Source organism: Sphingobium sp. TomMM15 (assembly GCF_055397045.1).
In genome coordinates, this window is sequence record NZ_AP027314.1 from 2486530 (window position 1) to 2601033 (window position 114504).

The window sequence follows — 114504 nt, forward strand, 5'->3', positions numbered from 1 at the left end:
AAGACCTGCTGATGGGCGCGCCGAGCGCGGCGGAGTTCAAGCAGCTGCGGGAACTGCATGTTCGCGTGGTGGAGCCGCAGGCCAAGGCCTAATCACCCTACCGTCATCCCAGCGAAAGCTGGGATCTCGGTCGAGATCGCACTTTGCCTCTTGAGATCCCAGCGTTCGCTGGGATGACGAGGCAGGGGCGGGGCAGATTTGACTTTTCGCCGCTTCGGGCGTTGCTTTCCTCATCTGAACAGGAAGGATGACGCGCATGGCGATTGACCTTGCCGATTATGAGAAGGGCAAGCCTCTCAAAGGCGACTATGAGGCGGAGCTGGAAAAGCTGCAGGAGCGGCTGGCGAAGATTCAGGTTGCCCATGTGATCCATGACCGGCGGTCGGTCATCCTGTTCGAAGGCTGGGACGCGGCGGGGAAGGGCGGCATCATCAAGCGGATGACCGCGCAATGGGACCCGCGCTATTATCGGGTCTGGCCCATCGCCGCGCCGTCCGCCGAAGAATGCGACCATCATTTCCTCTGGCGTTTCTGGACCCGGCTGCCCGCAGGCCGCAACATCGCGGTGTTCGACCGCAGTTGGTACGGGCGCGTGCTGGTCGAGCGGGTGGAAGGGCTCTGTTCCAAGGGCGAATGGAAGCGCGCCTATGACGAGATAAACGCCTTTGAAAAGCAGCAGGAGGACGCGGGTACCAACATCATCAAGCTGTTCGTCCACATTACCCAGGAAACGCAGGACAAGCAGCTGGCGCAGCGGCTCGACACGCCGTGGAAGCGGTGGAAGACGGGCAAGGAGGATTATCGCAACCGGGCGCGGCGCGACGATTATCTCGACGCGATGCACGACATGTTTCAGAAGACGGACAGCAAATATGCGCCATGGCAGGTGATCGACAATAATCACCGTGCGGCCGGGCGGATCGCCGCGCTGAAATATGTCGCCAAGTCATTGGAAAAGTTGGTGCCGATGGATTTTCCTGAGGCCGACCCGGAGGTGGTCAAGCTCGCCAAGGAAGCATTCAACTATCAAATGCCGTAAAAAACCAAGACAAAACAGTGCGTTGTCATAAATCTGTCATCAAAATCTAACTGCTCATTTACCATTCGGGCGCTACCAGCAACTCATGTACGCGCCCATGATGCTCGATCCTTCGCCGTCGCTGCCTCGCTGGCAGGGCTTGCCCTTCGTCTCCACCAGTCCGGCGATCCGGATCGGGCGGCCGTTGAGCGAAGCGGTGGAGCATTTTCAGCAAAATCCTTCGCTGCGGCTCCTGCCCGTTCTGGACGAAGCGGATCGGCCCAAGGGCGCGATCTATGAGCGGGACATGCGACGGATTCTGTTCAATCCTTTTGGCCATGCGCTGCTGCGTAACCCGAGCTTTGGCGGGCGGTTGGATGACCATATCCGGCCCTGCGCCTCGGTCGAGCGGAGCGCCACGATCGAGATGCTGATCGACCTCTACGCAGCGCAGGGGCAAAAGTGCGAAGGGCTGATTGTCATAGAAGGCGGCCGTTATGCCGGGATGGTCGGCGGGCAGTTGCTGCTGAAGCTGGCAGCGGAGCGGGATGCACGCGTGGCGATCGCGCGGGCGGAGCGATTGGAGCGCGTGACGCGGGAGAGCGGCAGCTTTCGCGACGATATCGCAACGCTGATCGCCGATCTGGTGGGGATGGCGGATATGCTGTCCCGGCTGGCGAGCGACGCGGCGGAACGCGCGGCCCATAACGGGCAGGCGGCTGCGGGCATGGCGGTGGCCGCCGCGCAAACCGCTGACAATCTGTCCGGCATCGCTGGATCGGCCAACGACCTTGGCCTGCTGTTTCAGTCGATCGAGGATGAGGTGCGTCAGGCTGGTGCCGCGATCAAGGCGGCGGTCGAACAGACGCGGCTGGGGTCAGCACAGACCCAACAATTGCGCGTTCAGGCGGATGGCATCGGAGAAGTGACGGCGCTGATCGACGCGGTGGCGCGGGCGACGGCCACGCTGGCCCTGAATGCGGGCATCGAGGCCGCGCGCGCCGGGGAGGCGGGCCAAGGCTTTGCCGTTGTCGCGCGCGAGGTGAAGCTGCTTGCGGGGCAGACCCGCGAAGCCGCAGCGGAAATTGCCGATCGGATAGACCATATCCGCGCGACTGTCGGTCATGTGGCGCAGGGCCATGAGCTGATGGGGTCCGCGATTGAGACGGCCGATCGGCTGTCGGCTTCCGTGTTCGATGCTGTGGCGCGCCATGGCGCCTTCAGCCGGGGCATCGCCGCCAGCATGTCCGAAGCGGGCGAGTCCAGCGATCATGTCCGGCTGAGCGCCAGCCAGATCAGCGGCAATGCCGACGCGGCGGTCGATGGCGCGCGCAACATCCGGCATGCGGCAAGCCAATTGGCGAGCGAAGCGCAGCGGCTGGACGCGCGGGCCAGCCTTTTTATCGAGGCTATTCGATTGGATTGACGCCGACTTCAGGGAAAAATGGCTGGCGCCATGCGCAAATGCGGCTAACCTCTCCATCCAACAAGAAGGAGAGGACAGCCATGCTCGTGATGTTCGTGGGCGCCGACCGGACCGAAACCGCCATCAATGCCGCGCAGGTCACCTTCGTATCGTCCGTCACGGACGGCACCCGCATCCGCTTTGGTGAAGGCCGTAGCGTCACCGTGGTCGAACCGATCGCCCAAGTGATGGAGGATCTCAATCAGGCGTTACGGCCGCACGAATAGCGCCGTGTCCGGCGCTACGCCGTAACCGATGCTTTGCGTATGCCTGAGAAGCATCCTATACTGATGGCTTGATGCCAGGACTCAGGACAGCAATGAAATCCAATTTCTTCCGGGGCGCCGTTGCCCTTGGCGCACTCGCGCTCATCCCCGCCACCACGGCCGCGCTCGCGGACGGGGAAGCGAGCAGCTACAAGGCGCTCGACGAGTTCATGGACGTCTTCCAGAAAGTCCGCAGCGACTATGTCGAGAAGGTGGATGACGAAAAGCTGATCAAGGGTGCGATTGACGGCATGCTGGCCAGCCTCGACCCGCATTCCAGCTTCCTCGACGCGCGCGATTTCCAGAATCTGCGGACCCAGACGGAGGGCAGCTATGGCGGCCTTGGCCTGTCGGTCACGCAGGAGGATGGCGCGGTCAAGGTGATCGCGCCGACGCAGGACACTCCCGCCTGGCGCGCGGGGATCAAGGCGGGCGATTATATCACCCATCTCGACGGGCAGCTCATCTATGGCGGCACGCTGGATGAAGCGGTCGACAAGATGCGCGGCGCGCCGGGCACGTCGATCAAGCTGACCATCGTGCGCGCGGGCCGTGACAAGCCGATCGAAGTGACGCTGACGCGGGAGATCATCCAGCTGAAGCCGGTGAAGTGGGAAGTGAAGAACGGCGTTGGCGTGATCAATATCGTCAGCTTCTCCGCCAATACCGGCGCTGACCTGCGACAGGCGATCCGTAGCATCGACAAGAGCCTTGGGCATAAGCCGACAGGCTATATCCTCGACCTCCGGTCCAATCCGGGTGGGTTGCTGGATGAAGCCGTTTCGGTGAGCGACGCCTTCCTGGAGCGTGGCGAGATCGTTTCGCAGCGCGGCCGCAACAAGGGCGATGTCGAGCGCTATTATGCCAAGCCCGGCGACGACGCGAAGGGCCTGCCGGTTGTTGTTCTGGTCGATGCGGGGTCTGCTTCAGCGTCCGAAATCGTCGCGGGCGCGCTTCAGGACCAGCATCGTGCTTTGGTGATGGGTGAGCGCAGCTTCGGCAAGGGCAGCGTGCAGACGATGCTGCCGCTCACCAATACGACCGCGCTCAAGCTGACGACGGCGCGCTATTATACGCCGTCGGGCCGGTCAGTGCAGGAAGGCGGGATCGAGCCTGACGTTCGCGTGCCGCAGTTGTCGGACCCCGATTACAAGAACCGGCCGAAGTTCCGCGAAAGCGATCTGCGACGTCACCTGATCAATGAGATCAAGACGGATAATGCCGCGTTGGAAGAAGACACCAAGGAAGATCCGCGCTTCGCCATGTCGGCTGACGAGCTGAAGAAGAAGGGGATTGAGGATTTCCAGTTGGATTATGCGCTGAAGACGATCGCGCGGCTGGCGGCGAAGCCCGGTGCGGTGATCGCGCAGGCGCAGCCGATGGGGAAGAACGCGGCGCGGTGAGCGGGCCGGTTGGTTTCGCCTTTCGAGGGGCCAGTCATTTCCCTTTCGGCAAGCGGGCGAGGAATGCGTTGGACGAGTAGCGGACTTCCTCCCTCTCCCCTTCAGGGGAGAGGGCTGGGGAGAGGGGAATGAGGAAACGGCGTCCTAACAGTCCCCTCTCCCGCCTTCGCTAAGCTCGGCACCCTCTCCCCTGAAGGGGAGAGGGAATGGTTCGAACCCTTAACGAGCTTCGCGTCACTCCGGATAACCGATCTCCATCACCTCATATTCCTTCTCCCCGGCGGGCAGCATGACGCGGCGTAGATCGCCTACCGCGGCATTGCGCAGGGCGCGCGCGATGGGGGAGCTCCAGCCGATCCGACCCGCGCTGGCGTCGGTCTCGTCATTGCCAACGATGGTGACGGTGCGGTGATTGTCGTCTTCGTCGGCGATCGTCACGGTCGCGCCGAAGAAGACGCGGGTCTTGTCGGGCTGCTGACGCGGATCGACGACTTTCGCGTCCTTCATCTTCTTGGATAGGCGGCGGAGTTGGCCGTCGATCTCACGCATGCGCTTGCGGCCGTATAGATAGTCGCCATTCTCACTGCGGTCGCCATTGCCCGCTGCCCAGCTGACGATCTCCACGATGCGGGGCCGCTCGACGCCAAGCAACTGATCATATTCGGCGCGTAGCTTCGCAAAGCCTTCGGGGCTGATGTAATTGGGGTGAGGGGTCATGACCGGACTTTCCTATCCCTTCGAATGCAGCTTGTCGAAGTCCTCATCTCAACGAAGAGAAGTGGGGGCTTCGACAGGCTCAGCCCGAACGGAGAATAAGGGCAGTCAGCCCGGGGTTTGCTTGCCCAGATATTTGGAGAGTGGGGTATTAGAACCCCGGAAGCGGGCGCGTTCGGGGTTCATCGCTTCATAGACAACCGCATTTTCCAGCACGCGCTGTACATAGTTGCGCGTTTCGAAAAGCGGGATCTGCTCGATCCAGCGCAACATGTCGGCGCCCGGCAGGCGCGGGTCGCCATTGGCCGAAATCCAGCGGTTCACATTGCCGGGGCCGGCATTATAGGCCGCGACGGCCAGCGGGTAGCTGCCGCCATAATAGTTGAGCATGCGCTGGAAATAGGATGAACCGAGCATGATGTTGTAGCTCGGGTCGTTGAGCGAGCCGGGGTCATAGCCGAGACCAAGCTTGCCCGCCTGTTCCCGCGCGGTGCCGGGCATAAGCTGCATCAGGCCGCGCGCGCCTGCGTGACTGACGATCTGGCGGTCGAACTGGCTTTCCTGCCGGGCGATGGCATGCACCATCGTCCAGTTGGATTGCGCGGTGGGCGGCACGGGCACGCGGGGGAAAGCGCTTTCGCCATAGCCGGTGAGGCCGCTCGACACGGCGCGGCGGCCGACCATCACGCCCATGTCGGGCCTGCCGATGCTCTTGGCGAGTTCGGCGGCGAGATAATGATCGCTGTCGCTGTCGGCATTGTTGGCGATGGCGCGGGCGAATTTGCTCTGATCTTCCCAATAGCCCATCTGCCCCAGCGCCTTCACGGCGCGGACGACCGAGCGATTGTTGAAGGACGTGCGATCGGCGGCGGAAATCTCCACGGCCCGTTCCACAAGGGCAGGCGCGGGCACCGGCTTTCCGACGCGTTCCAGGGCGAGTTGGCCGTAGAACTGATCCGGGAACACCGAAGCCTGGGCGAAATAGCTGGTCGCGGTGGCCGTATCACCGGCTGCCAGTGCTGCGCGGCCTGCCCAATAATAGCCCTTTGACTGGGTCTGGGGGGATTTGGCAGCCGTTGCGTAGCGCCGGAACATCGCCGCCGCGTCCGATGGGCGGTTCAGATTGTAGAAGGCGGTCGATCCCGCCAGCCAGGCGAGGCTGGTATAGTCATCGCGCTCGCCGATCGGGCGGCTGGAAACGTCGGTGCCGGGCGCATAGGCGTCGTCAAGCTTGCTGGCGATGCCATAGGCGAAGCTCCACTGGCTGTCATTGGCGGCGGCGCGCGCCTGGCCGAGCAATGTCTCATACCATTTTTCCGCATTGCCCGGGCGGAAGGTCAGCTGGGGCCGGTTGGCGAGATATTGCCGTGCGGCGATCCAATTGCCCGTGTTCAACAGCCAGGTCGCCTTGTCCGCGACGAAGCCAGCGTCGGATATGCCGACCGGTTCCGCGACTTGCATCCGGGCGGCGGCGTCCGGCGCCTTCTGGCGGAAGGCGATACGCGCTTCGTAGACCGGCCGTCGCGTGGGCGTCACATAAGCGAGCATCCGTTGCGCCCCGGCGATGTCGCCGCCCCACAGCAGCACGTCGGCGCGCTGGTCATGGTCCGCACTCGTCCAGCTGCTGCCGAAGAGCGATAGCAGCCGAGCCTCGTCATCCGGCGAAAGCGTGCCGCCGACCCAGGCGCTGCGTGCGGCGATGCGCGCTTCGGGCATGCGGCCCATCTGCATCATCGCCAGCGCATTGCGCGCATGGCCGGTGGCGGTGCGCGCGGGGAAGCGGGCGAAGAAGGCTGTAACCTGACGCGGATCATAGCTGTTGGGATTGATGCCGGTTTCCGCCAGCCGCCGCATCCGGTCCTCCCCCGGCCAACCCGGATTGGCGAGGATGAAGCTGGCATAGGAGGAGAAGCCCAGGCCGTCGCTCTGCTGCAACGCGCGCCACTGGCTGATCGTCGCGGAGATGGACGGATCGGACGCCACGCCGATTCGGCTGCTGACCTGATTCCAGGGCGACGGCTGAGGCGATGACTGAGTCGACGCGGGCAGTTGCTGGACCACCGCGCCAGCCGGATAGGGCGACGCGACGGGGGCTTCAGTCTGGGCGCTGGCGCCGGCGGTAAAAAGAAGAAGAGCGATCAAGGGCATGCGGACCATTGCTGTTTCGAGGTGGCGAGCTGACAGCCTACTGGACATCATCGCAATTCCATCCTTATCAGGCCCTGAATGACGCGCTATAGCGCGCCGACGCCTACACTCGACAGTGTGCCCCGGAATGCCGGTGAATTGAAGGAGTTTATTGATGTTTTCCGGGTCGATTCCGGCGCTGGTCACCCCTTTCCGCGACGGAGCCGTGGATGAGGCGGCATTTCGCGCGCTGGTGGATTGGCAGATCGAGGAGGGAAGCAGTGCCTTGGTGCCCTGCGGCACCACCGGCGAAAGCGCGACCATGACGGTCGAGGAGCATAATCGCGTCGTCGCGATCTGTGTCGATCAGGCCGCGGGCCGGGTGCCGGTGATCGCGGGCTGCGGGTCCAACGACACGCGAATCGCTCTGGAGCATATGTTCGCGGCGCAGGCGTCTGGCGCGGACGCGGCGCTGGTGGTCGCGCCTTATTATAACAAGCCGAACCAGGAAGGCGTCTATCAGCATTTCGCCTATCTGGCCGAGCGCTGTCAGCTGCCGATCGTCCTTTACAATGTGCCGAGCCGCACGATCACCGACATTGGCGTGCCAGTGATCCACCGCCTGACGGAAGAATATCAGACGATCGTGGGCATAAAGGACGCCACCGGGAATCTGGGGCGGGTCACCGCGCAGCGGCTCGCCTGCCGCGATGATTTCTGCCAGCTGTCCGGCAATGACGAAACCGCGCTGGGATTCAACGCCATGGGGGGCAAGGGCTGCATCTCCGTCACGGCCAATGTCGCGCCGCGTCTCTGCGCGGAGTTCCAGGCGGCTTGCGCGTCGGGTGACTGGGCTGGTGCACTGGCGTTACAGGACCGGCTCTACCCGCTGCACGACGCATTGTTCAGCGATTCTTCACCTGGGCCGGTTAAATATGCGCTCAGCCGCGTGCGGTCCGACATGCCGGGTGAGCTGCGGCTGCCGATCACCTGGCCTTCGGAATCGAGCCGCGCCGCTGTCGATCGGGCTTTGGAAATTGCGGGTCTCGTCTAAATGGGCTGCGGCCTTATATGGTGAAGTGAGTTAGTTAAGAGTCCCATGGCCCGCCCCCGTCCCGAATTGTTCGACAAAAAGAAGATCGTCGCCGAGAACCGGCGCGCGCGTTTTGAATATTTCCTTGAGGATGTGTTCGAAGCGGGCATCGCGCTGCAAGGCACGGAGGTGAAATCGCTCCGTTTCGGCGAGGGCAACATCGCCGAGAGCTATGCCGAGGTGAAGGGCGATCAGGTGTGGCTGGTCAACAGCAACATCCCCGAATTCAGCCACGGTAATCGCTATAATCATGAGCCCAAGCGGCCCCGCAAGCTGTTGCTGCACGAGCGGGAGATCGCGCGCATGCATGGTGCGGTCGAGCGCAAGGGCATGACGCTCGTCCCCTTGAGCGTCTATTTCAACAGCCGGGGCAAGGCGAAGGTCGAACTGGCTCTGGCCAAGGGCAAGAAGACGCACGACAAGCGTGAAACGATCAAGGAACGCGACTGGAAGCGCGATCAGCAGCGCATCATGAAGGATCATCGCTGATGGGTCCGAGAGCGAGCATGGGCCGCTTGTCGCGGTGGTGGCATGCCAACGCGCCGACCCGTGAATCGCTGGAAGACAACCGCTTCATCGCCCCCGTGGCGCATCGTGTGCTGGAACCCTCGCTGTGGCGCTTCACCCGCCGTTCCGTGCCGCGAGGCGTGGCATTGGGATTGCTGGTCGGGATATTCCTGCTGATCCCCGGCGTGCAGATTGCGGGCGCGGCGCTGCTGGCGCTGCCTTTCCGGGCCAATATTCCGCTGGCGGCAGCCATGACGTTCCTGTCCAACCCGGCGACTACACCGCTGTTCCTTATGGCTTCGGTCTATATCGGCAACTGGTTCCTGGGCCGCAGCGCTGACGCGTCCGGTTTCATGGCGCTGGTCGATAAGCATGCGTCGATCCGCGAATGGTGCGGCTGGCTCTTTTCCGAAGCGGCGCCCGCCATGCTGTTTGGGCTGGCGTTGATTTCGATCGCGTTCGCGGTGGTGGGATATTTCCTTGCCGACTGGATCTGGCGCCATCGGATGGGCCGGAAATGGCATGCGCGTAAATTGAGGATTGGCAAGGCACCCGAAAGCAGCGCATTGGAAGAAGTCGCCCGCGTCTGACGCAGGGCGAATAGTCCAGGCGTTTTCAGGGGGAAGGCCGGCCGATGGCCTCGCGCGTCAAAAGGGATGAGGAAGCGTGGACGGGCGAGCGCCCTTCCCGGCTGTCCCTGCCGCTGCTGATATTGGCGGCGCTGCTTTCGGCGGTTCTCGTCATCTATGCGACCGGCAACCCGGCTATGGCCACAGGGTTCGGCGCGATGATCCTTGCCATCGCCGCGCTGCTCAGCTGGTATCGGCGTATTTTCCCGGAAGAAGCCGCCGATGGCGAGGCGGTGCCGGACTGGACGGTAGCGCGCGCCGCAGCGGATGCGTCCAACATGGCGATTGCCGTGACCGACCGGGCCGGGCGGCTTGTCTGCGCCAGCGACCTGTTCGGCGAATGGTTTCCCGGATTTCCGACGCCCCCCAATCTCACCGCTGAGCCGGGCCTGACGGAAAGCCTGAGCGCTGCCGCCCGCGCGGCCTGGCGCGATGGTGAGGCGCGGGTCGAAGGCGTGGCGCAGGGCGCTCTCCGGCTGGATGTCGATTTGTGCCGCACCGGCCGGTCGGAAGATTATCTGCTGTGGCGTTTTACCCCGGTTCGCCAGCCCAACGCGCTGGATGATGTGCACCGCCTGCTGACCGGGGACGCGGGGCGGCAGATGGGCGAGGCCGGGATCATGGCGGTGATGATCGGCGGTGAAGGGCGTATCCGCGCGGCGAACGGGGCTTTCCTGCTGCGTGCCGCTGGCCGGATCGACGCCAATATCACCGGCCGCGACTTTGCCGCCCATATGCGCGTCGATGACAAGGGGCGGCTATTTCTGGCGCGCGAGGAATCGGGTGGGCTGCCGCTGCGGTTGCTGCAGGTGCCCTTGCGTCGGACGGCTCAGCCTGCTGGTAATCAGGTGTCCGGTCAGGATGGTCCTATGCTGCTGCTGCTGATCGATGAGCCAGCGGGCAGCGCGGGCGGTACATCGGCGCTTTCCTATATCGAAACGCTGCTGTCCCTGCTGCCTTTCGGCCTTGCCATGGCGGATCGCGATGGTCGCGTCCTGTTCCTCAACAATGCCTTCTCGCGAGCGGCGGGGCTCAAGCGCAGCGAACGACCGAGCTATCCCGGCGATCTGGTCGTGCGGGAAGATCAGGCAGCGGTCGCCGACGCGGTGCGCCGCTTTGCCGTTGGCCCGCAAATGTCAGGCGATATCGCCATCAGGTTGCGCAACGAGCCGGAGGAACCGACGGCGCTCAGCCTGGCGGGTGTGCGGGGCCTTGGCGAGGCGGCGGTGCTGCTCAGCCTCAAGGACAATAGCGAGGAAAGCAAGCTCAAGCGGCAGGTCGCGCAGGCGACCAAGATGCAGGCGATCGGCCAGCTGGCCGGGGGCGTCGCGCATGACTTCAACAATATCCTGACCGCGATCATCGGCCATTGCGACCTGATGCTGATGCGCCATACGCCGGGCGACAGCGACTATGACGATATTCAGCAGATCAAGTCGAACAGTAATCGCGCGGCGGGACTGACGCGCCAGCTGCTTGCCTTTTCGCGCCAGCAGACGCTGCGTCCGCAGGTGCTGCAACTGCCCGACATCGTTGCCGACGTCTCCAACCTGCTGAAGCGCCTGCTGGGTGAGAGCGTGAAGCTGGAGGTTAGCCACGGCCGCAACCTGGGCGCGGTGCGTGCTGATCCGGGCCAACTGGAGCAGGTGATCGTGAACCTGGCGGTCAATGCGCGCGATGCGATGCCGGAGGGCGGCATCCTCAATATCCAGACCTATGCGGTTCCGGCCGGCAAGGTGCGCGAGATGCGGCAGGAGATATTGCCTGCCGCCGATTATACCGCGCTGCGGGTGTCGGACATGGGGCTTGGCATCCCGCCCGACATTCTTTCCAAGATATTCGAGCCCTTCTTCACTACCAAGGAATTGGGCAAGGGCACGGGGCTCGGCCTCTCGACCGTCTATGGCATCGTCAAGCAGTCGGGCGGCTATATCTTCGCAGAGTCTGAAATTGGCCGGGGAGCGAGCTTCGTTATATATCTGCCCGTCTATCAGGGCGCGGACATGGAGCAGGCGGTTCCCGCCAAGCTGCCGATCAAACGCAGCGAGACATGGGGCACGGGCACGGTATTGGTGGTCGAGGACGAGGATATGGTCCGCGCCGTCGCCGAACGCGCCCTTTCGCGTCAGGGCTACAAGGTGCTGACCGCCAATGATGGCGAGCAGGGGCTGGAGGTGCTGGCGAGCGGTGAGAAGATCGACCTGCTGATTTCCGACGTGGTCATGCCCAATATGGATGGCCCGTCCATGGTCGCGCGGGCACGGGATACGCATCCCGACCTTCCCGTGCTGTTTATGTCGGGCTATGCCGAGGAGCAACTGCGCAAGTCGATCGACCTTGCCAATGTGGCCTTCCTGCCAAAACCCTTTTCCGTCAGTCAGTTGGCGGAGGCCGCGCGTGACGCGCTGGCCATGGGCGCAGTGGCGGAATGAACTTCTTGAACGATCAGGCGTTTATACTGGTCCGCGCGCCGATGATAAGATAGCGAGCGTAACGAAATAGGGGATCGCACATGTCGGACGGCAAGACCATCCTGGTGGTCGAGGATGAAGCGATGATCGGCATGATGCTGGAAGATTATCTCGAAACATTGGGATATCGCCTGTATGCCATCGCCGTCTCGGTGGATGAGGCGTGTGAGCATGCGCGTCAGGGCGGCTTCGACGCCGCATTGGTGGACTGCAATTTGCAAGGTGAGAAAAGCTGGCCGGTCGCGGACTTGCTGGCGCAAAGCGGCATCCCCTTTATTTTCGCGACGGGCGGCATGGCTGATGATGTGCCGTCAGGGCATTCGGATCGGCCGACTTTGGCAAAACCTTATACGATTGGCGCCGTTGAGCGGGCGTTGACGAAGGTTCTTTCCGCCTAAATAGGAAATTTCCGTTCCCCTCTTGTTCTTTGAGAACAAAGGGGATACATGGTGGCCAAGGCGCCACTTAATCGGCGCTTCCGCTTGACAGGGGATAGGCCGATGACAGCAATGCTCTCACTCATCGATTCCAAGAAGACAGGGACAATGGACAGACAGAAAGCATTGGAAGCGGCCCTTTCCCAGATTGACCGCGCCTTCGGTAAAGGTTCGGCCATGAAGCTGGGCAGCCGCGAGAAGATTGAGATCGAGGCGATCTCGACGGGATCGCTGGGGCTCGACATCGCGCTTGGCATTGGCGGCCTGCCACGCGGCCGCATCATCGAAATCTATGGCCCGGAAAGCTCAGGCAAGACCACGCTGGCGCTGCATGCTATTGCAGAGGCGCAGAAGACCGGCGGCGTTGCGGCTTTCGTCGATGCCGAGCATGCCCTCGACCCCGCTTATGCCAAGAAGCTGGGCGTCGATATTGATGAGCTGATCGTGTCCCAGCCCGATACCGGTGAACAGGCGCTGGAAATCGTCGATACGCTGGTGCGGTCGAACGCCATCGACGTGCTGGTGATCGACTCCGTCGCGGCGCTGGTGCCCCGTGCGGAAATCGAAGGTGAGATGGGCGATAGCCATGTCGGCCTGCAGGCGCGCCTGATGAGCCAGGCGCTGCGCAAGCTTACCGGCTCGATCTCGCGTTCTAAGTGTCTGGTGATCTTCATCAACCAAGTGCGCATGAAGATCGGCGTCATGTACGGTAATCCGGAAACGACGACGGGCGGCAACGCGCTCAAATTCTACGCTTCGGTTCGCCTCGATATCCGCCGTACCGGCCAGATCAAGGATCGCGACGATATCGTCGGCAACGCGACCCGCGTGAAGGTGGTGAAGAACAAGGTCGCCCCGCCGTTCAAGCAGGTGGAATTCGACATCATGTATGGCGAGGGGATTTCGAAGATCGGCGAGATACTAGACCTTGGCGTCAAGGCTGGCGTGGTCGAAAAGTCGGGTGCCTGGTTCTCCTACGACTCCGTCCGCATCGGCCAGGGGCGTGAAAATGCCAAGACCTTCCTCAAGGAAAATCCCGAAATGGCGGAGCGCCTGGAAAAGGTGATCCGGGGCAAGACCGAAGAGGTCGCCGAAGGGATGATGACCGGACCCGAAGCGGAGGATGATGGCGAATAAGCACGGCTAACGCCTGCGGCCGGATCAGCCGCAGGATAGCCGCGCGGCTCTGCTCGCCTTTCGTTTCACGCACTGAAAAGGCCCGCCCGCGCATTTTCGCGGGGCGGGCCTTTTACCGTTATAAGGCGCGACTGGGCGTGGCTTTCCCAGCAGGGCAAATGAACATTGATCAGCGGCTGGGGCTTATCATTCCTGTCGGCTTAAGGTCAGAGGCCGGAATTTTGGCGTGGCTCCGCTGGCGCCTTTTGCTCTGCTCGACGGCGAGCTTTTTCTTGAGCCGTACGCCCTGAAGACCCCAGTCTCCGAAATGTACGGCAGCCAGGAATATGAGGAGGCCGTTCATGAACAAGGCGATGGTGAGAGGCAGCGCGAGAAAGACGTCGAGTATCTGTTCGGTCGGCGTTTCCACAGGCCCCACCCGGTCGATCCCGAACAAGGCGAGGCCGTCTTCAAGGGAATGGCCATCCCATTCCCGCCGGAAAAACCATTCGCCTACTTCTATCGCCAGAATGGTCGGGGCGATGAGCATGGCGGCGAGGCCGATTATGACCATCGCTTCGCTCAGGAGCTGTACGCCAAGAGAGGGAAGGCGGCGCTTGGTTACAGGATCATGCACCTGTTTTTCGGGCGCCACGGATTGCGATATCCCGATCGGTCTCACGGTGGATGACGAAGGCGGGGCCGAAAAGCCGTATCGATCCAGCTTGGCCAGCATCCGGGGGTTCAACTGAGACTTGCAGCTATCCTCGATGAATTTTTGCTGCTCGATCGTCAGTTCCTGACGGAAGCTGTCGGATTGTCCCTTTCTCATCCGCAGAGCATCTGAATCCGATCGGTCATATTCATGGCCGGGAATGCCCTGGGCGAGTTCCAATGCCTTGAGCTTTTCGAAGGATGAGTTTTCCACCGCATATCCAAGAGCACGGCTATTGACTGGCTCATCCAGGAAATTGAGCATCTTTTCGACTTCTGCCTCCGTTTGAAGCAGTAGATCCTCATAATATATGATGTGATGATCATGCCGTTCGAGGCCATTGGCCCAGCTATTCATATATTTAATATAGTGCGGCAGGCCCCTATTCTCATCCATGAGAAAATCATCAACGCTGCCTTGAAACGACATCTTGTGCCGAGTCACATGGTGATAGTCGGAAATGAGTACGGCTCGCGGATCCCGGATCAGGAATATGATGGGAAGGCGGCCGGGCAGGGTTGGTTTGAAGCGCAGATGGGTGGAAGGGATGAGGGGGAAAGAGGCTTCCTCCGACCTGCGGACAAAGGCCGGTATGCCGCGCACCGGATCCAAGTCGAAATTGGGAGCAAAGGTGAACATGCTTTGGGTCGTAATGGGCGGATATGCCCGCGACGCGAGGAAATATTGCGCCAGGATAAACCTGAGCCAGGTCCTGCCCGACTTCGGATAGGAGGCAAGGAGCGCGGTCGCAGCGCTGGAAACCAGACGCAGGCTGCGAGCCGAAGCGATACGGCGCGCCAGAATGAAGGGCGCATGAGCCAGCGAAGCGATGTGGGGCGTGTCCATCAACACAGATTAGCTTGGCAGAAAGCCGGGTGTGAAACTTTTCCGGATGATGGCCAATGTGTGTAAGAAGCTGAAACCATCCTCCCTTTTTTCTAATGGCAGCCAAGTTGATTGACAGGGGATGCGCTATCGCCGAAAAGAACATATAGAGAACATTCTATGGTGGATTCGGTGAACAGGCTTGCAGCCCTCAGGCGGCACATTGCATCACTGGAAGGGATTCCGGCCGTCAAAGCAGATGCGCGTATCACAACGGGACATGCGGCTTTTGATCAGGCATTGCAGGGTGGCCTTGCCAGGGGTCGGGTGCATGAATTGTTCGGAAATGCTGAAGATGAAGGCGCCACTGCCGGTCTTTCCCTGATCCTTGCCCATCTTGCAGCGCGTGAGGCTCCTCTGTTCTGGTTGCGCCTTCCAGATGGAACGGCGGGACAACCTTATGGCCCGGGGCTCTCCGCGCTTGGAATAGATCCAGCCCATTTGCTGATCGGCGTCATGAAGGATGAGGCGCTGCTGCTGCGCGCGGCGGTCGATGCGTTGCGGTGTCCGGCGCTGGGGGCGCTGGTCATCGAACTGCGCGGGCGCGCGCCGCTGCTGGACTTGACCGCGAGCCGCCGTCTGGCGCTGGCGGCGGAGACGTCGGGGGTTACCGCCTTCGTGCTGCGGATTGGTGGCGATCCGGTTCCGAGCGCGGCGGAGACGCGGTGGCGGGTGGAGGCTGCCCCATCCGTGCCGTTGCCGGGCAATGCGCCGGGCATGAGCGCCTTTTCGCTCCACCTGTTGCGCCGCCGTTCGGGGGCAGACGGCATGACGTGGCGAATGGTGTGGAATGCCGAGCGGGGAGATTTTGGAGAAGAGTGCGATGAACGCCATGAGCATGGATGGGCAAGCGGAGGACGCGCTGACGAGGCGGCGTTATCTGGCGCTGTGGTTCCCCTTCCTGCCGGTGGATCGGCTGCGCATCGCGCGGCCTGATCTGTGGCAAGCGCAGGCCGGCGCCGGGCCGGTCGCCATCGTGGAGGCCGTGCGCGGGGCCATGCGTCTTGTGACACCGGATGCCGATGCGCTGGCGTTGGGCCTGAATGCGGGCATGACCCTGGCCGATGCGCGGGCGCAAGAGCCTGACCTTGTCAGCTTCGAGGCCGATCATCATGCCGATCAGGATTGGCTGGAACGGCTGTGCGATGGGTGCGCTCGCTATACGCCTGCGGTCGCGATCGATCCGCCGCATGGGCTGATGCTGGACATTACTGGCTGCGCGCATCTGTGGGGCGGGGAGGAAACACTGGCGCGCGAGGCGGTGGACCGGTTCGAGCGGCACGGCATGGAGGTGCGTCATGCAGTAGCGGGCACGCCGGAGGGCGCGCATGCGCTGTGCCGTTTTTCCGCAGGGCCAGCGCCTGATGAGGAGGCCGCGCTGCGCCGCTTGCCGGTCGAGGCGCTGGAGCTGGATCAGGAGAGCGGGGTGGCGTTGCGGCGCGCGGGGCTGCGCACCATCGGCGATCTTGCTGCCCGGCCCGCCGCAGCGCTGGCCGCGCGTTTTGGCGAGGAGGCTGTGGAGGCGCTCCATCGCCTGCTGGGTCTGGGGCATCGGCCGCTTAGCCCCCGCCGCCCGCGTCCTGTCCTGCGGATTGAGCGTCGTTTCGCCGAGCCTGTGGGCAGCACCGCCTATGCCTTGCAGCGGGTTGAGGAGATGGCGGCCGAAGCGGGCGAGCGGCTGACCGAGCGGGGCGAGGGCGGGCGGCGGTTCGAATTGCTGTTTTTTCGCACCGATGGCCTCGCCTTTCCGCTGCGGGTGGAAACCGGCCTGCCGGTAAGGGATGCACCCGCGATCATGCGGCTGGTGCAGGAACGGATCGACAGCTTGTCCGATCCGCTGGACCCTGGATTTGGCTTCGACATGCTGCGTCTCACCGTGCCGCAGACCGAGCCGATGGCCGCGACCCAGTTGGCGCTGGAAGGGGGCGAGGCAAAGCGCGAGGAAGCTGTCGCGGCGCTGGTCGATCGGCTGTCCGTCCGCGTTGGCCGCAACCGCATCCAGCGGTTGGAACCGCGCGACAGCCATATTCCCGAGCAGGCGCAGCTTGCGCTGCCTGCGATCGAAAGCCGCACCCCGTCCAGCTGGCCGCGTCAGGGAGAGCCCGGCGATCCGCCGATGCGCCCCATTCATCTGTTCGACCCACCCCAGCCGATCGAGGTGGTGGCGGAGGTGCCAGACGGCCCGCCCCATCATTTCCGCTGGCGGCGCAGCGCGCATGAAGTGACCCGCTATGAAGGGCCGGAACGGATCGCGCCCGAATGGTGGAAGGCGAAGGACGGTGCACTGGCGGGCGAAAGCACAGGCATGACGCGCGATTATTACCGGATCGAGGATGCGCGCGGCCGCCGCTACTGGATCTTCCGCCACGGCCTTTACGGCACGGAGGCGCGGCATCCGGGCTGGTATATCCACGGCCTGTTCGCATGAAACGCGGCAAGGGGCCTGATCCGTCCAAGCCCAAGTCCCCCGACCGGCGGGAGTTGGATGCGGTTGAGGCAAGGGAGAAGAAGCGGCAGGAGCAGCCTGTAAGGCCGCCAGTGTCAAGAGAAGGCCCAGCCTTCGCCGAGTTGGGCGTCATGTCCAATTACAGCTTTCTGCATGGTGCTTCCCATCCTTCCGACCTTGTTGGTCAAGCCGTAGAACTGGGGCTTCGCGCCATCGGCATTGCTGACAGGAACAGCGTGGCTGGCGTGGTGCGCGCTTATGTCGCTTTGCGTGACGCGCCAGACAAAGCGCGCGCCGAGATGATCAAGGAGAAGAAGAAGAGGGGTGAATCAGTCGAACTGACTGCCGAGGAAGAGGCGGCCTGTCACACCGATTTGCGTCTGGTGGTGGGCGCTCGTCTGGTCTTTGTCGATGGCACGCCGGACATTCTGGCCTATCCCAAAAACCGCTTTGGCTGGGGACGGCTCACCCGTCTGTTGACCAAGGGCAATATGGAGGCGGTGAAGGGAGATTGCATTCTTACCTTCAGTGATTTGATGGATCATCTTGACGATCTTCTATTGATCGTCCTGCCGCTATCCACGGCCCGTCCCCAAGAGGCGCACAAGGCTCCCCCGGCCTATCCGTCCGGTGACGAGGAAGTGTCCATTTCCCACCTGAAACTGGTGCCGCCCGCATCTCCGCCCACATGGCAGGATGCATTGCGCGGGTTGCAGAACAAAGCGCCGGGGCGTGTATGGCTGGGCTTGACCCGGCGTTATAATGGGCGTGACCGTCGGCATTCCGCTGCCATTCAACAGACTGCCCGAGAGGTCGGCGTGCCGGTCATCGCGACCAATGATGTACTATATGCCGAAGCATCGGCGCGTCCATTGCAGGATGTGCTGAGCTGCATTCGTGATGGCGTGACGCTCAAGCAGGCGGGACGACGGCTGGAAGCGCATGCCGAGCGGCATCTCAAATCTCCGCAGGAAATGGCCCGGCTTTATGCCGACTGTCCGCAAGCGCTGGCTGAAACGATCCGGTTCGTCGATCAGATCGACTTCGTTCTCACCGATCTAAAATATGAATATCCCCATGAGCCCGTGCCGCCCGGCTGGTCGCCGGATGGTTGGCTGGAGGACCTGGTGCGCCGCCGGGCAAAACGCCGTTACGGGCGCAGATTGCCTCCTAAGGCAAGAGCGCTGATCGGACAGGAGTTGCGCCTCATCCGCAGCCAAAATTATGCCTATTATTTCCTGACCGTTCACGATCTTGTGCGCTTCGCCCGCGCGCAAAAACCGCCTATCCTCTGCCAAGGGCGGGGGTCTGCCGCCAATTCCATCGTCTGCTTCCTGCTGGGCGTCACTTCCGTCGATCCGATGAAGCATGACCTGCTCTTTTCCCGTTTCGTGTCGGAAGAACGCAACGAACCGCCCGACATCGACGTCGATTTCGAACATGAGCGGCGCGAGGAGGTGATGCAATATATCTACCGCCGCTATGGGCGCGAACGGGCGGGGATCGCCGCGACCGTCATCCATTACCGGTCCCGCAGCGCCCTGCGTGAAGTGACGAAGGTGCTGGGTCTTAGCGAAGATATCGCGGCGCGCCTGTCCAGTACGGTCTGGGGCAGCTACTCAAGCGATCTGGGCGATGGGCGTTTTCGCGATGCGGGCTTTTCCCTCGATAATGCGGAAATCGTGCGATTGCGATTGCTGGTTCAGCAACTGATCCGAGCGCCTTTTGCCCGTCATCTGTCTCAGCATGTCGGCGGTTTTGTGCTGACCCAGAACCGGCTGGATGAAACGGTGCCCATTCACAATGCCGCGATGTCTGATCGTAGCTTCATCGAATGGGATAAGGACGATATCGATGCGCTGGGCCTGATGAAGGTCGATGTGCTCGCGCTCGGCATGTTGAGCTGCATTCGCAGGGCTTATGAATTGATGCGGCGTCATGGGCTGGGCAATCATGACCTGACCGTCGATCTCGATTCCGAAGACCCTGCTGTTTACGCCATGCTGCAGAAGGGAGACAGCATCGGTGTGTTTCAGGTGGAAAGCCGGGCGCAGATCAACATGCTGCCTCGCTTGAAGCCGGAGAACCTGTACGACCTGACGGTGCAGGTCGCGATCGTTCGGCCTGGGCCGATCGAAGGCGACATGGTACATCCTTATCTGCGACGGCGGGCGGGCATCGAAAAGGCCGAATTTCCTTCCCCCGGTTATCCACATAATCCCAATGAGTTGCGGGAGTTACTGAAGGATACCTACGGCGTCCCCCTGTTCCAGGAACAGGCGATGAAGCTCGCCATCGTCGCTGCTGAATTTACGCCATCGGAGGCTAACCAGCTGCGGCGGTCGATGGCGACGTTCCGCCATGTGGGGGGCATGGACAAGTTCAAGGAGAAGATGATCGGCGGCATGGTGCGGCGGGGGTATGAACGCGATTTCGCCGAGCGTTGCTATAGCCAGATCGAGGGGTTCGGCAGTTATGGCTTTCCTGAAAGCCATGCTCTGTCCTTTGCGCGGCTGGTCTATGTGTCGGCCTGGATCAAGTGCCACCAGCCTGCCGTCTTTGCCTGTGCGCTGCTGAATTCTCAGCCGATGGGGTTCTATGCGCCCGCGCAGATCGTGCGGGATGCGCGGGAGCATGGCGTTGCCGTGCATGATGTGGATGTGAATATGAGCGGGTGGGACAATGCGCTCGAACCGCTGCTGCGGTCGCGCAATGCGCGGCAGGGAGAGGGAGAGGGGCGCGCGCTGGCGCTGCGGCTGGGCTTTCGCCAGATCGATGGTTTTCGCGAGGCTTGGGCTGCGCAGATGGTCGAGGCGCGGGAGCAGGGCCTGTTCACCAGCCTGGAGGATTTGGCGCGGCGGGCTGGGTTGCCTGCGCGGGCGCTTCGCTTACTGGCGGATGCGGACGCTTGCCGGTCGCTGGGACAGGATCGGCGGGCGGCGCTGTGGGAAGCGCGGCGCACGCCGTCCAATGAACTGCCGCTGTTCGCTGCTGCGCGAAAGCGGGACCAGAAGGCGGTGGGAGAACTGGGGCAGGAACCGGATGCGATGTTGCCCGCCATGCCGCTCGCTGAACAGGTCGCGGCCGATTATCAGATGACGCGCCTGTCGCTCAAAGGGCATCCGATGCAGTTCCTGCGGCCGGTCTTTGCTGCTGAAGGGGTGCTGAGTTGCGCGCAGACGACGGCCGCGAAGAACGGGACGAAGGTGCGGACAGCGGGTGTGGTGCTGGTGCGGCAGCGGCCGGGGAAGGGCAATGCCGTCTTCATCACGATCGAGGATGAGACAGGGATCGCCAACATCCTGCTCTGGGCAAGGCTGTTCGAAAGGCAGCGGCGGCCGGTGATGGCCTCGCGGCTGATGCTGGTCGAGGGCGAAGTGCAGCGGAGCAAGGAGGGCGTCGTGCATCTGATGGCGAGCCGGGTGCATGATCGCACGGCGGAGCTATCGCGCCTGTCGGATACGCATAGGCCACAGATCGCCTTGTCGCGGGCGGATGAGTTTGTGCATACTCAGCATCCCCGGACGGCCAGTCATCCGCGCAATGTGCGGATATTGCCGAGGTCTCGGGACTTTCATTGAGGGTGAGGATAAGAGCAAAATCCTCCCTGCGCGGAGCGTGGGGAGGGGGGCCGCCGCGTAGCGGTGGTGGAGGGCAACTGGCATGACCTGCGGCGCCTACGGGCGCTCCCCTCCACCAGCCTGCGGCTGGTCCCCCTCCCCATCTGTCGATGGGGAGGATAAACTTTCATCCCGAAGCCAAGGAGAATCCCATGTCCATTCCCGATCTCCCCATCGAAGGCGGTTGTCGGTGCGGGCGTGTGCGTTTCCGGTTGAGCGAAGCGCCTTGGGGTGAGGCGGCTTGTCATTGTACCGGGTGCCAGAAGATGACCGGCAGCGCCTTTTCCACCACGATCATCATGCCTTCGGACGGCTTTGAACTGATCGCGGGCGACACGGTGATCGGTGGGCTGCATGGCGAAGACGTGCACCATCATCATTGCGACTGGTGCAAGAGCTGGGTCTTTACCAAGCCCGCCGCCGACATGGGCTTCGTCAATGTGCGGGCAACCATGCTGGACGATGCCAGCTGGTTCGCGCCGTGGATGGAGACGCAGACGGCGGAGAAGTTGCCTTGGGCGCAGACCGGGGCGGTGGTCAGCTTTGAACGCTTCCCCGGAATGGGCGAATATGAAGGGCTGATCGCCCGCTACCGCGCCGAGTGGCTTCAATAATCCTTCGAATAGCGCAGGTTCGCTGATGATCCGGCGTTGGTGCCGGTCTTCGACAGCAGGCTGAGCGTCTTTGACAGGGAGATTTCCAGCTGAGTGGCGGTGAAGCCCTTGGGATCGGTGATCACCTCCACATAGATATTGTTGGAAATGTGCTGACCCACAGCCAGCGATGCGCCGCGCCCCGTTTCTTTGTCGCCGCCGACGATGCCGATGCGGTCGACCCCTGAGGCGTTCTGCAACTTGCCCATGGGGTTGAGGCCGCCGCCACCGCCGCGCAGGCCGTTGAGCGCGGCGGCGAGCTGGATCGCCTGCGTCGCGGACAGGTTCGCGACATTGTCGCCGAACAGGATGCGTGCCAATATCTCGTCCTGAGGCAGGGTGGGTGTCGAAATGAAGCTGATGTCCGGCTTCTGCGCCGTGCCGCCGACGGCGATGCCTGCCGCCACCGTGTTTATCCGGGTTTCGGCGCGGATCGCCAGCACCGGGTTCATCATCGGCCCGTTGAAGGTGATGATCCCCTGTTCAAGGTCGAACTGATGGCCTGAGAAGCTGTAGCGGCCGCGTATCACCTCGATCTTGCCGACTACGCTTGGGGCCTTGGTGGTGCCGGTCACCCGCATGTTGGTCTTCCATTCGGAATCGAGACCCATGCCGGTCAGGTAGATTTCATTGTCCGCGCGGACGCGGATGTCGAGCTTCCAGTCGGCGGGCTTGGCAGCCGCCTGCCGGGACGCGACGCGCTGGTCGAGCAGGTCGGTGCCCTCGCCCTTACGCCGAACGCCCTGAAGCTGGCGGATGTCGGCGCCGCCCTGCCAGGCGATTCGGTAGCGGGTTTCGGGAAGCGATAGGTTGCCCTTGATCAGTCCGCCGTCTGCCACGCTGTTCGTTACGTTGATCGTGCCGGTGACGACGCTGGTGATCGCTTCGCTGCGCGCGATGCGGGCGCGGTCCAGCTTGACGGCGATGTTCATGGGGTAGCCGCTTTCGGCCGCGAGACCGACCGAGCCGCTCGCCTGCACGGTGCCGTCGCCAGCGCGGCCGGAAAAGTCGCGTATCTCCAGCCGGTCGTTGGTGAAGCGGCCATCGAGACGCATTTGTGTCAGGCGCGTGCCGAATGTTTCATTCTCGTAGGTCAGCGCGTTGGCGCGGACGAGGCCGTTAAGGCGCGGCGCGGTGAGGCGGCCGCTGAAATCTGCTGCGACGGCGATGGGGCCGGTCAGTTGCTGGTCAGCGAGCCCCGCGAAGGAGAAGAGCACGTCGGCAGGCCCGGCATAGCGTATGCCGCCGCCGAGGGGGGCGGATTGGAGCTGCTCTGTCCAGCTTGATCCAGAGCCGGGAGGCGCGAGGGTGGCGATGAAGCGCCCTAATGGCGCGTTGCCGCGCCGGATGAGTCCGCGCAGGTCGCCGCCGCGGTTCGAGAGGCGGCCTTCGATCGCCATGGAGACCGGATCGGAGACGGCGGACAGGCTGGAGCGGCGGAAATCACTGATCGCTAAGCGCGTCGTGGCGTTGGGGAAGGCGTTGCCGCTCTGGTTGAAGTCGATCGCGCCGGTCGCCTTGCCACTGATGCCGAGGCCGGGGCTGGCGATGTTCATAATGGCGAGATCGAAATCCTTGAAGCGCGCCTGAAGAATGGTCTGGTTGCCGAAGCGTCCGGCGAGATCGACCCGTCCTTGAGGCAGAACGAGCGTTGCTGGCTCGAGCCGATAGCCCTGCGGTTCGATGCGGATGATTGCGGGCTGGGCGAAGCGGAAGGGGATGTTGCTTGCCTTGCCTTCCAGCGCGACGGCGTAGAGGTTGGGGCGGAGCGCCGCATTGACCGCGATTGAGAAGGGCACGCCCGTCGATCCGTCGGCCACCAGTTGCGCGCGTCCACGTCCGCCTTGATAATTGATCCGGGCGCGGCTTTTTCGCACGACATAGTCGCCATAGGCGGCGTTCGCCATCTGGATATCGGCGGCAATGCGGGGCTGGTCGGTAAGTAAGATGTCCGCCGTCGCGATCGCTCGGCCGATCACTACATCAGCCTCACCGGGCAGGCGGGCGTTGCTCGCCCTGGCGTTCACTGTGATGCCTTGCGCCTTGCCTACTGCGGCAAGCCGCGCGGCGCCGGTGATGCCGGACCCGTTCATGGCGAGCTGTCCGGCGAAAGGTCCGGCAGCGGTCTGCTGGAGACGGCCGTTCATGTCCACGCCCGCGAAACGTGCCCGTGTGATATCTATGGTGAGCGGGCCGCGCGCCGTGCGGATCAGCATATTGGCGAAGAAGGGGCCATAGGCGGAGCCGCCGGTTGCCTCCAGCCGGTAGCCGCCAGCCTCGCCATTCAGTTTTGCGACGACATTGGAGAGCTGCACGCCGACATTGGGCCGGGCGGCGCGCAGGACCGCTTGAGGCCTCTCCATTGTTCCGCGCACGCTGAGCGCCAGCGGGCCATATTGGTTCGACGTGGCGGAGGCGTCGAAGGTGATGGCGCCATTGGTGTCGTAGCTGCCCGATCCGGAATGGATGCGGAAATTGGGTGCCGCGCCCTTCAGGTCCGCAAGGGTGAATTTGCCTTCCGGCGTCATGCCGATGCGGCCCGATGCGACGGCATTGCCGCCCAGGAAATCGCGCACGGAGGCGCTTTCCCAGCGCGCCGTGCGGACGCCGAACTTGCCCGCAAGGCCCCAGCCGCCCTTCGGTCCGGGCACTAGCTTCACATCGGTGTTGAGGTTGACGATGCCTACGCCGTCGATCTTGTAGTCGTTTACTCGCCCCTTGAGCGCCCCCCGGTAGATGGCGTTGTCCAGGTCGGCGAGCACGATGGCGGTGGCGTCCACCCGGTCGCTGTCGATCTTGAGGTTGTCGCTGATCAGCTTGCCAGAAGCATAGGCGAAGTCGCCCTTGACCCGCAGGTTCTGAAGGAGCCCGCCCGCTGCGGCGTTAAGGCCGGTGACCCGCCGCGCGGTCGCGTTGACGGGGATGCGGATGCGATCGGCGTCAATCACCGCCCGGCCACTGGCTTTCAGCCCTTCAATGCCGGTCTTGTCGAAGGCGAGCATTGCGGCGCTCAGATCATAATCGATGAACGGCGTCGCCATCGGGCCGTCAAGGATGATCGAGGCGCGTACATCCTTGCCCCGCACCTTTTCCATGATCGCGCCGGGGGTCAGTAGCGCGGCGTCGATCCTGAGGCCGCTGAACTGGCTCTTGCCGAGGTCGATGAGGCCTTGCGCGGTGGCGGCGAGTGCCCTAGAGCGCAGCGTGCCCTTCAGGTTCACGCGCCGCTCGTTAAGCCCGGCGAAGAGATCGAAATCGAGGGCCGGAGCAGTCAGCCGGTCCACGGTTCCGGCAAAGACGAGGCCGGGGCGCACCGGACCTTTGGCGGTGAAGTTGCCGTCTCGCGCGGCGAGCGCGATGTTCGCAAGCTGCCCCTTGGGCGAGGTCGCAACGATGCGGCCGTTCCACGCCTGCCATGTGCCGCGACCATCGAGCGTTGCGGTCAGGCCATCCGTGAGCCCGCTCATCTTTGCGATGACGCCACCCTTTGGAGCGGTCAGCGTGCCCTTCATGGCGAGGCGGTTCTGTGCGGGTACGGCGTCAATCGAGGCCTGGAGCCGGTCGCCGCTGTCCACGACGGCATTGGCGCTAAGCTGCGCGCGGCCATCGGCGATGTGGGTGACGCCATCGATGGCGATCTCGCGCTTCTGGCCGATAACCGGCTTTGCCAGCACGAACTTGGCGATCTTCAGCCGATCGACGTCGATGTTGAGGTCGGGGAGGATCGGCGCGTTGGGGTCGCTTTTCGTGACGTTGAATTGGGGGCTGCGGGCCAGCACGACCAGCGGGCTTTCCAGCAGCCGCACGGAAATATGATTGTTGAGGTAGCGGAAGGGGCTCCACACGACATGGACACGCGGGGATACGGCGAAAGGCCCTTTGGGATCACGCAGGACAAGATCGTGGATGACCATGTCGCTGTAGACCGATCCCTCGATACGGCCGACCTCGATCGCCATGCCGGATTCCAGCTTCAGCGCCGCGATCTGGCGGATCAGGAATTTCTTGCCCGGCTGGGTGTTCAGGAAAAGCAGCAATCCAGCGCCTAGCACGACGAGGCCAAGGATCAGGGCGGTGACACCCAGCACGATCTTTTGCCATAGCGGCCGTCCTTCGCGGACAATGATCGTCTGGCTTTTGGGAGCGGGTGGAGGCGTGTCTTCGGCCATCAGAAAGCCTGCCCAATGCCGATATAGAGGGTGAATTTGGACTCGCCGGGCTGCCGGTTGATCGGCATGGCTATGTCCGCCCGGAAGGGGCCGAAGTCGGTATAGAAGCGGCCGCCCAAGCCTACGCCATAGCGGATGTCGGAGAATTTCGGGATGGCGCTTTCATAGACCTGACCCGCATCGACGAAGGCGACCACGCCATAGTCGCCGAAACGATAGCGGCCTTCGACAGCGAATTCATTGACGGAGCGGCCGCCGATCGGGTCGTCATTGACGTCCTTTGGCCCCAGTTCCTGATAGCCAAAGCCGCGCACCGATCCGCCGCCGCCTGCATAAACCCGGCGTGAGGGCGCGATCTGGTCGCGAGCAGCGCCGCTGATCGTGCCAAGCCGGGTCCGCGCCGCTATCACCAGCGCATCGGAAACGGGATAATAACCGCTGAGGTCAAAGGTGCCGCGGACATAGGGTGACAGATTGCCCTGTAGTGATGCTTCCGGCGACAAGCGCAGATTGGCACGGAAACCCCTGGTCGGATTGAGCAGGTCGTTCGACCGGTCATAGCCAAGCTGCACCGGCAACGAGCCGATGAAATAGGTCAGCCGCCGCTTTTCCGCCGTTGCGGGGTCGATCGTCGTCTGCTCGTTCGACAGCAGGATTTCCGCGCCATAGGTGTAGGTCCAGCGCTTTTGGAAGATCGGCGTCGATTGGCGCGACCAGCTGATGTTGAGGCCCGCCGTGAAGGCTTCATAGGCATCATAATTTTGATGGTTAAGCAGGGCGCCTGCCTGGAAGGTCTTGTCCCGCTTGCCTGCGTTGGAGCGGCGGAAGGTGCCGGAGACGCCCTGTTCCTGTGTGCCCGCGATCACCTTGGCGATCAGTGCGCCTTCTGGCGGGAAGAGGTTGCGGTGTGTCCATGTGCCCTCGGCGCGGAAGCCTTGCCCCGTGCCATAGCCAAGCTCGCCCGCCAGCGTGCGGGGCGGACCCGCCTCCTGATCGACATGCAGGTCGACATATTCGGTGCCATCGGGGCCGGGCTCGTTCGTGCGCACCGGGTCGACCGCGACACTGGAGAAGAGGCCGGTCGCGACGAGGGCGCGGCGCAGGTCATCCACCTTGCGGCTGTCATATAGTTCGCCGGGCTTGAAGCGGCTGATGACCTTCATATGGTCAGCGCCAAAGGCTTGCTTGCGGCCCGAGGTTGTGATCCCACGGAACGACCCGCGTGGGCCGACCTCGACCGGCAGGGTGTAGTCGCCGGTGATCGTCGCCGGATCGAGCAATATGTCCCGTTCGCCGACCTTGGCGAAGGGATAGCCATTTTCGGGCAGCTTCACCCCGACATTGGCCTCCGCGCTTTCGACATTGGCGGCGATGATATAATCGCCGGTCTTGAGCGGCAGGTTATCGCGAACGAGGCCCGGCGGCACCGTTGGTCCAGCGTTGATGACGATGTCGCCGATCTTGTACCGCTTGCCCGGAGTGACGGACAACACTGCCTTCAGCGTGCCATCGCCCGTCTGGTCGAGCGAGGCGAGGGCGGTCGCGTCGTAATAGCCCTGCGAATAGAGCAGCCGCACGGCGAGCGCTTCATCCTCATGCGCGCGCGCCTGCACCATGGCGGCGGTTTCGGCGCGCCCTTTGCCATCGACCAGTGCTGACTCGCCCCGGAACTCACCTTCAAGGCCGGTCTTGCTAAAGCCTTCGATCTCAACGGCATAGCGGATCTCGGGCGTCTTTTCGTGCGGGCTGTCGCTTGCCACCTGAGGCGGCACGGTTACGCTGTCGAGCGGGGGCAGGGGTTGTACCAGTTCCGCTTCCGCTGGGGGTTCGGTGACGGGCGGCAGTTCGGCAGGCGCGGTGGCATGCGGCATTTGCTGATCGATCCAGCTGTCTATCGACGGCAGCGGAGCGGAAGGGTTGGCGGGGTCACTTTCGCCAGCTTTGGGCAACCGCGCTTCAAATTCCTCGTCGGGCAGGATCGGCGGCTCCTGCCCGGCAGCAACCGTACCAGCAGATGTCTGGGCTTGCAGCGACAGGGGTGACGCAGCGATCATCAGAACGCCCAAGGCACGCCGGGCGCGTTTCGCCTGCCTGAAACCCATGTAAATTCAGCTGCCCCTTTCCGTCCGCCGTGCACGCGGGGAAGACGAATACGCGCAAGGCGTTGTTTCGGTTCCGCCGTCGGCCGTGAACCGCTTCCCTCGGGCGTCGGCCCGGTTTAGGGATCAGAAATGACCATAGCGCTGAATGTATCCCGCTCTATCCTTGGACAACCGTGGCGCTGGCGAGGCGCAGGCGCGGATGCGCGCGAGCCGGGCTATCTGCCCGACGACTTGGTTACACAGTTGCTGCTGGCCCGTGGCTGTCCGCGCGAAGCCGTGGAAGCGCATCGTAATCCGACCATCCGACACTTCATGCCCGATCCCAGCCTGTTCCGCGACATGGACAGCGCTGCCGAACGGCTGGCGGACGCGGTGCAGGGAGGCGAGCATGTCCGCATCTTCGGCGATTATGACGTGGACGGCGCAACCAGCGCGGCCTTGCTGATCCGCCTGCTGCGCGATCTTGGCCTGCCCGCCCGGCCCTACATCCCGGATCGGCTGATGGAAGGCTATGGGCCGTCTGGCGAAGCGCTGGTGCGGCTGGCCGGGGAGGGGGCAACGCTGATCGTCACCGTCGATTGCGGCGCGCAGGCGTTCGAGGCGTTGGCCATGGCGAAGGCTGTGGGCGTCGATGTCGTGGTGGTCGATCACCATAAATGCGCCGCCGCGCTTCCCGAGGCGTTCGCGCTGGTCAATCCCAACCGTCTGGATGAGGTGGAGGAAGCGGCCGCTCATGGACATCTGGCGGCGGTGGGGGTCGCATTTCTCTTGGGCGCCGCGCTTATCCGCGTGTTGCGCAAGCGGGGATGGTTCGCACAACGGGCCGAGCCTGCCCTAATGGAATTGCTCGACATCGTGGCGCTCGGCACCGTGGCGGACGTGGCACAGCTCAAGGGGCTTAATCGCGCCTTTGTCGCACAGGGCCTCAAGGTCATGGCAAAGCGCCGCAACATCGGCATCTCCGCGCTGATCGACGCGAGCCGCCTTAGCCGTGCGCCATTATGCCATGATCTGGGATTTGCGCTCGGCCCCCGCATCAATGCTGGCGGGCGGGTAGGCAAGGCTGATCTGGGCGTGCGCCTGCTGACGACGGAAGACCCGATCGAGGCCGCGAGCATCGCTGCCGAGTTGGACCAGTTCAACGAGGAACGTCGCGTGATCGAGGCGGCGGTACAGGTCGAGGCGGAGGAACTGCTGGCGGCGCAGGGCAACCGGGCCGTGGCGCTGATCGCTGGAGCTGGCTGGCATCCTGGCGTGATCGGTATCGTCGCCGGACGCATCAAGGAAAAGGCGGGCCGCCCGGCGATCGTCGTGGCGATTGACGATGCGGGTACGGGCAAGGGCTCCGGCCGTTCGATCTCCGGCGTTGATCTTGGCGCGGCCGTGCTGGCGGCCAAGGATAGCGGCTTGCTGGTTGCAGGTGGCGGCCACGCCATGGCGGCAGGGCTGACCGTCGCGGCTGACAAGCTGGATGCGCTGGCTGATTTCCTGGACGAAAGGCTCGCCGCCGCCGTCGCCCGCGCCCGCGATGACCGCGCATTGTTGATCGACGCCGTGCTTGCCCCGGCGGGCGTCAATCCGGACTTCGTGGCCGCGATCGAGGCAGGCGGCCCCTATGGCGCTGGCTGGCCCTCTCCGCTCATCGCGGCAGGGCCGATGCGCGTCATCAAGGCCGATGTCGTTGGCAATGGCCATCTGCGCGCCGTCATGGCGGGGGACGATGGCCGCTCCATCAAGACCATCGCCTTCCGCCAGGCGGAGAGCGAGTTGGGGCAAGCCATTCTCGGCGCACCGCGCGACCGCCGCCTGTGGGTCGCGGGCCGTGCAAAGATAGACGATTGGGGCAGCCGGCCCGCCGCTGAACTGCATCTGGAAGATGCCGCCTGGGTCGATTGAAAGAAGTGGTCGTTTTCCTGCCCCAAAGGGGTTGACCGCCGCAAGCTCCCCCCCTAAAGCCGCCCTCGCTTCGCAGCGCCGCCCAAGCGGTTCTGCATGTGGCCCCTTCGTCTAGCGGTTAGGACGCGGCCCTTTCACGGCTGAAACACGGGTTCGATTCCCGTAGGGGTCACCATTTTCCAAGCGCAGCCTTCATCATAAGCCGCGTTCCGCCGGGATCAAAGCGGCGACGCGGTCGTTCTTCATGCCTTAGCAACCGGCATGGAAGGCAGCAGGACTCGTGGCGTCACTTCATTGGCCGAGCCAGCTCATCATCGTACGTCATGGCCAGAGCGCCGGAAATGTGGCGCGCGACGCCGCAACTGAAGCACAGTCCGATCGCATAGCCTTGTCCGTGCGGGATGCGGACGTTCCGTTAAGTGGATTGGGCCGTGAGCAGGCGCAGGCGCTAGGCCATTGGTTCGGCAGCGAGGAGGAAGATCAAAGGCCGGAGGTTCTGTTGTCGTCCCCCTATCTGCGGGCGTTTCAGACCGCGCAGATTTTCCGCGAGGTTGGCGGAGCCGCCGCCGAGGAACCGATCTGCTTCGATGAACGGCTGCGCGAAAAGGAATTCGGCATTTTGGACGGGCTGACGACGACGGGCATCCGCAATCTGGAGGCCGACCAGTATGAATTCCGCCAGATGCTCGGAAAATTCTATCACCGGCCGCCGGGCGGAGAGAGCTGGTGCGACGTCATCCTGCGGCTCCGATCGGTGATGGACACCATATCATTGCACTATGCCGGACGGCGCGTGATGATCTTCACGCATCAGGTCGTGGTGTTGTGCCTTCGCTATATCATCGAAGGGTTGAATGAAGCGGAAATACTGGCGATCGACCGGGCTGGCGATGTCGCGAACTGCGCGATCAGCGACTATGTTTATGACCCTTCCCACGGGCGCAATGGCGGGCTGGTGCTGCGCCGTTACAATGTGACCGCGCCGATGGAGGAAGAGGAAACCCCTGTCACACGCGAACCCGATGCCATCGCCGGAGCACGGGGATGACGCCAGAGACTCTCGATAGCGAATGGTTGCGCGCGCACCCCCTGCCGATCCCCGACCATGACTCCGACAAGAATGGGCGGGGCCGTGTGCTGGTGGTTGGTGGGGCGGAATTCGTGCCGGGTGCACTGCGCCTGACGGGCGAGGCCGCACTGCGCGCGGGCGCTGGAAAGTTGCAGATGGCGACGGTGCGTTCTGCCGCCATGTCGCTGGGCGTGCTGGTTCCCGAGGCCGCGATGACGGCGCTGCCTGCGGAGGAAAATGGCGAAATCGCCGCTGGAGCGGCTGAGCGTCTGGCGCCGCAACTTGCCGGCTGTGACGCGCTGATATTGGGGCCGGGCATGAGCGTAAGTTCCCAGACGGATGCACTGGTCGCTGCCATATTGGCCGCCACCGATCCGCCAGTCACCATTGTACTCGATGCGGCGGCGCTCACCTCTGCCCGCGAGTTGCGATCCACCGTCGCCGGGCATGAGGGACATATCATCCTGACGCCTCATCATGGCGAGATGGCTATCCTGACCGGGCAAAGCGTCGAGGCCGTTTCGGCCGATCCCCTGAAGATTGCGCTGCAAGTGGCGGCGGAATTTCAGGCGGTGGTCATCCTGAAGGGCGACCGCAGCGTGGTCGCGGCTCCGGACGGCGCCTGCCTGTTGCATGAGGGCGGTTGCGTCGGCCTGGCCACCGGCGGTTCGGGCGATGTGCTGGCCGGGATCGTCGGCGGTTTGGCGGCGCGCGGCGCGGACCCTTTGCGGGCGGCTGCCTGGGGCAGCTGGTTGCACGGCCAGGCAGGGCGCGAACTCGCCCGCGCCATGGGGCCTGTCGGATTTCTGGCGCGCGAATTGCTGCCGCTGATTCCCGGCCTGCTGGAAGCGCCCGGCAACAGCTAACTGCATCGTTGCGCATCCGAATTCATCTTTGTGCGTTTCGGGTGGATGAGCGACAATTTTTCGGTGCTGCCGCATCTGGTCCCTATCGTCATCGCCTACTGTCTGGCTCTGCCTATCGGCTGGAACCGGGAGCGAGCGGAACGCAGCGCTGGCCTGCGCACCTTTCCGCTGGTCGCCGTCGCGAGCTGTGGCTTTGTCCAGACGGTGGAAGGAATGATGGCGCAGGACCCGGCGGCGCTTGCCCGGGTGTTGGAAGGCGTGATCGCGGGCATCGGATTTCTGGGCGGTGGTGCGATCCTGCAGCAGAGACATGCTGTCAAGGGCACCGCGACCGCCGCAAGCCTGTGGATCACGGGGGCGATTGGCGTTGCGGCGGGGCTTGGCGCCTATGATGTGGCGGTGGTTCTCACCGGCTTCACGCTACTGACTTTCTGGGTCATGGCGCCGCTCAAGCCCGAGGAGAATGAACGGAACGCGGAAGAAAAGATCAGCGAGCCCGGCGCGCCGCGCTGAGACGCGGGGTTACCCCAGTGCCGCCTGCTTTTCCGCCGCCAGCCGGTCCAGTTCCGCCCGACTCTTCTTCTCGCTCGCCGACTTGAGTTGCCCGCAGGCGGCCATGATGTCCCGTCCGCGCGGCGTGCGTACCGGGGCGGAGATGCCGCCTTCGAACACGATCTCGGAAAAGCGCTTGATCCGCTCGGGCGTCGAACATTCATAGTCGGTGCCCGGCCATGGGTTGAAGGGGATCAGGTTGACCTTGGCAGGCAGCTTATAGTGACGCAGCAGGCGAACCAGTTCGCGCGCATCTTCATCGCTGTCATTCTTGTCCTTGATCATCACATATTCGAACGTGATGCGGCGCGCATTATTCGCGTTCGGATAGTCGGCGCAGGCTTGCAGCAGCTGTTCGATCCCGAATTTCTTGTTGAGCGGCACCAGTTCGTCGCGCACATCCTTGGTCACGCCATGGAGCGACACGGCGAGGTTGACGCCAATCTCTTCCCCCGCGCGCGCCATCATCGGCACTACGCCGGAGGTGGAGAGCGTGATCCGCCGCTTCGACAGAGCGAGGCCGTCGCCGTCCATGACGACCTTCAGCGCATCGCGCACATGATCGAAATTATAAAGCGGCTCGCCCATGCCCATCATCACGATGTTAGTCAGCATGCGGCCGTCGGGGCTATATTGCGAGCTATCGTCCGCTTCGTCATCATTGGCGGATGCCATGCTGCCCTTGGGCCATTCGCCCAGCGCATCGCGGGCCAGCATGACCTGTCCGACGATCTCGCCTGGCGTCAGGTTGCGCACGAGGCGCATCGTGCCCGTGTGACAGAAACGGCAGTTGAGCGTGCAGCCCACCTGGCTCGATACGCAGAGCGTTCCGCGATCGGCGTCCGGGATGAACACCATCTCATAATCCTGCCCGTCGTCCGACCGGAGCAGCCATTTGCGGGTGCCGTCGCTCGACACCTGCGCTTCGACGACCTCGGGGCGCCCTACGATGAAGCGCTCCGCCATCCAGCCGCGCATCGGCTTGGCAAGGTCGGTCATCGCATCGAAATCGGTTTCGCCGCGATGGTAGAGCCAGTGGAACAGTTGCTTCGACCGCAGCTTTGCCTGCTTGGCATCCAGCCCTGCTTCCTCCAGCGCGCTTTTGATCTGCGGGCGCGACAGGCCCATCAGGTCGGTGCGCCCATCTTCACGGGGCGTCACGGCGCGGGGCACGGGCACAGGGTCGATAGCGCCGGGAATCGGCATCAGGGGGCTGGCGGATGAATGCATGGCAGCGCCCATAACGGATTTTTGCGGATTTATAAAGGGAGCGGAATTCGCGCCGTGAACGTTGCCGTGCTCCTGCGAAGGCAGGAGCCCAGTTCCGAAGGGCGGGCTGGTTTAGACGGCTGGACTGGGTTCCTGCCCTCGCAGGAACACGGAATGCGTCGTCTCACCGCAGCCGTGCGCAGCCCAATGCCGCCGCGTCGATTGCTGTCGCGGCGCCGCGCAGCGTGTAGGTGTCCGCGAAACCGCGCCCATTTGCGCCCTGCGTCTGTACGCTCATGCTGCCTGCTGATCGCATGGCGGCAATGATGGCCGCGTCCGCGCGAGGGTCGGGCGCCCAGGCATCAGCCTGTCCCGCGACCAGCGGGAAGCGCCTGTCCCCGACATTCAGGATAACGGGAGAACCATCTGCCCGCACCCGGCTCAACCGGAAATGCACCTGTCCGCGTACGCGCTGGCGCGGCCAGTTCCCAACGGCGGCGAAACCATTGCCAGCACGGCTCACGGGTTTGGAGATGGCATAGCAACGCGGTGCCGCCGGGTCACGGAACGCCCCCCAAGCCTCGAACATGCCGAGCGAATCTCTTGCCAATGCCGGCGTCGCGATCAGCAGGAGCAGGAGCAAGGCGTGCTTCATGACGCTGGCAAAGCCCATCATGTCCTCTTTTGCAACCCTTGCCGTCACGAAACGATCAGCAGGTGCTTGCCGCCGCCGCAACAGTGGTTATGAAGGATCATCCATCATTGTCGCCCGGATTCGACCGCATCCGGGCTTTGCGCAGAAAAGAAACGGACAAACAGGGACATGAAGGCCACCATCGAACGCGCCACGCTCCTCAAGAGCCTCAGCCACGTCCAGTCGGTGGTCGAGCGGCGCAATACGATTCCGATCCTGTCCAACGTGCTGATCGAAGCGTCTGCCGATGGCGCGATCAAGCTGATGGCGACCGACCTCGACCTCCAGATCGTTGAAAGCGTGTCCGCGCAGGTCGAACAGCCCGGCGCGACGACCATTTCGGCGCACACCTTGTTCGACATTGCCCGCAAGCTGCCCGAAGGGTCGCAGGTGTCGCTGCAAGCGGCGGAAGGCAAGATGCTGATCCAGGCGGGCCGCGCCCGCTTCAACCTGTCGACCCTGCCGCGCGACGACTTCCCGGTGATCGCGGAGGGCGATCTGCCGACCAGCTTCGAACTGCCCGCAGAGACGCTGAAGCAAATCATCGACAAGACGCGCTTCGCCATCTCGACCGAAGAGACGCGCTATTATCTGAACGGCATTTATTTCCACGTGTCGGATGATGGTCAGCCGGTCCTGAAGGCCGCGGCCACCGACGGCCACCGCCTCGCTCGCGTCACCGTGTCGCGTCCGGATGGCGCCGATGGCATGCCGGGCATCATCATTCCGCGCAAGTGCATCGGCGAACTGCGCAAGCTGCTCGATGAGGTCGAAGGATCGGTGCAGATCACCCTGTCGGCGAGCAAGATCCGCTTCGGGCTTGGCAGCGCGATCCTCACCAGCAAGCTGATCGACGGCACTTTCCCCGATTACAGCCGCGTCATTCCCACCGCGAACGACAAGCTGCTCAAGATCGACCCGCGCAGCTTCGAGGAAGGCGTGGACCGCGTCGCCACGATCGCTACGGAAAAGACTCGGGCGGTCAAGATGACGCTCGATCGCGACAAGATCACCCTGTCGGTCACCAGCCCCGAAAACGGCACGGCGGCCGAAGAAGTGCCGGGTGCGTTTCAGGGCGAGGGCTTCGATATCGGCTTCAACGCGCGCTACCTGCTCGACATTCTGGGCCAGATCGACAGCGAAACGGTCGAACTGCACCTTGCCGACGCGGCAGCGCCGACGCTGATCCGGGAAAATGATCGCAGCCCTGCGCTCTATGTCCTGATGCCGATGCGCGTCTAGTTGAGAGAAGGGTGAGCGGTTTTGCGGGGCCGCTCCTTTCCTGCTCAATCTGTCTAAGCGTCTGTGGACGGACGCCGGGGCCGTTTGGCGTCGCGAGCGGGGCGTTCCAATCCCGTTATGCTTTGCCAGCCGGTCGGGTAAGTTTCTTTCAACATCTGTGCGTTACGCACGTCATATGGCCCCGTCGCGCACCAAGCTGAACGATACATCGTATCGACCCGCCGATCTTGCGGTCGCGCTGGGTCTGGCTGAGGGCGGGACGCAGGCGTCGGCCTTCTGGATATCCGGAGCCTTCGCCCATATCGCCCGCCTCTGGCCGCTGGTGCTGCTGGGCAAGCTGTGCACCATCACGCTGCTCCATGTGCCTCTGTTTACCTTTGGCCACATTCTCCACTTCCTCACATTCCTAACGATGTTGCTGACAGATGGCATGCTGATCGCCGCTCCGCGCGCGGAACGATTCCAGAATCTACGGCCGCATGTGCAGAAATGGCTGATGCTGCCGATGGTATTGCTGTCGAGCATGAGCTTCAGCATGCTGCTGGGTCCGGCGCAATTTGCAGGACCATTGTCGATTTCTCTCGCGGCAGAAGTCGCGATGGCGTTGATCGCCGTGTCGATATTCGGCGACCGGCGGTTGCTGGGCGTCAGTTATTTTCTGGGCACATTGATCGTTTCAGCGTTTCAGGAAGCGGGCTTTGCGCAACTGGGTTTGTTGGTGAGTTGCATCGCGGTCATGATGATCGCCGCAGTGCGCCAGGCAACGTCTGATTTCGAACGGGCAATCGCGCAACATCAACAGGACCTTCGCGCGCAACGATCCGACCGCCTGTTGCAGGAATATGAACAGTCGGGGCAGGGCTGGTTCTGGGAAACCGACCGGCAAGGCTGCTTAACCTACCTATCAGAAACGCTCGCGCGAACACTGGATATCGCGGAGGATGAACTTGTCGGCCAGTTGATCACCGCGATTGTCTCTGCGGGTGATCATAAAAATGGCGGGGGTGAGCGCACGCTCGGCTTCCATTTATCGACCCGCACCGGCTTTTCGGACATCCATGTTCGAGCCGCGGCTACCCGCGACGAGCGCTGGTGGTCGATATCCGGCCAGCCGGTTTTCAACGAATTTGGCCAGTTCCACGGCTTCCGCGGGAGCGGCGCCGACCTTACCGAAATCCGCCGGAGCCAGGCGGAGGTGAAGCGGCTTGCCCAGTTCGATTCGCTGACTGGCCTTGCCAATCGCGTACAGATGCTGCGGGCGCTGGAAGATGCCCTGGCTGGCTCCCCCGGCAAGTCGGGCGATTGCGCGCTGCTGATGCTGGACCTGGATCGCTTCAAGACCGTCAACGATACGCTCGGCCACCCCGCCGGGGACGCGCTGCTGCGGCAGGTGAGCCAGCGTCTTCAACGTGTCGCGGGCGATCGCGGGCTTGTAGGGCGGCAGGGCGGTGACGAATTCAAGGTGCTGCTGCCCGGCAGACATGATCGTGCGCTGCTGTCCCAACTATCTACGATGATCATCAACACGCTGTCGCAACCTTATATGATTGAGGGGAAGGCGGTCGTCATCGGCGTGTCCATCGGGATTTCCTGTTGCCCGCATGATGGCGACACGGCCGATGCGCTGATCCGCAACGCTGATCTCGCGCTCTATGCTGCAAAAGGCGACGGGCGCGGCGTCCATCGTTTCTATTCGTCCGAAATGCACGCCGATGCAGAGGGGCGTCGGCAGTTGGAGGAGGATCTTCGCCACGCGCTGGCTTCGGATGGGCTGCACCTTGTCTACCAGCCGGTCGTGTCTTCAAGGACGGAGCGGGTCACCGGCTATGAAGCGCTGCTTCGCTGGACTCATCCCGTACGTGGCGAGATTTCGCCATCCATTTTCGTGCCCATCGCCGAGGAGACAGGGCTTATCGGCCCGATCGGTGACTGGGTACTGCGCACCGCCTGCCGCGACGCTTCGGATTGGGACGAAGATATTCGCGTCGCCGTCAATGTCTCGCCGATCCAGTTCGCCAATCCAGGATTGCCCGCGACGGTCATGAGTGCGCTTGCCGCTTCCCAACTCGCGCCCCAGCGGCTGGAGTTGGAGATCACCGAAAGCGTGTTCCTGAATGACAATGACGGAACGGATTCGATGTTCGCCCGGCTCAAGGGGATTGGCGTCCGTCTGGCGCTCGACGATTTCGGCACAGGCTACTCCTCGCTCGGTTATTTGAAGAAGGCGCCCTTCGACAAGATCAAGATCGACCAGAGTTTCGTGCGCGGCGCGGTGATGACCGGCAGCCGCAACAGCGCGATCATCAAGGCAATCGTCAGTCTGGCCGAGGCGCTGGGCATGGACACCACGGCGGAGGGCGCGGAGACGCAGGACGAACTGGCGCTGATCCGCGATCTGGGGTGCAGCCATATACAAGGCTATGTCTATGGCCGCCCGCTTGTTGCCAGCGATGTGCTGGCCCGGCATCGCGCACATGGCACGGTGGCGTTGGTGGAGGGTTTTCAGTCCAGCCGCCCAGAGCGCAAGACGATGCTGCGGACGATCGCGGTCCATGCCGATGGTCACGCCTATACCGGGCGCATCCGCAACATCTCCTCCACCGGTGCCATGATCGAGGGGCTGTGGCATGTGCCCCAGGGCACCGAGCTGTCGATCGAGTTCAGTGACAGCCAGAATGTGAGCGCCGTGGTTCGCTGGTCGCGCGAGGATCGGATGGGCGTTGAATTTACCAGCGCCATCGACATCGCCGCTGCCTGCGCCCTGCCTCGATCCTTGGCATCCTGACCTGACCCGGTTCGGGCGGTGGCGCCCGCAAGCGCATAAAAAAGGAGCTGTCGGATGACAGCTCCTTTTGTTGTACGGGGCGGATGTTTCAGGCGGCGATCGCTACCTGTTCGGCCTGAACGAGGCCACGCGCGACATCTTTGACCAGTGCGATGAAGCGTCCGGCTTCCCGAGCGATCATCGCCTTGTTGAAGCAGGCGGCCGCCCCCCGGTCGAGCGCTTCGGCCATGATCGGCGCTCCGTCGCGCATCAGGCTGGACAGCATGATGACGGGGCAGGGATCGATGTCCATGATCTCGTCAAGGATGCTGAGCCCATCCCGGCCCGGCATGGCGACGTCCATCGTCACCACATCGGGCTTTTCCATGCGGATGAGGTCGATCGCCTCTTCGCCATTGCGGGCGATGCCCACGACATCGAACCGGCAATCGCGTTCCAGCAGCGTCTCGATCATGGCGCGAATGGTCAGCGAGTCATCGACCACCACGATCCGTATCGGCTTTGCCATGCATTCCTCCGACCCTTGTTTTCAAAGGTCATAACGGACGGAAAATGGAGAGTTTTAGGCAAGAGTCAGAAGAACAGTTTCCGGAAGGAAATGCTGATCGTACGGCCCAGCGGATCGAGATAGCCCTGCTGGTAGCGCAGCGGGGTTCCTCCGGTCGCGTCCGTCACATCGCGGCGCGTGTTGAAGATATTGTTGATCCCGATCGATACCCGCGATCCCCGCAGAAAGGGATGATTCTTCACAAGCGAAGGCATCTGCCCCAGATTGGCGAATAGTCGCAGGTTAGCGGTCGCCAGACTGTCGAAATTGAGCCGGGAAGTGCCGCCCAGCGCGCCATCGACATGGGTGCCGCTTTCCCAATCGATGCCCAGCCGCGCACCAAGGCCATTGTTGGTGTAGCCGACGCGCGCCTCCACCTCATGCCTTGGCTGGCCACCCGATGATCCCGTCGCGTCGCCGTTCAGCAGATCGAGTTCCGGCACGCCCGGCGCGATTAGGATGCTCTCGGTAAAATGCCATGTGTGGTAGAGGCTGAAGCTGAGGCGCCCGCCTCCGCCTCCACGTCCGCCACCCATGCCGCCCGGCCCGCCAAAACCGCCGCCTGGCCGTCCGCCGCCTCCGGGGCCGCCAAAGCCGCCTTCGCCGCGCGGTCGGTCTCCGCCCTCCTGTCCGTGAGGCGGCGGAGCGCTATCCTGACCCGCTTGCGCGCCACGCTCTCCGCCCCGTCCGCCGCGATTGCCGAACAGTGCGCGCATATCCTGCAGTTCCTTGGGCCGATCCTCAGGCTTTGCACCGGCGGCGCGCCAGGCCTCTGCCAACTTCTGGATGCGCGACTTCAGCGGGAAGGAGAGGTCGAAGCCCCAGCGCAGTTGTTCGCTTTGCGAGCGCAGATAATTGATCGGCGTCGCATCGATTTCGGTCAGCAAACCGCCAACGCGAGTGAAGCGGCCCTCGAAAGCATCCAAGATTGCTGGCGTAGGCTCGGGGAATGCCGCGATCGGATTGCTTGTCCGGCTGTTGAGGTAGGTCGCTGTCAGGGTCAGGTTGGGCTTGTCGAAAGGCTTCACCGTTGCGCTCAGCCGGAACTGGTCGCGCACGCTTTCCTTCAATTGGGCGTTGCCTCCGGTTACCCGCGTGACGAAGACGGTCTGGCCGCTTTGATAATCGAAGACGGGTACATTCTCCGTCCTGACTTCGGGATCGCTTAGCTGGTTCCCCGTCGGCGCAGCTCGATCCTGGTTCGCGGACACCAGCAGTTGCACCGCAGGGATCGGCCGCCAGCGCAGGCCATAACCAAGGGTGGAGAGCGTGCCGAAGTCCGAAAGCTCTTGCGCCGCCGCATTCACATTGACGCCGATATCGCCGACCGCGCCCAGCACGCCTCTCACCTTGCTGGTGATCGGCAAGTCCAGAGTGACCTGTCCGCTGGCGATCTGTCGATCATAGTCGATGTCCTGCTCGAACCCGTTGCGGATCGACCAGCCCTCAAATCCATTGGCCGACGCCCCCACCCGGACGGAGCTTGTAGCGGCGCCCGCAGGCAGGTCGAACACAGGGCCTGACAATAGCAGGTCGCCCGTCACCGCCTGCGACCGCGCGCTCGCCCGGTCGGTCGACGCCGATCGGTCGGTTCGCGTGCGCGTATCCGACAGGTCGCCATTGCCAGTGAAGGACCATTGCCACCCCTTGCCGAGCAGCCCGTTGAAGGTCAGGCCCAGATGGCCGGTCGTTCCGCGAATCTGCTGATCGAGCCGGTTGTCCCGCAGAAATTCGGCATAGAGCGGCCCGTTGCCGATAGGCGCGGCAAGTGCGGCGGCAGACAGTCCTTGCAGCGAGTCATTGTCCGACAGCTCCACCCGGCCGTTCACGGTCATCGATACGCCGCCGAGCGCGCGCGCATAGGTGGCGTTCGCGGACACGCTCTCGGTCGCCGGGCTCAACGTGCGAAAGCGGGTGATGTCGATCATCGCCGGACTGATCGCCGTCCGTTCGATCCCGCGTTCGCTTTCCAGTAGTGAAGCAGCGGCATTATATTTGACGTTCAACGTAAAGCGATTGTCGCCCCGGATGCGCAGCAGGCCCGCCTCGGCCGACCCGCTTTCCCGTCCGCCATCGGTGGTCGTGGCCGCGCGCAGATCGGCCAGTTCCGCCCGAAAACGCTGGCGCAGGACGATGTTCGCCACCTTCTGCGTTGGTGCATAGCCATAGGACAGGGCGACCTGTTCCGGCAGGATATCGACGCGCGCCACGGCCTCGGACGGGATATCCTGGATTTCGGAAAAGCTGGAAATGCGCTTCCCGTTCAGCAGCACGACCGGGGTCCCGTTCGTCTGTGCCGACAATTCGGTGATCATTTCCGAAATGGAGGTGACGCCCAGAGCGCGGATGTCGGCGGAGGAAAGCTGCTGCTCAGGCTTGATATTGCCCAGCACCGCGCCCCGCTGCGGCTGGCCGGTGACGATGATCTCGTCGCCTTCGTCCATCTGCGCAGGCGGCTCCTGGGCTGAAGTCTGCGCCATCAGCGCAGCGGGCGATGCGCCCATCATGAAAAACAGCATCAGCGAAGCCGGTCGGCGCACGAACATACCCCTTTTGGAAAAAGCGAACTCTTGATGGTCCGTCACTAGGGGCGAACTGTCTCAAAATCTTGGCAAGGCCAAGGCTAATTTGTCGCAAAATGTAGCAGACGCCTTCACGCGCTGCGGTTCCCTTCGCTCATCGGCTCGCCTAGGCTGAGGGCATGCGCACTTTGTACCCTGCCATCGACCCATACGCTCACGGCCACCTCGACGTTGGCGATGATCATTCCGTCTATTGGGAGCGCGTCGGCACGCCGGGGGCAAAGCCTGCGGTCTTTCTCCACGGCGGGCCGGGCGGCGGCATCTCGCCCGATCACCGCCGCCTGTTCGATCCGGATCGCTACGACATTTTACTCTTCGACCAGCGCGGTTGCGGCCGTTCGACGCCGCATGCTTCGCTGGAAGCGAATACGACCTGGCATCTCGTGGCGGACATAGAGCGCTTGCGGGAGTTGATTGGCGTTGATCAATGGCTTGTCTTCGGCGGTAGCTGGGGATCGGCGCTGGCGCTTGCCTATGCACAGAGCCATCCCGCCAATGTCAGCGAATTGATCCTGCGCGGCATCTTCACGCTCCGCCAGCAGGAGGTCGACTGGTATTATCAGGAAGGTGCCAGCCGCATCTATCCAGATAAGTGGGAACGCTTCCTTGCGCCCATAGCGGAGGAGGATCGTGGCGACTTGCTTCATGCCTATCACCGCATCCTGACGGGTGAGGATCGTGCGGCGCAAGTCGCGGCGGCCAAGGCGTGGAGCGTATGGGAAGGCGAAACCATCCGTTTGCTGCCAGACGCTGCACTGTCAGCCACGCATGAGGATGATGCGTTCGCACTCGCCTTCGCGCGGATCGAAAATCATTATTTCGTGCATCGCGGCTGGCTGGAGGAAGGCCAGCTCATCCGTGATGCGGGCAAGCTCCGCGACATTCCCGGCGTGATCGTTCAGGGTCGCTACGACATGGCCTGTCCCGCCGAGACCGCCTGGGCGCTGCACAAGGCATGGCCTGAAGCACGGTTCGAGATGATCGATGGCGCTGGGCACGCCTATAATGAACCCGGCATCCTCGACGCCCTGATCCGCGCTACGGATAGTTTCGCAATCTGAAATTCAGATGGTGAAGGGGGATGGGCGATCGTCGAGCATCAAAAGCTCAGGGCTCGCCCTTGGACTCCTGCATCCGCCGTTCGGCAAACCATTGTTCCAGCATCTTGGCGGTGCAGCCGGTAAAACCGTTGCTCCCGATCGCCGAGCAGCTGCCGGGCAGATTCTGGCGCTGTACCTCTTCCATGGTGGCCACTTGGCTACCCCAGCCCGGCCCACCGGACGGGGCGGGCTTTTCGCGCAATTTCTTCGGGATGCGGTAGCGTTCGGACTCAGGCTTGCGCGCGCAAACGACGATCTCGTCGCCTTCGCCTTTGGGACAGGGGTCGTTCCCATAGACGATCAGGTTGAACACGCGCTGTGGCGGCTCGGCCCAGGCTGGGGCGAGTAAGGCTATGGGTGCAAGCGCGGCCATGGCGAGGAAGGCATGAACCGGGAAGCGCATAGGTGATATCCTCTTTTCGCCCCTGTCCACCGGCGGAGTGCCCAATTCCGCCAGCCTTACCCAGACGCCAAGCGCCCGGAGCAACCGTCAGGGCTGCGTCGGTGTAGTCTGCTGCGGTTGGCTGGCCTGCGCCTTTTCCTCCGCTACGGCTCGCGCTTCGATCGCCTTGCTATCAGCATCGATGGTGGAAAGCCGCCGCGCCCGCTCTGCGGCGACCAAGTCCTTCCAGCTGGCATTGTCCGCCGCCTGCCGTTCCGCCTTGGCAAGCCTTGCCAACTGGTTGAAGCAGCCGGTGAAACCGCCGGGGCCAGTGGCCGAGCAGCTTTCCGTGCCGGTGCGGCCGACATATTCCATGGACCGTACGCGCTCGCCCCATGCCTGATTGCTCGGCTTGTTGGGATCGCCGCGCAGCGGTTCCGGGATGCGGTAGCGTTCTTCCTCGCCCTTGCGCGCGCAAACGACAATGTCGGTGCCAGCGCTTTGCGGGCACGCGTCGTCGCCATAGACGATGACCAGATTGACGCGCTCCGATCCCGTCGTGCCGGCGGCGGCGGTCGGTGCCTGCTCCTGCGCGGGTCCGGCCTGCTGCTGCGCCATGGCGGGCAGGGTGCTCGCGGCCATCAGCAGCATAGCGGCTGTCGCGGTCTTCATCATCGTTCTTATCTCCTCAGATCCGCTTCGACAGCGCGATTGCAGCCCGGCACCCCAGGCGAATGACGCCCGAAAGCAGCGGATAGGCGGGGGCCTGCTCCGCTCCACGGGCGATCGCGGTTTCGCGATGTTCGACTTCTTCCGCCTGAAAATCCGTGATGGTGGCGGCAAGTTCCGGGTCATCGCCCGCCAATTCCGCCAGCTGTTCGCCATAATGGCGGTCGATCTCCGTTTCGATCGCGGCGGTGCAGGCCATGGCGGCGCGTGGGCCGATCGCGGCGGTGACAGCACCCAGCGCAAAGCCTGCGACGTTCCAGATCGGCCGAAGCGCGGTCGGTCTTACGCCGCGCCGCGTTATCATCGCGTCAAATATCTTGCGATGCCGTTCTTCCTGCGCCGCCATGCCCGCGATGACGCGCGCGTCGGGGTGGCGATCGCCAAGGACAGCAAGCTGCCCGGCATAAATGCGCGTCGCGCCGAACTCACCCGCCTGATCGACGCGCAGCATCGCTGCGCGATCATCGGCCGTCACCTTCCGGCCGGGGCGGGGGAAATCCCTGGGCGCGCTCATGCCTCTTTCCTCGACTTGATCAGCAAGGCCAAGATGGCGAGCGCGCTGGCTCCGGACAAGAGCCCATTGAAGCCCGCGAGCGAAATGCCGAAGAGTGTCCAGGGGGCGACGTCGCAACGGGTGATCGGGGTCGCCATGATCTGGTTCAATATGTCCGCCGGGTTGCCCGCCGCCGGAGAGGTGGAGCAGGCGGTCAGCCCCTGCCACCAGCCATATTCGACCCCCGCATGAAAGAGGCCAATGCCGCCGCTGATTCCGATCGCCAGCCCGGCCAGCCCCGCGAACAGCGCACTGACGCAGGGCCGCCTTTTCACGGCGTAGGCGATCAGCGCGAGCGGGATCGCCGCCATATGCGGATAACGCTGCCACCAGCACATCTCGCACGGATGCAGGCCGCCTACATATTGCGAAGCGTAGGCGCCGCCCAGCAGCAGCAGCGGCATGGCAAGGGCGATAGCGCGGGCGAGAGGCAAGTTCTTCATGGTGCTCGCTTAAACGGCCCCGAACCTTTCGTCATGCTGAACTTGCGTCAGCGCCCGAACTTGCGCTGGGTCTTGCCGTATCGCAGCTTGCGCGTGCCTGGCTTCCCCTCGGTCGCCCGCCCCCTTGGCGTGGCCACCCGTTCGTCGGGCGGCAACCCAAGTTCTTCCGCCTCCAGCTTGCGGATTTCGTCGCGGATGCGCCCGGCTTCCTCGAACTCCAGGTCGGCGGCGGCGGCGCGCATCTTCTTTTCGAGATCCTCGATATAGGCGCGCAGATTATGGCCGACCAGGTGCGGCCGGTCGTCAAGACCCGTATCGACCGTGACCTGATCCTTGCTCGCGACATGGGCGATGATGTCGCCGATGTTGCGCCTGATCGTGGTCGGCGTGATGCCATGCTCCAGATTATAGGCCTGCTGCTTTTCCCGGCGACGGCTGGTCTCGTTGAGCGCGCGCTCCATGCTGCCGGTGATGCGGTCGGCATAGAGGATGACCCGCCCATCCACATTGCGCGCCGCGCGGCCGATGGTCTGGATCAGCGATGTCTCCGATCGCAGAAAGCCTTCCTTGTCCGCATCGAGGATCGCGACCAGGCCACATTCCGGAATGTCGAGACCTTCGCGCAGCAGGTTGATGCCGATCAGCACGTCATAGACGCCGAGCCGCAGGTCGCGGATCAGCTCGATACGCTCCAGCGTCTCTACGTCGCTGTGCATGTAGCGGACCTTGATCCCCGCCTCATGCATGAACTCGGTCAAATCCTCGGCCATGCGCTTGGTCAGCGTGGTGACGAGGGTGCGATAGCCCTGCGCGGCCACCTTTCGGCATTCGTTGATAAGGTCGTCCACCTGATCCTCCACCGGCTTGATCTCGACCGGCGGGTCGATGAGGCCGGTGGGGCGAATGACCTGTTCGGAGAAGGCGCCGCCGGTCTGCTCCATTTCCCATGGTCCCGGCGTGGCGGATACGCTGACCGTCTGCGGCCGCATCGCATCCCATTCGTTGAAACGCAGCGGGCGATTGTCGATGCAGCTTGGCAGGCGGAAGCCATATTCGGCGAGCGTGATCTTGCGCCGATGATCGCCCCGCGCCATCGCGCCGATTTGCGGCACGGTCTGGTGGCTTTCGTCCACGAACAGCAGCGCGTTTTCCGGGAGATATTCGAACAAGGTCGGCGGCGGCTCGCCGGGCAGGCGGCCGGTCAGGAAGCGGGAATAATTCTCGATCCCCGCGCAGGAGCCCGTCGCGGCGATCATTTCCAGATCGAAATTGGTCCGCTGCTCCAGCCGCTGCGCTTCCAGCAGCTTGCCCTCGGCCTGCAATTCTTTGAGCCGCTCGGTCAGTTCGAAACGGATCGCCTCCATCGCCTGCTTCAGTGTCGGCCCCGGCGTGACATGGTGGCTGTTGGGGAAGACCTTCACATATTCGAGGGTCGCGATCTTCTTGCCCGTCAGCGGATCGAATTCGACAATCTCCTCGATCTCATTGCCAAAGAAGCTGATGCGCCAGGCCGTGTCCTCATAGTGGGACGGGAAAATCTCCAGATTATCCCCCTTCACCCGGAAATTGCCGCGCGCGAAGGCGGCATCGTTGCGCTTGTACTGGAGCGCCACCAGCTTGCGGATAATCTCCCGCTGATCCTCGATCCCGCCCTTCTTCATCGAAAAGGTCATGGCCGAATAGGTTTCGACCGAGCCGATGCCATAGAGGCAGGATACCGACGCGACGATGATCACATCGTCCCGCTCCAGCAGCGCACGGGTGGCGGAGTGGCGCATCCGGTCGATCGCCTCGTTAACGCTCGACTCCTTCTCGATATAGGTGTCGGATCGCGCCACATAGGCTTCGGGCTGATAATAGTCGTAATAGCTGACGAAATATTCGACCGCATTCTCCGGGAAGAAGCTCTTGAACTCACCGTAAAGCTGCGCTGCGAGAATCTTGTTGGGAGCAAGGATCAGCGCGGGCCGCTGCATCGCCTCGATCACCTTGGCCATGGTGAAGGTCTTGCCAGAGCCGGTGACACCCAACAGCACCTGATCCTTTTCACCCGCCCTTGCCTGTTCGACCAGTTCGGCGATGGCGGTGGGCTGGTCGCCCGATGGTTCATAGTCGGAAACCAGCTTGAACGGCCTGCCGCCCTCGCTCTTTTCCGGGCGCGCGGGTCGGTGGGGGACGAAGCCTTCGCCGGTCTCGGGCTCGTCCAGCGTGGTGCGAATCTGAATGGACATGGGGGCCAATATGGGCATGGTCCCGCACCACAGCAATGTGGGGCAGGCATCCCACATGGCGATAGTGGAGGACCCGATGCGCAAGGCCATTTTCCTGTTTACCACGCTGGCCATGTTGCAGGCATGCGCGACGACGACCGGTGGAGCCGGTTCGGCGCAGACGCCGCCATCGGCCATGCAGGGAAAGAACCCACTGGGCAGCGGTTATCTTGGCGGCGGCGCGCTTCCTGACAGCCTGTTGCTCTCCCCGCCACCGCCAGCCGCAGGATCAGTGGCCGAGGCGCGCGATAGGGAAGGGGCGGCCGCAGCGGTCGCGATGCAGGGTAGCGCACGTTGGGATTTCGCCAAGGCCGATGCCGACCTGCGCCCCGGCCATGCGGCGGCCGCCTTTTCTTGCACGGCGGGCTTCCTGATCGATCAGGCCCATGCACCCGCGCTGACACGCCTCCTGACCCGTGCGATGGGGGACCTCGGCATGTCCACGGCCGACGTTAAGAAGCGATACATGCGGTCCCGACCTTTTATGGACAATGGCAAGCCCAGCTGCACGCCGGATTGGGACAAGTTTCTGCGCCGCGATGGCTCCTATCCCTCGGGTCACAGCGCCATCGGCTACGGCTATGGCCTCATCCTTGCGGAACTCATCCCTGACCGCGCGGCAAGGCTGGTGGCGCGGGGTCGCGCCTTTGGCGACAGCCGCCGCATCTGTAATGTGCACTGGCTGAGCGATATCGAGGAAGGACGCGTTATCGCCTCCGCCACCGTGATGCGTCTCAACGCCGAACCCGCCTTCGCCGCCGATCTTGCCGCAGCGCGCAACGAAGTCGCCGCGTTGCGCGGCAAGCCCTTGGAAACGGCGCCCGATTGCGCGCAGGAAGCTGCGGCACTGGTCCAATAGCCGGCAGGATCATCTTTAATTCTATGCCTGTCCTGATATGCTGATGGTTAGACAGGCCGGGTCATGCCGGCATCAACGGGGGAAGATCATGCTTAAATCCTTGGCCGTCATTATTCCTGCCACGCTGTTGCTCGCCAGCTGCGGCGACAAGCCTTCCGGCGAACCGCAGACGCGCGAGGAAGTGAAAGCCCAAGTTCAGAAGGTGCAGCTGAAGCCCGGCCAGTGGGAAGGTGCCTATACGCTCGAGGATATCGACATGCCGAACATGCCCGGCGTTGGCGATCAGATGAAAGAGCAGATGAAGAAGATGATGAGCCGCACATCGATCAAATATTGCGTCTCTCCCGAAGAAGCGGCGAACCCCAGCGGCAAGATGTTCTCGGGCCAGGAAAACAAGGATTGCACGTACAAGGGCTTCGACGTCAGCGGCGGGTCGGTGAAGGGTGAGATCGCCTGCAAGTCGGAAAATGGCACGATGAATGCCGTCATGTCCGGCGACTATGCGCCGGAAAGCTATGAAATGCACATGGACATGAAGATGAGCGGCGCGCCCAATGGCATGAACATGAGCATGAAGGCGAAGACGACGGGCAAATGGGTCGGCGCGGACTGCGCCGCTTCCTGATATGATGGAGGGCGCGGAGGGCTTTTGCTGGCTCTGCGCGCGTCCTTTAAGCAAACGGGTTGAATGGCATCATCCGGTGCCGAAAAGCCGAGGCGGGCGCGAAACGGTGCCCGTCCATCCAATCTGTCATCGGGCCATCCATGCGCAGCTCAGCAATATTGAGCTTGCCCGAACGCGGGGCGATCCCGCCGCCCTTCGCGCGCATCCCGGCATCGCCCGCTTTCTCGGCTGGGTCGCGGCCAAGCCGCCCGACTTCCACGCGCCGACCTACAGGAAACGCTAGCGTCGCTTTTTTCTCTTGCGCTTCGCCGCGCGCCAAGCGAGCCTCTGCCTGTTCCGTAAGAGAACAGGGGAAGAGGATATGCGAAAGACGATAATCGCGGCGTTGCCGCTGGCGATGACGCTTGGCTTGGCCGGATGCGGCAATGAGGCGCCTGCACCCGAAGCGGTCGAAGCGCCCATCGTGATCAAGGGGGGCGAATGGACGATCACCCGCAAGACCACGGGCTACAACACGCCGACTGTCACGCCCGAACAATATCAGGCCGCGCTGAAGCAGGTTGACGAGGAAAAGCTGTGCATCGCCGTCGATGCCAAGGGGACACCCGATGCCGATGCCCTGGCAGGGGATGAGGGCAAGGATTGCACCTATAAGGACAAGCTGCTGCGCAAGGGGCGGTTGATCGCGACCTTGTCCTGCAAGTCCGGCGGGGCGACATCGGAAATCGTGCTGGAGGGCAACTACACCGCCGATACGCTGACGCTGGGTAGCACCATGACGAAGACCGCCGCAGGTAGCCCCGTATTGCGCACCACCCATGACGTAACCGGCAAACGCACCGGAGAGTGCAGCAAGGCCTGAACAGCCTGTCTTAAGAAACCCTCCGCTGCCTGCCAGCGGAGGGTCTCCTGTCCGGAATCTCCAATGCTGACGACGGGATTCTGTGCCATTGTCGCGCCCGGCATCCATCAGAATGTCGGAGAGTCGAGACATGCTCTTTCATCTTTCGATTGCCGCGCATGATCCAAGGCATGTTGCGGAGGTTATCGCTGAAATGTGGCGCGGCGAGGCGCTCTATTTCCCGCCCGTGACGCCGGGCAGCTGGATCGCCATGGCTGGCGATGACCGGGGCACCGCCATAGAGGTCTATCCGATCGACACCGTCTTGCGCGAGGAGGAAGGCGACGCCGATAGCTTCGGGGAACGAACGGGCGAAACCCGTTACACCGCGACACATGCCGCGCTGGCCACGCCCCTGTCCCGCGAAGAGATCATGGCGATCGCGGAGCGCGAAGGCTGGCCCGCCAAATATCGCAAGCGTGGCGGCGTGTTCGGCGTGATCGAATTGTGGATCGAAGGGCGGCAGATGGTGGAGATGCTGACGGCCGAGATGCAGGCCGAATATCTCACGGCGATGACGACGGACAATTGGCGCGCGATGCTGGAAGCAGGGCCTCCCGCCTGACCTATTGCAATGCCCGGATGGCGCGTTGGTCGCATCGTTCTGTACTATGCGGCACGGCGGAATAGGCGGGCACCTGGATGGCCTGGCCGATCCGCAACGGCGCAAAGCGCTGCCGCTCTATGCCTTCGCATTTCAGGAAAAGCTCCAGCATGCGGGGCGGTGTGTCCCATTTTTCATAAGACAGCCGGAATGTGCCCCAATGGATGGGGATGGCAGTCGATGCCTTGAGCTTTTCGAACACCTCGACCGCGCGCTGCGGCCCGATGTGGGAGTCCGCCTCCATCTGCCCCGGCCAGAAACGGAAGGCGCCGATCGGGATCATCGCGAGGCGGATCGGGCCGAACCGCGCCGCTTCAGTGGGCCATGCCATGTCGCCAGCCCCCGTGTCGCCCGCGAAGAAGATGTTGCCCGCGCGCGTTTCGATGAGGAAGCTCGACCATAATGCGCGATTGCGATCAGTGCCCCACCGGCTGCTCCAATGATGATTGCGCAGCACATGGACGCGATAGTCGGGGCAATGTTCGTAATTTTCGCATTGGATGACCGTTTGCGTCCCCAGATTGTTGAGGGCAGCCCCCGTCACGGACTGGCCCCAATCCAGCGCGATCGCCGGAATGCCATTGTCCTTCAGGATGCGCTCATTGCCCAGGCTGACGATGATCTTGGGCCGATCTCGTTCCCACAGCTTCTTGAGCGTGGGTATGTCCATATGGTCATAATGATTGTGGCTGACGATGATGAGGTCGATCTTCGGCAGATCATCCATCCGGACGCCCGGCTGCGCGACCCGCTTTGGTCCTAAAGGTGGGAAGGGGCTCGCATAGTCGGACCAGGTGGGGTCGGTAAGGATATTGACCCCCGCTGCCTGCACCAGCACCGTGGCATGGCCGACCCATGTCGCCACCATGCCGCGCGGCGCGGCGAAGGCTGGCGGGCGGGTGGGCTTTACTGCAACCGTCAGCGGCCATTCGGGGCGCTCGTCCTGCCCCGTCAGCCAGCGAAGGAGAAAGCCCCGGCGGTTCGTCCCCGGAGGACCGGAAAACTCGATCTCGCCATCGGGATTGAAGAAGTGCTCGCCGTCATAATGGCCGCTGACCGGCCCGTCATAATAGATGCGGTCGAGAAAAGGCGGGATGATCGTGATCGCAAGGCACAAGGCGATTACGAGAAACAGCAGCCCGATGCCCGTTCCACGAATGACTTTCCCGATGATGGGGCCCATGCCGTCTCCTGCTTCGATCACGATGCAGGGTCATAGCCGCGATATGGCGCGGGACAAGAGTTGCTTATCCCTCGCGCCCTCAATGCCGCATATGCCGAAGCCAAGGCAGCAAGCGTCCTTGAAGGTCCTGCGCCTCGCTATCCTCTCCTTCCAGCAAAGGGATGGCATAGGTCTCAAGATCGTCCTTCAGGAGGCTCACGCTACGGCTGGGATGATGCAAATCTACCACCGCGCCATCGGGCATATGGATGGCTAGCGCGGCCATGCCGTCGCTGATGCTGGCGTGGGGGCCATCGACTTCATAATCCTCCGCCAGCAGCAGATCGACCATCATGCCAGCCAGCAGCGGGTCGTCCTCAACAATCAGGATGCGGCCGTTGGATCGCGCCATCATCCTTGCTCCAGACCGAAATGGCTACGGTAGCGGTTGAAGCAGCGCTCGCCACAGCTAAGGCGCATCAACGCGCCTTCCGCGATTGCGACGGCGCGGCGAGGGTCCTCCGCCACCAGCGGCTTGATCGCCAGCTCGTTCCAGTCGCGGCTATGTTTGACGTCCAGCACCGCATGCAGATCAAAATATCGTCGCTCCGACTGGCTGAGCCCAATTCGTCGCAAGGCGCGCGCGGTGTGCGCCGATCGGCCCGGCGCGGTCAGTTCGATCGCGCCCAACGCGCCGACGCTGTGCCAGGCATAGCAGCGCTGCGTCGCCATCGCGGTCATCGCGTTAGCCAGCGCCAGGCTTTCCCAAACAGTCGTCTCGATCGTCGGCTTCAGTTCCAACGTTGTGACCAATTGCGCCAGCATGGGGCCATGCATGCCCTTTTCCTGGCCGCGCCCCATCTCGTCCCAATAGTTGCGCGCAAGTTCCAGCTTGGCGGAGTCGGGGAGCTTCACTTGCGTCAGGGCGACGAGATCGTCGAAGCCCGCCTCGCCTGCCGCTTCCTGCGTCAGGAACCAGCGGATTTCGTCCCGCGACGCATGGTCGGCAAGCCAGGGGAATAGCGCGTCATGCTGGCCGGGGCCAGTCCGCTCCAGCGCCTCGAACCATTGGATGAAGCCTTCGGGATCGGTCGGCACCTCTGCCGCCCGGTCGCGCACCGTTGCGCGCAGCTCTTCCATGAAGCCATGTTCCAACCGCAGCATGGCTTCATCCTGACGGAACCGGCTTTCCCAATCCTCCGGATAGGAGGGGGCAAGACGTTGCCGGTTCCAATGACTGAGGCGTTCCTGAAAACTCTGTTGAAGAAATTGCGATGCGCACTCGGGCGCGACGAAGCGGGTAGCCACGGAAAATACTCTCCTGATTGTACCCCTGTTCAATTCGGGGGAGAGCGCGGCGTTCCCTCAAAAATGCCTAACAGGGATCAGTATGAGGGTGTTTACTGGGACAAAAGCGGGTCGACCGGGGTTTTGGCAGTTCACTCAACCGCCAAGCAATTTATCGATCTCGGCTGGGCGCAGCTCCATCTGCAACTGATCACATGTGCATTGGCGCGGCGCCTTGTCGGGCCGCCAGCGTAGAAAGCGCGTCCCATGGCGAAAGCGCCCGCCGGTCACCTGATCATAGATCACTTCCACAACCAGTTCCGGAGCTAGAGGCTCCCAGACGCTTTCCTCGCCCTTGTTCCAGCGGCTTGGCCCACCCGGCGCCTTGCCGGTGAAGCCGGAGCCTCCCGCAATCGGCTCAAGGCGTTGCAACAGAAGAGGCCGCTCATCCGCCTTGAACCCGGAGGTGAAGCCCACATGGTTGAGCTTGCCCGCCTCATCATACAGGCCCAGCAGCAAGGATGCAGCGCCGTGCCCATCAGCCGTGCGGCGGAAACCACCAACCACACAGTCCGCGCTGCGATAATTTTTCATCTTCATCATCGCGCGTTCGCCGGATCGATAGGGAAGGTCTATTTGCTTGGCGATGATCCCGTCGAGTGCGCCGCCGCTGCCTTCCAGCCAGCGGTCGGCATCCTCTATCTGCTCGCTGGCAGGGGACAGGAGCAGCATCTCGGTCCCATTCTTCGTGTGAAAGCGTTCCAGCGCCTTTCGCCGTTCGCGCAACGGTGCGTGCATGAGGTCGCTGCTGCCCAGCGCGAGACAGTCGAATAGCATCAGCTGCGCCGGGGTTTCGCGGGACAGGCGCGCTATCCTGCTTTCCGCCGGATGCAGCCTCTGCTGCAACGCATCGAAGGACAGCGCGCCGTTCAGCGGCAGGATCAACTCGCCGTCCAGCAGATAGCGGCGCTCGGTCGTTGCGAGCAGTGCATCCATGATTTCCGGAAAGAAACGCGCGAGCGACTTGCCGGATTTGGATCGGATGTCGGCCTGCGAGCCATCGCGGCCCACGACCGCGCGGAAGCCATCCCATTTGGGCTCATATTGCCATCCCGGCGGTTTGGGCAGTTCGGACACAAGCCGAGCCTCCATCGGCAGCGGCAGGGCTAATCCCTTGGGATCCTTGGCCTGCGTCATGGCTCCGCTCCGCCCAGGTCGAGCGTGATGATGACCGGGGCATGATCGCTCGTCTTTTCCCAGGCGCGGGGCCGGGTATCGACCTCCGCGCTGACCAGCTTGGCAGAGGCCACGGGGTTCAGCAGCGCATGATCGATCCGTAGACCGGCATTGCGCTCAAAGGCGCCACGCCAATATTTCCAGAAGCTGTAGATCACATCATCGGGATGCAGCTGCCGGATCGCGTCGCTCCATCCCTGATCGAGGAGGCGCTGGTAGGCGGCGCGAACCTCCGGCGCGAACAGGGCATCGTCGCGCCACCGGTCGGGCGCATACACGTCAAGGTCGGTCGGCATCACATTATAGTCGCCCGCGACGATCACCGGCGCGTCCACGTCGATGAGCGAGGCCATATGCGCGTGCAGCCGATCGAACCAGCGGAGCTTGAAGTCGAACTTGGGGCCGGGATGGGGGTTGCCGTTGGGAAGATAGAGGCAGGCTATCAGGATCCCGTTCACCGCCGCTTCGATATAGCGGCTCTGCACATCATCCGGATCGCCGGGCAATCCGCGCCGGGTTTCATGGATGGCGCCAACCCGGCTCAGGATAGCGACGCCATTCCACCGGCTCTGCCCGTGCCAAACTGCGTCATATCCCGCGTCCCGGATGGCGCGCTCGGGAAAATTCTCCTGCGGAGCCTTCAACTCCTGCAAGCATATAATGTCGGGCTCAGCCTGCTCCAGCCACCGCAGCAGCACCGGTAGGCGCCCGTTCACGCCATTCACATTATAGGTCGCGATCCTCATGGCTTTCACAAGACGTTTCGCGACCCGATTGGTTCGAGGGTTTCCAAAAACTCGTCCAATCAAAAGGCCGCCCGGGTGGTTCCGGCGCGCGCCATCTCAGCGCCCTTGGCGGACAGCGAACGGAAAGTGATTGACCAGCGGGGTGCGTCCACGCCCGCGATGCTATGCTCCCATTCATGCCGGGCTTCACCGGACAGATGATAGATGGATCGAGCGGCAACGGGGACGGATAGGCGGTCGAACCCCTTCGCCGTGCGTCTGCGAAAGCGCAATGTCGTGGGACTGCCCAATGAAATCCCGACAACATGTTCGAAGACCGGCCGGTCCCTGTGCCAGCCTATGCCCGCCCGTGGATCGTATCGGATCAACAATGCCTGCACCAGGTCGGCATCTGCCACGCCCGCAAACCGGGCAGCGCGCGCCTTGATTGGTTGAAGCCATGGCGGAACAGGGTCGCTTGGGCCGAAGTGGCCATTGTCAAAATCATAAGTCCACCCGAGCGATAGCGTCAGCCGCTTGCCGGTCCATCCTTGAAAGCGGAACGGCGACAGAGGCAGCGCGTCCATCTTCATGATGAGCATCGCTTCCTCATCGCGGGTCAGCATATCCTCGCGATAATCCAGTCCGGGGATCAGGGGCGCGTCGAACAGGCTTGGCTGGGTCATTTTCTCCGCCGGGCGAGACGTCGTCGATTGCGGCCAACGGCCTTGCGATAATGGGCAATGGAACCGCGCATCGCGGCATCGGGGCTGGTGCCCAGATCGCCGGTCATCGCCCTCCATTGCAGCACGCCTATCGCTTCGATCTTCTCCGCGATCATGAGATGCGCTTCGCGCGCTGCGGCTGGGTTGCCTGCCAGCAGCCTGGGTATCCTGAGGCCGATCACCGTCCAGACTTCCAGCCCCAGCTGCCAGCTGTTCCTGAAAAGGCTGAACGGGTTCGTCTTCTGCATGACGGCGCGCTGCAGTTATTGCGCGAGGAAGCTCAGCAGATCGGCGTTCAACCGATCCGGCGCAGTGGCGAACAGGCCATGCGGTTCGCCATCATATTCGATGAGCTGCGCCCCCGGTATCGCAGCGGCCGCCGCTCGCCCGGTCGGATCGATCGGCACCGTCTTGTCGCTCGTCCCGTGGATGATCAGCGTCGGTATGGTGAACGCGCCCAGGTCGGGCCGGAAATCGGTTCGGCCAAAGGCGTGGATGCAGTCGATCGTTGCCTTCGGGCTTGCCATGATCGCCAGCATGAATGTCCAGTCGAGCAAGGCGCTGCTGACAGGTTTGGAAACGAGGCCGATGCCGTAGAAGGTTTTGGCGAAGGTCTGGAGAAAAGCGAAACGGTCTTCGCGCACCTGCGCCTGCATCTGGTCCAGTGCCGCTTCATCGACACCGTCGGGATTGCTGTCATCCTTCAGAAGATATGGCACGACAGAGCTGATCAGCGCTACCCTGTCCACCTTCGCCGAACCATGGCGCGACAGGTATCGCGCGATTTCACCGCCTCCCATGGAAAAGCCGACGAGGGAAACTTTGGGCGCGCCTAGCTTGTCGATGACGGCCGCGAGATCATCCGCGAACACGTCATAATTATAGCCATCGGCAGGATGACCCGATTGCCCGAAACCGCGACGATCATAGGTGATCACGCGATATCCTGACTCCAGCAGCGCAAGCGTCTGATACTCCCACATGTCGCCGGTCAGGGGCCAGCCGTGGATCAGGATGACGGGGTGGCCCGACCCCATATCCTTCACATGAATGACATGACCTTCGCGGGTTTCGATATGCATGGGAGCCACTCCTGATAGGGGAGTGAGGGCAACCGGTGGCGCGGCGCATCGTTCCCTCCGCTTCTATTTCCTCGTCTTCGTCTTGTGGGAACAAAGCCCATTCACTCCGGTTAACAACATCTGGCGGCGGGCGTCATAAGCGGCCTTAAAAACAGGCCAAGGAGATGTCATGGTGACGCTCACTCGGCTGGAAATCGGCCTTGGGCTGGTGGTCCTTGTCCTGCTGGCCGGATTAGCCGTGCTGATCATGCGCAACCGGCAGCATGCCAATCTGCGATCGAAATTCGGGTCTGAATATGACCGCACTGTCGAGGAGGCAGGCAGCTCCCGCAAGGCGGAAGCAGAATTGCAAGAACGGGAAAAGCGTGTGGCCAGCTTTTCGCTGCGCCGCCTTTCCCCGCAGCAGACCGACATGTTCACCGATGGCTGGATGAAGGTTCAGAACCAGTTCGTTGATGATCCTCAAGGTGCGGTGTCGCGCGCTGACGTGCTGCTGACCGAAGTAATGGAGGCGCGCGGCTATCCCATCGTCGATTTCGACAGGCGTTCAGCCGACCTGTCCGTTTATCACCCGGAAGTCGTGCAGAATTATCGCTCGGCCCATGACATCGCCATACGTCACGCACGCGGAGAAGCCGATACCGAGGATCTGCGTCAGGCGATGATCCATTATCGCGCGCTCTTTGAAGAACTGGTGCATGAACCGGGCGAACCTGACGGCATGTCCCACATGACGCGGCCCAGCCGCTTTGGCGACACGGATTATGGCCGCCGCGACCTTCATTGAGGTTAGATGAAATTGGCCGCCGCAGCTTCCTCATGAAAGCTGCGGCGGCCTTTGTGTTCAGGCGGTGGCGGTGAGTGCCGATCGTTGAAGATCGAACCTGTCGGCATCCATCACCTTGACCCATGCCGCGACGAAGTCATCGACGAACTTGCGCCCTGCATCGGCCGACGCATAGACTTCCGACAGCGCGCGAAGCTGTGAGTTCGATCCAAAGACCAGATCAACCCGCGTGCCGGTCCACTTCGGTTCGCCAGAGCTGCGGCAGCTGCCGACGAACACGTCGCCCTTGTCGCTTTCCGCCTTCCACGCCGTACCCATGTCGAGCAGGTTGACGAAGAAGTCGTTGGTAAGCTGTCCCGGCCGGTCGGTGAAGACGCCGTGCTGCGATCCGCCATGATTGACGCCCAGCACCCGCAATCCACCGACCAGCACCGTCATCTGAGGCGCGCTGAGCCTCAGCAGGTTGGCACGGTCGATCAGCAGTTCCTCCACCGGCACGCGATAGCTGACTGGCAGATAGTTGCGGAACCCGTCCACCTTCGGTTCCAGCACGGCGAAGCCTTCGACATCGGTCTGCTCCTGCGATGCGTCGGTCCGGCCCGGCGTGAAGGGCACGGTCACGTCATGCCCCGCATCCTTCGCCGCCTTTTCGATGCCGACAGAGCCACCCAAAACGATGAGGTCGGCGATGCTGACCTTCTTGCCACCGGAAGCTGTGCCATCGAACCTAGCCTTGATACCTTCCAGCACACCCAGCACGCGGGCCAGCTGATGGGGCTGGTTCACCTCCCAATCCTTTTGCGGCGCTAGGCGGATGCGTCCGCCATTGGCGCCGCCTCGCTTGTCCGATCCCCGGAAAGTGGATGCCGACGCCCATGCCGTCTGCACCAGTTCCGATACGGTCAGCCCGGACGACGCGATCTCCTGCTTCAGCGCTGCAATGTCCGCCTGCTCGATCGGGGCATAGTCCGCAGCCGGGATCGGATCCTGCCAGATCAGGTCTTCGGCGGGGACATCGCTTCCCAGATAGCGGCTCTTTGGTCCCATGTCGCGATGGCACAGCTTGAACCAGGCGCGCGAGAAGGCATCGGCGAAAGCGTCCGGATCATTGCGGAAGCGTTCGGCGATCTTGCGATATTCGGGGTCCTCCCGGAACGCCATGTCCGCCGTGGTCATCATCGTCGGCAGCCGCCTGTCGGGGCTGTGTGCGCCGGGCGCCATGTCTTCCGGCTTCTGGTTGATGGGCTGCCACTGATGCGCGCCCGCCGGGCTCTTCACCAGCTCATAATCATAATCGAGCAGCATGTGGAAGAAGCTCATGTCCCACTGGATCGGGGTTGGCGTCCATGCGCCCTCGATGCCGCTCGTGATCGTATGATCGCCCATGCCGCTTTCATGCCCGCTCTGCCAGCCGAGCCCCTGCTGCGCGATGTCCGCGCCTTCGGGTTCAGCCCCGATCTTCGAAGCGTCGCCCGCGCCATGCGCCTTGCCGAAGGTGTGGCCGCCAGCGGTCAGCGCCAGCGTTTCTTCGTCATTCATGCCCATGCGCGCAAAGGTTTCGCGGATGTCCCGCGCGGATTGGAGCGGATCGGGATTGCCGCCCGGTCCTTCTGGATTGACGTAGATGAGGCCCATCTGAATCGCCGCGAGGGGATTTTCCAGCGCCATTTCCTTGTCGGGCTGAATGCGGGTCTGGTTGTCGGGATTGCCGACCCACTGCTCTTCCGTGCCCCAGTAAATGTCCTTTTCCGGTTCCCACACATCCTCGCGCCCGCCGCCGAAGCCGAAGACGGGACCGCCCATCGACTCAATGGCGACGTTGCCGGTCAGGATCATCAGGTCCGCCCAGGACAGCTTACGGCCATATTTCTGCTTGATCGGCCAGAGCAGGCGGCGTGCCTTGTCCAGATTGGCATTGTCCGGCCAGCTGTTGAGCGGCGCGAAACGCTGCCCGCCTGAAGACGCGCCGCCGCGTCCGTCGCCGGTGCGGTACGTGCCAGCGCTATGCCAAGCCATGCGGATGAAGAAGGGTCCGTAATGCCCATAATCAGCGGGCCACCAGGGCTGGCTGTCGGTCATCAGCGCATGGAGGTCTTTCTTGACCGCTTCCAGGTCGAGCGATGCGAATTCCTTCGCATAGTCGAAGGACTCGCCCATCGGATTGGCGTGCGCGCCATCTTGATGAAGGATTTCGAGCGACAATTGATTGGGCCACCAGTCGCGGTTGGTGCGCCCCAGCAATGACCGCAGCGCAGCTGGCTCCTTCATCGGGCAGCCCAGCGGGCTTTCACCAGTTTTCGCGTCCATGATTTTGGCTCCTTTTGAATACAGAGAGGCAGGCTAAACCCGGCCTGCTAGCTAAGGAAGCGATTAAGATTGGTCATGATGATCGATAAAAGCGATCACTGAGCGCGTGTTAGAGCGGCTCTCGCGCCAAGCATAAGCTGCTTTTTGGTTCCGCTCCATTACGCTTTGGTGTAGTCTGCCGGGACTGGCCATGAGGCGTCCCTCATGCCGAGACGATGCGCTGCGCAGGCTAACAGGCCGCCCCCGTCACCGGTCCCGACTGAGGATTGAAGGTTGAGCGTCCGTCATGGTGACTTCGCGAAGGGAGAGCGACCATGGCGATTACGCATCCAGCTGATCTGGCTTCCAATCGGGACGATTATGAAATCCGCAAGATCGGCTTTGATGATCTGCGTATATCGCTGCGACAGGGCTGGGAAGATTTTCAGGCCAAGCGCGGCGATCTGGTGTTCATTGGGCTGATCTATCCGGTTGTCGTGCTATTCGCCATTCTGATCGCCAGCCGCGTGTCGATCCTGCCGCTGCTGTTTCCCCTGCTGGCGGGCTCCGTCCTGTTCAGCCCTGCCTTGGCCAGCGGCTTTTATGAACTCGCCCGGCGCCGGGAACATGGACTGGATTCCCGCTGGCGCCATTTCCTGGACGTGGTCCGGGGGCCGTCGGCACCGTCGCTGTTCGACCTCACCAGCATTACGGCCTTGCTGTTCCTGGGGTGGCTGGCCGCCGCCTGGTTCATCTATAATTCGACCGTCGGCAGGTTCGGGCCTGAAGTCGTTTCATCCTTCGGGGCCTTTGTGAGCGCAGTGTTCGGAACCGCCGAAGGCTGGCAGATGATCATCGTCGGCAATCTTGTCGGCCTGTGTTTTGCCATCATCACGCTGGCGGTCAGCGTGGTGTCCTTCCCGATGATCATCGATAAGAAGGTCAGTTGGGGGAATGCGCTGAGGACTTCGGTTCGGGTTGCGCGGACCAGTCCCGTGACCGTAGCGGCCTGGGGGCTGATCGTGGTCGGGCTGCTGATCCTGGGCGCATTGCCGGGGCTCGTCGGACTGGCCGTCGTGCTGCCGCTGCTGGGATATTCGACCTGGCATCTCTACACGCGCGCGGTCGTGCGCTGAGGTTGTGCTGACGACACCTGCTCCATTTTTCTGGAGCGGGTGTCGGGCAGGTCATTGACCGGCTTGCGCGGCCGGTTTCGGCAGCGGTGGCGCTCCGCCTCCCAACGTCGCCAGATATTTGATGACAGCCGCCCGATCTTCCGGGCGGCGAAGCCCTGCAAAGGTCATCTTCGTTCCCGGCACGTCCCGCATGGGCGAGGCGAGGAACGCGAATAGCTGGTCGTAGGTCCAACTGCCTCCATGCGCTTTCATCGCAGGGGAATAGGCAAAGCCTGCATGGCTGGCGACCGGCCGCCCTACCACGCCCCACAAATTAGGTCCGATGCGGTTCGGTCCTCCCTGGCCAAAGTCGTGGCAACTGGCGCAAAGCTGCGTCTTCGCCTTGCCAGCATTCGCATCCGCGCTGGCGAGCAGCGTGCCAAGGTCGACTGCCGCCGCCGCAGGAGCAGAACCAGCGCTGGAGGATGGCGCGGGCGACTTGCCACGCATATCCCGATGATAGGCGATCAGCCGGTTGCCTTCGCCCGGGTCGCCAAGGCTGGATGGCCAGTCCCGCTGCACCGACGCCATGTCCACGCGCGGCGGCATGTCGTCGGCGGGCTTGTAGGCGAGCGAGCCTGCGTTGGCATCTGGATAAAGCCGCCCCGCAAACCAGTTGAAGCTCCAGAGTGCACCCGTGGCCCCCACGACGCACAGCCCCGTCACCAGCCAGCGCATCCGGTTCATGGCTTTATCCTCCCCCACCCATGAAGATCGCGCGCGTCCAATAGGCATAGTCGGCCTCGATCGTCATGATCCGCACCAGCACCAGCAGCAGCAGCGGCGGCACGAGGATCGCGTAGATCAGCGACAGCCTTTCCCAGGCGAGATGCATGAAGATGGACAGGATCAGCCCGGCCTTCAGCAGCATGAACAGGATGATCAGCGTCCAGCGGACGATCCCCTGCACATGCATATAGTCCACCATGTAGGACATGGCGCTCAGCACGAAGAGATAGCCCCAGACCTTCAGGTAGAGGCTGATCGGATGGTGCTGCCCCTCATGGACGATGGAGCTATCGCTGCTGGCTATCTCATGCTTCATGGACATCACCAAAGGTAGAAGAAGGCGAAGATAAAGACCCAGACGAGGTCGACGAAATGCCAGTAAAGTCCAGCGATCTCTACCGCGCTATAGTCGCCCGTCCTGTCATAATGCCCGCGCGCCACCTTGGACGCGATGATCAGCAGCAGGATGACGCCGCAGGTCACGTGCAGACCGTGGAAGCCGGTGATCATGAAGAAGCTTGCGCCAAATTGCGGTGCGCCCATCGGATTGCTCCAGGGGCGCACGCCTTCCTCGAAGATCAGCTTGCTCCATTCGAACGCTTGCATCGAGAGGAAAGTCAGGCCGAACAGCGCCGTCAGCAGCATGAGGATAGCTGTCTTTCGCCGGTCGCGCCGGTAACCGAAATTGACCGCCATCGCCATGGTGCCGCTGGAACTGATAAGCGCGAATGTCATGATCGCGATCAGGACCAGCGGAATGTCGTGCCCGCCGATATTGAGCGCGAAGACTTCCGCTGTATTGGGCCAGGGCTCGACCGCCGACGCCCGCATTGTCATGTAACCTGTCAGGAAGCAGGAAAATATGAAGGTATCCGACAGCAGGAATATCCACATCATCGCCTTGCCCCAATGGGTGTGGCGGAAGACTTCCTGATCGGCGGACCAGTCGGCGACAATCTCCCGCAAGGCGGGAGTGATAATCTCCTTGTCTCTTCCGTCGGGCACCGTGTGAGCCATGGTGATGGACCTCATGTCGATACGAGCAGGGCGGCGATCAAAATCCAGATGAACAGCAGGAAATGCCAGTAGACCGCGCACAGGCGAATATGGCCGGGGTCCCGCTCCGCCAGCACCCAAGCGGCGGCTACCAGGCCTCCGACGATGTGAAGACCGTGAAGCGCCGTCAGCAGATAAAAGAAGGCGTTGGCCGGATTGGACGACAGATAATAGCCGTCGCCAAGATAGTGACGCCACAGCACCCATTGACCGAAGAGGAATGCCAGGCCGAGCGCAGCGCCCGCGAGGGAAGCGCCTGCCGCTCGTCCAGTTACGTTGGATCGGCGCGCCAACTCCCACGCGATACTGCTTGCCACCAATATCCCGCTGTTGATCCACAGTAGCGGCGGGTCGGGCATGGCGACCCAGTCGTCCGCATGCCCCATGGCGGCGTGCAGCCCCATACGCATGAAATAGGCCGCGCCCAGCAGTGAGAACATGACCATTGCGACGACGAAATAGACGCGGAGCCCCACGCTCCCGGCGGACGGGCGGTTCCCGGATTGAGTCGCCGGGTCTCGGTCGCTCGCCGGTTCCCAGCTTCTCTCCGCAAGGCGCGAGAGGATTGTCATGAGCGCGGCTCGGTCTGTGGAATGAAGTCGCGCGGTGCGCCGGGCACGCTATAATCATAGGGCCAGCGATAGACGGTCGGCAGCGTCGGTCCCCAATTGCCATGTGCTGGCGGCGTCTGCGGCGTTTGCCACTCCAGGCTCGCCGCGCCCCACGGGTTCGGGTCTGCGCGCGGTCCCCAAAAACGGCTCCAGATCATGTTGAAGAAGAACAGTCCCTGCGCAGCAAAGACGATCAGTGCCGCAATGCTGATCCATTCATTGGCCAGATGCACCGACGGCGGGATGAACCCCGCTTCGCCCAACGCATAATAACGGCGCGGCACGCCCAATATGCCCAGATAATGCATCGGCAGGAAAATCGCGTACACGCCAAGGAATGTGATCCAGAAGTGGAGCTTGCCCAAAGTCTCGTTCCACATCCGGCCGAAGATCTTGGGATACCAGTGATAGATTGCGCCGAAGATCACCAGCACTGGCGACACGCCCATGACCATGTGGAAGTGCGCGACGACGAAGAAGGTATCGGACAGCGGGACGTCGACGCTGACATTGCCCAGGAATAGTCCCGACAGCCCGCCATGGATGAAGGTGAAGATGAACGCGATCGCGAACAGCATCGGCACGCGCAGATGAATGTCACCGCGCCACAATGTCAGTAGCCAGTTATAGACCTTGATCGCGGTAGGGATCGCGATGATCAGCGTCGATGTCGCAAAGAAGAACCCGAAATAGGGGTTCATCCCGCTTACATACATATGGTGCGCCCAAACGAGAAAGCTCAGGGCGCCGATGATGACGATCGCCCACACCATCATGCGATAGCCGAAGATGTTGCGCCGGGCGTGGACGCTGATCAGGTCCGATACGATGCCGAAGGCCGGCAGGGCGACGATATAGACTTCGGGATGGCCGAAGAACCAGAAGAGATGCTGGAAGAGGAGGGGGCTTCCTCCCTCTGTCGGGGTGATTGCGCCCATCGATTGCATCGTCGGCATGAAGAAGCTGGTGCCCGCGAAATGGTCGAACAGCATCATGATCGCCGCGACGAACAGCGCCGGGAAGGCGAGCAGGCCCATGATCGACGCGGTGAAGATGCCCCATACTGATAGCGGCATTCGCATCAGCGTCATGCCCTTCGTGCGCGCTTGCAGCACCGTCGTCACATAATTCAGCCCGCCCATGGTGAAAGCGGCCACGAAGATGGCGAGGCTCACCAGCATGGTGGCGATGCCCCATTGATGACCGGGTGTTCCCTCGCTGATCGCCTGCGGGGGATAGAGCGTCCAGCCCGCGCCCGTGGGTCCGCCCGGAACGAAAAAGCCCGATACGAGCACGATGACCGACAGCAAATAGAGCCAGTAGCTCAGCATATTGACGAACGGGAACACCATGTCCCGCGCGCCGATCATCAACGGGATGAGGTAATTGCCAAAGCCCCCGAGCAGCAGCGCCGTCAGCAGATAGACGACCATGATCATGCCATGCATCGACACGAACTGGAGGTAATTGTCGGGCTGGATCGCGGGGAAGGCGCCGGGAAAGCCGAGTTGCAGCCGCATAAGCGCGGACAGCACCAGTGCCACCAGCCCGATCGCGATGGCGGTCAGGCTATATTGGATGGCAATGACCTTATGATCCTGGCTCCAGACATATCTGGTGACCCAACTGTGGGGATGATGCAGCGGCCGCAGGTCGTCAGCCAGGGTGGTAGCCATCAACTCTTGCTCCAGGACGCGGGGACGCTGCAGGCATTGGCCTTGATCAGCAGGATGGACATGGCGGCAGGTGGCGTTTCGGCCAGGATTTGTCCAAAGCTCGTCTGCTGCGCTTGCCAGGCGGCGAAAGCCTTGGGCGACTCCACCACCACGCGCCCGCGCATTTCATGGTGGCCCGTGCCGCACAGTTCGGCGCAGAGGATGTCGAACGTGCCCACCTTGGTCGGGGTCATCCAGAAATAGGTGACGATGCCGGGCACGAGATCCATCTTTGCCCGGAACTCCGGCACATAGAAGTCGTGCAGCACATCCTTGGACCGCAGCACCATCTTGACCGGCTTGCCCAGCGGCAGATGCAGGTCACCCGCCTCTATGAGCACATCATCGCGTCCGAACGGGTCCAAGGGATCGAGGCCGAGCGCGTTGTCAGGCGTCACATATTTGACCGCCGCTGCGCCTAGCACGCCATCGGGTCCGGGATAGCGGAAGGACCACTGCCATTGCTGCCCCACCGCCTCAATGACAGTGGCGTCCTGCGGCACGGAAACATATCGGCCCCATGCGGCCAGACCCGGAGCCAGCATCCCCGCGATGCCGATCGCCGTCCAGAGCGTCAGCCTTTTCTCCAATGAGGCGTTTTCCGGCTCATAATGCGCCTTGTGTCCGGTGCGATGTCGGTAGCGGACCAGCACCCAGGCCAGGAACAGGTTGAGAAGGATGAAAGCGGCCGCGCAGATCCAGAGCGTTACGTCCAGCGCGGAATCAATGGAGCCCCAATTGGAAGCGATCGGCGTCCGCCACCATGGGCTGAACAGGTGAAATGCGACCGAACCAAACACCAGCAGGGCGATGGCGATCGCAATCGGCACAGGCTCTCTCCCATTGATGCAGGCGCGCCTCACAGCCATTGACCCGGCTTTAATTGAGTCGCCCCGGAAATAACCGCATTGGTAATCTATAGAAAAATCGCACCGGGTGGAAGTGGTTAGCCGCGATACCGCTTCCCGGGATTTAAGACTGCCGCGCGCGGGTGCGCGGAAGGGGGAAGGGCTGCGCCTCTTGCGTCACGCGATGCCCGAAGGGGTTAATCATTATGCCTGCGCTCTGCGACCGAAGATTGTTTGATCGGACCTGGCAAAAGCGGGAGGTTCGGCGGCCAATGAGGTCAGAATGCCGCTGTGGAGGATCTATTCATGCTATCGCAATCGGGAACGCTGAACGCGCCCCTGCTCGAGGCAATGTCTGACCGGCCGATGGAGGGGGGCTCCCGGCCCTCCAGCCTGTCGGCCCGCCAGGTCATCAAGATCATCCGGCGGCACGAACTGTTGCTCGGCGCCATCGTGTTCCTCGCGGTCCTTATCGTGCTGGTGGTTCAGTTGACCGCGACGCCCATCTATCAGGCGACGGCGACGGTGCAGGTCGAACTGAATGACGACAGCGGATCGCCCGACATGGCCGCGCGCAACCAGCAGCGCGTCGCCAACGAAGCGGGCATCTACCGGTCCCGTTCCCTTGCCGAACGCGTGGTGCAGGATTTGAAGCTCGCGTCCGATCCGCGCTTCGTCGAAGCGCCGCTTCCCGCTAACGCCGTCGTCGACAACCGCCGCCTGTCCCGCCTCGCGGGCAGGCTGATATCCAGCACATCGATTTCAAGCTCCAAGGATTCCGACTTCATCGACATCACCGTGCGATCCGAGTCGGCCGACCTGGCGTCGGAAATCGCCAATCAATATCCCGCCAGCCTTGCCGCCTACCGCTCCGTCATGCGCGACGACCGGCAGGGCAAGATCGTCAGCCAGCTGGATGACGAGCGGGCGCGGCTTGCGATCGAGGCGCATCAAGCCGAAAAGGCGGTCGCCGACTTCCGGCGCCAGCATCAGATGCTCACCGGCGCCGGCGGGTCGGAAGATTATCAACAGATCAACCGGATCGCCACCGAAGCCGCCTCCGCCGCCGCCATGCGCGCTGCACAAAGCGCGCGGGCAGCTGGCATCGCGAGCGCCGTGAGCAACATCACGACGGCGGGCGCGACGTCCCCGCTGCTCGACCAGCAAAGGCGGCAACTGGACGATCTGACCCGCACGCGCAGCGAACTCGCCATGATGTATGGGTCCGAACATCCCAAGATGCGTGGAGTAGAAGCGCAGATCGCGGAAACCACCGGCAGCATGCAGCAGGAACAGGCGAGGGTCATCGCCGCTGCCACGACCCAGGCCCAGAACGCGGCCGCCCGTGAAGCGGGCATCGCAAGGAGCGAGGCGGCCTCTGCCGCATCGCGCGCAGGCCAGTTGGAAGGAACGCTGCGTTCGATCACTGGCAAGGCATTCGCGAACACCGCCGCGACGGTCGAGTTGAACTCGCTCGAACGCAATGCGGAAGCCGCGCGCAGTGCTTTCACCGCCATGAGCACGCGTGCGCAGCAGGTGAAAGCCAGCCTCGCGGCATCGGGCATCCATTCGCGCCTGATGTCGCCTGCCGCCGTCCCGCAGGACCCGATTTCGCCCCGGCCCAAGTCCGCGACCTTCGCCGCGTTCGTCGGATCGCTGATCCTGGGGCTGCTGGTGGTGTTCGGCATCGAGCTGACGGACAACCGCCTCTGGAATGCCGAGCAGATATATCATCAGTTCGGCCTGCGCACCTTTGCCCTGCTGCCCGAGTTGGATGGCGACGCCCTGAGGTCGGCAAAGGCGAACCCGGTGCTTCAAGACCCCCAGTCGCTCTTTGCCGAGGTGGCCCGTGGGTTGGGAAGCGAGGTCGCCGAACTGGCCCAGCCGGGAAGGGCGCAGACCGTGCTGATCACCTCGCCCATTACCGGAGACGGCAAATCGACCGTCACGCTCACCCTGCTGGCTGCGGCCGTCGCCATGGGCCGCCGCGCGATCGTGATCGACCTCGATCTGCGCCGTCCCAGTGACGTTCTGCGTCCCACCGATGATGCGGGGGGGAAGCCGGACCTCATCGATTTTCTCAGCGGTGCGGTCGATGCGCGCCATATGCTTCCAACGCTCGCCCTGACGCAAAGGCCAGACGCAGAGCAGCCGTCCGAAATCACTACCTATGAACCCGTTGTCCTCAGCGCGCGTGAACCTGCGCGCAATCCGGCCGCGATCATGCGGCTGGGGAAGGTCAACGACCTGTTGGACCATCTGCGCGAACATTATGATCTCCTGATCATCAATGCGCCCCCCACGCTTGCCACGCGGGATTCGCGCATGCTGATGGATGCGGCCGATCAGACGCTGCTGGTGGTGCGGTGGGGTCGCACCACGATCGAACAGGTGCGCGCGGCGTTGCAGGTGCTGCAAAAGCCGGTGGACGGTGTCGTCATCAATCGCGTCGATTATGCGGAACACGCCCGTCGCGGCTATGGCGATCCGGTCCAGTTCTACATGGATTCAGCGGAATATTTCAGCGGCGAAATGCCGACCCCTCGCCGCTGGTATGAGCGGATGGCCCCATCGCGCTGGCGCGACCGCGCGGACCATATGGCATGACGGCCTGAAGGCTGCGCGATCCCTTCGTGCAGCCTTTCGCGGACTGGCCTGTCGTTGCGCGCGCCAGGGTAGGCGCTCTCCCCAGAGCAGAGTGCCAAGTTGCGGGCTCATCAGAAGCTGTCGGCGGGAAGAGGGCTGAAGCGCCTTTCTTCCGAAACGAACCTCATGCAATCTCATGCGCGAGATTGCAGCGCCGATCATTTGGGCCATGAAGGCTGCTGACGAACGATGGACTTAACAGGCAGGCGCGCAGAGATGCCCCGCAAAATCGCAATCGCCACTGATGCCATGGCGCCCGCATATCCTGCCCAAATTGACACGGCCACTTAACCCTTCTGTCTGGCCTTTCGAAGGCCTCAGACGGAAGAAGGGTGAATAATCCGGAAGGTGTGTCAATGGTGCCCAGGAGCGCGAGCAAGGACAACGGTCACTGGAAACCGGGAAGAGCCTTCAGCTTTCCAGCGGAGGAAGATGGCCGCGCATGCCTCTGCGTTGCGAGGGCGAAGGCAAGAAACGAGGGCTGATCACTCCCGGTCCGATCAGTGCGGGACTGACGGCGAGGAAGACGAACAGGAACCAGCATCGCCCATAAACGTGCGGCATGCCCATCACCGCGTTGGCGAAGGTTACGAGCGTCGTAACGATCGTCAGCAGCACCAGCTTCCCATATCGGGCTCTATAGCCGGCGATGCCCGCCAATATGGGAACGGTCATCAGCACCAGATAGCCCAACAGCGACAGGCCGCCACCCTCGTTCAGCAGCAGCAGGTAGAGGTTATGGACAGGAAGACCATAGCGGCTTTCCTGCCGATACTGATCCGCGCCAAGGCCGATGATGAGATTCTTGTCGGCCATCTCCAACGCTTCCCGGTTCAACTCCTGCCGGGACTCGAACGTACCCGCGGTCGAAAGATCGCCTGAGTTCAGGGCGGAAAGGACCCTGGTCTGGAATGTCGCGGGAAGATAATTCTGCCCGAATGCGAGCACAGTCGCGCCCAGCGACGCGACGATGATCAGGGTCTTGAAATTCCGTCTGCCGCCGAAGAAAATCAGGGCGGCGGCGATCATGCTGTAAAGTCCGGTATTGGAACTGGTCAGGATCACGCCCGTGATGAGAATGGCGAGGCAGGGCAGCGCAATCATCGGCCGCATCTGTTTGGACAGGAGCATCAGCCAGACGAGCGTCATCGCCATGACCGTCAGCACGCCCATGCCATTGGGATTGCCGGCAAAACCCTGTAGCCGCTTGTTGCCGGTGACGAGGGCCATCTGTTCCCTGTCGATGCTGTAATAACCGGCCGAGTAGACCATGGCGCCGAGCGCGCACATGACCACCATGCCCCAGATTCCGCATTTGATGAGGCGGACGACTTCCTCTTCCGACCGGCGCAGCAGGACGAGCGGCACGAGCAGATAGGCGAAGGAATATTGGGTAACCAACACCAGGCACCTGACCACATCGCCCTTGAAAACGCTGCCTATGAAAAGGCCGCCGCTAAGCATCAGCAGTCCCAGCACCCAGAGCCAGGTCAGACTGGCAAAGGGCGACGCCACCCTCCCTGTCGACACACGCAGGAAGAAGGCGCCTGCGAACATCACGTCGCTTATGGTTATGTAAAGGCTGGGATGGCGGAAGGCGTTGTAAGGCGCGAAAAACACCGCGCCTTGCAACAGGACGAATTCCCATCTGTGGAGTTCGTCCGTCCAGAATTGCGTTCGTTCCTGGGCGGGGCTGGCACGACGGCCGCCGGGCAGTGGATAATGGCTTGCCTGATACTGACTGGTTTGCACGCCTGGCGCTCCGGCTATTTTTCTGCCTTGTTCCGCGACTAGGATGCAAATCTGGCCGGACTTAGTCCATTGCACATAATGCCTGCCCGGCGTTCAAAAGGGCAGGGGACGATATCCGATTGGGTAGGGGGTCAGGCAATGAAAACGGATGGTTAGCACCGCTCAATGCTACCTCTGTTCTTCAGCGATTTTCACACGCTTGCCGAATAACCAGCCGTCTCGCGCGTCGCGCCTTTCGGCGGGAAAGCGGCAGGGCTGGCCTTGGGCGGAGAGGGCCTAGCGCTGTCAGCTGCCAGACCATGCAGTCCCTGTCCTGCTGCCCATATGGCTGCCTGGGTACGATTGGACACCCGCAGTTTGCGCAGGACCGCTTTCACATGAACCTTGACTGTGGCTTCGCTGATCGAAAGCTCGCGGGAGATGACTTTGTTGGGCAGCCCTGCGATAAGGCGCCGCAATATCTCCATTTCCCGTGCCGACAGATTGGCGCAGTCGATAGATACCGCGTTGGGCGTTTCCTCGCAGACGGCGGATTGATCGATCAACTTCTGGGCCAGTTGCGAAGGAAAGATCTTTTCCCCCAACGCGATCAGGTCGAGATACCCTCCCAATCGTTCGCAAGACAGGTCATTGATCAGATAGCCTTCGGCGCCCGATCGAAAAGCATCCAGCATTGCGTCGAAATCGAACTTGTTGGCGAGTATCGCGATCCGCGCGCTTGGATAATATTCGCGCGCTTGGGCAAGCGCCGCGCCGTTCCATTCCATGTCCTGATCTTCGATCAGCAGCAAAAGGCAGTCGGAATCGGCGACGTGGGCGGGGCAAGGCTCGTCCAGTCTGGCCCCGGTATAGAGGATCTGACGCTGTTGTGACGAAAGAAGCCGCCGGAGACCCTCTCTGACGATGGAGCTTCCGCCCACAAGCACAACATCTGAATCCATTGTCATCGTCCGCCTCCCTCAACACCACAGAAAGACTGTGATGGATTGAATGCAAAAGCACTTGCTGAAGGCGACCCCTGTCTTATCGGGTCGGAGAGTATCACAAATGCAGCGTTGAACAATAGGCGTAACATTTTGGAAAAATTTAACTTACGTGAAGATCGTGCGTTGGCGCGATTTCGCTAACCGCTTGTCTATTCATGAATTTGTCTGAACCATCCCAAATAGCAAGGAAGCGCTGTCCTTTAGGGTGGCCTGATGACATGTGCTGAACAGCATGTGCGATTCGAGCGTAACCTATTGTGGAAATGATCTTCTGGCAGCGGCTTGGATTTAGCCCGTCAGTCGATGTCGTGGGCGAATACGACCCGGCGCACATGTCAATTAGCCAAAAGACTTAATCCAGCTTCCTCCCGCAAATCATTCGGGGCGACGGCCTGCGGATATTCTGCTCGTTCGGCCAACGCCCGCACCGATTCCTGCCACAAGGGATGATAGCTGTCTGGTTCATTGCGGCCGGGGGCCAAGTTGTTACCGTTTTACTCGTGATCTGGACGATCGCGCTCCGCATGCTGCGACAGGCCCTCTTTGGCAGCATGCGGGGCTTGTTCGTCGGAGGTCCTTCTCTTGAACCGCAAGGGTTTTGCTATGGATGCGAGCGCGCCGCCCGCTGGATCTGACCCGCTTCTCGACGATCTCGCAGACCCGCGGGCGGAGGTTTCCGCTGGTGGGCCTGGATGGGCGATATTGCTGCACGATCTGCTGACGCGGCCGACCGGCTTTCCCGGCCCGGCCCGCTTTGCAGCGCTGATGCTGATCGACGCGTCGTTGATCCTGACCACCCTGCTTCTGGTCGTGATGGCCATACCGGGCAGCGTTTCGGCGGCCTTCTATGACCGTCCCAGCCTCATGATCTTCTTCACCCTGGTGGCGGTGTTCGCTCTCTGCCTGACGGGCCTTTACTGGCGAAGCTGGCGCTTTCTCTCCTTCGGCGACTGCATCGCGCTTTCGACAGGGGTCGCGGGCGGAGCGACGGCGGCATGGAGCATGTGCCTGATCATCTCGGCAAAGATACGGGCCGTGCCGCTGGAGGCGGTCGGCTTCGCGCTGCTGCATTCGGCATTGCTGCTGGTGGCGATGATCGGCGTGCGAACGGTGCGCCGGGGCCTGCGCGAATTCGCCTTGGCGCATATCGTCCCTCCCGGCGGCGGTCACAACATATTGCTGCTGGGCGAGTTGGACTGGATACGGTCGCTGATGGACATGCTTCGCGCCGAGCGGACCAATCGGTTCAATGTCGTCGGCGCGCTGACCTTTGACGGACGCGAGACGCGGTTGCAGGTCGCCGGTGTACCTGTGCTGGGTTCGCCCGACAAATTGCCGCAGATCGTTGAGATGCTGGCGACGCGGGGGCTGAAGCCCGAAAGCCTCGTCATACGCGGCGACAGGACGATGCCGCGCCGGTCCTTCTCCCATCTGGTGAAGTTGGCCGATCAGTGCGACCTGACAGTTGCGCACGCCAATGACCTGCAAAAGGCGAAGGACGGAACGGCGCGCCTGGAAATCAAGCAGTTCGAGCTGGCCGACCTGCTCGGCCGACCCGAAGTCTCCCTCCAGCGCAGCATCGTGGATCGGCTGATCCGTGCCCGCCGGATATTGGTGACGGGCGCGGGCGGCACGATCGGCGGTGAACTTGTGCGGCAGATCGCCACCTTCCGCCCCGCGGAGATCGTTCTCCTCGATCATTGCGAGTTCAATCTTTACACCATCGAGATGCAGGCGCGGGACAAGTTCCCGGATCTCATCTGCCGGCCCGAACTCTGCTCGATCCGCGACCGCGCGGCGCTCGACGACGTCTTCCAGCGTCATCAGCCGGAGGTTGTCTTCCATGCCGCCGCGCTCAAACATGTGCCCATTGTCGAGGCCAATCCGTGCGAGGGCGCCCATACAAATGTGCTTGGCACGCGAAACGTCGCGGATGCCGTCTGCGCTTATGGCTCGCTCGCGATGATCCAGGTGTCGACGGACAAGGCGGTCAATCCGGTGGGCGTCATGGGCGCCACCAAGCGCCTCGGCGAACTCTACTGCCAGGCGCTTGACCTGATCGGCCAGTGCGACCCGGACAGCCCGCGTTTCATGACGGTGCGGTTCGGCAATGTGCTGGGTTCCAGCGGATCGCTTGTGCCCCTGCTCCAGCAGCAGATGGCCGCCGGAAAGCCGCTCACCATCACGCACCCGGACATCAAGCGCTATTTCATGACCGTGGGCGAAGCGGTGCAACTCATCCTGCAAAGCAGCGCCCGCGCCATGGAAACCAACATTGATCGCGGCACCATCTTCGTTCTCGATATGGGCGAGCCGATCAAGATCGTGGATATCGCCCGGCGGATGATCCGGCTCGCGGGCCTGCGTCCGGACATCGACGTGCCGATCAAGTTCGTTGGCCTTCGTCCCGGCGAGAAGCTTTACGAGGAATTGTTCGACACCACGGAGGAACAACTTCGCTCCACCATCCCCGGCGTGATCGAGGCAAGCCCCTGCCCGGTCCCGCTCGAAAAGCTGGTGAATGCCTTCACCGAATTGGCAAACCTCATCCATACCCATGACGAGGATGGGGTGCGCGACCTGATGAAGGAATTGCTGCGCGCGCCCGCCCAATCGAACTGGGCAAAAACGCTGCGAGAATTGACTCGGGAGATCGACCTTGTCGGCAAGGCTGCGAATGAATGACCGGGTGCCAGCGTTTGCGCGACCGATGCCCATGATCCTGGGGATGAGGATATGAATCGCATAGCCCAGACGCGCGAACTAGGTGCTGCGGCCGTCGCCATCCCGCCTTTCCCGCCGCCAGACCGGCGCTGGCCCCAATATGAGCCGGACGAGATCGATGCCGTGGTCCGGGTGCTGGAAAGCGGCCGCGTCAACTCGCTGGTACATGGTGACGAGTGCCGCGCCTTCGAACGCGAGTTCGCGCTGTATTGCGGCATGCCCCATGCGATCTCTCTCGCCAACGGCACGCTGGCGCTGGAGCTGGCGTTTCGTGCGCTGGGCGTCGGGCCGGGCGATGAGGTGATCGTTCCCGCCCGCAGCTTCTTCGCCAGCGCCTCTGCCGTGGCGGCGGTCGGCGCGGTGCCGGTATTTGCCGACATCGACGCCAACAGCCACACGATTGATCCCGCAGCCGTCGTTCCGCTGATCAACGGACGGACGAGGGCCATATTGTGCGTCCATCTGGCTGGCTGGCCCTGTGACATGGACGCGCTGTCGGCGATCGCGAACGGGCATGGCCTGTGGCTGGTGGAGGACTGTGCCCAGGCGCACGGCGCCGCCATCGATGGAAGGAAGGTCGGCTCCTTCGGCCACGCGGCCGCCTTCTCCTTCTGCACCGACAAGATCATGTCGACGGGCGGGGAAGGGGGCATGTTGCTGCTGAAGGACGAAGCGCATTGGGAACGCGCCTGGGCCTATAAGGACCATGGCAAGAATGTCGCGATGCTCTCGGCGCCTGCGTCGGGCAACGCCTTCCGCTACCTGCATGAAAGTTTCGGCACCAACTGGCGGCTGACGGAAATGCAGGCCGCGATCGGGCGGGCGCAGCTACGCAAGCTGCCGTCCTGGCTGGCGCGGCGACGCGCCAATGCCGCCATACTGCGCGAAGGACTGGGCCATCATCCCCTGATCCATGTGCCACAGGTGCCGCAGGGGGTGGATCACGCCTTCTACAAATTCTACCTCATGTTGGATGCGGCGGTCGCAAGGCCCGCCCTTATCGCCGCGTTGGCCCGTGATGGCATACCCGCCGGAACGGGATCATGCCCCGACATGTCCCGGGAATTGGCAGTCCGGAACAGTGCGCGTCCCAATCGCCATCCCCTGCCGATCGCCGCCGAAGTGGGCGAACGCAGCCTGATGCTGCCGGTCGATCATCTGCTGGGCGATGAAGCGATACAAATCATCATCGACGCGCTGCTGGAGGCGCTAGAGAGTGCGCATGAAGGCGACCAGAGTTTATCCTTTGCGAACAAATAACTATCCAGCAGCAATTGACATTAATGTATTTCTGTTCTGAAACTGTAACAAAAATGGCCAGAAGTGGCCAGGAAATGGGAGGTGGTCATGCGGCTAGTTCACTCTATCGGCATTTCCCTGATGCTCGCGCTTTCGGCCTGCACCGGCTCTGTGTCCGGCCTGCCTGCCGTTTCCACGGCCAACGCCGATCAATATCGGCTTGGCCCGGGTGATGAACTCCGCATCATCGTCCCCGGCTTTACCGAAATCGACAATGGCACGGCCTTCGTCGTCAATGATCGCGGCGAACTGACGTTGCCGCTGATGGGCGGGATCCCGGTCAGGGGATCGACCATCCCCGAACTGGAACAGCGCATCGCCGCCCTGCTGGTGGAAAAACGGCTGATGGTCTCGCCCGCCGTCAGTGTTCAGCCAGTGAAGCTGCGGCCCATCTACATCCTTGGCGAAGTGCGTAGCCCCGGCGAATATCCCTATCGGCCCGGTATGACAGTCGTCACCGCAGTATCGGTGGCAGGCGGGTACACATTTCGCGCCAATCGCAACACGGTTGCCATCATCCGTCAGGTGAATGGCCAAGCGTCCACCGCCAAGGCTTCCGAAAATACGCCGATCCAGCCGGGTGACACCATCAAAGTCGTGGAGAAATGGTTTTGACAGCAAAGCGCCTCATCCCCTTCTGCTCATGCGTCATTTTGACGGGCATGGCCCTTCCCGCTGCCGCACAGCAGTTGGATCGAGCCACGCCGTTGCTGGAAACGCCGGAGGAATATGAGGCGAGAGCGGTACAGTTGGGGAGGATATCGGCCTATCTTGGGGCGGATGCCCGGCTTGAATATGATTCCAACATCTACGCCCTGTCCTCGAATGAAGTCGACGATGAGCGCCTGACCATCTCGCCTTGGCTCAACCTGAGGCTGAGCGATAACAAGTTCGAACTGGCGGCGCAGGCGCGCGGTGTAGTCCGGCGCTATTTCAAGAATGACAGTGAAAATTCCGAAGGCATAAATACCAGCATCGGCGGCGTATATCACCTGTCTGGCGCCGATAATATTACCGCTAGCGCGGGCTGGATGCGGCTGGTCGAGGACCGCGGCGAACCTGAATCCCGCACGGGCGTCGGCACGCCGCCGCGCAGATATGACCAGTGGCAAAGTGACCTTGGCTATACGCATCAGGGCGCCCGCTTCAATCTCGGCGTGAAGGGCACCTGGCTGAAGAACAACGCCCTAGCCGCCGTCGATGCCGAACGCGACTTCGACCAATATTCCGGCTCTGCCCGGTTGGGATATCGGGTCAGCGGCATGATGAATGTGTTCGGCGAGGGTTTTGTCAACCGGCGCGAGTTCCGGTTGCCGGTGGACGCGTCGGGTGTAGACCGCGATTCCAAAACCTATGGCGCACGGGCAGGGGTCGCCTTTGAACCCGGCGGCCTGATCCGTGGCGAAGCGTCCGTCGGCGTGTTCCGCTTCAACCCCGATGACGCGCGATTTGACAGCAGGACCGGCCTGTCGGTTTCGGCCGGGCTGACCTACACGCCTTCGCCCAGATGGGCGGTCACGCTCGATGGGTTCCGGGGCGATGTCGCCACCGTCCGCACCGGCGCGCAATCGCGGACTGACACGAGATTCCGGCTGGGTGTGCAGAATGAGATTTATCACAATCTGCGCTGGCAGGCTTCCGTGCTGTACCGCCGCAGCAGTTTCATTGGGTCGGGCCAGCACGAACGGACGATCGCCGGTGTGGCTGAAGTCGAATATCTGGTGAACCGCAATATTTCCTTCGCGCTTACCGGCCGCATCGCCAATCGCGACAGCACAAGAGCGTTCGACGATTTCGACCGCTCGATCGTCGGCGTGGAAATCCGCCTGCAATATTGATTGGATAGAGGATCAGCGTATCTGCCGTCCGGCCATGACTTCGCGATGGGCGAAATCCAGAAATTCGTCCAGATTCAGCCAATTGTCATGGTCGGCATCCTGCCAGGCATCATTGCGCCGGGCGTTCATGCCATTGGCCCGCTCCCAGCTGTCGGCCATCCCGTCCTCATCCAGATCGACATAGGGCGTTCCGGACGCAATCCGGGGTAGCGGGCGTGGTCCGTTTCGCATTCTTGCGTTACGCAGGATATTCCCTGTCCGGTTGCGAACATCGCTGACGGTACGTAGGTCGAGCGCATCTCGCGGAAATGCTCCAGCGCCGTCCAGTACCTGGATATAGGCCTTTTCGGGTGAGGCGACCTTCATGCTGAGGGGGCAGACGGGCCGCCCCACACGCGCAGCGGCTGCGGCGCGGGTCGTCATGACCTTGACCTGATCCAGCCTGTTGGCGGCCATGAATATTTCCGATTGGCCCGTGCTGGCGCCCACATCACGATCTATTGCAGCAATCTTGTCCGTGCCGTCTGGACCGTTTTTGTAATAGTTGCCGACGATGTTGACGGGCGTTCCGCCATAGATTTCCTGCACGCGGGTGAATTGCGACCTGGCGTTATAAAGAATATTGTTGACGATCTCCACGCATGACTTGGGCGTGAAATTCACGTCCGGACTTCTGCTTCCATTATGAGCGCACAGGTTGCGGATGAAGCTGACCTTCTGCGGCTCCCGCGGGTCGAAAGCGAGCATCGCGCATTTGCTCCGCCGGGAAATGCCCTCTGTAAAGATGGAGTTGGACATTGTGACATTGTCGTTCACGCCAAAACCGCCGATGATCTGACCTAATGCCCAGGCACCGCTGACATGATCGAAGATGATGTTGTGGCTGTTCTCAAAAAGAAATGATCCGTTGCTGGCGGCAGCATTCCCGTTGAGATCGGTTCGTACGCGGATATGGCGAATGATCACGTCATGCGTATTTTTGGCAACGATCGGGGTGTTGCCGCTTTCGCCTCCCGCATGGGTGATCAATATTCCGCCGCCAGGCGCGGTCTGACCGGCGACGGTGATATAGGGGTGGCGTATCACGGGCCGATCCGTCGTGAAACGGATCACGCCAGCGACGCGGAAGATGCACACGCGCGGCTTTTTGGCCTCTATGCATGCGCGCAGGGAACCGGGGCCGTGGTCCGCCAGCGTGGTGACCGGCATGATCACGCCGCCACGTCCGCCACGGGTCCGTCGGCCAAAGCCTTCGGCTCCGGGGAACGCTTCGGCACCGGGTACTTCGGGCAAAACTGAAGTTCCGTCGGAATTGCCGGTGCCCGTCAATTGCCGCACGATATCGGAAGGCGTGACAAACGGAGCCACCAGTAGCGCGGCGATCCCGACACCCAGGGCGGCCACCGCATTCGAACTCACCATCGCCTCCGGTTCCGGCGCGGCCCCGTCCCGAGGAGCGACTGATAGATTGCGGACACTTGCGAGGCATGCTGCTCCACGCCGTAACGGCGGTTCGCCAGGATCTGCGCCTGCGCGGCGATCGCCGTCAGGCGATCGGGACAATCGAGCAGCTCGACGATGGCCCGCCCCATGGTGGCGGGATCATCGGGTTCGACCAGCATGCCCGTCACGCCATGGTCGATCGCTTCGATATTACCGCCCGATGCGGCAGCAATTACGGGCGTGCCGAGCAGCATGGCTTCGATCAGGGACCGGCCAAAGGGCTCGTTGACGGCCGTCACCACATGAATGTCGCAGCCCGCCATCAACGCGGCGGAGGGATAGCGAAAGCCCATGAGGCACAGGCGATCGCTTACGCCCAGCGCCTTGGCTTTTTCGCTGATCTGTTCCTCTATCCCGTCCGTCAACGGCAATCCGAACATCAATCCCATCACGGGCAGTTCGGGCCGCGTCCGGGCAATATGTGCCAGCGTCTCCACGAACATCAGCGGCCTTTTGCGGTCGATGAAGTGGCCGAAAAAGCCAAGAAGGCGGGTGTCGGGATCGACGCCCAGCTCCGATGTCAGCGCCAGATGCGCCTGCGCCCGGTCGATCGGCTCGGCGTCCGCGTCGAAGGGACTGTAGATGACGGAAGTCTTGCGCGCCGCGCGCTTGAGACGGCGCACCTCGGACAAGGCATAGGCGGATACGCCGACGATGCGATCCGCCGCGAAGGGGGCGACGAAGCGGACGCCTCGGGCATCATGACTGCCCCTATGGTGCCACAGCATCTTGGCCCCTGCCAGACGCGCGGGCAGTGCCCAGGACATATGCATCGGCCCATCATTGGTATGGACGATCCGGACGTCGTTCAGCCTCAGAAAACGGGTCATGCGCCACTGATCGATCAAGGCGCTCACCGTCTCCGCCTTGCCTCCCGCTTTGGGAACGCCAGGCGATTCGCCGAAGAATCGGGTATCGGGCAGAGTGACGAACTCCAGCCCCTCGGATCGCAGGAAATCGCCGAACTGCCCCGATCCATAATGCAGGACGATGAGGGGGGAGAAGCGGCTCCGATCCAGCTGATGGATGAGCTTGGTCGCGGAGATATGGCTGCCTCCCATGGCGCCCCCCGCAAAGGGGAAGCAGATGCGCGCCGGGGCAGCGTTCCCGGCTTCGCGGTACAGGGCCGCAGCGGTTCCGGACAGAGGGGGGGAGGCGGGCAAGACCTGCAACATGTTCACATCACCTGTGCGCGGCGTGGCGAGGCGGGGGCTCCCCGTTCCTGAAAGGAGGAACCAGATACATCCCGGTAAAGCTGGTGGTAACGCGCCGCGATCTGGCCCATCGAAAACTGCTCCTGCACGCGCGTGCGGGCGATCTCACCCCATTGGTGGCGGCCATTGGGACCCATCCTGTCCATGGCCATGATCGCCTCGGCAAGCGCCGCCGGGTCGCGTGGTGGAACGACCGTCCCGCTTTTGCCGACGATCCAGCCGCTGTCCCCGACATCGGTCGCGATGCAGGGCACGCCGCACGCCATCGCTTCGCCCAGTATATTGGGAAAGCCTTCACCCCATGCCGAAGGCAGTGCGACTATGTCGAGGCCGGGCAGCAATGTCTCAAGATTCCGGTCATGGCTCCGCAGGGTCAGGCGATCGGCGGGCATGGACGCCAGCAGACGCGCAAGCGGACCGCTGGGTTCCTCCATGCCTTGACCCGTCAGCAGCAGGTGCGCATCCGTGCCACGCTCGCGCGCACGTAGCACCGCTTCGACCAGATTGGCCGCATCCTTCATCGGATGATTGCGCGCCGCCATCCCGACGATCAGCGCGCCCGGTGCAATCCCCAGATCGCGAACAAGCGCATCGCGAGCCTCTTCGCGCGGGCGGAAGAGTTCGCAATCGAACCCATTGGGGATGACCGCCATATCTTCTGCGTGAAAACCCAGCCGCTGATGCTGCGCCGCCGCCGCATGGGAGTTATAGATGATCGTGCGCGGCCAGGATGAACATGCGGCGGCTAGCCGCACGATGACCCGCATCAGGGGCTTTTCCTGCGACAGTTCATCGATGCTGTGGCGCACATTCCAGATCACCGGCACAGTGTCCGCGCTCGCCAAGGTCGCCAGCCGGGTGGCAAGATGGGCGTGATACATCCACGCCATGATGACCGCTGGCTGTTCCTGCCGGATGACGGCGCGAAGGCGGGCAAGCCCCGGCAGCAGGTCGATGGCCCTTCTCATGCCGCAATGATGAAGCGGCACGCCACTCGCGCGGATGCGGTCTCCAGCGACACCCGGTGGCATCAGCGACACGACCGACGGCTGCGTCGCGCCGCCCTGCCTGCGTTCATGATCCACCAGCTTCGCGAGCATGGTTTCCGCGCCCCCGACATTCAAAGCGGTTATGACGTGGAGAATCTTCATGGGGCTCCTGAAGCCGTGCCGCTCACATTGTGGTCAGCAACTTTTCTATTTCCGATCCGGCACCGATCCGTTCCACCACCTCCAAGGCACCACTGTCGCTCATGGCGAACAGCGTCCCATGATGGTCCCCGGACATCCGCGTGCGCACGATGAACAGCAGCGATCCTGGGCCTTTGAGATAGGAACGAAGATTATCCACCGCCTTCCGAAGGTCGGCTTCGGCGAAGTAATTTTCATTGAGGACGTTGGCGGCCCGCACCAGATCGAAACGGCGGCCGAAACCGTCACGCGGGGTCAGCACATCATCCTCGACAATCGTGATGAGGCCATGGTTGCGGACGCGCGGGCTGACCAGTTCGACCTTCCTGACGCCCACGCCCTGGCGCAGCCTGCGGACTGCCAGACCGCCGACGATGCGGGACAGGATCGGCCGCACCAGCCACATGCCGGTCAGATAATCCAGACGGCGCCGCCATGGCTGTATCGACCGGCCGAACAGGTCGACCTGCAACAGCTGACCTTCGGGGTTCAGCAGCGCCGCGCACCTTTTGCCCAGCGGGACGATCCACGCATGGATGGCGTAATCGGTGCCGGTGATGCGCGGCCGGTATCTTTCACGGGCAAAGGCGTCGCACAGGTCCAGCGTGGTCGTCCCCGACGATACGCCGACGTCCAGTACTTCCCGCACATCCAGCCCGCGTGCCTTGACCGCTTCCACCAGACGGCCGTCCAGCGCGCCGAACCGTCCGCCCCAGGTGCATTTGAACGTGTTGTTCGGGTTCTTGATGGAACTGAAGAAGGCGTCTTCCACCTGTTGCGGAAGGGCTTCTGCCGGGCGCGAGAAAAATTCTGTTGCTGCTACTATCATAGCCGTTGAGCCTACAATGTGTGGCGGCGTCATGAAGTGGGCGCTTGGCTATGACGCAGGCCAATAGGGATTAGCCCAAATGCGAGCGACCTGCGGTTCTGGCTAAGCCGCTTGGCCGCCGCGACCAACTGGCGATAATCCGCAAGTCCCATGGATTTGACGCAACCAAGGCCTCACTGTGCGCGGATGACAATGCCGATCCGGACGGATGCCTCAGCCAGAGGCAAGCCGCACATCGCCTTCATTCTGCCCGGCCTGCGTGCTGGAGGATCGGAACATATCGTCAGCCTGCTGTGCAATCATTTCAGCCGGTCGGGCTGGACGGTCAGTCTGTTCGCCTTCGAAGAGCCCGGAGCGCGCCCTTATTATGCGCATGATCCGGCGGTCAGCATCACGCAGCTGGGCTTTCCCGTCGGGCGCTTGTCGGTGCTGCGATCCGCCCTCGCGGTCTTCAATCGCATCGGCGCGCTCCGCAAGGCACTGGCAAGCACGCGCCCGGACCTGATCATCAGCTTTCTGACACGCACCAACGTCGTCACCGTTCTGGCCGCAAAGCCGCTCGGCATCCCGGTGATCGTGTCGGAACGCAACAATCCCGCCCAGCAACGACCCGGTGCCTTCTGGTCGGCTCTGCGCCGCTACACCTATGCACGCGCGCACGGGCTGGTGACGATGACGCAAGGCGCGATGCAATATTTCCCCAAGGTCATGCGCCCGCGCCAGTGGGTCATTCCCAATCCCACCTATGCTCCTGTCACGCTCGATGAGGCGCGCCCATGCGGCAGGCAGGTCGTCGCCGTCGGGCGGCTGGTGCCGCAAAAGGGCTTCGACCTGCTGCTGGATGCCTTCGCCCGCGCGGCCCCTCTCATCCCCGACTGGTCGCTCACCATCTGGGGGGAGGGGCCGGAGCGCGCGAAGCTCGAAGCGCAGCGGGACGCGCTAGGCCTGCAAGACCGGGTGTCGATGCCAGGCGTCACGAAGGACCATGGCGGCTGGCTGCGTGAAGCCGACATCTTCGTCCTCTCCTCCCGCTTTGAAGGGTGGGGTATCGTCGTCGGCGAAGCCATGGCTGCGGGCGTCCCCGTGATTTCCTTTGATTGCCGCTTCGGCCCCGGCGAGATGATCGCCGACGGGATCAGCGGCCTGCTGGTCCCGGATGGCGACGTGTCCGCTCTTGGCGCGGCCATCGCCGCCCTGTGCGCCGACCCAGATCAGCGCCGCCGCCTGTCCGAAGGGGCGCGGGCCGGCTCTCAGCGTTTCACCGTCGACCGCGTCCTTGTCCAATGGGAGCGCGCAGCGATGGAGGCGATCGCCCCGCGCCAGTCCGGGGCAAGTTCGATCAGGCCTGTCGCTATCTGAACGGTGCAGCCTGTTTTTGACACTTCTAAACGACGCTGATTTCGTATCGGCGCGCGCGCCCTAACGCGTGGCAAACAGGTTTCCCGTTTGGAGAAGTCACTGCGCTAAAACGCATAATGCCGGAAGCGCGCGGCCAAATCGCCTTTCTCGTGCTCCAGGACTGGCCGGAATCCGCGCCTGCCCGGCGGTTTCAATCAACCTATCGTTTAGATTAGCGTGAGACAGTTATGTCGGTCCCGCACCATTTTTATGCGCGTGGGGCCTCTACTGGGAGCGGGTGAATGGCGAAGTTTTACGGGACTGTCGGAGACGACACCATCAAGGGAACATCCCTAATCGACAGTATATTCGGTGGCGCAGGCAATGATCAGCTGTGGGGCGGATTAGGCGACGATTATATTGAGGGGAATGATGGCAACGACGTGCTTCATGGGGAAGCGGGCGCCGACTTCCTCAAGGGCGGTTTGGGCGATGACCAGCTTTGGGGAGAGGACGGCAATGACTCGCTCGACGGCGGTCTCGGTAACGACCGTATCTATGGCGGCCTGGGCAACAACATCGTCGTCGGCGGGGACGGCAACGATCGCATCGAAACGCTCGACGGGCACGACCAGATATTGGGGGATGCCGGGAATGACACCATCCTCGCGGGCGGGGGCCGCGACTATATCGATGGAGGCGCGGGAGATGACATCATCTACGCTGGCGCTGGCGATGACGGGTTCCTGAACGAAATCAATCCGGCGACCGGCCTGCTGACGACCCAGGCCGTGGCCGGCGGCGCTGGCAATGACTGGATCTACGGCGAAGACGGCAACGACAAGTTGAAGGGGCAGTCGGGCGACGACTATGTCTACGGCGGCAACGGCAATGACAGGGTCGATGGCGGCGACGGCAACAACTATCTGTCGGGCGGCAGCGGCGACGATATTCTGGATTCCGAAGGCGGCGTGGATCAGCTCTATGGCGGCGACGGTCGGGACAATATGGAATCGGGCGCGGGCAATGATTTCCTCGACGGCGGCAAGGACGCGGATTCCCTGAATGGGGAGGCGGGGAACGACATTCTGTTCGGCGGCGATGGTGACGACCTGCTCTTGGGCGGCGACGGTGCCGACGAGCTGCACGGCGATGCCGGGATCGACAAGCTCGCCGGCGATCTGGGCGCCGACAGGCTATGGGGTGGCGCGGGCGCCGACTGGTTCGTGTTCAAGGGCGCGGGCGCGCTGGATGGCGGCGACCGGATAGAGGATTTCCAGGACGGTGCCGACCGCATCGTGCTGGAAAAGCTGGGAGTCACCAAATATGCTTCGGGCGGAGCGCCCGGTACGGTGTTCGCGCATGATGGAGCCTCGGGTAACGTCTTGCTGGATGTCGTCACCTCTTCCGGGGCGAAGTTCAGCATCGACATTGCCGATCCCCTGGGGACGTTGACCGCCCATAATTTCACCGCTGCGGATTTCATCTTCGCCTGATGGCGGCGCAGACCGGCCGTTTCTGAACGGAACGGGGCGCCGCTTGCTTGCTGGTGAGTGCGCGGCCCCGTTTCGCAATTCTTCCTCCGCACCGGCTATTCGGAGTTAAGACGACAGAGAAGCTGCGTCTTCCCTGCTTCGGTCCCATCATAAGTCTCGAAAAACAGGACTGAAGGTGGCGTGCCGATGAATGCGGTGGGATTTCGATTGAAGATGACCTTTTCCGCGATTCGGTTGCGCGATGCGCTGACTCATCGGCGTGCGCGGGCCGTATTCCATCTTCTGTCCGGCACCGCCGCGACGCTGGCGCTGACGCTTCTGTCCATTGCCCTGGTCGCGCGGCTGCTGGGGCCTGCCACCTATGGCATATTCGCCATGATCCTGACGCTGGGTCAGGCATGCGAGCGGCTCGTCAGCTTTCAGTCGTGGCAGCCGCTGATCCGCAATGGGGCGACCGTCGATCCTCACGCGGACCCGGTCACCTATTTCGCGCTGCTCAAATTCGGCTGGCTGCTCGATATCGGCGGCAGCATCGCGGCCTGGGCGATCGCGAGCGTGCTGACGATCGCCGGACATTATCTGTTCGGCTTTTCCTTCCAGCATGTCGGCTACACGCTCCTCTTCGCCACCTCGCTACTGTTCAACTTCAACGGTGTCTCAACCGCCATATTCAGGCTCGCGGGCCAATATCGCGCGGTGGCGCAGATTCAGGTCGCGAACGCGTTAGTCCGCCTCCTCTGCGTGGTGGTTGCTTATCTGGCGGGCGCGGGCATGCTCCAGATCATCCTCATATGGACGATCACCCAGATTTTGGGCTCGATTGCCAATTTCGTTTTTGCCATGCGCTTTTTGCCTCAGCCTGGATTTCGCCAACTGCTACGAGCAAGGGCGAAAGGGATCACCAGCCGCTTTCCCGACATTTGGCGTTTCGCGCTCGGGTCGAACCTCTCGCTCACCCTGTGGTCGAGCGTGCAGGTGGTGGACACGCTGATTGTCGGATGGCTCGCTGACCCGGCGAGCGCGGGCCTGTTCCACATCGCCAAACGCATCAGCCGCATCCTTCTCCAGGTCGGCGCGCAGGTGCAGGCCGTGGTCTATCCCGACCTCAGCCGGTTGGTGGCGGCGGGCAAGCGCCACGCCTTCGTCCGCGTGCTGGTCCAGACCGAATTGCTGCTCGGAGCTTTCGGCATATTCTGTTTTGTCGCCATGATCTTGGTTGGCGGGCCGCTGATGCGGCTTGCCGTCGGGCCACATTTTGCTGGAGCCGTTCCGTTGCTCACCGTCCAGATACTGGCGGTCACCTTCGCGATCAGCGGGTCTGCGAGCCGCGCCGGGCTGCTGGCCCTGGGCGACCAGCGCGCTCTTCTTCGCACGGTGATGGCGTGCACCGTGGCATTCTACTGCGCCGTGTTTCCGCTGGTTCCGCTGGTCGGAGCAATGGGCGCGAACATCGCCCATCTGCTATTCGGTGTGATCTGGCTGGGCAGCCTGACGCTGTGCCTGCGCCGGGCGATCAACGTCGCCCCTTGGACGGTGGAAGACGCGCGGAAATAACCGCGATCGTCAGAACTCTTCCAGCGTCTCGATGATCCGGTCGGCCTTCACGCCCTCATTCACGCCGAACTTGTGGATACGGTCGGGCCGGGCAATCTGCACCGTCCCCCACCCGCGTGATCGGGGCGCGGTGAAATCCTTGGACGGGTTGTCCGCGACATAGGTCAGCCTTCCGCCCGACCGACCGAAGATCTGCTCGACATGCTCGAACGCGCGCGGGTTTGGCTTCCAGCACTCCCGTCCCCACTTGTCGGTGCAGATACCAAGGTGGATGCCGCGCTCATACAGGCCCAGCGCCCTGATCTTGCGCCTCTGCGCGTCAAGAAAGCCGTCGGTGATCACGGCAAAGCCCGTCCTGCCGTCACGTCCCGCAAGGAACCGCTCCGCATCGGGCGCAAGGCAGATGTCGGGCCGGTGCTGCCGGTAAGTAGCCAGCATCCGCGCGATCAGAGGGGGCGACGGCGTAAGCCCCATCTCCTGCAAGCTGTCGTCGAATATCTGGCTGCGACGCCCCGCGTCGAACCGCGCGCGCATCACCTCGCCCAGCCCGTCGATGCCCAGCGCGCTGCTCGCCCATTGCCCCACGGCCCTCAGCCCGCTCAGCACATAGTCGCGCTCCAGATAGAGCGTGTCGTCCAGATCGAAGACGATGACGCGCTCGAACCGGGTGCTTTCAGACGAAAACGGCATCATCGAAACGCAGCATCAGGACATTGTCCTGCCAGCCATCATGCGCCGTACGCGGCAGTCCCAGCCGTTCTTCCAGCATCCACTGCGCAAACCGCGCCCCCGCCCGATGCGCCAATGGATAGCCCCCGCCGAACCGAGCATTGATCTCGAAAATGGAGGCGTTCCCCTCCGCATCCACCCGCAGCTGAAAGCACATCGCCCCGCGCGCGCCCTGAAGGGCGGAGCCCAACCGCCAAGCCAGGTCCTGGATGACCGCATCCCGCACCGTGACGCCCTTCTCGACCTCCCCCGACCGTACCCGCAGCCGTTCATGGGGAACCGCGCATTGCAGCTGTCCTTCGCCATCGAAATAGAGGCTGATCGTAAATTCCCGCCCCGCCAGAAACTGCTGGAGAATATAGGGTTCACTCTTGTCGAGCGCCGCCACCTCCTCGCGATCATAGACCATGCCGATGCCCCGGCTGGAGCTGCCATGTCGCGGCTTGGCTAGCAGCGGCAGCGGGAGGTCAGCCGAGCCCTCCAGATAGTCCTCGACCGATATGGTGGCGGGGGAGGGCAGGCCCGCTCCCGTCAGGAACCGGGCCGTGGCCAGCTTGTCCCGCGCCATCTCGACCAGCGGTGCGTCCGACACCGCGACCTGACAGTTGATCGCGGCGAACTGCTCGCGCGCACTGGCATAGGCGATAAGTTCGGTATCGATCGTCGGCACGATCAGTTCGATCTGCTCACGCCTGCAAATATCCAGCATCGCCGGAATGAACCCATCGCTCTCCGCAGGCGGCGCGGCAAAGCTGCCGTCCGCCTCGACACAAGCCGGGCTCCAGTCCGGTTTCAGATCGCACGCGAACATGGCAAGGTCGACGCCCAGCGCGCCCGCCGCTTCGCGAAAGCTCCGCATCAGGCCGACCCGCCGCCCGGCGGAACTCAGCATCATGCGCAGCGACCGGCCGCTGCGGTCGGGTCCTTCCCAATCCGTGCCCAAGGTTGCCGATGCTCCTCTAGTCCGAGTCGCGGGCGCGTCCATGTCAGGCTACCTCTCTTATCAGCACAAAGGCTTCCGCCGCCCGCCGGCTGACGCAACTACCCCGTACCTGCGCAAGCGCGCGCAGGGTTTCGAAGGATCGTTCATTGGGAAAAGGACGAACCTGCGATTCAAAACATCCAAAGGCCTCGATCTTCCGATCCAGATGCTCGCTGATGTCGATGAAGACGTGCGGCTGAAACGGAGGCGTCAGATATGGCGCCGCCCAATTGGTTTCCGACACGGTCTCATAAGCCAATATGCGCCGTGGATAATGCGCCCCAACCGGCCGTGCCGCGACCATCGCCGCTTCGAATATCAGGCCATGGTCGAAATGCAGGTCGCCGGGGAAGGGTAGGAACAATGTGTCGGCACGGCTCTCCGCCACCACAGCGGCGATGCCCTCATTCAACTCCGTGCGGGGCAGGCAATCCAGCGCCGCCGCCTCAAATTCCAGGAAATGAGTCCGCCCAACGCCCAGCAGCTCATGCGCTTGGCGCGCTTCGGCCTGCACCCGCTCCACCTGCGACGTATCAAATCGCGGCGGCTTTCCCTGCGTCGCGATGACGACCTCGACGTGGCGCCCCATGGCAGCGAGGCGAGCAATCGTTCCCCCGCAGCCCAGAACTTCATCGTCGGGATGGGGCGCGATCACCAGTGCGCGCTCTATGCTATCGATCATGGTCATGCCGCTGCCTTGGCCCGCCCCAATATGGCGTGGTTGGGCAGGGGCGCTTCCCGCGCCGTCTGCCACCGCAACACATGCAAACCCTGATCGTCGCCACAGCGCACGACGAAGCCTTCCGCCATACGCTCGACAATCTGCCCCGGCATGGCGGCGGCATGATGGCGCAGGGGCACCAAGGCCGCCTCTTCGATGACGATCTTCTCGCCCGCATAGCTCGTCCAGGCGCCCGGATAGGGATGACCGCAGGCCCTGACACAGCGCCAGATCGCCGATCCCGGCGCCGACCAGTCGATTAGCGCATCTTCCGGCCGCCTGCGCGCGGCATAGGTGGCGCACCGCTCATCCTGTATCGTGAGCGTCGGCGATCCGCCCGCAATATCCTCCAGCACGCCCGGCAGCATCGCTTCCAGCGCTGCCATATGCTTGGCGTAGAGCGTCGCTGCCGTCTCATCTGGCGCCAGATGGAAATAGCGCTGGCCAAGCAGCGGGCCGCTATCCACCCCCGCATCAATCAGGAAGAGGGAGGAAGCGGAAATGGGCTCATCCAGCAAGATGGTCCATGGAATGACAGCGCGGCCCCGCAGGCGTGGCAGTGGCGCGGGATGATAGCCCACGACTCCCCGCCTTGCGGTAGCGCGGAATGCTTCCCCGCAAATCTGCGACCAGCCGATGACGAAGATATAATCGGGCGCCACATCGCGGATCGCCTGCAACGCGGCATCGGAGTTGATATTGGCGGTCCGCACCATCCGCGCCCCGGCTTTTTCGGCCTCGCCCGAAAGATCGACGAAATCGGAATGGCGATGGGCAAGGTCCGGCGGCAAGGTGAATACCGCCGCCAGATCCCATTGGCGGGATTCGCCAAGGGCCGTCACTGCGACCCGCGTGCTTTCAACCGCGCCAACGACTATGGCCTTCATGCGCCCTCCTTATCGATGACTGGTTGGACCGTTCGCCGCGCACCGCCACGCTGATCGTCCGGGCAAGGATGATAAGGTCGAGCCACAAGGAGCGGTTCGCAATATACCAGAGGTCCAGCGCGATCTTGTCATGCTCACCCAGCAGCGTGTTGCCGTTGACCTGCGCCCATCCGGTGAGGCCGGGCCTGACCGCGCACCGCTGCCGTCCCCGCTCTCCCGCTTCCTCTATGGTCGCGGGCAGCAGGGGGCGGGGGCCAATCAGGCTCATGGTCCCGGTCAGGATATTCCAAAGCTGGGGCAGTTCATCCAACCGTGAGCGCCGAAGGAACCCGCCGATCCGTGTCGTCCGCATGGCGTCGGGCAGCAACCGCCCATCCCGGTAGCGGGCGTCAGTCATCGTCCGAAACTTGATGACGGGAAAGCGCCGCCCGCCCTTCGTCACGCGAACCTGCCGGTACAGCACGGGCGCCCCATCGGTCAGCCTTATGGCACCGGCGATCACCGCCATGACCGGCAGCGCCAAAGGCAAAGCGGTGGCCGCGAACAGCATGTCGATCAGCCGCCTCATGCCCATCAGGATTCTCCGGCAAGGATCGGCGCGTTGACCCTCTTCCGCTCGGCCCGCCCGGCCACGGGGCCGTTCATCTCCATGGTGGAAAGCAGCAGCGCATTCACCATCTCGACCGAATAATGGTCTTCAACCGTCTTGCGCGCCGCCATGCCCAGTTGCGCGGGCAGGGTCGGCTGCTTGCATATCCGCACCATCGCGTCGGCCAGCGCTTTCGCATCGCGCGGCGCGACGATGAAACCGTTTACCCCCTGCCTGATCGGCTCACGGCAGCCCGGCATGTCGGTGGTGATCACGCCCCGGCCCACCGCCATCGCTTCCAGTATCGTGCGCGGCAGCCCCTCCCTATACCAGCTTGGCAGAACGAAGATGCTGGCCTGCCCCAGATAGGGGCGAACATCGCGCGTCTCGCCCAGATATTCGATAATGCCTTCGTCCTGCCATTGGGCGATCGCCTCACGCGAAACGGCGGCCGGATTTTCATCGAGAGGCCCAAGTAGTTGCAGGCGCACATCGGGAAAGCGCGCCCGTACGATCCGGGCGGCCTCGACATATTCGATCAGCCCCTTGTTGCGCAGCAGTCGCGCAATCATCAGGAAAACAGGCGGTCCTTCCGGCAAAGCCGCCTGGGCATAATGGGAAAGGTCCACGCCCGACCCTGGCACCTGGATGACCCGGCTGTCGGGGCGCAGGATATGGTGGCGCAGCATCTCGCCACGGTCATCGCTGTTGAACACGAACACCGCCTTGGCGGTGCGCAGCGCCTGCCGGTACAGGATGGATACTATGGCCCGCACATAGGGCAGCAGGCGCGATTCACCGTCGCTGAACACATGACCAAGCCCGCTCACCATTGCGTAGAAGCGGATGGACGGGAAAAACCGGCTGGCGATGCCGCCATAGATGATCGGCTTCTGCGTATAGGCCATTACCGCGTCCGGCCGATGTTTCCGGAAGCAACCGATCAGCCAGCTCAGCGTGCCCATATCGGCAAAAGGGTTCATCCCCGCCCGCGCCATGGGGATGGGCAGGTAGGTCGCGCCCATCGCCGCCAGCTTTGCCTCGATTTCGGGATCGCGGCCGGGCGCGCAGACAATGACCTCATGCCCGTTGCCGATCATTGCCGCGATCAGCCGCCCGCGAAAATTGATCACCGAATAGGCGAGGCTGGCGATGACGATGATCTTCATGCGGTCCCGTGACTGCTCCCGGATCGCCGCGCTATTGGGTGCGGCAAGGGCAAGCATAGGACAAAGCAGCCGAAAAACGCCGCACCATTCCGCACCTATACTTGAGGCCAGCCGCCCATCCTTTCGGATGACGAATGGGGATGGGGATTTGATTTCTGCTCAAAGGGATAAGGCCTCTACCCCTCTTCGGATCGTACCTATGCCCAACTGCCCGGCGCCCACATCCGCCCTATCTGAAGAACATGATTGATCGCCAGCCAAGCTTCGTCGTTATCGGCGCCATGAAAGGCGCGACCACCTGGATCGCTCATCAACTCCGCAATCATCCCGGCCTGTGGCTCCCCGACGCCGAACCGCATTATTTCAGTTCGGAATATGATCGCGGCCCAGACTGGTATGCCTCCCTCTTCGATCCTGCACCGCCCGGCCGCATCATTGGGGAAAAGTCGGCGGACTATCTAGCGCATCCGCAAGCCCCGGAGCGCATGGCGGCCATGCTTCCCGACGCCCGGCTCATCGCTCAGCTGCGCGACCCGGTTCAGCGCGCCTATTCCGATTATTGCATGCTCTTCCGACGCGGACAGGTCAGCAGCGACCCGCGCAAATATCTGGAAAGCGCCCAGCCTGAACAATCGCGATTCCTGTCGGGCGGGCTTTACGGCGCACATCTGCGCCGCTTCCTGCGCTATTATCCGCGCGATCAGATTCACGTGATCCTGTACGAATCGCTTCGGGAGCAGCCCGAACAGGTCATCGCGGACGTGTGCACCCATATCGGCGTGCCGGTGCATATCGCGCCCGAGGAGGTGGCCAGCCGGAAAAATGACAGCTCCAGCCCGATGTTGCCGTTGCCGCTGCGCCGTATGCTGCAACCGATGCGCCCGGTGCTGGACCCCTTCCGCTCCAACCCCCATCTGGCGAAACTGCGCGCATCCCTGGCGGCGCCGATCCGCTACCCGCCCCTCACGGATGAATTGCAGCAGATGCTGCGCGATTTTTACTGCGAGGATCTGTTGATCCTGCAAGACATCCTCGAGATGGATCTGCGCCACTGGATCACCGGCGATCCTGCCACGAGGGACGTTCAAGCCGTGGCGGCTAAGTGAGGCGCGCCGTCATTCTCCAGTAACGGCGGCGACTTATCTGACGCCGTATGGAGCATCGGCCCGACCCGCGGGCGGGCAACTGCGGAGGTACTCCGGAAAAGTCGGCCACGGACAATCATGCATGACGTAAATTGCCGGCCATAAGGGAAGTGAGGTGCGCTGATGCCCGGTTTCAGGGTGGTTCGACCTTGGCTGTTGAACCTCTATGTCCACCGATTGCCTCGCTTTCGCGGGAAATGGCGGCTGTTGTCGCCTTTCGCCAGGTTGCTGGATGGCACGCCGATTCGGTCGAGCTATGGCCGTGTCCGACTGGCGTTCGATGTCCGCGACCGGACTCATCTGCTCGGGCTGACCGGGGAATATGGCGCGCGAGTCTCCGATGAGGTGGAATGCCTCCGTCCCGGTGACTGCTTCATCGATGTCGGCGCCAATTGCGGCATCTTCACCCTGCTTGCAGCGGAGCGGGTGGGGCCGGACGGGCTGGTGGTCGCCTTCGAACCTTGCTTTTCCACCTTCGCAAAGCTGGTCCGGAACATCAGCCTGAACGCGTTTAGCAATGTCCTGCCCTTCAACATGGCCCTTGCGGCCCTGACCCGTCCCGACCTGCTCGACAATAGCGCGACAGGGCATTCCGGGCGCTTCTCCATCGCCAGCGAGCCTGTGGAGGAGGGGGAACGGGTCATGACATTGTCGATCGGCGACTTTCCCGGCCTCCTCAAGCTGATCGGCGACCGATCCATCACGGTGAAGATCGATGTGGAGGGATTTGAATATGCCGTCCTTCAGGGGCTGGCGCCGATCCTCGTCCTCCCGCAAACGCGTGCAGCGGTCGTCGAAATCGATAACCAGAACCTTCACCGCTATGGTGCTGATGCAGGCGAAGTCTTCACCCTGCTAGAGCGCCATGGCTTCACCCGCGTCGATCGTGACGGCGCAGGCGATCATTTCGACGCGGTTTTCCACCGCCGGACTCACACCGCAGTAACCGTCGCGGCTTGTGCTAACGTCACGCCGTTTCGTCGGCGGCCTTCTCATGCCGCCCCCGTCTCGCTCTCGCTTGCCCGATCAACATCCCGCCTCGCGCGCGTCGTTGCGGCCTTGTTGGTGTTGGCAGGCGGCTGGTTCGCCATGGGCAAGGGCGTGTCGGTCGATCGCGGCCGGGCGGAGGAATATTTCATCAAGGAAGCCTTGCAGTCGCACAAAGTCGCGGAAATGCGGAACGCGCTGCGCCGTTCCCCGCCCACGGTGTTCAACATCGGCGAAGTCGGCTCCTTCGCCCGCATCGCGCTTCCCGTCCTGCCGCAGGGTTGGCGCATCACCGACGTCCAGCTTTTCCCTTCCGACAGCGGTCCCAGCCTTCAGATGACCATCACCAACGACGTCAGCCGTCCGGTATCCCTGTTCGCCGTCCGCGACGATGGCGTGGCGCCCGCCAAACCGGCCGTGCTCACCCGCGATGGCAAGACCGTCGCCTATTGGCAAGAGGGCGAACTGGCCTACGCCCTGATCAGCAAGAAGAAGCAGCCAGCCGAACTCGATCGCCTTGCCGAGGATATCGCCGACAATGTCTCCTCCTAAGGGCGGTTAGTACAACCCTCAGCGATCCGCCTTAGCGGACGGCGTCTCTTCCTGCGTCAACGGCCCTTCCAGCCCGTTGCCCGTCCGCATCCGCGTGACGATGTTCCATGTCGCGATGAACAGCGCGGCGATGACCGGCCCGATGACGATGCCGTTGAAGCCGAACATGTCGATGCCGCCCAGCGTCGTGATCAACACCACATAATCGGGAATGCGCGTATCCCGCCCGACCAGCATCGGCCGCAGCAGATTGTCGATCAGGCCGATGACGAACAGGCCGCAGACGATCAGGATGATCCCCTTGACCACCGCGCCCGTCGCCAGCAGGTAAATCGCCACCGGCACCCACACCAATCCCGTGCCCACCGCCGGGATCAGCGAAAAGCATCCCATCAGCACGCCCCACAGCAGCGCTCCGGTGATCCCCAACGCCCAGAAAACGGTGCCGCCGATCATCCCTTGAACGATGGCTACGACCACGCTGCCCTTGATTGTGGCGCGGGTGACGACAACGAACTGCTGCATCAGCGCCCGCCGGTGGGTGGAACGCAGCGGCGCCGCGCGATCCAGCCGCGCCGCCAGCGCAGGCCCGTCGCGCAGCAGGAAGAAGGTGAGGTAGAGCGTGACGCTCAACGCCACGAAAAAGCTGAATGCGCTCTGCCCGATCTGGAACACCTGCGATGCGACGGACCGGAAGCTGTTGGCGATCCCCTGACCCAGCATGTCGCGCACCGCCGCGAAATTGGTGATGCCCACGCGCGCCAGCAGGTTCGAAGCCCAATCCGGCAGGTTCGCCCGGAATGCATTGAACATGGCGGGGATATTGATCTGCCCCGACTGTATCTTGGCGTAGAAAAGCCCCGCTTCCTGCACCAGCGAGACAGCCAGCACGATCGCGGGCAGGATGACGACGGCCACGATCAGCAACAGCGTCAGCCCCGCCGCGCTATTGGGGCGGCCCGGCATCTGCCGCAACAGGTTCTGGTTGATCGGCCCGAACAATATGGCGGCGATCACGCCCCACAGGATGGCCGCGAAAAACGGCTCGATCACCAGCGCAAAGGCCACCGACACCAACAGGACGAAGCCCAGAAAAACACCGTCTTCGATGCGGACATTCTGTGGCTTGTCGGTCATGTTCGCGCTTTGGCAGAAATGGGGGGCAAAAGTCCATCTCCCGCGCGATGGCGGCGCTTTTGCACCGCGACCAACATCCGCTGTGTCAAAAAGGTCGCAGTTGCGTCAATTTTCCCTGAGCGATTGAATCCGCGTCGGCGAAGCGTAAGAGCTTCAAGGACAACCATCGGAAAGCAGGACATGGCAAAACCCGAATCCTGGCGGCTGAGCCCGGAAGCCTACAGCTTCATCACCAGCATCGATACGCGCTTCCAGGATATCGACACGATGGGCCACATCAACAATGTGGCCATATCGGGCATCTTCGAAACCGCCCGCATCCGCTTCCACCATCATCTCGGCCGTCACCCGCAGGAACAGGGCGTGCGCTGGCTCGTCGCTGCCGTATCGCTCAACTTCGTGGAGGAATCGCACTTCCCCTATCCGTTCGAAGTGCATTGCGGCATCGGCCATATCGGCCGCACCAGCTGGACCGTCAGCTCCGCCGCCTTCCAGAAGGGAGTCTGCGTAGCCACCTGCGACACTACCGTCGTCACCCACGGCTCCGAAGGCCGCCGCAGCATCGACGCCAGCCTGCGCGAAGCCATGGAGCGCAACTTCCTGCGCCAGCCGGCCTAACTCATGACCGTCACCCCAGCGAAAGCTGGGGTCTCGTGAGGCTTGCCCGCGCCGTCTCCCTGAACCAACCTCCCTCACCCCCGTTCGCCCTGAGCTTGTCGAAGGGCTTTCCTTCTTGAAGGGAAGGGGAAGGGCTTCGACATCCGGACGAGGCAAGTGACTCGTTCGGACAGCCCGAAGGAGAGCGGAGTGATGAAGGGGTGGAGTTAGATCAGCCCGCAAATCCATCCATCCGCCGCGCCCACTGAAACGCGATCACCGCCCCCTTCACCGGCTGGATCATCACCGCCGCCAGCACCACCGCCAGCCCCGGCCACAGCGCCGCCTGCACCCCTAGCGGAATCGCCAGCGCATGGTTCACCTCGATCATCAAGGGCACCAATATATGCCCCAGCAGCAGGATCACGATATAGGCGGGGAAATCGTCCGCCCGCGACACATCCCATGGCTGGCCGCACGCATTGCAGGCCGGACTGGGCTTCAGGAACCCTGCGAACATCGCGCCTTCCCCGCAGGCGGGGCAACGGCCGCGCAGTCCTGAAGTCAAGGCGGGGCGAAGCGGTCGCACGGCGGCACTAGCGGAAGGATGGTCGCTCATGCGCCGTCCCTATGGCTGCGCGGCGGACTGTGCAACACAGGTTTAAGCGCCTACCTCCCTTTCGCCCCGCCAAAAGGCTGTTAAGACGGCCCCCATGCGACTGCCGGGTGCCTCCGAAGCCTTTGTCCTGTTCGACGATGCGCGAGAGCGCAATCCCGCGCCCGCGCGCCTCTATCGTGACCCGGTGGAGATCATCTGCGCCGATTGTCTGGAGGATGTGCAGCCCGCCCTCGACCGCATCGCGGAAGCGGGCGAAATGGGCCTCCATGTCGCCGGTTACATGAGCTATGAGGCGGGGCTGATGCTGGAAGATCGCCTACAGCCGATCGCTCTCCGTCAAGGCGACCACGCGCCCGCCATGCCGCTCCTTTGGTTCGGCCTGTTCGAAGGACATCGGCTGATCGATCCCGCGCTGATGCCGGATCTGCTACCCGATCCGGCCACCGCCAGCATAGAAGCGCCGCAGCCGCTGGTGGATGAGCAAGCCTATCGCGCTGCTTTCACGCAGGTGCAGGAATATATCCGGGCAGGCGACATTTATCAGGTCAATCTAACTTTCCCCTGCGCCGCGCGCTTCGATGGCGACCTGATGGCGCTCTATGCCGCGATCCGTCCCCGTCAGCGCGCGGGCTATGGCGGCATCATCCGCACCGGCGCCCACAATATCCTCTCCTTCTCGCCCGAACTTTTCTTCACCAACGTGCGCGGGCAGCTGACCGCCCGGCCCATGAAGGGCACCGCCGTTCGCTCCGCCGACCCCGTCCGCGATGCGGCGCTGGCGCGGGAATTGGAGGAGGACATCAAGCAGCGCGCCGAAAATCTGATGATCGTCGACTTGCTGCGCAACGATCTGGCCCGCGTGTCGCGCGCCGGAACCGTGATCGTGCCCGATCTCTTCCATGTCGAAACCTATCCAACCGTGCACCAGATGGTCTCGACCATCCGCGCACGGCTGCTACCGGGCCTGTCGCCCGTCGATATCCTGCGCGTCCTCTTTCCCTGCGGATCGATCACCGGCGCGCCAAAGGTGCGGGCGATGGAAATTATCGATGCAGTGGAGGCACATCCGCGCGACATCTATACCGGCACCATGGGCTGGATCGATCCGAACGGAGACGCTGCCTTCAATGTTGCCATTCGCACGATTTGGGTTGAAGAAGGCAGCAAGGAGGGGCGCCTGGGATTGGGTTCGGCCATTGTCGCGGACTCGGATGCGGCATCCGAGTGGGCGGAATGCCTGGCCAAGGGGCGCTTCCTCACGACCGCGGGACAGTAGGGGGCGTGAATAGTTTCGATGTCATTGGCTGACGGACGGTTCGACCTGCTCGAAACCATGGCTTTCGATCCGGTCGACGGTATCAGGTTGCTGGAGCTGCACCTGGAACGGCTGAAGGAAAGTGCCACGGCATTTGACTTCAGCTTCGACCGTCATGAAGTCCGCAACGAATTGCAGGCCGCAACCTTCCGACTGCGCGAACGCAGCCGCCTTCGCCTTCTCGTCTCGCGGCGCGGCTCGATCGCCATCGAGGTGCGGGAACATCGCACCTGGCCGCAGGCGATCATGCAGGTGGCGATCGTGCCCCGCAAAAGCTCTGCCGATGACCTCCGCCTCGCGCACAAGACGACCGATCGGGCCATCTACCGCGACGCGTTGAAGCGCGGCGGCACTTATGAAGTGCTGATGACCGACGAAGAAGGCTTCCTCACCGAAGGCTGCTTCTCCTCCATTTTTGTGGAACGCGGCGCCAAGCTGGTGACGCCGCCCCTCTCGCGCGGCATCTTGCCCGGCGTCCTGCGCCGCAGCCTCATTGAAATGAACGAAGCGGTCGAAGCCGACCTCAAACCCCGCGACTTGGAAAACGGCTTCTTCATCGGCAACGCCGCCCGAGGCATGGTCGCGGCCTCTCTCGCAAGGTAGAAACTCTCCCCTCCCGCAAGCGGGAGGGGCCGGGGGTGGGCCAGCAGCCTCTCCTGCTCGGCTTACTTCCGTCATCCAGCGAACGCTGGGATCTCAGGCCAACGCGCACCAAGCCTCCCCAGATTCCAGCTTCCGCTGGAATGACGAAAACTATCTGGCGGTTGCCCCCCGCGCCATAGCGCACTAAGGAGCCTCGCGTCCGCCCGCGCGGACTCACTATTCATCAGAAAGAGTGTCACGATGAGCCAGACTTCCGCTGCCCTCGGTCGCATCCAGCCCTCCGCCACCCTGGCGATGAGCGCGCGTGTGAATGCCCTCAAAGCCGAAGGCGTCGATGTCATTGGTCTCTCGGCCGGCGAGCCCGATTTCGACACGCCCGACTTCGTCAAGGAAGCTGGCATTGCCGCGATCCGCAAGAACCTGACCCGCTACACGGACGTTGATGGCACCGCCGACCTCAAGGACGCGGTCGCCTTCAAGTTCAGCCGCGACAACGGCCTGACCTACAAGCGCAGCCAGATCAGCGTGAACTCGGGCGGCAAGCACACTCTGTTCAACGCGCTGGTCGCGACCGTCGATGTGGGCGATGAAGTCATCATCCCGGCGCCTTATTGGGTCAGCTATCCCGACATCGTGAACTTCGCGGGCGGCACCCCCGTCTTCGTGGAAGGCCCCGCGAGCCAGGGCTACAAGATCACCGCCGCGCAGCTCGACGCCGCGATCACGCCGCGCACCAAATGGCTGATCCTAAACTCGCCCTCCAACCCTTCGGGCGCGGCCTATTCGGCCGACGAGTTGAAGGGCCTGGGCGAAGTGCTGCGCCGCCATCCCCATGTCCTCATCATGACCGACGACATGTATGAGCATGTCTGGTACGCGCCGACCCCCTTCGCGACCATCGCGCAGGTGTGCCCCGACCTCTACGAGCGCACCCTGACCGTGAATGGCTGCTCCAAGGCATTCTCGATGACCGGCTGGCGCATCGGTTTCGCCGGTGGCCCGGAATGGATCATCAAGGCGATGGGCAAGCTCCAGTCGCAGTCCACGTCGAACCCCTGCTCGATCAGCCAGGCGGCCGCCGTCGCCGCGCTGACCGGGGAGCAGGACTTCCTTGAAGAGCGCAACGCCGCCTTCAAGAAGCGCCGCGACATGGTCGTCTCGATGCTGAACGACGCGCCCGGCCTTGACTGCCCGACGCCCGAAGGCGCCTTCTACGTCTATCCCGACGCCAGCGGCTTGATGGGCAAGACCACGCCCAAGGGCCAACTGATCGACACCGACGAAAAGCTCATCGGCTATTTCCTCGATGAAGCCCGCGTCGCCGCCGTTCACGGCGCCGCCTTCGGCCTCTCGCCCGCCTTCCGTATCAGCTACGCGACCTCGGAAGAAATTCTGGCCAAGGCGTGCAAGCGCATCCAGGAAGCCTGCGCCGCCCTCAAATAAGTCCCCTTAATCCTCCCCATGCCGAGCATGGGGAGGGTCGAAGAGAGTCACGTGCCTCTCTTCGACATTTGCAAAGCAAATGGTGGAGGGGGAAAGGCACGACACAAGCCGTTTCCTTCATCCTCTCCGAAAAAAAACGGACTCTCGTCCAGCGCACCGTATTGCAGCCAGAACAAGCCCACCTATATCCCGTTTCAATTCGAAACGGGACTAGCCGCCTCGTTCACCAAAGGCTAACCCTCCCACTGCTAATCCCCGTCCTTCCGGGAAATGATAGAAGGAAGAAGGCCATGCTGACATTCCTCAAATCCGACCTGTTCCTGCGCTTTCTCGGCGGGTTTGCGATCGGGTCCGCTGGCGTCTTCGCCCTCCACCTCGCCGATCCTCCGGCCCTGACGACCCCGGCCATGGCGGCGTCCGACAGCGCCCCCGAGGCGAATTCAAATGCGGCCCTTTAACGCCTTCCTCATCGCCCTCTCTGCGGCCGCCGCCGTCGCCTCTCCCCTGCGCGCCGAGCGCCCCGTCCTCGCTCCGGCACCCGCGATAGATGCCCCGGCAACCCGAAAGCTCGAAACCGCAGTTTTTGCTGGCGGCTGTTTCTGGGGAGTCGAGGGCGTCTTTTCCCACATCAAGGGCGTCCGTCTCGTCACCTCCGGTTTTGCTGGCGGCCCTGCCAACCTCAAGGTCGACTATGACCGCGTCAGCCAGGGCGACACGGGTTTCGCCGAAGCCGTCCGCGTCACCTATGATCCCCGGCAGGTCAGCTACGCTACCTTGCTCCGTGTTTTCTTCTCGGTCATCGCCGACCCCACCACGCTCAATTATCAAGGCCCCGATCGCGGCACCCAATATCGCAGCGCACTCTTCCCCCTCACTCCGGGGCAGGACAAGGCCGCTCGCGCTTATCTGGCGCAACTGGACAAGGCGGGGCTTTGGCGCGACCCGATCGTGACGAAGGTCGAACGCTTCACCGGCTTCCAGGCCGCTGACGCCTATCATCAGGATTTCCTGACCCGCAACCCGCGCCATCCCTATATCAAGCGTTGGGACATGCCCAAGCTCGCCGCGTTCAAGGCGATGTACCCCAACCTCTACAGCGCCCGCCCCTCAGCCTGAAAAGGACATAGCCATGACCCGGATCCAAGGATTGAAGCTTCTATCGACCTTGGACGAGGATGGTCGGCTGACCGTGGAACTGGCGGAGGAGACGCTACCGCCGCCTCGGGCGGACGAGGTGCTGGTCCGCGTAGAAGCTGCTCCCATCAACCCGTCAGACCTCGCCCTGCTTTTCGCCTCCGCCGACCTTGAAAATGCTGATTACAGCGAAGGCCGCATCGTCGCCCTCATGCCTGACGCGGCCCGTCGCGCGCTGGCGGGTCGGGTGGGTCAGCCCATGACGATCGGCAATGAAGGGGCTGGCACCGTCATCAATGCTGGCGAATCCTCGGAAGCTCAGGCCCTGCTGGGCAAGCGCGTCGCCCTGATCAGCGGCGGCATGTTCGCGCAATATCGCATCGTCAACGCCCGCGCCTGCATGGTCTTGCCCGATGAGGTGACGGCGGAACAGGGCGCGTCCGCCTTCGTGAACCCCATGACGGCCCTTGGCTTTGTAGAAACCATGAAGCGGGAAGGGCACAAGGCCATCGTCCACACCGCCGCCGCCTCCAACCTGGGCCAGATGCTGGTGCGCATCGCTCAGGAAGACGGCATTCCGCTGGTGAACATCGTGCGCAACGACGCGCAGGTGGCGATCCTCGAAGGGATCGGCGCGGACCATGTGCTCAACAGTTCGGCAGAGGACTTCCCTGCTCAGCTTGAAGCCGCCATCGCAGCCACCGGCGCGACCATCGCCTTCGACGCGATCGGTGGCGGTAATCTCGTCAGCCAGATCCTGCATGCCATGGAACAGGTCGCCAGCAAGGACGCGCCCTATAGCCGCTATGGCTCCGACAGCCCCAAGCAAGCCTATATTTACGGCGCCCTCGACCTTTCCCCCACCATCCTGACGCGCAGCTTTGGGTTTGGCTGGTCTGTTGGCGGCTGGCTGCTCTTCCCCTTCCTGCAAAAGGTCGGACCGGAAACCATCGAACGGATGAAGCGGCGCGTGATGGACAATATCACGACGACCTTCGCCAGCCACTATAAGGGCCACATCTCGCTGTCCGAAGCGCTCAACCGCGAAGCCGTGCTGACCTACAATGCCCGGCGCACCGGCGAGAAATATCTGATCGTTCCGAATTGATCTGGAGCGCGGGAGTTCAGGAGCGCTGCGTCAGCGCTCCTGAAAAAGCCCCGTCGCGTCAGGCCGCCATCTGGTGCAGCACGCACAGCTTGTTGCCCGCCGGGTCGCGCAGATAGGCCAAGTACAATTTGCCCATGCCGCCGTCACGAACACCGGGCGGATCTTCGCAAGTCGTGCCGCCTGCCGCGATCCCCGCCGCATGCCATGCATCGGCCTGCTCGGGCGAAGAGGCAGAAAAGCCGATGGTTCCGCCATTGGCCGCACAGGCCGGTTCACCGTTGAGCGGCTTGGAAATGGCAAACGCGCCGGTCGGCGTCATGTAGAAGACACGGCCCTTGTCATCGACGAAACCCGGCGAGACGCCCAGAGCGCCCAGCGTCGCGTCATAAAATTGCTTGGACTTCTGAATGTCGTCGGCACCAACCATGATGTGGCTGAACATATGCATCCTCTCTGCCATTTCGCGCGGCCCGCAACCAGCCGGGCTCACCGGCCCGGTTGAGGAACGCTTCGAATAAAAAAGCCGAACTCTCCGATCCGATGGTTCGGAAAGCTCCACAAGACCACGGCTTGCCTTTGCCGCCCCTTATGCATGAACCAGCTGGAGCACGCTGTCGATCCTCATCGGCGCATCAATGTGATCCCGGGAAATGCTTCACGGCCGATGGCGTATCGCCGCTGCGCCGGTGCCTTAAATAGCAAATGGGCGGAGCCTGAACCCAGACCCCGCCCGAAATGCATCCGCCAAAACCGGCAAGCCTTATTTCGGCGCCAGCACCATCAGCATCTGACGGCCTTCCATGCGCGGATAGGCTTCGACCTTGGCGATCTCGCCGACATTCTCGGCCACGCGCTGGAGCAGCTGCATGCCGAGCTGCTGGTGCGACAATTCGCGACCGCGGAAGCGGAGGGTGATCTTCACCTTGTCGCCGTCGCCGATGAAATCATGGACCTTCTTCATCTTCGTATCATAGTCATGATCGTCGATGTTCGGACGCATCTTGATCTCTTTGAGTTCCTGCGTCTTCTGGGTCTTGCGGGCGATATTGGCCTTTTTCTGGGCCTCATATTTGAACTTGCCGATGTCGAGGAACTTGCAGACCGGCGGATCGGCCGTCGGAGACACTTCGACCAGGTCCAGGCCCAGCTCATAAGCGCGCTCCATGGCCTCCTGCGTCAACATCACGCCCAGATTTTCGCCTTCGTCGTCGATCACGCGCACCTTGGGCACGGTGATGAACTCATTGTAACGGGGACCGGACTTAGGCGGCGGCGCCATTGGGCGGCGCATCATTGGGGGACGTATAGCGGCTTCTCCTATTATTGTTCCAAAAACGGCTCTGGCGGCCTTTAGCGCAAAGCCGAAAGGGGCGGCAAGTCCGCAGTTACGGAATCACCGGCCCCATGTGGCATTGCTGCCTCACCGCATATCGGGGGCGAGCGCCTCTTTTGCAAGACGCTGGATGACATCATCAACGGCGAGGACGCTTTGCCCCTCCTTGCCCAACTCACGCAGCGCCACCGTGCCTTCATCGGCCTCACGGCGACCGACGACCAGCAAATTGGGCACTTTGGCAAGGCTATGCTCGCGAACCTTGTAGTTGATCTTCTCGTTGCGAACATCGACTTCGGCTCGGATTCCGGCGGCACGAAGCTTCTCCACTACCGCGTTCGCATAGTCATCCGCGTCCGAAACGATGGTCGCGACCACCGCCTGCACCGGCGCCAGCCAGAGCGGGAATTTGCCCGCATAATGTTCGATCAATATGCCGATGAACCGCTCATAGGACCCGAAAATCGCCCGATGGAGCATGACAGGCCGATGCCGCTCGCCATCTTCACCCACATAGGAAGCGTCGAGTCGCTCCGGCAGCACCCGATCCGACTGGATCGTGCCCACCTGCCAAGTCCGCCCGATCGCATCGGTCAGATGCCATTCCAGCTTCGGCGCATAGAAAGCCCCTTCGCCCGGCAGTTCCTCCCAACCATATTCGGGCGTGTTCAGCCCCGCAGCGGCGACAGCGTTGCGCAGTTCCTCCTCGGCCTTGTCCCACATTTCCTCGGAGCCGAAGCGCTTCTCCGGACGCAGCGCCAGCTTGATCGAGTAAGTGAAGCCGAAATTCTTGTAGATCCGATCCGCCAGTTCGCAGAAGGCCCGCACCTCGGCCACGATCTGGTCCTCGCGGCAGAAGATATGCGCGTCATCCTGCGTGAATTGCCGCACCCGCATCAACCCGTGCAGCGCGCCATGCGGCTCGTTGCGGTGGCAGCAGCCATTCTCATAGAAACGCAACGGCAGGTCGCGATAGCTTTTGATCCCCTGCTTGAAGATCAAAATGTGCGCCGGGCAGTTCATGGGCTTGAGCGCCATCCAGTCGACATCGTCGGACACCAGCGGCCCTTCATCCTCGACGTTCGGCACCTCGTCGGGGATGACAAACATATTCTCGCGATATTTGCCCCAATGGCCCGACTGCTCCCACTGGCGCGCATCCATCACCTGCGGCGTCTTGACCTCGCGATAGCCGCCAGCGTCGATGGCACGACGCATATAGGCTTCCAGCTCGCGCCAGATCAGATAGCCCTTGGGATGCCAGAAGACCGACCCATGCGCTTCCTGCTGGAGGTGAAACAGGTCCATCTCCGCACCCAGCTTGCGATGGTCGCGCTTGCCCGCTTCTTCGAGGCGCATGAGGTGCGCGTCCAACTGCTTCTTGTTAAGCCAGCCGGTGCCGTAGATGCGCGAGAGCATCGCATTTTTCTGATCACCGCGCCAATAGGCGCCCGACACGCGCGTCAGCTTGAAAGCATTCGGGTCGAGCTTGCCGGTCGATGCCAGATGCGGCCCCCGACACATGTCGAGCCACTCGCCACCCGACCAGTAAACCGTCAGTTCCTCGCCCTCGGGAAGCTCCGCCGCCCATTCCGCCTTGAACGTCTCGCCTTCCGCCTTCCAGCGCGCGATCAGGTCCTCGCGCGTCCACACCTCGCGGCGGAGCGGCTTGTCGGCTGCGATCAACGCCCGCATCTTCGCTTCGATCGCGGGCAGATCCTCTTCCGTGAAGGGCCGGTCCTTCGGAGCGAAGTCATAGTAGAAGCCGTCGTCCGTCGCCGGGCCGAAGGTGATCTGCGTCCCCGGAAACAAAGCCTGCACGGCCTCGGCCAGCAGATGCGCAAAGTCATGCCGCGCCAGTTCCAGCGCGTCCGCCTCATCCTTGCTCGTCACCAGCGCGAGTTGCGCGTCGCCTTCCAGAGGCCGCATGATGTCGCGCAGTTCGCCGTCCACACGCGCCGCGATCGCCGCCTTGGCCAGACCCGGCCCGATCGCCGCTGCAATATCCGCCGGCGTAGTGCCGGGCGCGACTTCACGCACGGAACCGTCGGGCAGGGTGATCTTGAGCATCGCGGACAAGGGACAAGTCTTTCTGTGATTGGATGGCAGCGCAAAATGCCGCGCTTTCCCCATAAATGGGCGGCCCCGTCTGTCAATAGAAGGGACCCTTGCCAAGGAACGCTGATACAGGCATGTTGAATGTGTTGATATATCATTCAACAGGAGGGGTTCATGGCTTCAAGCTTTGCGCAATTCAACGCGTCTCAGCCCGAACAACCGATGGGCGAGATGAATACCACCCCATTGATCGACGTGATGCTGGTGCTGCTGATCATGTTCATCATCACGATACCGATCCAGACGCACAGCGTCAGCGTCGACCTTCCCCAAACGCCTGACACGGTGACGCAGCCGCCAGTAAATCCAGTCAAGAACAGGCTGACGATCGATGGGGAGGGCGTGCTGCGCTGGAACGGGGCGGCAATCGATCGGCTCACTCTGCGCCAATATCTCGCCGCGTCCCTTGCGAAGCCTGTCGAACCGGAATTGCAGTTCCAGCCCGCCGCTGACGCCCGCTATGTCGTGGTGGACGAAGTGCTCGCCGACATTCGCCGAGCGGGCGTCAAGAATATGGGCTTTGTCGGTAACGAGCGCTACGCCACCTTCTGACGGAAGGATCGCCAACATGGTCCCTCTTGACCAGTCGCCCGGCGCATAGTCTTTTGCTGCCGGGGACTACAGGGGGGATCATGGACCAGGAACGCTTTTACGGCGAGAGCTTCGCCTTTGAAGGAAGCTGGCGTGAATATGCGCCCATCGCTTTTATCAACCTGCTGCTGACGATCGTCACACTGGGCATCTATCGTTTCTGGGCCACCACGCGGACGCGGCGCTACCTCTGGTCGAACACGCGCTTCATCGACGATCGGCTCGAATGGACGGGCACCGGTAAGGAATTGTTGCTGGGATTTCTGATGGTGCTGCTGCTCATGGGCGTGCCCTTCATGTTTCTTCAGTTCGGCGCGCAGGCGCTGGTGCTTCGGGGGCATGCGGGCCTCGCAGCTGTGCTCACCATGGCGGCGGCCTTCACTATCTTTTACCTCACGGGCGTCGCCCGCTTCCGCGCGCTGCGCTATCGGCTCAGCCGCACCTGGTGGCACGGCATCAGAGGTGGCGCCGACGACAGCGGCTTCGGCTTCGGCCTGCAATATATGTGGCGCACCATGGTGTCCTACATACCCTTGGGCCTGCTCATCCCATGGTCGATGGTTTCGCTCTGGAACCGGCGCATGAACGCGATGAGCTTCGGCTCGCATCCATTCGTTGCGGTCGGTCGCGCCCGGCCGCTCATGAAGAGGTTCCTGCTCTTCTATCTCGCTCCGCTGCTTTTCGTCCTGCTCGGCGTCGCGATGGCGGGCACTTTCGGAGGGGCCATTGGCGGCGTTTGGGTGACATCCAGCTTCCCGCCGCTGCTGCGCATCCTGTCGTTCATCGTCATCTTCGTAGGCGTTTATGCTTTGCTTGGCCTCATCGCGCTCGCTTATTATGCGGCCTTCCTGCGCGAAACGATCGGTAACCTGACCCTCGCTGGCCTGGAATTTTCCTTTGAGGCCAGCACGGATGATTGGCTTGCCTTGTTCTTCGGCGACATCGCACTGGTCGTCTGCACCCTCGGTATCGGGTCGATCTTCCTCCAGTATCGTCACTGGAAATTCTTCATCACCCACATGAACGCAACGGGCGAAATCTATACCGACGATCTCACCCAATCGCAGACGAAGACCAGCCGCCATGGCGAAGGCCTGCTCGACGCGCTCGACGTAGGTGCCTTCTGACCGGCCTGCCCGATTTCCGGCTCTGGCATTATGACGGCGTCACCGCGACGCGGCGGAGCGTGCTCCTCCGCCCGGTCGGGGATGGCTTCGTGCTGGAGGAACCGGAAAGCGGCTGGGCCGGTGCGCCTGCCATCTGGTCCGACCTGACCGTGATCGGCTCGGACGGCGGGCGTTCTGCCTATGGGCACAGCGCTATTCCCGGATGGCGCATGGGTTTTTCAGGAGAGCCACCAGCGGGTCTGTCTGCGCATCTGCCCAAGGGCGAACGCTATGGCCGCTGGATCGACCGCTTCGGCTTCTGGCCTATGGCGGGGCTGTTCACGGTTGCGGCGGCGCTGGTTGTCTGGGGTGCGCTCGAAGCCCCCGGCGCCATCGCCCCGCTGATCCCGCAATCCTGGGAAAACCGGATGGGCGATACCATGGTCGGGGATTTCGGCGGTCGCTTCTGCCACACGCCCGCCGGGGATGCCGCGTTGCGGACGTTGGCAGAGAGGATCGACCCCCATCATGAAGCGCGCGAAATCACGCTTGCCAACATCCCGATGGTCAATGCGGTAACGCTGCCCGGCGGCCGCATCATCCTGTTCGACGGCCTCATCCAGCAGGCGGGCTCGCCCGACGAGGTCGCGGGCGTCCTTGGCCATGAACTTGGCCATGTTCGTCACCGCGACACATTGACCGGCCTTGTCCGCCAACTGGGCCTTAGCGCTGTGCTCGGCGGAGCGGGCGGAGGTGCAGGCAGCTACCTCAACGGTGTGCTTGCGCTCAGCTATGGGCGGGAGGCTGAAGCGGCAGCCGACAGCGTTGCCATCGATCAGATGCGCGCTGCCAGCATTTCCCCCGCCGCCACCGCGGCCTTCTTCGAAAAGCTCGGCGGCAAGGAGGCAGATCGGGGAGAAAGGGCCATGACATGGCTCTCCTCGCACCCGCTCTCCGCCGGTCGTCGCCGCCGTTTCGCCGAAGCGGTCCAGCCGGGTTCGGCCTATCGCCCGGCCCTCGACCGCGTTTCATGGCAGGCGCTGCGTTCCTCCTGCGCGGCCGACCCCAAGGTTGCGAAATTCTGGGGAAAGCCCTTCTGATCAGGCGAAGAGCAGCCGCGCCTGATCCTTGGTTTGCTGCAGAAAGGCGATGGGGCCGCTGATGGAAATGCCTTCCGGCAATTCACTGGCGGCGACATCATGCAGCGCCATGCCGCTCTGGCAGGCCAGGATGCCGACATCCAGCGCCAGCGCCTCGGCGATCAATTGGCGAAGGGAAGGCAGGCCCGCCGCCAGATGCGCGGCATCTTCTGGCGCCTGAGCGGTTTGCCGCAGCAGCGCCACGGCATCCAGTTGCAGGAAGATGCTGGCCGCTCCGCCCAACGCCGCCTGCGCGCTCGCCAGCACCAGTGCGCCGCGTAGCCGCTCCGCGTCAGCCGTGGCGACGACAATTCTCAGTTCGCGCATAGTTCGGCGGCGCACGCCTTGCAGCCGGGGTCCTTGGCCACGCTCAACGTACGGAACCGCATGGAGAGCAGGTCGGCGAGCATCAGCTTGCCCGCCATGTCCGCGCCGAAGGGGACCAGCGCGCGGATGACTTCCAGCGCGGCCAGGCTTCCCATCACGCCGGTAAGAGCGCCAATCACGCCCGTCTCGGCGCAGTTCCGCTCCGGCGCGTCCTGCGGATCGCCGACAAAGCAGCGATAGCAGGGCTGATCGGCTTCCCAGCCGCGATAGGTAGCGAGCTGTCCCTCGAACGGCCCGACCGCCGCAGAGACGAGCGGAATACGCAACCGCTGCGCGCAGTCCGCCACCGCCAGCCGCGTCGCGAAGCTGTCGCACCCGTCCAAAACGACATCCGCGTCCCGCAGCATGAGCGCGGCATTGTCCGCATCGATCCGCGAATTGATGGGGATCAGCTTCACATCGGGATTAAGCCGCGCCACCGCCGCCATCGCGCCTTCAGCCTTTGCGACACCGATGTCGCCGGTCCCGAACAGCACCTGCCGCTGCAAATTGGAAAGCGCGACATGATCATCGTCGATGACCCGAATCGTGCCCACGCCCGCCGCCGCGATATAGAGGATCGCCGGGCTGCCGATCCCGCCCGCGCCGATCACCGCGACATCGGCCGAGAGCAGCCGTGCCTGACCCGCGCCGCCAATCTCCTTGAGGACGATATGGCGGGCGTAGCGTTCCAACTGCTCGTCGGAAAGGGTCATGAGGAACTCACTCCCGTCGATCCGAAACCACCCGAACCCCTGACCGTCTCGTCCAGTTCCTCAACCTCCGCAAAGCGCGCCATCTGAACCGGCGCCGCCACCAGCTGCGCGATGCGGTCACCGCGTGAAATGACGAAAGGTTCAGCGCCCAGGTTGATGAGGATGACCTTCAATTCCCCGCGATAATCCGCGTCGATCGTGCCCGGCGTATTGGGCAGGCTGATCCCATGCTTCAGCGCCAGTCCCGACCTTGGCCGCACCTGCACCTCATAGCCATCTGGAATCGCCATCGCGAAGCCGGTCGCCACGGCATGCCGCCCGCCCGGCACGATGATCACATCCTCGGCGGCCACCACGTCCATGCCCGCTGCATGCTCGGTCGCATAGGCAGGTACCGGCAGCCCCTCACCATGGGGCAGGCGCTTCAGACGGATTTCAATCGGAGAGAGAGGGGAGGACATTGGCAACCTTTTCGATGATTCGGGTGGCGACGGCATCCTTGGGCAAATGCTCCCAACTTTCGATGCCGTTCGCTGTGACGATATGCACGCTGTTGCTGTCGCCGCCCATCACGTCGCCTGACACATCATTGGCGATGATCCAGTCCGCACCCTTGCGCGCCAGCTTTGCCTCAGCATGTTCGGCAACCTTCTCGGTCTCGGCAGCAAAGCCGATCAGCAGGGCAGGGCGCCCCGCATGTTTGCCCAAGGTGCCCAGAATGTCAGGATTCTCCACCAGCGCCAGCGGCGCAGGCTTGCCTGATCCATCCTTCTTCAGCTTCTGTTCGCAAGCATCCGCCGTTCGCCAGTCAGCAACCGCCGCCACCATGATCGCCACATCGGCGGGCAGCGCGCCCTCGACCGCCGCCAGCATCTCCCGCGCGGTTTCCACATCGACCCGATCCACGCCCGCAGGCGTCGCCAGATGCACCGGCCCGGCGACCAGCGTCACCCGCGCACCGGCCCGCGCCGCAGCCGCCGCAATGGCAAAGCCCTGCTTTCCCGAAGAGCGGTTAGCGATGTAGCGCACCGGATCGATCGGCTCATGCGTCGGTCCAGCGGTAACCAGAATATGCCGCCCTTTAAGCGGCAGTTCCGCGCCCTCAAAATCCGGCTGACCGGCAAGCGGATCTTTCGCAGCCGGATGCTCAAGCAACCGCTCAATCTCTTCCACGATCGCTTCGGGTTCAGGCAAACGCCCCTTGCCGAACTCGCCGCAAGCCATCTCGCCGCTATCCGGCTCCATCAGATGCACGCCATCGGCATGCAGGCGCGCCAAGTTCCGCTGCGTCGCTGCATGATGCCACATGCGCACGTTCATCGCGGGCACCGCCAGCACCGGCTTGTCCGTCGCCAGCAGCAGCGTCGTCGCCAGATCATCGGCGATGCCATTGGCCATCTTGGCGAGAATATTCGCCGTCGCAGGCGCGACCACGACCAGATCAGCCTGTCGGCTCAGCTGGATATGCCCGATCTCCCGCTCTTCTTTCAGGTCGAACATGTCGCCATAGACATGGTCCTCGGTCAGAACGCCAAGCGACAGGGGCGTCACGAAGTTGGTCGCGCTGTCGGTCAGCACCGCGCGCACAGCGATGCCGCGCTTCTTCAGCAGCCGCACCAGTTCCAGCGACTTATAGGCCGCGATGCCACCGGCGACGATCAGGAGGATGCGGCGCTGAGTCATAGTTGCAGATGTAGCAGGGCCGTAACGACCGCTCCAGTCACCGCGGCAACACCGGCCACCGCGGCATAGCGCCACCCCCCGCCGATGCGGATCAGCCTCACCTCGGTCAGCGGCGGCGGCGGCGGCGCTCCTCCCTTCTCCGGGAAAGCCTCCTCGATCCGGCGCACAAGGCCGGGCAGCCGCTGAAGCGTCCGCCAATTCTCGATCAGCGCATCCGCCGCCTTGGCTTCTGGCCCCAGTTCCGCGCGCAGCCATTCCTTCACATAGGGGCCGCTCGTCTCCCACAGGTTGATGTCGGGATCGAGCGCGGTCGCCACACCCTCCACCATCACCATGGTCTTCTGGAGCAGCAGCAAATGGGGCTGGGTCTGCATGTCGAAGTCGCGGGTGATGGCGAACAGCCCGTCCAGCATGCCACCGACCGAAAGCTCGCGCACCGGCTTGCCCCGCATCGGTTCGCCCACGGCGCGCAGGGCGGTCGCGAATTCCTCGACATTATGGTGGCCGGGCACATATTGCGCCTCGAAATGGATTTCGGCGACCCGCTTATAGTTGCCGGTGATCAGCCCGTAGAGAATCTCCGCCAGCCACATGCGCGCCCGCCGGTCGATCCGCCCCATGATGCCGAAATCGATCGCCACGATATCGCCATTGGCGGTGACGAACAGGTTCCCCTGATGCATGTCAGCGTGGAAGAAACCCTCGGCGATCGCCTGCCGCAGGAAGGCGTTGACCAACCGCGCGCCCAGTTCCTTCACATCATGACCCGCCGCGATCAGGGCGTCTCGATCGGAAATCTTGATCCCGTCGATCCACTCCATCGTCATGACCTTGCCTGTCGTGCGATCCCAATCGATCATGGGCACGCGATAGCCCGGCATCGCCTCCATCGCCTCGGCGAGTTCGGACGCCGAAGCGGCTTCCCGGCGCAAATCCAGCTCGCGCGCGGTCCAGCGCTTCATGTTGGCGATGACCAGGCGCGGCCGCAATCGCGCGACCTCGCCACCCAACATTTCCACATGGGCAGCGGCCCATTCATAGGTCTGGATGTCGCGGTTGAACTGGTCCGTGACGCCCGGCCGGATCACTTTCACCGCGACATCGCGGCCGTCCGTGGTAATGGCGCGATGCACCTGCGCGATCGACGCAGCACCCACCGGTGCTTCATCGAAGCTGGTATAGATGCTCTCCAGCGGACGTCCGAAACTCTGTTCGATCTGCGCGCGAATGGTGGCGAAAGGCACGGGCGGCAGTGCGTCCTGCAACCGCAAAAGGTCGTTCGCCGCCTCATCCCCAACCAGATCGGGGCGTGTTGCTAGCGTCTGCCCCAGCTTGATCGCCGCAGGCCCGATCGCCTGAAAGGCATCGGCATAGCGCGGTTGCTTGGGCACCCGTGCCCCCACCCGCGCCAATCGCACCAGCCGCCTCACGGGCGTAGGCGTCAACGGATCGCGCTCAATCCCCCGCAGCGCCCCATGTCGCGCCAGCGTCCGGCCCCATTTCAGCAGCCGCCAAATATGCGTGATGTGGGATGGCATCTACCTAAGCCCCTCCCCTTCAGGGGAGGGGTTGGGGTGGGGGCGAGCGGAGCGAGCGACTGCCGTCGCGAGGTCAGAGCAGCGCCGCTCACGCGGCGCACCCACCCTTCGAAGCAGGCACGTGACTGCTTCGAACCCTCCCTTGAAAGGGAGCGGCCCCATTGTGAGTCGCCCCACCATCAAATCTTCCACCCCGAATGGATCGCCACCAACCCACCAAGAATCGGCTCGACCTTCGTCTGCACGAAACCAGCCTCCCGGATCATCCGCTCAAATTCAGGCATAGGCGGAAAGCGCCGGATCGATTCGATCAGATACCGATAGCTGTCCTCATCATCGGCGAGCAGCTTGCCGAGCTTGGGCACCAGCCGATGCGAATAGACATCATACACATCGGCAAAGCCCGGCCATGTCGTCGTCGAAAATTCCAGGCAGAAGAAGCGCCCGCCAAATTTCAGCACGCGGTGCGCTTCCCGCAGCGCCTTGTCGATATGCGTCACATTGCGGATGCCAAAGGCGATCGTATAGGCGTCGAAGCTGCGGTCCTTGAACGTCAGTTCTTCCGCATTCTGCTCCGACCAGATCAGCCCTTCGAGGCCCTTCTTCTTTGCGCGCTCGACGCCCACGGCCAGCATTTCCGGATTGATGTCGGACACGGTGACGTGCGCGCCATGCTTGGCCATGCGAAAGGCGATGTCGCCAGTGCCGCCCGCCATATCCAGGATCGCTTCATCCTTGCGCGGCTTCACCCGCCCGACAAACTGGTCCTTCCATAGCCGGTGCGCGCCCACGGACATGGCGTCGTTCATCAGGTCATATTTGGACGCAACATTGGAAAAGACCGCGCGCACCATCCCCTGTTTTTCAGAGGCATCCACGTCGCGATAGCCGAAAGAAGCAGTGTCGTTCATGGGCCAGCCTCCTAGAGCATTTGCATGTCCGGTGGAAACACCCCAGATCGGCGAAAATGTTCAGTGACTTGTCGGCATAATTCGGCCTGACGATCCGATCGCTATCCAAGAGAGATTTGAATGCCTGAACTGCCCGAAGTCGAAACCACGGTCGCTGGCCTCCGGTCGGTGCTGGAGGGCGCGGTTCTGACCCGTGTCGAAGCACGCCGCGCGGATCTCCGCTTCCCCATACCGGTCGATCTGCGGCAGCGACTGACTGGCGCGACCGTCACATCGCTGTCTCGCCGCGCTAAATATGGGCTCATCGAAACCAATCGCGGCGACACGCTGATCTTTCATCTTGGCATGTCGGGGCGTTGGCGAATCGATCCTGCCGAGATCGGGACACATGACCATCTTCTGATCGAGACCGGAAACGGACATCTGCTTTCCCTTAACGATCCACGCCGCTTCGGCTCGATCGACCTCGTGCGCACCGACGGCTCTCACGCCTACGGTCCCTTCACCCGCATGGGGCCGGAGCCACTTGGACCTGATTTTTCGGCGAACTATCTCGCGCAGGTGCTGAAAGGGAAGGCGACATCGATCAAGGCGGCGCTGCTCGATCAGCGAATCGTGGCAGGGCTCGGCAACATCTATGTCTGCGAAGCGCTCAACATGGCGGGCATCTCCCCAACGCGCGAGGCGGGGCGCATCAGTCGGGCGCGGCTCGGGCTGCTGGCCGACGCGATTCGGGAAGTGCTGACAGCCGCGATTGCGGCCGGAGGGTCCACCTTGCGCGATTATGCCCGGCCCGATGGGGAGCTGGGCTATTTCTCCAAACAGTGGCGAGTCTATGGCCGGGAAGGCGAAAGCTGCGCCTGTGGCGGCGTGATCCGGCGACGTGTGGACGGCGGGCGATCGACTTTCTACTGCCCGAAATGCCAGAAATAGCACGCGCCTTCCCGTTGACGCTTTGGCTTATCCCCTGTAAGGGGCGCACCTTCACAGGGACGGCTGGCGATTCCGGCTGACCCTATTCACGAGATTTGACGAGACCGAGGACTTTAAATGGCCAATACGCCGCAAGCCAAGAAGCGCATCCGCCGCAACGCACGCCGCGCCGAAATCAACGGCGCCCGCATCAGCCGGATTCGTACCCTGGTGAAGAAGGTCGAATCCGCTCTCGCTGCTGGCGACAAGTCGGCTGCGGCCACGGCGCTTCAGTCCGTCCAGCCTGAACTGGCTCGTGGCGTCGCACGCGGCGTGCTGCACAAGAACACCGCCGCTCGCAAGTTCGGGCGTCTCACGAAGCGGGTTAGCGCGCTCGCCTGAGCCGCTTCACTCGATCGTCACGTAAAAATCGAAAAACCCGTCCCGCTCTGGGGCGGGTTTTTTTCATGATTCCGTCACGCGGCCGTAACGGACATCCGCAGTTTCTCGCGATTCCCTCACGATTCGAGCAAAAGGGCACAGAGGTGTATATTTGCTAAGTATCTGTATTTGCGTGATATTCTGTTCATTTCGCCATTTTCCCCGGTTTTCCGCGTCAACGTCTTTATTTCATATTTTTGAAGGGCCTTGCCCTTGATCAGGCGAAGATTGCCTGTCTATTTTCATCTCTCTGATCACCACTCGAATCGATTCCGGTGATCGTCATTAGGTTGTTTTTGCGCAGACTTGTTGGGGAAGCTCCCGCTTTTCCAAACGGATTTTTGCGTCTGATGGTCCCTGCCCGGCAGGGGCACAGTTGATGGGGGTCGACTGTTT

General features: G+C 62.7%; 103 protein-coding genes and 1 tRNA gene (1 of these 104 only partly in view). 52 read left to right on the plus strand and 52 right to left on the minus strand.

Going from position 1 to position 114504, the window contains the following annotated elements; translation table 11 throughout:
* The 5 genes from aspS to ACZ51H_RS12430 form a co-directional block, all read left to right on the plus strand.
* Positions 1-92, plus strand: partial view of an aspartate--tRNA ligase gene (gene aspS / locus ACZ51H_RS12410; protein WP_464801999.1) — the 3' portion only. The gene continues 1693 nt to the left of window position 1, outside the view; the window shows 92 of its 1785 coding nt (coding positions 1694-1785); its start codon lies off the left edge, out of view; its stop codon occupies positions 90-92.
* A 164-nt stretch (positions 93-256) separates the two neighbouring features.
* A complete protein-coding gene (locus ACZ51H_RS12415; protein ID WP_464802000.1) occupies positions 257-1039 on the plus strand; it encodes a polyphosphate kinase 2 family protein in 783 nt (260 codons plus the stop codon).
* A gap of 85 nt (positions 1040-1124) precedes the next feature.
* The gene (locus ACZ51H_RS12420) at positions 1125-2444 is read left to right on the plus strand and encodes a methyl-accepting chemotaxis protein (RefSeq protein WP_464802001.1); all 1320 of its coding nucleotides are present in this window, start codon (positions 1125-1127) and stop codon (positions 2442-2444) included.
* Positions 2445-2524: 80 nt separating this feature from the next.
* The gene (locus ACZ51H_RS12425; RefSeq protein WP_196225106.1) at positions 2525-2710 is read left to right on the plus strand and encodes a hypothetical protein; all 186 of its coding nucleotides are present in this window, start codon (positions 2525-2527) and stop codon (positions 2708-2710) included.
* A gap of 92 nt (positions 2711-2802) precedes the next feature.
* Positions 2803-4152 carry a S41 family peptidase gene (locus ACZ51H_RS12430; RefSeq protein ID WP_449470834.1) on the plus strand — a complete coding sequence of 450 codons (1350 nt, stop codon included), beginning with the start codon at positions 2803-2805 and terminating at the stop codon, positions 4150-4152.
* Between the two features lie 234 nt (positions 4153-4386).
* Here the strand turns inward: ACZ51H_RS12430 and greB are convergent, their stop codons facing one another.
* Positions 4387-4869, minus strand: a complete 483-nt coding sequence (gene greB, locus ACZ51H_RS12435) for a transcription elongation factor GreB (RefSeq protein ID WP_449470835.1) — start codon at positions 4867-4869, stop codon at positions 4387-4389.
* A 105-nt stretch (positions 4870-4974) separates the two neighbouring features.
* Positions 4975-7014 (minus strand): lytic transglycosylase domain-containing protein, encoded by a 2040-nt coding sequence (locus tag ACZ51H_RS12440; RefSeq protein WP_464802002.1) that lies wholly within the window; start codon positions 7012-7014, stop codon positions 4975-4977.
* A 154-nt stretch (positions 7015-7168) separates the two neighbouring features.
* On the opposite strand from ACZ51H_RS12440, the gene dapA reads away from it, so the two are divergent.
* The 6 genes from dapA (at position 7169) to recA (ending at position 13267) form a co-directional block, all read left to right on the plus strand.
* A complete protein-coding gene (gene dapA, locus ACZ51H_RS12445; protein WP_464771692.1) occupies positions 7169-8047 on the plus strand; it encodes a 4-hydroxy-tetrahydrodipicolinate synthase in 879 nt (292 codons plus the stop codon).
* 45 nt (positions 8048-8092) lie between these two features.
* Positions 8093-8575 (plus strand): SsrA-binding protein SmpB, encoded by a 483-nt coding sequence (smpB, locus tag ACZ51H_RS12450; RefSeq protein ID WP_196225111.1) that lies wholly within the window; start codon positions 8093-8095, stop codon positions 8573-8575.
* A complete protein-coding gene (locus ACZ51H_RS12455; RefSeq protein ID WP_464802003.1) occupies positions 8575-9183 on the plus strand; it encodes a DUF2062 domain-containing protein in 609 nt (202 codons plus the stop codon). Before smpB ends, ACZ51H_RS12455 begins: the two co-directional genes overlap by 1 nt.
* 44 nt (positions 9184-9227) lie before the next feature.
* Positions 9228-11654 (plus strand): hybrid sensor histidine kinase/response regulator, encoded by a 2427-nt coding sequence (locus ACZ51H_RS12460; RefSeq protein WP_464802004.1) that lies wholly within the window; start codon positions 9228-9230, stop codon positions 11652-11654.
* A gap of 80 nt (positions 11655-11734) precedes the next feature.
* The gene (locus tag ACZ51H_RS12465; RefSeq protein ID WP_464771694.1) at positions 11735-12091 is read left to right on the plus strand and encodes a response regulator; all 357 of its coding nucleotides are present in this window, start codon (positions 11735-11737) and stop codon (positions 12089-12091) included.
* 102 nt (positions 12092-12193) lie between these two features.
* Complete coding sequence (gene recA / locus ACZ51H_RS12470) at positions 12194-13267, plus strand: recombinase RecA (protein ID WP_449470841.1); 1074 nt, start codon at positions 12194-12196, stop codon at positions 13265-13267.
* Positions 13268-13436: 169 nt separating this feature from the next.
* Here the strand turns inward: recA and ACZ51H_RS12475 are convergent, their stop codons facing one another.
* The gene (locus tag ACZ51H_RS12475) at positions 13437-14807 is read right to left on the minus strand and encodes a sulfotransferase domain-containing protein (RefSeq protein ID WP_464802005.1); all 1371 of its coding nucleotides are present in this window, start codon (positions 14805-14807) and stop codon (positions 13437-13439) included.
* A gap of 159 nt (positions 14808-14966) precedes the next feature.
* Between ACZ51H_RS12475 and ACZ51H_RS12480 the strand changes: the two genes are divergently transcribed.
* From ACZ51H_RS12480 to ACZ51H_RS12495, 4 genes are all read left to right on the plus strand, one after another.
* Positions 14967-15782: an ImuA family protein gene (locus tag ACZ51H_RS12480; RefSeq protein WP_464802006.1), complete on the plus strand. Its 816-nt coding sequence runs from the start codon at positions 14967-14969 to the stop codon at positions 15780-15782.
* Positions 15679-17274, plus strand: a complete 1596-nt coding sequence (locus tag ACZ51H_RS12485) for a Y-family DNA polymerase (protein ID WP_464802899.1) — start codon at positions 15679-15681, stop codon at positions 17272-17274. Before ACZ51H_RS12480 ends, ACZ51H_RS12485 begins: the two co-directional genes overlap by 104 nt.
* Complete coding sequence (locus tag ACZ51H_RS12490) at positions 17271-20873, plus strand: error-prone DNA polymerase (protein ID WP_464802007.1); 3603 nt, start codon at positions 17271-17273, stop codon at positions 20871-20873. Before ACZ51H_RS12485 ends, ACZ51H_RS12490 begins: the two co-directional genes overlap by 4 nt.
* A gap of 191 nt (positions 20874-21064) precedes the next feature.
* Entirely contained in the window at positions 21065-21526 is a 462-nt protein-coding gene (locus ACZ51H_RS12495) for a GFA family protein (protein ID WP_464802008.1), read from the plus strand.
* Here ACZ51H_RS12495 and ACZ51H_RS12500 read toward each other — a convergent pair.
* Both ACZ51H_RS12500 and ACZ51H_RS12505 read right to left on the minus strand, forming a co-directional pair.
* Positions 21520-25734 carry a translocation/assembly module TamB domain-containing protein gene (locus ACZ51H_RS12500; RefSeq protein ID WP_464802009.1) on the minus strand — a complete coding sequence of 1405 codons (4215 nt, stop codon included), beginning with the start codon at positions 25732-25734 and terminating at the stop codon, positions 21520-21522. The two genes, ACZ51H_RS12495 and ACZ51H_RS12500, sit on opposite strands and share 7 nt — an antisense overlap.
* On the minus strand, positions 25734-27836 hold the full coding sequence (locus tag ACZ51H_RS12505; protein WP_464802010.1) for an autotransporter assembly complex protein TamA: 2103 nt from the start codon (positions 27834-27836) through the stop codon (positions 25734-25736). The genes ACZ51H_RS12500 and ACZ51H_RS12505 overlap by 1 nt, the downstream gene beginning before the upstream one ends.
* 129 nt (positions 27837-27965) lie before the next feature.
* Here ACZ51H_RS12505 and recJ point away from each other — a divergent pair, with 129 nt between their 5' ends.
* The 5 genes from recJ to ACZ51H_RS12530 all read left to right on the plus strand — a co-directional run bounded on the left by recJ (position 27966) and on the right by ACZ51H_RS12530 (position 32180).
* Entirely contained in the window at positions 27966-29732 is a 1767-nt protein-coding gene (gene recJ / locus ACZ51H_RS12510; protein WP_464802011.1) for a single-stranded-DNA-specific exonuclease RecJ, read from the plus strand.
* Positions 29733-29832: 100 nt separating this feature from the next.
* Positions 29833-29907 (plus strand) — tRNA-Glu (locus tag ACZ51H_RS12515).
* A gap of 105 nt (positions 29908-30012) precedes the next feature.
* Entirely contained in the window at positions 30013-30780 is a 768-nt protein-coding gene (locus tag ACZ51H_RS12520) for a histidine phosphatase family protein (protein WP_449470854.1), read from the plus strand.
* A complete protein-coding gene (locus ACZ51H_RS12525; RefSeq protein ID WP_464802012.1) occupies positions 30777-31667 on the plus strand; it encodes an NAD(P)H-hydrate dehydratase in 891 nt (296 codons plus the stop codon). Before ACZ51H_RS12520 ends, ACZ51H_RS12525 begins: the two co-directional genes overlap by 4 nt.
* Before the next feature lie 45 nt (positions 31668-31712).
* Complete coding sequence (locus ACZ51H_RS12530; RefSeq protein ID WP_464771701.1) at positions 31713-32180, plus strand: MgtC/SapB family protein; 468 nt, start codon at positions 31713-31715, stop codon at positions 32178-32180.
* Positions 32181-32189: 9 nt separating this feature from the next.
* Here the strand turns inward: ACZ51H_RS12530 and rlmN are convergent, their stop codons facing one another.
* Together rlmN and ACZ51H_RS12540 are read right to left on the minus strand one after the other, a co-directional pair.
* Complete coding sequence (gene rlmN, locus ACZ51H_RS12535; RefSeq protein WP_449470859.1) at positions 32190-33449, minus strand: dual-specificity RNA methyltransferase RlmN; 1260 nt, start codon at positions 33447-33449, stop codon at positions 32190-32192.
* A 163-nt stretch (positions 33450-33612) separates the two neighbouring features.
* Entirely contained in the window at positions 33613-34101 is a 489-nt protein-coding gene (locus tag ACZ51H_RS12540) for a hypothetical protein (protein WP_464802900.1), read from the minus strand.
* Positions 34102-34251: 150 nt separating this feature from the next.
* Here ACZ51H_RS12540 and dnaN point away from each other — a divergent pair, with 150 nt between their 5' ends.
* Both dnaN and ACZ51H_RS12550 read left to right on the plus strand, forming a co-directional pair.
* On the plus strand, positions 34252-35364 hold the full coding sequence (gene dnaN, locus ACZ51H_RS12545) for a DNA polymerase III subunit beta (protein ID WP_464802013.1): 1113 nt from the start codon (positions 34252-34254) through the stop codon (positions 35362-35364).
* A 175-nt stretch (positions 35365-35539) separates the two neighbouring features.
* Positions 35540-38149: an EAL domain-containing protein gene (locus ACZ51H_RS12550; RefSeq protein WP_464802014.1), complete on the plus strand. Its 2610-nt coding sequence runs from the start codon at positions 35540-35542 to the stop codon at positions 38147-38149.
* Positions 38150-38237: 88 nt separating this feature from the next.
* On the opposite strand, the gene ACZ51H_RS12555 is transcribed toward ACZ51H_RS12550, so the two are convergent.
* Positions 38238-38657: a response regulator gene (locus tag ACZ51H_RS12555; protein WP_449470863.1), complete on the minus strand. Its 420-nt coding sequence runs from the start codon at positions 38655-38657 to the stop codon at positions 38238-38240.
* Positions 38658-38722: 65 nt separating this feature from the next.
* On the minus strand, positions 38723-41242 hold the full coding sequence (locus tag ACZ51H_RS12560) for a TonB-dependent receptor (protein ID WP_464802015.1): 2520 nt from the start codon (positions 41240-41242) through the stop codon (positions 38723-38725).
* A 155-nt stretch (positions 41243-41397) separates the two neighbouring features.
* Between ACZ51H_RS12560 and pip the strand changes: the two genes are divergently transcribed.
* Positions 41398-42339: a prolyl aminopeptidase gene (pip, locus tag ACZ51H_RS12565; RefSeq protein WP_464771705.1), complete on the plus strand. Its 942-nt coding sequence runs from the start codon at positions 41398-41400 to the stop codon at positions 42337-42339.
* A gap of 46 nt (positions 42340-42385) precedes the next feature.
* Here pip and ACZ51H_RS12570 read toward each other — a convergent pair whose 3' ends face one another.
* The 5 genes from ACZ51H_RS12570 to uvrB form a co-directional block, all read right to left on the minus strand.
* Positions 42386-42781, minus strand: coding sequence for a hypothetical protein (locus ACZ51H_RS12570; RefSeq protein WP_464771706.1), 396 nt, complete (start codon positions 42779-42781; stop codon positions 42386-42388).
* Between the two features lie 87 nt (positions 42782-42868).
* Positions 42869-43435 carry a hypothetical protein gene (locus ACZ51H_RS12575; protein WP_464771707.1) on the minus strand — a complete coding sequence of 189 codons (567 nt, stop codon included), beginning with the start codon at positions 43433-43435 and terminating at the stop codon, positions 42869-42871.
* 13 nt (positions 43436-43448) lie between these two features.
* Positions 43449-44003, minus strand: coding sequence for a demethoxyubiquinone hydroxylase family protein (locus ACZ51H_RS12580; RefSeq protein WP_464802016.1), 555 nt, complete (start codon positions 44001-44003; stop codon positions 43449-43451).
* Positions 44000-44485 (minus strand): disulfide bond formation protein B, encoded by a 486-nt coding sequence (locus ACZ51H_RS12585; RefSeq protein ID WP_464802017.1) that lies wholly within the window; start codon positions 44483-44485, stop codon positions 44000-44002. Before ACZ51H_RS12585 ends, ACZ51H_RS12580 begins: the two co-directional genes overlap by 4 nt.
* Positions 44486-44532: 47 nt before the next feature.
* Positions 44533-46716 carry an excinuclease ABC subunit UvrB gene (uvrB, locus tag ACZ51H_RS12590; RefSeq protein WP_464802018.1) on the minus strand — a complete coding sequence of 728 codons (2184 nt, stop codon included), beginning with the start codon at positions 46714-46716 and terminating at the stop codon, positions 44533-44535.
* A gap of 10 nt (positions 46717-46726) precedes the next feature.
* Here uvrB and ACZ51H_RS12595 point away from each other — a divergent pair, with 10 nt between their 5' ends.
* The 5 genes from ACZ51H_RS12595 (at position 46727) to ACZ51H_RS12615 (ending at position 49705) form a co-directional block, all read left to right on the plus strand.
* Positions 46727-47614: an acid phosphatase gene (locus tag ACZ51H_RS12595; RefSeq protein ID WP_464802019.1), complete on the plus strand. Its 888-nt coding sequence runs from the start codon at positions 46727-46729 to the stop codon at positions 47612-47614.
* 88 nt (positions 47615-47702) lie between these two features.
* Positions 47703-48239, plus strand: coding sequence for a DUF3617 domain-containing protein (locus ACZ51H_RS12600; RefSeq protein ID WP_464802020.1), 537 nt, complete (start codon positions 47703-47705; stop codon positions 48237-48239).
* A 4-nt stretch (positions 48240-48243) separates the two neighbouring features.
* Positions 48244-48522: an HNH endonuclease gene (locus tag ACZ51H_RS12605; RefSeq protein WP_464802901.1), complete on the plus strand. Its 279-nt coding sequence runs from the start codon at positions 48244-48246 to the stop codon at positions 48520-48522.
* A 78-nt stretch (positions 48523-48600) separates the two neighbouring features.
* The gene (locus ACZ51H_RS12610; protein WP_464802021.1) at positions 48601-49101 is read left to right on the plus strand and encodes a DUF3617 domain-containing protein; all 501 of its coding nucleotides are present in this window, start codon (positions 48601-48603) and stop codon (positions 49099-49101) included.
* 130 nt (positions 49102-49231) lie between these two features.
* Positions 49232-49705, plus strand: a complete 474-nt coding sequence (locus ACZ51H_RS12615; RefSeq protein ID WP_464802022.1) for a hypothetical protein — start codon at positions 49232-49234, stop codon at positions 49703-49705.
* 1 nt (position 49706) lies between these two features.
* Here ACZ51H_RS12615 and ACZ51H_RS12620 read toward each other — a convergent pair whose 3' ends face one another.
* From ACZ51H_RS12620 to ACZ51H_RS12655, 8 genes are all read right to left on the minus strand, one after another.
* Complete coding sequence (locus ACZ51H_RS12620) at positions 49707-50927, minus strand: MBL fold metallo-hydrolase (RefSeq protein WP_464802023.1); 1221 nt, start codon at positions 50925-50927, stop codon at positions 49707-49709.
* 79 nt (positions 50928-51006) lie between these two features.
* Positions 51007-51318 carry a hypothetical protein gene (locus ACZ51H_RS12625; protein WP_460987252.1) on the minus strand — a complete coding sequence of 104 codons (312 nt, stop codon included), beginning with the start codon at positions 51316-51318 and terminating at the stop codon, positions 51007-51009.
* A complete protein-coding gene (locus tag ACZ51H_RS12630; protein ID WP_464802024.1) occupies positions 51318-52214 on the minus strand; it encodes an iron-containing redox enzyme family protein in 897 nt (298 codons plus the stop codon). Before ACZ51H_RS12630 ends, ACZ51H_RS12625 begins: the two co-directional genes overlap by 1 nt.
* Before the next feature lie 135 nt (positions 52215-52349).
* Complete coding sequence (locus tag ACZ51H_RS12635; protein WP_464802025.1) at positions 52350-53390, minus strand: ATP-dependent DNA ligase; 1041 nt, start codon at positions 53388-53390, stop codon at positions 52350-52352.
* The gene (gene xth / locus ACZ51H_RS12640; protein ID WP_460987256.1) at positions 53387-54175 is read right to left on the minus strand and encodes an exodeoxyribonuclease III; all 789 of its coding nucleotides are present in this window, start codon (positions 54173-54175) and stop codon (positions 53387-53389) included. The genes ACZ51H_RS12635 and xth overlap by 4 nt, the downstream gene beginning before the upstream one ends.
* 59 nt (positions 54176-54234) lie before the next feature.
* Positions 54235-54840, minus strand: a complete 606-nt coding sequence (locus ACZ51H_RS12645; protein ID WP_460987257.1) for an alpha-ketoglutarate-dependent dioxygenase AlkB — start codon at positions 54838-54840, stop codon at positions 54235-54237.
* On the minus strand, positions 54837-55127 hold the full coding sequence (locus ACZ51H_RS12650) for a hypothetical protein (RefSeq protein WP_460987258.1): 291 nt from the start codon (positions 55125-55127) through the stop codon (positions 54837-54839). Before ACZ51H_RS12650 ends, ACZ51H_RS12645 begins: the two co-directional genes overlap by 4 nt.
* Before the next feature lie 15 nt (positions 55128-55142).
* Positions 55143-55961 (minus strand): alpha/beta fold hydrolase, encoded by an 819-nt coding sequence (locus ACZ51H_RS12655; RefSeq protein ID WP_464802026.1) that lies wholly within the window; start codon positions 55959-55961, stop codon positions 55143-55145.
* Between the two features lie 169 nt (positions 55962-56130).
* Here ACZ51H_RS12655 and ACZ51H_RS12660 point away from each other — a divergent pair, with 169 nt between their 5' ends.
* Complete coding sequence (locus ACZ51H_RS12660) at positions 56131-56748, plus strand: hypothetical protein (RefSeq protein ID WP_464802027.1); 618 nt, start codon at positions 56131-56133, stop codon at positions 56746-56748.
* Between the two features lie 57 nt (positions 56749-56805).
* On the opposite strand, the gene katG is transcribed toward ACZ51H_RS12660, so the two are convergent.
* Positions 56806-59055: a catalase/peroxidase HPI gene (gene katG / locus ACZ51H_RS12665; protein ID WP_464802028.1), complete on the minus strand. Its 2250-nt coding sequence runs from the start codon at positions 59053-59055 to the stop codon at positions 56806-56808.
* A 314-nt stretch (positions 59056-59369) separates the two neighbouring features.
* Between katG and ACZ51H_RS12670 the strand changes: the two genes are divergently transcribed.
* Positions 59370-60170, plus strand: coding sequence for a DUF2189 domain-containing protein (locus ACZ51H_RS12670; RefSeq protein WP_464787981.1), 801 nt, complete (start codon positions 59370-59372; stop codon positions 60168-60170).
* Between the two features lie 51 nt (positions 60171-60221).
* Here the strand turns inward: ACZ51H_RS12670 and ACZ51H_RS12675 are convergent, their stop codons facing one another.
* The 6 genes from ACZ51H_RS12675 to ACZ51H_RS12700 are packed head-to-tail and all read right to left on the minus strand — an operon-like array spanning position 60222 to position 65150.
* A complete protein-coding gene (locus ACZ51H_RS12675) occupies positions 60222-60896 on the minus strand; it encodes a c-type cytochrome (protein WP_464802029.1) in 675 nt (224 codons plus the stop codon).
* A gap of 4 nt (positions 60897-60900) precedes the next feature.
* On the minus strand, positions 60901-61254 hold the full coding sequence (locus ACZ51H_RS12680; RefSeq protein WP_464802030.1) for a cytochrome C oxidase subunit IV family protein: 354 nt from the start codon (positions 61252-61254) through the stop codon (positions 60901-60903).
* 5 nt (positions 61255-61259) lie between these two features.
* Positions 61260-61955: a heme-copper oxidase subunit III family protein gene (locus tag ACZ51H_RS12685; RefSeq protein ID WP_464802031.1), complete on the minus strand. Its 696-nt coding sequence runs from the start codon at positions 61953-61955 to the stop codon at positions 61260-61262.
* A gap of 11 nt (positions 61956-61966) precedes the next feature.
* On the minus strand, positions 61967-62566 hold the full coding sequence (locus ACZ51H_RS12690) for a cytochrome c oxidase subunit 3 family protein (RefSeq protein ID WP_464802032.1): 600 nt from the start codon (positions 62564-62566) through the stop codon (positions 61967-61969).
* Positions 62563-64281 carry a cytochrome c oxidase subunit I gene (locus ACZ51H_RS12695; protein WP_464802033.1) on the minus strand — a complete coding sequence of 573 codons (1719 nt, stop codon included), beginning with the start codon at positions 64279-64281 and terminating at the stop codon, positions 62563-62565. Before ACZ51H_RS12695 ends, ACZ51H_RS12690 begins: the two co-directional genes overlap by 4 nt.
* Entirely contained in the window at positions 64281-65150 is an 870-nt protein-coding gene (locus tag ACZ51H_RS12700) for a cytochrome c oxidase subunit II (RefSeq protein WP_464771726.1), read from the minus strand. The genes ACZ51H_RS12695 and ACZ51H_RS12700 overlap by 1 nt, the downstream gene beginning before the upstream one ends.
* 324 nt (positions 65151-65474) lie before the next feature.
* On the opposite strand from ACZ51H_RS12700, the gene ACZ51H_RS12705 reads away from it, so the two are divergent.
* Complete coding sequence (locus tag ACZ51H_RS12705; protein ID WP_464771727.1) at positions 65475-67775, plus strand: GumC family protein; 2301 nt, start codon at positions 65475-65477, stop codon at positions 67773-67775.
* Between the two features lie 450 nt (positions 67776-68225).
* Here ACZ51H_RS12705 and ACZ51H_RS12710 read toward each other — a convergent pair whose 3' ends face one another.
* Complete coding sequence (locus ACZ51H_RS12710) at positions 68226-69566, minus strand: O-antigen ligase family protein (protein WP_460987271.1); 1341 nt, start codon at positions 69564-69566, stop codon at positions 68226-68228.
* A 191-nt stretch (positions 69567-69757) separates the two neighbouring features.
* The gene (locus ACZ51H_RS12715; RefSeq protein ID WP_460987272.1) at positions 69758-70513 is read right to left on the minus strand and encodes a LuxR C-terminal-related transcriptional regulator; all 756 of its coding nucleotides are present in this window, start codon (positions 70511-70513) and stop codon (positions 69758-69760) included.
* Between the two features lie 642 nt (positions 70514-71155).
* On the opposite strand from ACZ51H_RS12715, the gene ACZ51H_RS12720 reads away from it, so the two are divergent.
* The 4 genes from ACZ51H_RS12720 to ACZ51H_RS12735 all read left to right on the plus strand — a co-directional run bounded on the left by ACZ51H_RS12720 (position 71156) and on the right by ACZ51H_RS12735 (position 76413).
* Positions 71156-73237 (plus strand): polysaccharide biosynthesis protein, encoded by a 2082-nt coding sequence (locus ACZ51H_RS12720; RefSeq protein WP_449470909.1) that lies wholly within the window; start codon positions 71156-71158, stop codon positions 73235-73237.
* A 51-nt stretch (positions 73238-73288) separates the two neighbouring features.
* Positions 73289-74536, plus strand: coding sequence for a DegT/DnrJ/EryC1/StrS family aminotransferase (locus ACZ51H_RS12725; protein ID WP_464802034.1), 1248 nt, complete (start codon positions 73289-73291; stop codon positions 74534-74536).
* A gap of 87 nt (positions 74537-74623) precedes the next feature.
* Entirely contained in the window at positions 74624-75190 is a 567-nt protein-coding gene (locus ACZ51H_RS12730; protein WP_196225176.1) for a polysaccharide biosynthesis/export family protein, read from the plus strand.
* Positions 75187-76413, plus strand: coding sequence for an outer membrane beta-barrel protein (locus ACZ51H_RS12735; protein ID WP_464802035.1), 1227 nt, complete (start codon positions 75187-75189; stop codon positions 76411-76413). Before ACZ51H_RS12730 ends, ACZ51H_RS12735 begins: the two co-directional genes overlap by 4 nt.
* A 12-nt stretch (positions 76414-76425) precedes the next feature.
* On the opposite strand, the gene ACZ51H_RS12740 is transcribed toward ACZ51H_RS12735, so the two are convergent.
* From ACZ51H_RS12740 to ACZ51H_RS12755, 4 genes are read right to left on the minus strand one after another with little or no spacing between them, the layout of a single operon-like run.
* A complete protein-coding gene (locus ACZ51H_RS12740; protein ID WP_464802036.1) occupies positions 76426-77835 on the minus strand; it encodes a pectate lyase in 1410 nt (469 codons plus the stop codon).
* Positions 77829-79091 carry a glycosyltransferase family 4 protein gene (locus ACZ51H_RS12745; protein WP_464802037.1) on the minus strand — a complete coding sequence of 421 codons (1263 nt, stop codon included), beginning with the start codon at positions 79089-79091 and terminating at the stop codon, positions 77829-77831. Before ACZ51H_RS12745 ends, ACZ51H_RS12740 begins: the two co-directional genes overlap by 7 nt.
* A 2-nt stretch (positions 79092-79093) precedes the next feature.
* Complete coding sequence (locus tag ACZ51H_RS12750) at positions 79094-80281, minus strand: glycosyltransferase (protein ID WP_464771735.1); 1188 nt, start codon at positions 80279-80281, stop codon at positions 79094-79096.
* 22 nt (positions 80282-80303) lie between these two features.
* Positions 80304-81149 (minus strand): hypothetical protein, encoded by an 846-nt coding sequence (locus tag ACZ51H_RS12755; protein WP_464802038.1) that lies wholly within the window; start codon positions 81147-81149, stop codon positions 80304-80306.
* A gap of 186 nt (positions 81150-81335) precedes the next feature.
* Between ACZ51H_RS12755 and ACZ51H_RS12760 the strand changes: the two genes are divergently transcribed.
* The 3 genes from ACZ51H_RS12760 (at position 81336) to ACZ51H_RS12770 (ending at position 85537) form a co-directional block, all read left to right on the plus strand.
* Positions 81336-82508: a glycosyltransferase family 4 protein gene (locus ACZ51H_RS12760; protein ID WP_464802039.1), complete on the plus strand. Its 1173-nt coding sequence runs from the start codon at positions 81336-81338 to the stop codon at positions 82506-82508.
* Positions 82509-82789: 281 nt separating this feature from the next.
* Positions 82790-83983 (plus strand): calcium-binding protein, encoded by a 1194-nt coding sequence (locus tag ACZ51H_RS12765; protein WP_464802040.1) that lies wholly within the window; start codon positions 82790-82792, stop codon positions 83981-83983.
* 213 nt (positions 83984-84196) lie between these two features.
* Positions 84197-85537 (plus strand): lipopolysaccharide biosynthesis protein, encoded by a 1341-nt coding sequence (locus ACZ51H_RS12770; protein ID WP_464771738.1) that lies wholly within the window; start codon positions 84197-84199, stop codon positions 85535-85537.
* A 9-nt stretch (positions 85538-85546) separates the two neighbouring features.
* Here ACZ51H_RS12770 and ACZ51H_RS12775 read toward each other — a convergent pair whose 3' ends face one another.
* Genes ACZ51H_RS12775 through ACZ51H_RS12800 form a run of 6 tightly spaced genes read right to left on the minus strand, consistent with a single transcriptional unit; the run spans position 85547 to position 90614 of the window.
* Positions 85547-86230 (minus strand): HAD family hydrolase, encoded by a 684-nt coding sequence (locus ACZ51H_RS12775; protein ID WP_464802041.1) that lies wholly within the window; start codon positions 86228-86230, stop codon positions 85547-85549.
* On the minus strand, positions 86211-87251 hold the full coding sequence (locus tag ACZ51H_RS12780; RefSeq protein ID WP_464802042.1) for an ATP-grasp domain-containing protein: 1041 nt from the start codon (positions 87249-87251) through the stop codon (positions 86211-86213). Before ACZ51H_RS12780 ends, ACZ51H_RS12775 begins: the two co-directional genes overlap by 20 nt.
* A 1-nt stretch (position 87252) precedes the next feature.
* Complete coding sequence (locus ACZ51H_RS12785; protein ID WP_464771741.1) at positions 87253-87936, minus strand: PIG-L deacetylase family protein; 684 nt, start codon at positions 87934-87936, stop codon at positions 87253-87255.
* Entirely contained in the window at positions 87933-88856 is a 924-nt protein-coding gene (locus ACZ51H_RS12790; RefSeq protein ID WP_464802043.1) for a methionyl-tRNA formyltransferase, read from the minus strand. Before ACZ51H_RS12790 ends, ACZ51H_RS12785 begins: the two co-directional genes overlap by 4 nt.
* Positions 88828-89430, minus strand: coding sequence for a sugar transferase (locus ACZ51H_RS12795; protein WP_464802044.1), 603 nt, complete (start codon positions 89428-89430; stop codon positions 88828-88830). The genes ACZ51H_RS12790 and ACZ51H_RS12795 overlap by 29 nt, the downstream gene beginning before the upstream one ends.
* Positions 89430-90614: a glycosyltransferase family 4 protein gene (locus tag ACZ51H_RS12800; protein WP_464802045.1), complete on the minus strand. Its 1185-nt coding sequence runs from the start codon at positions 90612-90614 to the stop codon at positions 89430-89432. Before ACZ51H_RS12800 ends, ACZ51H_RS12795 begins: the two co-directional genes overlap by 1 nt.
* Positions 90615-90856: 242 nt before the next feature.
* Between ACZ51H_RS12800 and ACZ51H_RS12805 the strand changes: the two genes are divergently transcribed.
* Together ACZ51H_RS12805 and ACZ51H_RS12810 are read left to right on the plus strand one after the other, a co-directional pair.
* Positions 90857-91720 carry a sulfotransferase family protein gene (locus ACZ51H_RS12805; RefSeq protein ID WP_464802046.1) on the plus strand — a complete coding sequence of 288 codons (864 nt, stop codon included), beginning with the start codon at positions 90857-90859 and terminating at the stop codon, positions 91718-91720.
* A 162-nt stretch (positions 91721-91882) separates the two neighbouring features.
* Positions 91883-93298 (plus strand): FkbM family methyltransferase, encoded by a 1416-nt coding sequence (locus ACZ51H_RS12810; protein WP_464802047.1) that lies wholly within the window; start codon positions 91883-91885, stop codon positions 93296-93298.
* Positions 93299-93316: 18 nt separating this feature from the next.
* Here the strand turns inward: ACZ51H_RS12810 and ACZ51H_RS12815 are convergent, their stop codons facing one another.
* The gene (locus tag ACZ51H_RS12815; protein ID WP_464802048.1) at positions 93317-94435 is read right to left on the minus strand and encodes an AI-2E family transporter; all 1119 of its coding nucleotides are present in this window, start codon (positions 94433-94435) and stop codon (positions 93317-93319) included.
* 180 nt (positions 94436-94615) lie between these two features.
* Here ACZ51H_RS12815 and ACZ51H_RS12820 point away from each other — a divergent pair, with 180 nt between their 5' ends.
* The gene (locus ACZ51H_RS12820; RefSeq protein ID WP_449470942.1) at positions 94616-95053 is read left to right on the plus strand and encodes an acyl-CoA thioesterase; all 438 of its coding nucleotides are present in this window, start codon (positions 94616-94618) and stop codon (positions 95051-95053) included.
* A 211-nt stretch (positions 95054-95264) separates the two neighbouring features.
* Here ACZ51H_RS12820 and ACZ51H_RS12825 read toward each other — a convergent pair whose 3' ends face one another.
* Complete coding sequence (locus tag ACZ51H_RS12825; protein ID WP_464802049.1) at positions 95265-95651, minus strand: DUF983 domain-containing protein; 387 nt, start codon at positions 95649-95651, stop codon at positions 95265-95267.
* A 94-nt stretch (positions 95652-95745) separates the two neighbouring features.
* Here ACZ51H_RS12825 and pabB point away from each other — a divergent pair, with 94 nt between their 5' ends.
* The 6 genes from pabB to ACZ51H_RS12855 all read left to right on the plus strand — a co-directional run bounded on the left by pabB (position 95746) and on the right by ACZ51H_RS12855 (position 101254).
* On the plus strand, positions 95746-96927 hold the full coding sequence (gene pabB, locus ACZ51H_RS12830; RefSeq protein ID WP_464802050.1) for an aminodeoxychorismate synthase component I: 1182 nt from the start codon (positions 95746-95748) through the stop codon (positions 96925-96927).
* Positions 96928-96945: 18 nt separating this feature from the next.
* Positions 96946-97569, plus strand: a complete 624-nt coding sequence (locus tag ACZ51H_RS12835) for an aminotransferase class IV (protein ID WP_464802051.1) — start codon at positions 96946-96948, stop codon at positions 97567-97569.
* Positions 97570-97809: 240 nt separating this feature from the next.
* Positions 97810-99012, plus strand: a complete 1203-nt coding sequence (locus tag ACZ51H_RS12840; RefSeq protein ID WP_464802052.1) for a pyridoxal phosphate-dependent aminotransferase — start codon at positions 97810-97812, stop codon at positions 99010-99012.
* A gap of 290 nt (positions 99013-99302) precedes the next feature.
* Positions 99303-99470 (plus strand): hypothetical protein, encoded by a 168-nt coding sequence (locus ACZ51H_RS12845; protein WP_464802053.1) that lies wholly within the window; start codon positions 99303-99305, stop codon positions 99468-99470.
* Entirely contained in the window at positions 99457-100128 is a 672-nt protein-coding gene (gene msrA, locus ACZ51H_RS12850; RefSeq protein ID WP_464802054.1) for a peptide-methionine (S)-S-oxide reductase MsrA, read from the plus strand. Before ACZ51H_RS12845 ends, msrA begins: the two co-directional genes overlap by 14 nt.
* Before the next feature lie 13 nt (positions 100129-100141).
* Positions 100142-101254 carry a zinc-binding dehydrogenase gene (locus ACZ51H_RS12855; RefSeq protein WP_464802055.1) on the plus strand — a complete coding sequence of 371 codons (1113 nt, stop codon included), beginning with the start codon at positions 100142-100144 and terminating at the stop codon, positions 101252-101254.
* A gap of 58 nt (positions 101255-101312) precedes the next feature.
* On the opposite strand, the gene ACZ51H_RS12860 is transcribed toward ACZ51H_RS12855, so the two are convergent.
* The 3 genes from ACZ51H_RS12860 to thrS form a co-directional block, all read right to left on the minus strand.
* On the minus strand, positions 101313-101696 hold the full coding sequence (locus ACZ51H_RS12860) for a VOC family protein (RefSeq protein WP_464771755.1): 384 nt from the start codon (positions 101694-101696) through the stop codon (positions 101313-101315).
* A gap of 318 nt (positions 101697-102014) precedes the next feature.
* Positions 102015-102548 (minus strand): translation initiation factor IF-3, encoded by a 534-nt coding sequence (gene infC / locus ACZ51H_RS12865; protein ID WP_449470959.1) that lies wholly within the window; start codon positions 102546-102548, stop codon positions 102015-102017.
* 126 nt (positions 102549-102674) lie between these two features.
* Positions 102675-104657, minus strand: a complete 1983-nt coding sequence (thrS, locus tag ACZ51H_RS12870; RefSeq protein WP_464802902.1) for a threonine--tRNA ligase — start codon at positions 104655-104657, stop codon at positions 102675-102677.
* Positions 104658-104819: 162 nt separating this feature from the next.
* Between thrS and ACZ51H_RS12875 the strand changes: the two genes are divergently transcribed.
* The 3 genes from ACZ51H_RS12875 (at position 104820) to ACZ51H_RS12885 (ending at position 107502) form a co-directional block, all read left to right on the plus strand.
* Positions 104820-105257, plus strand: coding sequence for an ExbD/TolR family protein (locus ACZ51H_RS12875; protein WP_464802056.1), 438 nt, complete (start codon positions 104820-104822; stop codon positions 105255-105257).
* Positions 105258-105337: 80 nt separating this feature from the next.
* On the plus strand, positions 105338-106423 hold the full coding sequence (locus tag ACZ51H_RS12880) for a YjgN family protein (RefSeq protein ID WP_464802057.1): 1086 nt from the start codon (positions 105338-105340) through the stop codon (positions 106421-106423).
* A gap of 59 nt (positions 106424-106482) precedes the next feature.
* Positions 106483-107502, plus strand: a complete 1020-nt coding sequence (locus tag ACZ51H_RS12885) for a M48 family metallopeptidase (protein ID WP_464802058.1) — start codon at positions 106483-106485, stop codon at positions 107500-107502.
* Here the strand turns inward: ACZ51H_RS12885 and ACZ51H_RS12890 are convergent, their stop codons facing one another.
* The 6 genes from ACZ51H_RS12890 to ACZ51H_RS12915 form a co-directional block, all read right to left on the minus strand.
* Entirely contained in the window at positions 107503-107868 is a 366-nt protein-coding gene (locus tag ACZ51H_RS12890) for a DsrE family protein (protein ID WP_464802059.1), read from the minus strand. It lies immediately after the preceding gene.
* Positions 107856-108623 (minus strand): HesA/MoeB/ThiF family protein, encoded by a 768-nt coding sequence (locus ACZ51H_RS12895; RefSeq protein WP_464802060.1) that lies wholly within the window; start codon positions 108621-108623, stop codon positions 107856-107858. The genes ACZ51H_RS12890 and ACZ51H_RS12895 overlap by 13 nt, the downstream gene beginning before the upstream one ends.
* Positions 108620-109084 (minus strand): dUTP diphosphatase, encoded by a 465-nt coding sequence (dut, locus tag ACZ51H_RS12900; RefSeq protein WP_464802061.1) that lies wholly within the window; start codon positions 109082-109084, stop codon positions 108620-108622. Before dut ends, ACZ51H_RS12895 begins: the two co-directional genes overlap by 4 nt.
* A complete protein-coding gene (gene coaBC / locus ACZ51H_RS12905; protein ID WP_464802062.1) occupies positions 109059-110306 on the minus strand; it encodes a bifunctional phosphopantothenoylcysteine decarboxylase/phosphopantothenate--cysteine ligase CoaBC in 1248 nt (415 codons plus the stop codon). The genes dut and coaBC overlap by 26 nt, the downstream gene beginning before the upstream one ends.
* Positions 110303-111844, minus strand: coding sequence for a 2-polyprenylphenol 6-hydroxylase (ubiB, locus tag ACZ51H_RS12910; protein ID WP_464771762.1), 1542 nt, complete (start codon positions 111842-111844; stop codon positions 110303-110305). The genes coaBC and ubiB overlap by 4 nt, the downstream gene beginning before the upstream one ends.
* A gap of 179 nt (positions 111845-112023) precedes the next feature.
* Positions 112024-112755, minus strand: a complete 732-nt coding sequence (locus ACZ51H_RS12915) for a class I SAM-dependent methyltransferase (protein WP_449470966.1) — start codon at positions 112753-112755, stop codon at positions 112024-112026.
* Between the two features lie 120 nt (positions 112756-112875).
* On the opposite strand from ACZ51H_RS12915, the gene mutM reads away from it, so the two are divergent.
* Both mutM and rpsT read left to right on the plus strand, forming a co-directional pair.
* Positions 112876-113688, plus strand: a complete 813-nt coding sequence (mutM, locus tag ACZ51H_RS12920; protein ID WP_464771763.1) for a bifunctional DNA-formamidopyrimidine glycosylase/DNA-(apurinic or apyrimidinic site) lyase — start codon at positions 112876-112878, stop codon at positions 113686-113688.
* A gap of 117 nt (positions 113689-113805) precedes the next feature.
* On the plus strand, positions 113806-114069 hold the full coding sequence (rpsT, locus tag ACZ51H_RS12925) for a 30S ribosomal protein S20 (protein ID WP_449470969.1): 264 nt from the start codon (positions 113806-113808) through the stop codon (positions 114067-114069).
* Positions 114070-114504: the final 435 nt, after the last annotated feature.

Excerpts from the sequence above, each read along its gene's own strand:
- ACZ51H_RS12415 (WP_464802000.1), top strand. The coding sequence starts at position 257 with ATGGCGATTGACCTTGCCGATTATGAGAAGGGCAAGCCTCTCAAAGGC.
- ACZ51H_RS12420 (WP_464802001.1), top strand. The coding sequence starts at position 1,125 with ATGTACGCGCCCATGATGCTCGATCCTTCGCCGTCGCTGCCTCGCTGG.
- ACZ51H_RS12425 (WP_196225106.1), top strand. The coding sequence starts at position 2,525 with ATGCTCGTGATGTTCGTGGGCGCCGACCGGACCGAAACCGCCATCAAT.
- ACZ51H_RS12430 (WP_449470834.1), top strand. The coding sequence starts at position 2,803 with ATGAAATCCAATTTCTTCCGGGGCGCCGTTGCCCTTGGCGCACTCGCG.
- greB (WP_449470835.1), bottom strand. The coding sequence starts at position 4,869 with ATGACCCCTCACCCCAATTACATCAGCCCCGAAGGCTTTGCGAAGCTA.
- ACZ51H_RS12440 (WP_464802002.1), bottom strand. The coding sequence starts at position 7,014 with ATGCCCTTGATCGCTCTTCTTCTTTTTACCGCCGGCGCCAGCGCCCAG.
- dapA (WP_464771692.1), top strand. The coding sequence starts at position 7,169 with ATGTTTTCCGGGTCGATTCCGGCGCTGGTCACCCCTTTCCGCGACGGA.
- smpB (WP_196225111.1), top strand. The coding sequence starts at position 8,093 with ATGGCCCGCCCCCGTCCCGAATTGTTCGACAAAAAGAAGATCGTCGCC.
- ACZ51H_RS12455 (WP_464802003.1), top strand. The coding sequence starts at position 8,575 with ATGGGTCCGAGAGCGAGCATGGGCCGCTTGTCGCGGTGGTGGCATGCC.
- ACZ51H_RS12460 (WP_464802004.1), top strand. The coding sequence starts at position 9,228 with ATGGCCTCGCGCGTCAAAAGGGATGAGGAAGCGTGGACGGGCGAGCGC.
- ACZ51H_RS12465 (WP_464771694.1), top strand. The coding sequence starts at position 11,735 with ATGTCGGACGGCAAGACCATCCTGGTGGTCGAGGATGAAGCGATGATC.
- recA (WP_449470841.1), top strand. The coding sequence starts at position 12,194 with ATGACAGCAATGCTCTCACTCATCGATTCCAAGAAGACAGGGACAATG.
- ACZ51H_RS12475 (WP_464802005.1), bottom strand. The coding sequence starts at position 14,807 with ATGGACACGCCCCACATCGCTTCGCTGGCTCATGCGCCCTTCATTCTG.
- ACZ51H_RS12480 (WP_464802006.1), top strand. The coding sequence starts at position 14,967 with ATGGTGGATTCGGTGAACAGGCTTGCAGCCCTCAGGCGGCACATTGCA.
- ACZ51H_RS12485 (WP_464802899.1), top strand. The coding sequence starts at position 15,679 with ATGAGCATGGATGGGCAAGCGGAGGACGCGCTGACGAGGCGGCGTTAT.
- ACZ51H_RS12490 (WP_464802007.1), top strand. The coding sequence starts at position 17,271 with ATGAAACGCGGCAAGGGGCCTGATCCGTCCAAGCCCAAGTCCCCCGAC.
- ACZ51H_RS12495 (WP_464802008.1), top strand. The coding sequence starts at position 21,065 with ATGTCCATTCCCGATCTCCCCATCGAAGGCGGTTGTCGGTGCGGGCGT.
- ACZ51H_RS12500 (WP_464802009.1), bottom strand. The coding sequence starts at position 25,734 with ATGGCCGAAGACACGCCTCCACCCGCTCCCAAAAGCCAGACGATCATT.
- ACZ51H_RS12505 (WP_464802010.1), bottom strand. The coding sequence starts at position 27,836 with ATGGGTTTCAGGCAGGCGAAACGCGCCCGGCGTGCCTTGGGCGTTCTG.
- recJ (WP_464802011.1), top strand. The coding sequence starts at position 27,966 with ATGACCATAGCGCTGAATGTATCCCGCTCTATCCTTGGACAACCGTGG.
- ACZ51H_RS12525 (WP_464802012.1), top strand. The coding sequence starts at position 30,777 with ATGACGCCAGAGACTCTCGATAGCGAATGGTTGCGCGCGCACCCCCTG.
- ACZ51H_RS12530 (WP_464771701.1), top strand. The coding sequence starts at position 31,713 with ATGAGCGACAATTTTTCGGTGCTGCCGCATCTGGTCCCTATCGTCATC.
- rlmN (WP_449470859.1), bottom strand. The coding sequence starts at position 33,449 with ATGCATTCATCCGCCAGCCCCCTGATGCCGATTCCCGGCGCTATCGAC.
- ACZ51H_RS12540 (WP_464802900.1), bottom strand. The coding sequence starts at position 34,101 with ATGGGCTTTGCCAGCGTCATGAAGCACGCCTTGCTCCTGCTCCTGCTG.
- dnaN (WP_464802013.1), top strand. The coding sequence starts at position 34,252 with ATGAAGGCCACCATCGAACGCGCCACGCTCCTCAAGAGCCTCAGCCAC.
- ACZ51H_RS12550 (WP_464802014.1), top strand. The coding sequence starts at position 35,540 with ATGGCCCCGTCGCGCACCAAGCTGAACGATACATCGTATCGACCCGCC.
- ACZ51H_RS12555 (WP_449470863.1), bottom strand. The coding sequence starts at position 38,657 with ATGGCAAAGCCGATACGGATCGTGGTGGTCGATGACTCGCTGACCATT.
- ACZ51H_RS12560 (WP_464802015.1), bottom strand. The coding sequence starts at position 41,242 with ATGTTCGTGCGCCGACCGGCTTCGCTGATGCTGTTTTTCATGATGGGC.
- pip (WP_464771705.1), top strand. The coding sequence starts at position 41,398 with ATGCGCACTTTGTACCCTGCCATCGACCCATACGCTCACGGCCACCTC.
- ACZ51H_RS12570 (WP_464771706.1), bottom strand. The coding sequence starts at position 42,781 with ATGCGCTTCCCGGTTCATGCCTTCCTCGCCATGGCCGCGCTTGCACCC.
- ACZ51H_RS12575 (WP_464771707.1), bottom strand. The coding sequence starts at position 43,435 with ATGATGAAGACCGCGACAGCCGCTATGCTGCTGATGGCCGCGAGCACC.
- ACZ51H_RS12580 (WP_464802016.1), bottom strand. The coding sequence starts at position 44,003 with ATGAGCGCGCCCAGGGATTTCCCCCGCCCCGGCCGGAAGGTGACGGCC.
- ACZ51H_RS12585 (WP_464802017.1), bottom strand. The coding sequence starts at position 44,485 with ATGAAGAACTTGCCTCTCGCCCGCGCTATCGCCCTTGCCATGCCGCTG.
- uvrB (WP_464802018.1), bottom strand. The coding sequence starts at position 46,716 with ATGTCCATTCAGATTCGCACCACGCTGGACGAGCCCGAGACCGGCGAA.
- ACZ51H_RS12595 (WP_464802019.1), top strand. The coding sequence starts at position 46,727 with ATGGGCATGGTCCCGCACCACAGCAATGTGGGGCAGGCATCCCACATG.
- ACZ51H_RS12600 (WP_464802020.1), top strand. The coding sequence starts at position 47,703 with ATGCTTAAATCCTTGGCCGTCATTATTCCTGCCACGCTGTTGCTCGCC.
- ACZ51H_RS12605 (WP_464802901.1), top strand. The coding sequence starts at position 48,244 with ATGGAGGGCGCGGAGGGCTTTTGCTGGCTCTGCGCGCGTCCTTTAAGC.
- ACZ51H_RS12610 (WP_464802021.1), top strand. The coding sequence starts at position 48,601 with ATGCGAAAGACGATAATCGCGGCGTTGCCGCTGGCGATGACGCTTGGC.
- ACZ51H_RS12615 (WP_464802022.1), top strand. The coding sequence starts at position 49,232 with ATGCTCTTTCATCTTTCGATTGCCGCGCATGATCCAAGGCATGTTGCG.
- ACZ51H_RS12620 (WP_464802023.1), bottom strand. The coding sequence starts at position 50,927 with ATGGGCCCCATCATCGGGAAAGTCATTCGTGGAACGGGCATCGGGCTG.
- ACZ51H_RS12625 (WP_460987252.1), bottom strand. The coding sequence starts at position 51,318 with ATGGCGCGATCCAACGGCCGCATCCTGATTGTTGAGGACGACCCGCTG.
- ACZ51H_RS12635 (WP_464802025.1), bottom strand. The coding sequence starts at position 53,390 with ATGACGCAGGCCAAGGATCCCAAGGGATTAGCCCTGCCGCTGCCGATG.
- xth (WP_460987256.1), bottom strand. The coding sequence starts at position 54,175 with ATGAGGATCGCGACCTATAATGTGAATGGCGTGAACGGGCGCCTACCG.
- ACZ51H_RS12645 (WP_460987257.1), bottom strand. The coding sequence starts at position 54,840 with ATGACCCAGCCAAGCCTGTTCGACGCGCCCCTGATCCCCGGACTGGAT.
- ACZ51H_RS12650 (WP_460987258.1), bottom strand. The coding sequence starts at position 55,127 with ATGCAGAAGACGAACCCGTTCAGCCTTTTCAGGAACAGCTGGCAGCTG.
- ACZ51H_RS12655 (WP_464802026.1), bottom strand. The coding sequence starts at position 55,961 with ATGCATATCGAAACCCGCGAAGGTCATGTCATTCATGTGAAGGATATG.
- ACZ51H_RS12660 (WP_464802027.1), top strand. The coding sequence starts at position 56,131 with ATGGTGACGCTCACTCGGCTGGAAATCGGCCTTGGGCTGGTGGTCCTT.
- katG (WP_464802028.1), bottom strand. The coding sequence starts at position 59,055 with ATGGACGCGAAAACTGGTGAAAGCCCGCTGGGCTGCCCGATGAAGGAG.
- ACZ51H_RS12670 (WP_464787981.1), top strand. The coding sequence starts at position 59,370 with ATGGCGATTACGCATCCAGCTGATCTGGCTTCCAATCGGGACGATTAT.
- ACZ51H_RS12675 (WP_464802029.1), bottom strand. The coding sequence starts at position 60,896 with ATGAACCGGATGCGCTGGCTGGTGACGGGGCTGTGCGTCGTGGGGGCC.
- ACZ51H_RS12680 (WP_464802030.1), bottom strand. The coding sequence starts at position 61,254 with ATGAAGCATGAGATAGCCAGCAGCGATAGCTCCATCGTCCATGAGGGG.
- ACZ51H_RS12685 (WP_464802031.1), bottom strand. The coding sequence starts at position 61,955 with ATGGCTCACACGGTGCCCGACGGAAGAGACAAGGAGATTATCACTCCC.
- ACZ51H_RS12690 (WP_464802032.1), bottom strand. The coding sequence starts at position 62,566 with ATGACAATCCTCTCGCGCCTTGCGGAGAGAAGCTGGGAACCGGCGAGC.
- ACZ51H_RS12695 (WP_464802033.1), bottom strand. The coding sequence starts at position 64,281 with ATGGCTACCACCCTGGCTGACGACCTGCGGCCGCTGCATCATCCCCAC.
- ACZ51H_RS12705 (WP_464771727.1), top strand. The coding sequence starts at position 65,475 with ATGCTATCGCAATCGGGAACGCTGAACGCGCCCCTGCTCGAGGCAATG.
- ACZ51H_RS12715 (WP_460987272.1), bottom strand. The coding sequence starts at position 70,513 with ATGACAATGGATTCAGATGTTGTGCTTGTGGGCGGAAGCTCCATCGTC.
- ACZ51H_RS12720 (WP_449470909.1), top strand. The coding sequence starts at position 71,156 with ATGGATGCGAGCGCGCCGCCCGCTGGATCTGACCCGCTTCTCGACGAT.
- ACZ51H_RS12725 (WP_464802034.1), top strand. The coding sequence starts at position 73,289 with ATGAATCGCATAGCCCAGACGCGCGAACTAGGTGCTGCGGCCGTCGCC.
- ACZ51H_RS12730 (WP_196225176.1), top strand. The coding sequence starts at position 74,624 with ATGCGGCTAGTTCACTCTATCGGCATTTCCCTGATGCTCGCGCTTTCG.
- ACZ51H_RS12740 (WP_464802036.1), bottom strand. The coding sequence starts at position 77,835 with ATGGTGAGTTCGAATGCGGTGGCCGCCCTGGGTGTCGGGATCGCCGCG.
- ACZ51H_RS12745 (WP_464802037.1), bottom strand. The coding sequence starts at position 79,091 with ATGTTGCAGGTCTTGCCCGCCTCCCCCCCTCTGTCCGGAACCGCTGCG.
- ACZ51H_RS12750 (WP_464771735.1), bottom strand. The coding sequence starts at position 80,281 with ATGAAGATTCTCCACGTCATAACCGCTTTGAATGTCGGGGGCGCGGAA.
- ACZ51H_RS12755 (WP_464802038.1), bottom strand. The coding sequence starts at position 81,149 with ATGATAGTAGCAGCAACAGAATTTTTCTCGCGCCCGGCAGAAGCCCTT.
- ACZ51H_RS12760 (WP_464802039.1), top strand. The coding sequence starts at position 81,336 with ATGACAATGCCGATCCGGACGGATGCCTCAGCCAGAGGCAAGCCGCAC.
- ACZ51H_RS12765 (WP_464802040.1), top strand. The coding sequence starts at position 82,790 with ATGGCGAAGTTTTACGGGACTGTCGGAGACGACACCATCAAGGGAACA.
- ACZ51H_RS12770 (WP_464771738.1), top strand. The coding sequence starts at position 84,197 with ATGACCTTTTCCGCGATTCGGTTGCGCGATGCGCTGACTCATCGGCGT.
- ACZ51H_RS12775 (WP_464802041.1), bottom strand. The coding sequence starts at position 86,230 with ATGATGCCGTTTTCGTCTGAAAGCACCCGGTTCGAGCGCGTCATCGTC.
- ACZ51H_RS12780 (WP_464802042.1), bottom strand. The coding sequence starts at position 87,251 with ATGGACGCGCCCGCGACTCGGACTAGAGGAGCATCGGCAACCTTGGGC.
- ACZ51H_RS12785 (WP_464771741.1), bottom strand. The coding sequence starts at position 87,936 with ATGACCATGATCGATAGCATAGAGCGCGCACTGGTGATCGCGCCCCAT.
- ACZ51H_RS12790 (WP_464802043.1), bottom strand. The coding sequence starts at position 88,856 with ATGAAGGCCATAGTCGTTGGCGCGGTTGAAAGCACGCGGGTCGCAGTG.
- ACZ51H_RS12795 (WP_464802044.1), bottom strand. The coding sequence starts at position 89,430 with ATGGGCATGAGGCGGCTGATCGACATGCTGTTCGCGGCCACCGCTTTG.
- ACZ51H_RS12800 (WP_464802045.1), bottom strand. The coding sequence starts at position 90,614 with ATGAAGATCATCGTCATCGCCAGCCTCGCCTATTCGGTGATCAATTTT.
- ACZ51H_RS12805 (WP_464802046.1), top strand. The coding sequence starts at position 90,857 with ATGATTGATCGCCAGCCAAGCTTCGTCGTTATCGGCGCCATGAAAGGC.
- ACZ51H_RS12810 (WP_464802047.1), top strand. The coding sequence starts at position 91,883 with ATGCCCGGTTTCAGGGTGGTTCGACCTTGGCTGTTGAACCTCTATGTC.
- ACZ51H_RS12815 (WP_464802048.1), bottom strand. The coding sequence starts at position 94,435 with ATGACCGACAAGCCACAGAATGTCCGCATCGAAGACGGTGTTTTTCTG.
- ACZ51H_RS12820 (WP_449470942.1), top strand. The coding sequence starts at position 94,616 with ATGGCAAAACCCGAATCCTGGCGGCTGAGCCCGGAAGCCTACAGCTTC.
- ACZ51H_RS12825 (WP_464802049.1), bottom strand. The coding sequence starts at position 95,651 with ATGAGCGACCATCCTTCCGCTAGTGCCGCCGTGCGACCGCTTCGCCCC.
- pabB (WP_464802050.1), top strand. The coding sequence starts at position 95,746 with ATGCGACTGCCGGGTGCCTCCGAAGCCTTTGTCCTGTTCGACGATGCG.
- ACZ51H_RS12835 (WP_464802051.1), top strand. The coding sequence starts at position 96,946 with ATGTCATTGGCTGACGGACGGTTCGACCTGCTCGAAACCATGGCTTTC.
- ACZ51H_RS12840 (WP_464802052.1), top strand. The coding sequence starts at position 97,810 with ATGAGCCAGACTTCCGCTGCCCTCGGTCGCATCCAGCCCTCCGCCACC.
- ACZ51H_RS12845 (WP_464802053.1), top strand. The coding sequence starts at position 99,303 with ATGCTGACATTCCTCAAATCCGACCTGTTCCTGCGCTTTCTCGGCGGG.
- msrA (WP_464802054.1), top strand. The coding sequence starts at position 99,457 with ATGCGGCCCTTTAACGCCTTCCTCATCGCCCTCTCTGCGGCCGCCGCC.
- ACZ51H_RS12855 (WP_464802055.1), top strand. The coding sequence starts at position 100,142 with ATGACCCGGATCCAAGGATTGAAGCTTCTATCGACCTTGGACGAGGAT.
- ACZ51H_RS12860 (WP_464771755.1), bottom strand. The coding sequence starts at position 101,696 with ATGTTCAGCCACATCATGGTTGGTGCCGACGACATTCAGAAGTCCAAG.
- infC (WP_449470959.1), bottom strand. The coding sequence starts at position 102,548 with ATGATGCGCCGCCCAATGGCGCCGCCGCCTAAGTCCGGTCCCCGTTAC.
- thrS (WP_464802902.1), bottom strand. The coding sequence starts at position 104,657 with ATGCTCAAGATCACCCTGCCCGACGGTTCCGTGCGTGAAGTCGCGCCC.
- ACZ51H_RS12875 (WP_464802056.1), top strand. The coding sequence starts at position 104,820 with ATGGCTTCAAGCTTTGCGCAATTCAACGCGTCTCAGCCCGAACAACCG.
- ACZ51H_RS12880 (WP_464802057.1), top strand. The coding sequence starts at position 105,338 with ATGGACCAGGAACGCTTTTACGGCGAGAGCTTCGCCTTTGAAGGAAGC.
- ACZ51H_RS12890 (WP_464802059.1), bottom strand. The coding sequence starts at position 107,868 with ATGCGCGAACTGAGAATTGTCGTCGCCACGGCTGACGCGGAGCGGCTA.
- ACZ51H_RS12895 (WP_464802060.1), bottom strand. The coding sequence starts at position 108,623 with ATGACCCTTTCCGACGAGCAGTTGGAACGCTACGCCCGCCATATCGTC.
- dut (WP_464802061.1), bottom strand. The coding sequence starts at position 109,084 with ATGTCCTCCCCTCTCTCTCCGATTGAAATCCGTCTGAAGCGCCTGCCC.
- coaBC (WP_464802062.1), bottom strand. The coding sequence starts at position 110,306 with ATGACTCAGCGCCGCATCCTCCTGATCGTCGCCGGTGGCATCGCGGCC.
- ubiB (WP_464771762.1), bottom strand. The coding sequence starts at position 111,844 with ATGCCATCCCACATCACGCATATTTGGCGGCTGCTGAAATGGGGCCGG.
- ACZ51H_RS12915 (WP_449470966.1), bottom strand. The coding sequence starts at position 112,755 with ATGAACGACACTGCTTCTTTCGGCTATCGCGACGTGGATGCCTCTGAA.
- mutM (WP_464771763.1), top strand. The coding sequence starts at position 112,876 with ATGCCTGAACTGCCCGAAGTCGAAACCACGGTCGCTGGCCTCCGGTCG.
- rpsT (WP_449470969.1), top strand. The coding sequence starts at position 113,806 with ATGGCCAATACGCCGCAAGCCAAGAAGCGCATCCGCCGCAACGCACGC.